The 115,343-nt window shown below is 42.8% G+C and carries 87 protein-coding genes and 1 tRNA gene (2 of these 88 running past the window's edge); 39 read left to right on the top strand and 49 right to left on the bottom strand.

The annotated features are described in order from the left end of the window. The 3 genes in view from L6421_RS09740 to L6421_RS09750 are tightly spaced (at most 49 nt apart) and all read right to left on the bottom strand, a layout consistent with a single transcriptional unit that may run on beyond the window. A protein-coding gene (locus tag L6421_RS09740; RefSeq protein ID WP_237261603.1) for a PilZ domain-containing protein crosses the window boundary here: on the bottom strand, positions 1 to 445 show its 5' portion. The gene continues 476 nt to the left of window position 1, outside the view; 445 of the gene's 921 nt are visible here — the first part of the coding sequence; its start codon is at positions 443 to 445; its stop codon lies beyond the left edge, outside the window. 49 nt (positions 446 to 494) lie between these two features. Then, positions 495 to 1,010: a pyridoxamine 5'-phosphate oxidase family protein gene (locus L6421_RS09745; RefSeq protein ID WP_237261604.1), complete on the bottom strand. Its 516-nt coding sequence runs from the start codon at positions 1,008 to 1,010 to the stop codon at positions 495 to 497. 34 nt (positions 1,011 to 1,044) lie between these two features. Further along, positions 1,045 to 1,728 (bottom strand): alpha/beta hydrolase, encoded by a 684-nt coding sequence (locus L6421_RS09750; protein ID WP_237261605.1) that lies wholly within the window; start codon positions 1,726 to 1,728, stop codon positions 1,045 to 1,047. A 240-nt stretch (positions 1,729 to 1,968) separates the two neighbouring features. Here L6421_RS09750 and lptM point away from each other — a divergent pair, with 240 nt between their 5' ends. Both lptM and lysA read left to right on the top strand, forming a co-directional pair. Further along, a complete protein-coding gene (gene lptM, locus L6421_RS09755) occupies positions 1,969 to 2,175 on the top strand; it encodes an LPS translocon maturation chaperone LptM (RefSeq protein ID WP_237261606.1) in 207 nt (68 codons plus the stop codon). Continuing rightward, positions 2,172 to 3,425 (top strand): diaminopimelate decarboxylase, encoded by a 1,254-nt coding sequence (lysA, locus tag L6421_RS09760; protein WP_237261607.1) that lies wholly within the window; start codon positions 2,172 to 2,174, stop codon positions 3,423 to 3,425. Before lptM ends, lysA begins: the two co-directional genes overlap by 4 nt. Before the next feature lie 686 nt (positions 3,426 to 4,111). On the opposite strand, the gene L6421_RS09765 is transcribed toward lysA, so the two are convergent. The 5 genes from L6421_RS09765 to L6421_RS11555 all read right to left on the bottom strand — a co-directional run bounded on the left by L6421_RS09765 (position 4,112) and on the right by L6421_RS11555 (position 10,079). Beyond that, positions 4,112 to 5,329: a hypothetical protein gene (locus tag L6421_RS09765; protein WP_237261608.1), complete on the bottom strand. Its 1,218-nt coding sequence runs from the start codon at positions 5,327 to 5,329 to the stop codon at positions 4,112 to 4,114. A 28-nt stretch (positions 5,330 to 5,357) separates the two neighbouring features. After that, entirely contained in the window at positions 5,358 to 6,551 is a 1,194-nt protein-coding gene (locus tag L6421_RS09770) for a class I SAM-dependent rRNA methyltransferase (RefSeq protein WP_237261609.1), read from the bottom strand. A 200-nt stretch (positions 6,552 to 6,751) separates the two neighbouring features. Continuing rightward, entirely contained in the window at positions 6,752 to 7,138 is a 387-nt protein-coding gene (gene gcvH, locus L6421_RS09775; protein WP_237261610.1) for a glycine cleavage system protein GcvH, read from the bottom strand. Positions 7,139 to 7,246: 108 nt separating this feature from the next. Beyond that, positions 7,247 to 9,097: a sensor domain-containing diguanylate cyclase gene (locus L6421_RS09780; protein ID WP_237261611.1), complete on the bottom strand. Its 1,851-nt coding sequence runs from the start codon at positions 9,095 to 9,097 to the stop codon at positions 7,247 to 7,249. 340 nt (positions 9,098 to 9,437) lie between these two features. Then, a complete protein-coding gene (locus tag L6421_RS11555) occupies positions 9,438 to 10,079 on the bottom strand; it encodes a LexA family protein (RefSeq protein ID WP_237261612.1) in 642 nt (213 codons plus the stop codon). A gap of 195 nt (positions 10,080 to 10,274) precedes the next feature. Here L6421_RS11555 and L6421_RS09790 point away from each other — a divergent pair, with 195 nt between their 5' ends. Beyond that, positions 10,275 to 11,627, top strand: a complete 1,353-nt coding sequence (locus L6421_RS09790) for a Y-family DNA polymerase (RefSeq protein WP_237261613.1) — start codon at positions 10,275 to 10,277, stop codon at positions 11,625 to 11,627. A gap of 114 nt (positions 11,628 to 11,741) precedes the next feature. On the opposite strand, the gene L6421_RS09795 is transcribed toward L6421_RS09790, so the two are convergent. From L6421_RS09795 to L6421_RS09820, 6 genes are all read right to left on the bottom strand, one after another. Beyond that, on the bottom strand, positions 11,742 to 12,386 hold the full coding sequence (locus L6421_RS09795) for a DUF2202 domain-containing protein (protein WP_237261614.1): 645 nt from the start codon (positions 12,384 to 12,386) through the stop codon (positions 11,742 to 11,744). A 213-nt stretch (positions 12,387 to 12,599) separates the two neighbouring features. Beyond that, positions 12,600 to 14,786 (bottom strand): choice-of-anchor O protein, encoded by a 2,187-nt coding sequence (locus L6421_RS09800; protein WP_237261615.1) that lies wholly within the window; start codon positions 14,784 to 14,786, stop codon positions 12,600 to 12,602. Between the two features lie 880 nt (positions 14,787 to 15,666). Beyond that, positions 15,667 to 16,956 (bottom strand): HlyD family type I secretion periplasmic adaptor subunit, encoded by a 1,290-nt coding sequence (locus L6421_RS09805; RefSeq protein ID WP_237261616.1) that lies wholly within the window; start codon positions 16,954 to 16,956, stop codon positions 15,667 to 15,669. After that, on the bottom strand, positions 16,956 to 18,620 hold the full coding sequence (locus tag L6421_RS09810; protein ID WP_237261617.1) for an ATP-binding cassette domain-containing protein: 1,665 nt from the start codon (positions 18,618 to 18,620) through the stop codon (positions 16,956 to 16,958). The genes L6421_RS09805 and L6421_RS09810 overlap by 1 nt, the downstream gene beginning before the upstream one ends. Positions 18,621 to 18,760: 140 nt before the next feature. Continuing rightward, on the bottom strand, positions 18,761 to 19,453 hold the full coding sequence (locus L6421_RS09815; protein ID WP_237261618.1) for a response regulator transcription factor: 693 nt from the start codon (positions 19,451 to 19,453) through the stop codon (positions 18,761 to 18,763). Continuing rightward, positions 19,435 to 21,282: a sensor histidine kinase gene (locus L6421_RS09820; protein ID WP_237261619.1), complete on the bottom strand. Its 1,848-nt coding sequence runs from the start codon at positions 21,280 to 21,282 to the stop codon at positions 19,435 to 19,437. The genes L6421_RS09815 and L6421_RS09820 overlap by 19 nt, the downstream gene beginning before the upstream one ends. Positions 21,283 to 21,938: 656 nt before the next feature. Here L6421_RS09820 and L6421_RS09825 point away from each other — a divergent pair. The 5 genes from L6421_RS09825 to hemH all read left to right on the top strand — a co-directional run bounded on the left by L6421_RS09825 (position 21,939) and on the right by hemH (position 36,382). Then, on the top strand, positions 21,939 to 23,297 hold the full coding sequence (locus L6421_RS09825) for a TolC family protein (RefSeq protein WP_237261620.1): 1,359 nt from the start codon (positions 21,939 to 21,941) through the stop codon (positions 23,295 to 23,297). Positions 23,298 to 23,318: 21 nt separating this feature from the next. Next, positions 23,319 to 31,970, top strand: a complete 8,652-nt coding sequence (locus L6421_RS09830; protein ID WP_237261621.1) for a beta strand repeat-containing protein — start codon at positions 23,319 to 23,321, stop codon at positions 31,968 to 31,970. Positions 31,971 to 32,129: 159 nt separating this feature from the next. Next, entirely contained in the window at positions 32,130 to 34,781 is a 2,652-nt protein-coding gene (locus tag L6421_RS09835; protein ID WP_237261622.1) for a tetratricopeptide repeat-containing sulfotransferase family protein, read from the top strand. A 263-nt stretch (positions 34,782 to 35,044) separates the two neighbouring features. Then, a tRNA-Arg gene (locus L6421_RS09840) sits at positions 35,045 to 35,121 on the top strand. Between the two features lie 142 nt (positions 35,122 to 35,263). Further along, positions 35,264 to 36,382 (top strand): ferrochelatase, encoded by a 1,119-nt coding sequence (gene hemH, locus L6421_RS09845; RefSeq protein WP_237261623.1) that lies wholly within the window; start codon positions 35,264 to 35,266, stop codon positions 36,380 to 36,382. A gap of 72 nt (positions 36,383 to 36,454) precedes the next feature. On the opposite strand, the gene folM is transcribed toward hemH, so the two are convergent. Continuing rightward, the gene (folM, locus tag L6421_RS09850) at positions 36,455 to 37,183 is read right to left on the bottom strand and encodes a dihydromonapterin reductase (protein WP_237261624.1); all 729 of its coding nucleotides are present in this window, start codon (positions 37,181 to 37,183) and stop codon (positions 36,455 to 36,457) included. A gap of 383 nt (positions 37,184 to 37,566) precedes the next feature. Between folM and L6421_RS09855 the strand changes: the two genes are divergently transcribed. From L6421_RS09855 to folE2, 3 genes are all read left to right on the top strand, one after another. Further along, positions 37,567 to 38,913 carry an FAD-dependent oxidoreductase gene (locus L6421_RS09855; protein WP_237261625.1) on the top strand — a complete coding sequence of 449 codons (1,347 nt, stop codon included), beginning with the start codon at positions 37,567 to 37,569 and terminating at the stop codon, positions 38,911 to 38,913. Positions 38,914 to 38,946: 33 nt separating this feature from the next. Continuing rightward, on the top strand, positions 38,947 to 40,041 hold the full coding sequence (locus L6421_RS09860) for a CobW family GTP-binding protein (protein ID WP_237261626.1): 1,095 nt from the start codon (positions 38,947 to 38,949) through the stop codon (positions 40,039 to 40,041). 177 nt (positions 40,042 to 40,218) lie between these two features. Continuing rightward, complete coding sequence (gene folE2, locus L6421_RS09865; protein ID WP_237261627.1) at positions 40,219 to 41,169, top strand: GTP cyclohydrolase FolE2; 951 nt, start codon at positions 40,219 to 40,221, stop codon at positions 41,167 to 41,169. 378 nt (positions 41,170 to 41,547) lie between these two features. Here the strand turns inward: folE2 and L6421_RS09870 are convergent, their stop codons facing one another. Continuing rightward, positions 41,548 to 42,630: an MBL fold metallo-hydrolase gene (locus tag L6421_RS09870; RefSeq protein WP_237261628.1), complete on the bottom strand. Its 1,083-nt coding sequence runs from the start codon at positions 42,628 to 42,630 to the stop codon at positions 41,548 to 41,550. A gap of 60 nt (positions 42,631 to 42,690) precedes the next feature. Continuing rightward, entirely contained in the window at positions 42,691 to 43,794 is a 1,104-nt protein-coding gene (locus L6421_RS09875) for an AI-2E family transporter (protein WP_237261629.1), read from the bottom strand. A 45-nt stretch (positions 43,795 to 43,839) separates the two neighbouring features. Between L6421_RS09875 and ppnN the strand changes: the two genes are divergently transcribed. Together ppnN and L6421_RS09885 are read left to right on the top strand one after the other, a co-directional pair. Continuing rightward, a complete protein-coding gene (ppnN, locus tag L6421_RS09880) occupies positions 43,840 to 45,210 on the top strand; it encodes a nucleotide 5'-monophosphate nucleosidase PpnN (protein WP_237261630.1) in 1,371 nt (456 codons plus the stop codon). A 79-nt stretch (positions 45,211 to 45,289) separates the two neighbouring features. Continuing rightward, entirely contained in the window at positions 45,290 to 46,522 is a 1,233-nt protein-coding gene (locus L6421_RS09885; RefSeq protein ID WP_237261631.1) for a DEAD/DEAH box helicase, read from the top strand. Between the two features lie 30 nt (positions 46,523 to 46,552). On the opposite strand, the gene L6421_RS09890 is transcribed toward L6421_RS09885, so the two are convergent. The 4 genes from L6421_RS09890 to L6421_RS09905 form a co-directional block, all read right to left on the bottom strand. Next, the gene (locus tag L6421_RS09890) at positions 46,553 to 47,320 is read right to left on the bottom strand and encodes an EI24 domain-containing protein (protein ID WP_237261632.1); all 768 of its coding nucleotides are present in this window, start codon (positions 47,318 to 47,320) and stop codon (positions 46,553 to 46,555) included. A gap of 37 nt (positions 47,321 to 47,357) precedes the next feature. Then, the gene (locus tag L6421_RS09895; RefSeq protein ID WP_237261633.1) at positions 47,358 to 48,728 is read right to left on the bottom strand and encodes an NAD-dependent succinate-semialdehyde dehydrogenase; all 1,371 of its coding nucleotides are present in this window, start codon (positions 48,726 to 48,728) and stop codon (positions 47,358 to 47,360) included. Between the two features lie 154 nt (positions 48,729 to 48,882). Next, entirely contained in the window at positions 48,883 to 50,082 is a 1,200-nt protein-coding gene (locus L6421_RS09900; RefSeq protein WP_237261634.1) for an EAL and HDOD domain-containing protein, read from the bottom strand. A 127-nt stretch (positions 50,083 to 50,209) separates the two neighbouring features. Next, on the bottom strand, positions 50,210 to 51,559 hold the full coding sequence (locus tag L6421_RS09905; protein ID WP_237261635.1) for a dihydroorotase: 1,350 nt from the start codon (positions 51,557 to 51,559) through the stop codon (positions 50,210 to 50,212). A gap of 393 nt (positions 51,560 to 51,952) precedes the next feature. Here L6421_RS09905 and L6421_RS09910 point away from each other — a divergent pair, with 393 nt between their 5' ends. The 5 genes from L6421_RS09910 to ppx all read left to right on the top strand — a co-directional run bounded on the left by L6421_RS09910 (position 51,953) and on the right by ppx (position 60,107). Further along, on the top strand, positions 51,953 to 52,987 hold the full coding sequence (locus L6421_RS09910; RefSeq protein ID WP_237261636.1) for an ABC transporter substrate-binding protein: 1,035 nt from the start codon (positions 51,953 to 51,955) through the stop codon (positions 52,985 to 52,987). Beyond that, positions 52,984 to 55,794 (top strand): putative bifunctional diguanylate cyclase/phosphodiesterase, encoded by a 2,811-nt coding sequence (locus L6421_RS09915; protein ID WP_237261637.1) that lies wholly within the window; start codon positions 52,984 to 52,986, stop codon positions 55,792 to 55,794. Before L6421_RS09910 ends, L6421_RS09915 begins: the two co-directional genes overlap by 4 nt. Continuing rightward, a complete protein-coding gene (gene yidD, locus L6421_RS09920) occupies positions 55,784 to 56,080 on the top strand; it encodes a membrane protein insertion efficiency factor YidD (RefSeq protein WP_237261638.1) in 297 nt (98 codons plus the stop codon). Before L6421_RS09915 ends, yidD begins: the two co-directional genes overlap by 11 nt. A 183-nt stretch (positions 56,081 to 56,263) precedes the next feature. Beyond that, positions 56,264 to 58,411, top strand: coding sequence for a polyphosphate kinase 1 (ppk1, locus tag L6421_RS09925; RefSeq protein ID WP_237261639.1), 2,148 nt, complete (start codon positions 56,264 to 56,266; stop codon positions 58,409 to 58,411). 160 nt (positions 58,412 to 58,571) lie between these two features. Beyond that, the gene (ppx, locus tag L6421_RS09930) at positions 58,572 to 60,107 is read left to right on the top strand and encodes an exopolyphosphatase (RefSeq protein ID WP_237261640.1); all 1,536 of its coding nucleotides are present in this window, start codon (positions 58,572 to 58,574) and stop codon (positions 60,105 to 60,107) included. A gap of 124 nt (positions 60,108 to 60,231) precedes the next feature. Here the strand turns inward: ppx and L6421_RS09935 are convergent, their stop codons facing one another. Both L6421_RS09935 and L6421_RS09940 read right to left on the bottom strand, forming a co-directional pair. After that, positions 60,232 to 61,344 carry a flavodoxin domain-containing protein gene (locus tag L6421_RS09935; RefSeq protein WP_237261641.1) on the bottom strand — a complete coding sequence of 371 codons (1,113 nt, stop codon included), beginning with the start codon at positions 61,342 to 61,344 and terminating at the stop codon, positions 60,232 to 60,234. Positions 61,345 to 61,493: 149 nt separating this feature from the next. Next, positions 61,494 to 61,991 carry a hypothetical protein gene (locus L6421_RS09940; RefSeq protein ID WP_237261642.1) on the bottom strand — a complete coding sequence of 166 codons (498 nt, stop codon included), beginning with the start codon at positions 61,989 to 61,991 and terminating at the stop codon, positions 61,494 to 61,496. 207 nt (positions 61,992 to 62,198) lie between these two features. Here L6421_RS09940 and nfo point away from each other — a divergent pair, with 207 nt between their 5' ends. The 4 genes from nfo (at position 62,199) to L6421_RS09960 (ending at position 65,327) form a co-directional block, all read left to right on the top strand. Beyond that, positions 62,199 to 63,041, top strand: coding sequence for a deoxyribonuclease IV (gene nfo / locus L6421_RS09945; RefSeq protein ID WP_237261643.1), 843 nt, complete (start codon positions 62,199 to 62,201; stop codon positions 63,039 to 63,041). Between the two features lie 120 nt (positions 63,042 to 63,161). Next, entirely contained in the window at positions 63,162 to 63,806 is a 645-nt protein-coding gene (gene pyrE / locus L6421_RS09950; RefSeq protein WP_237261644.1) for an orotate phosphoribosyltransferase, read from the top strand. 63 nt (positions 63,807 to 63,869) lie between these two features. Continuing rightward, the gene (locus L6421_RS09955; RefSeq protein WP_237261645.1) at positions 63,870 to 64,382 is read left to right on the top strand and encodes a SixA phosphatase family protein; all 513 of its coding nucleotides are present in this window, start codon (positions 63,870 to 63,872) and stop codon (positions 64,380 to 64,382) included. A 300-nt stretch (positions 64,383 to 64,682) separates the two neighbouring features. Continuing rightward, complete coding sequence (locus L6421_RS09960) at positions 64,683 to 65,327, top strand: OmpA family protein (protein ID WP_237261646.1); 645 nt, start codon at positions 64,683 to 64,685, stop codon at positions 65,325 to 65,327. A 133-nt stretch (positions 65,328 to 65,460) separates the two neighbouring features. Here L6421_RS09960 and L6421_RS09965 read toward each other — a convergent pair whose 3' ends face one another. The 4 genes from L6421_RS09965 to L6421_RS09980 all read right to left on the bottom strand — a co-directional run bounded on the left by L6421_RS09965 (position 65,461) and on the right by L6421_RS09980 (position 68,664). After that, positions 65,461 to 66,225: a sulfite exporter TauE/SafE family protein gene (locus L6421_RS09965; protein ID WP_237261647.1), complete on the bottom strand. Its 765-nt coding sequence runs from the start codon at positions 66,223 to 66,225 to the stop codon at positions 65,461 to 65,463. Positions 66,226 to 66,347: 122 nt separating this feature from the next. Further along, entirely contained in the window at positions 66,348 to 67,160 is an 813-nt protein-coding gene (locus L6421_RS09970) for a mechanosensitive ion channel family protein (protein ID WP_237261648.1), read from the bottom strand. A 37-nt stretch (positions 67,161 to 67,197) separates the two neighbouring features. Continuing rightward, a complete protein-coding gene (argB, locus tag L6421_RS09975) occupies positions 67,198 to 68,094 on the bottom strand; it encodes an acetylglutamate kinase (RefSeq protein ID WP_237261649.1) in 897 nt (298 codons plus the stop codon). Between the two features lie 84 nt (positions 68,095 to 68,178). Continuing rightward, entirely contained in the window at positions 68,179 to 68,664 is a 486-nt protein-coding gene (locus L6421_RS09980; protein ID WP_237261650.1) for a YajQ family cyclic di-GMP-binding protein, read from the bottom strand. Between the two features lie 190 nt (positions 68,665 to 68,854). Here L6421_RS09980 and L6421_RS09985 point away from each other — a divergent pair, with 190 nt between their 5' ends. After that, a complete protein-coding gene (locus L6421_RS09985) occupies positions 68,855 to 70,114 on the top strand; it encodes an aminotransferase class I/II-fold pyridoxal phosphate-dependent enzyme (RefSeq protein ID WP_237261651.1) in 1,260 nt (419 codons plus the stop codon). Here L6421_RS09985 and dut read toward each other — a convergent pair. Beyond that, positions 70,107 to 70,568 carry a dUTP diphosphatase gene (dut, locus tag L6421_RS09990; RefSeq protein ID WP_237261652.1) on the bottom strand — a complete coding sequence of 154 codons (462 nt, stop codon included), beginning with the start codon at positions 70,566 to 70,568 and terminating at the stop codon, positions 70,107 to 70,109. The genes L6421_RS09985 and dut overlap by 8 nt on opposite strands. 282 nt (positions 70,569 to 70,850) lie before the next feature. Between dut and L6421_RS09995 the strand changes: the two genes are divergently transcribed. From L6421_RS09995 to L6421_RS10010, 4 genes are all read left to right on the top strand, one after another. Further along, positions 70,851 to 72,185: an alanine/glycine:cation symporter family protein gene (locus tag L6421_RS09995; protein ID WP_237261653.1), complete on the top strand. Its 1,335-nt coding sequence runs from the start codon at positions 70,851 to 70,853 to the stop codon at positions 72,183 to 72,185. A gap of 45 nt (positions 72,186 to 72,230) precedes the next feature. Beyond that, entirely contained in the window at positions 72,231 to 73,802 is a 1,572-nt protein-coding gene (locus tag L6421_RS10000; protein ID WP_237261654.1) for a sensor domain-containing diguanylate cyclase, read from the top strand. 6 nt (positions 73,803 to 73,808) lie between these two features. Next, positions 73,809 to 75,188: an L-serine ammonia-lyase gene (locus L6421_RS10005; protein ID WP_237261655.1), complete on the top strand. Its 1,380-nt coding sequence runs from the start codon at positions 73,809 to 73,811 to the stop codon at positions 75,186 to 75,188. 133 nt (positions 75,189 to 75,321) lie between these two features. After that, positions 75,322 to 77,418, top strand: a complete 2,097-nt coding sequence (locus L6421_RS10010) for an EAL domain-containing protein (protein WP_237261656.1) — start codon at positions 75,322 to 75,324, stop codon at positions 77,416 to 77,418. 11 nt (positions 77,419 to 77,429) lie between these two features. Here L6421_RS10010 and coaBC read toward each other — a convergent pair whose 3' ends face one another. After that, complete coding sequence (gene coaBC / locus L6421_RS10015) at positions 77,430 to 78,650, bottom strand: bifunctional phosphopantothenoylcysteine decarboxylase/phosphopantothenate--cysteine ligase CoaBC (RefSeq protein ID WP_237261657.1); 1,221 nt, start codon at positions 78,648 to 78,650, stop codon at positions 77,430 to 77,432. Between the two features lie 163 nt (positions 78,651 to 78,813). Between coaBC and L6421_RS10020 the strand changes: the two genes are divergently transcribed. Next, positions 78,814 to 79,314, top strand: coding sequence for a helix-turn-helix transcriptional regulator (locus tag L6421_RS10020; RefSeq protein WP_237261658.1), 501 nt, complete (start codon positions 78,814 to 78,816; stop codon positions 79,312 to 79,314). 42 nt (positions 79,315 to 79,356) lie between these two features. Here L6421_RS10020 and L6421_RS10025 read toward each other — a convergent pair whose 3' ends face one another. The 4 genes from L6421_RS10025 to L6421_RS10040 form a co-directional block, all read right to left on the bottom strand. Next, on the bottom strand, positions 79,357 to 79,908 hold the full coding sequence (locus L6421_RS10025; protein ID WP_237261659.1) for a cytochrome b: 552 nt from the start codon (positions 79,906 to 79,908) through the stop codon (positions 79,357 to 79,359). Positions 79,909 to 80,083: 175 nt separating this feature from the next. Beyond that, positions 80,084 to 81,394: an FAD-dependent oxidoreductase gene (locus tag L6421_RS10030; RefSeq protein WP_237261660.1), complete on the bottom strand. Its 1,311-nt coding sequence runs from the start codon at positions 81,392 to 81,394 to the stop codon at positions 80,084 to 80,086. A gap of 11 nt (positions 81,395 to 81,405) precedes the next feature. Next, positions 81,406 to 82,395, bottom strand: coding sequence for a c-type cytochrome (locus L6421_RS10035; protein WP_237261661.1), 990 nt, complete (start codon positions 82,393 to 82,395; stop codon positions 81,406 to 81,408). 264 nt (positions 82,396 to 82,659) lie between these two features. Further along, positions 82,660 to 83,052: an acyl-CoA thioesterase gene (locus L6421_RS10040; protein ID WP_237261662.1), complete on the bottom strand. Its 393-nt coding sequence runs from the start codon at positions 83,050 to 83,052 to the stop codon at positions 82,660 to 82,662. Between the two features lie 126 nt (positions 83,053 to 83,178). Here L6421_RS10040 and radC point away from each other — a divergent pair, with 126 nt between their 5' ends. Continuing rightward, a complete protein-coding gene (gene radC, locus L6421_RS10045) occupies positions 83,179 to 83,859 on the top strand; it encodes a RadC family protein (RefSeq protein WP_237261663.1) in 681 nt (226 codons plus the stop codon). A gap of 66 nt (positions 83,860 to 83,925) precedes the next feature. Here radC and L6421_RS10050 read toward each other — a convergent pair whose 3' ends face one another. Continuing rightward, positions 83,926 to 85,230 carry an FAD-dependent oxidoreductase gene (locus L6421_RS10050; protein WP_237261664.1) on the bottom strand — a complete coding sequence of 435 codons (1,305 nt, stop codon included), beginning with the start codon at positions 85,228 to 85,230 and terminating at the stop codon, positions 83,926 to 83,928. Positions 85,231 to 85,232: 2 nt separating this feature from the next. Further along, entirely contained in the window at positions 85,233 to 85,667 is a 435-nt protein-coding gene (locus L6421_RS10055) for a c-type cytochrome (protein WP_237261665.1), read from the bottom strand. A 273-nt stretch (positions 85,668 to 85,940) separates the two neighbouring features. Here L6421_RS10055 and L6421_RS10060 point away from each other — a divergent pair, with 273 nt between their 5' ends. The 5 genes from L6421_RS10060 to rpmG all read left to right on the top strand — a co-directional run bounded on the left by L6421_RS10060 (position 85,941) and on the right by rpmG (position 94,026). After that, the gene (locus L6421_RS10060; RefSeq protein WP_237261666.1) at positions 85,941 to 89,372 is read left to right on the top strand and encodes a mechanosensitive ion channel domain-containing protein; all 3,432 of its coding nucleotides are present in this window, start codon (positions 85,941 to 85,943) and stop codon (positions 89,370 to 89,372) included. A 320-nt stretch (positions 89,373 to 89,692) separates the two neighbouring features. Next, a complete protein-coding gene (locus L6421_RS10065; protein ID WP_237261667.1) occupies positions 89,693 to 91,516 on the top strand; it encodes a PhoX family protein in 1,824 nt (607 codons plus the stop codon). Between the two features lie 189 nt (positions 91,517 to 91,705). Next, positions 91,706 to 93,421: an Aq_1262 family (lipo)protein gene (locus tag L6421_RS10070; protein ID WP_237261668.1), complete on the top strand. Its 1,716-nt coding sequence runs from the start codon at positions 91,706 to 91,708 to the stop codon at positions 93,419 to 93,421. A 204-nt stretch (positions 93,422 to 93,625) separates the two neighbouring features. Continuing rightward, positions 93,626 to 93,862 (top strand): 50S ribosomal protein L28, encoded by a 237-nt coding sequence (gene rpmB, locus L6421_RS10075; protein WP_237261669.1) that lies wholly within the window; start codon positions 93,626 to 93,628, stop codon positions 93,860 to 93,862. Between the two features lie 11 nt (positions 93,863 to 93,873). Then, positions 93,874 to 94,026, top strand: coding sequence for a 50S ribosomal protein L33 (rpmG, locus tag L6421_RS10080; protein WP_028485767.1), 153 nt, complete (start codon positions 93,874 to 93,876; stop codon positions 94,024 to 94,026). Positions 94,027 to 94,192: 166 nt separating this feature from the next. Here the strand turns inward: rpmG and L6421_RS10085 are convergent, their stop codons facing one another. After that, entirely contained in the window at positions 94,193 to 96,856 is a 2,664-nt protein-coding gene (locus L6421_RS10085) for a diguanylate cyclase (protein ID WP_237261670.1), read from the bottom strand. Positions 96,857 to 97,037: 181 nt separating this feature from the next. Then, positions 97,038 to 97,247: a hypothetical protein gene (locus L6421_RS10090; RefSeq protein WP_237261671.1), complete on the bottom strand. Its 210-nt coding sequence runs from the start codon at positions 97,245 to 97,247 to the stop codon at positions 97,038 to 97,040. Between the two features lie 251 nt (positions 97,248 to 97,498). On the opposite strand from L6421_RS10090, the gene mutM reads away from it, so the two are divergent. Then, positions 97,499 to 98,365, top strand: a complete 867-nt coding sequence (gene mutM, locus L6421_RS10095; protein ID WP_311195279.1) for a bifunctional DNA-formamidopyrimidine glycosylase/DNA-(apurinic or apyrimidinic site) lyase — start codon at positions 97,499 to 97,501, stop codon at positions 98,363 to 98,365. A gap of 48 nt (positions 98,366 to 98,413) precedes the next feature. Beyond that, positions 98,414 to 101,107, top strand: a complete 2,694-nt coding sequence (locus tag L6421_RS10100) for a cation-translocating P-type ATPase (RefSeq protein WP_237261672.1) — start codon at positions 98,414 to 98,416, stop codon at positions 101,105 to 101,107. A 137-nt stretch (positions 101,108 to 101,244) separates the two neighbouring features. Here the strand turns inward: L6421_RS10100 and modC are convergent, their stop codons facing one another. The 4 genes from modC to L6421_RS10120 form a co-directional block, all read right to left on the bottom strand. After that, positions 101,245 to 102,375, bottom strand: coding sequence for a molybdenum ABC transporter ATP-binding protein (modC, locus tag L6421_RS10105; protein ID WP_237261673.1), 1,131 nt, complete (start codon positions 102,373 to 102,375; stop codon positions 101,245 to 101,247). Beyond that, complete coding sequence (gene modB / locus L6421_RS10110; RefSeq protein WP_237261674.1) at positions 102,372 to 103,052, bottom strand: molybdate ABC transporter permease subunit; 681 nt, start codon at positions 103,050 to 103,052, stop codon at positions 102,372 to 102,374. The genes modC and modB overlap by 4 nt, the downstream gene beginning before the upstream one ends. Before the next feature lie 83 nt (positions 103,053 to 103,135). Further along, complete coding sequence (gene modA / locus L6421_RS10115) at positions 103,136 to 103,912, bottom strand: molybdate ABC transporter substrate-binding protein (protein ID WP_237261675.1); 777 nt, start codon at positions 103,910 to 103,912, stop codon at positions 103,136 to 103,138. 85 nt (positions 103,913 to 103,997) lie between these two features. Further along, a complete protein-coding gene (locus L6421_RS10120; protein WP_237261676.1) occupies positions 103,998 to 104,807 on the bottom strand; it encodes a TOBE domain-containing protein in 810 nt (269 codons plus the stop codon). Positions 104,808 to 105,006: 199 nt separating this feature from the next. Here L6421_RS10120 and L6421_RS10125 point away from each other — a divergent pair, with 199 nt between their 5' ends. Both L6421_RS10125 and L6421_RS10130 read left to right on the top strand, forming a co-directional pair. Then, a complete protein-coding gene (locus tag L6421_RS10125; RefSeq protein WP_237261677.1) occupies positions 105,007 to 105,975 on the top strand; it encodes an HPP family protein in 969 nt (322 codons plus the stop codon). A gap of 14 nt (positions 105,976 to 105,989) precedes the next feature. Further along, positions 105,990 to 106,448, top strand: coding sequence for a hypothetical protein (locus L6421_RS10130; protein WP_237261678.1), 459 nt, complete (start codon positions 105,990 to 105,992; stop codon positions 106,446 to 106,448). A gap of 46 nt (positions 106,449 to 106,494) precedes the next feature. Here the strand turns inward: L6421_RS10130 and coaD are convergent, their stop codons facing one another. From coaD to L6421_RS10155, 5 genes are all read right to left on the bottom strand, one after another. Further along, entirely contained in the window at positions 106,495 to 106,977 is a 483-nt protein-coding gene (gene coaD / locus L6421_RS10135; protein ID WP_237261679.1) for a pantetheine-phosphate adenylyltransferase, read from the bottom strand. A 149-nt stretch (positions 106,978 to 107,126) separates the two neighbouring features. After that, positions 107,127 to 107,882 carry a carbonic anhydrase gene (locus L6421_RS10140; RefSeq protein WP_237261680.1) on the bottom strand — a complete coding sequence of 252 codons (756 nt, stop codon included), beginning with the start codon at positions 107,880 to 107,882 and terminating at the stop codon, positions 107,127 to 107,129. A gap of 190 nt (positions 107,883 to 108,072) precedes the next feature. Then, complete coding sequence (rsmD, locus tag L6421_RS10145) at positions 108,073 to 108,708, bottom strand: 16S rRNA (guanine(966)-N(2))-methyltransferase RsmD (protein ID WP_237261681.1); 636 nt, start codon at positions 108,706 to 108,708, stop codon at positions 108,073 to 108,075. Positions 108,709 to 108,711: 3 nt separating this feature from the next. After that, a complete protein-coding gene (locus tag L6421_RS10150) occupies positions 108,712 to 111,531 on the bottom strand; it encodes a bifunctional diguanylate cyclase/phosphodiesterase (RefSeq protein WP_237261682.1) in 2,820 nt (939 codons plus the stop codon). Positions 111,532 to 111,634: 103 nt separating this feature from the next. After that, a complete protein-coding gene (locus tag L6421_RS10155) occupies positions 111,635 to 112,465 on the bottom strand; it encodes a CvfB family protein (protein ID WP_237261683.1) in 831 nt (276 codons plus the stop codon). A gap of 274 nt (positions 112,466 to 112,739) precedes the next feature. On the opposite strand from L6421_RS10155, the gene L6421_RS10160 reads away from it, so the two are divergent. After that, on the top strand, positions 112,740 to 113,303 hold the full coding sequence (locus tag L6421_RS10160) for a DUF4136 domain-containing protein (RefSeq protein ID WP_237261684.1): 564 nt from the start codon (positions 112,740 to 112,742) through the stop codon (positions 113,301 to 113,303). Between the two features lie 68 nt (positions 113,304 to 113,371). On the opposite strand, the gene L6421_RS10165 is transcribed toward L6421_RS10160, so the two are convergent. The 3 genes from L6421_RS10165 to L6421_RS10175 form a co-directional block, all read right to left on the bottom strand. Further along, the gene (locus tag L6421_RS10165; RefSeq protein WP_237261685.1) at positions 113,372 to 113,845 is read right to left on the bottom strand and encodes a LabA-like NYN domain-containing protein; all 474 of its coding nucleotides are present in this window, start codon (positions 113,843 to 113,845) and stop codon (positions 113,372 to 113,374) included. A 54-nt stretch (positions 113,846 to 113,899) separates the two neighbouring features. Beyond that, on the bottom strand, positions 113,900 to 114,577 hold the full coding sequence (locus L6421_RS10170; RefSeq protein ID WP_237261686.1) for an NAD(P)H-dependent oxidoreductase: 678 nt from the start codon (positions 114,575 to 114,577) through the stop codon (positions 113,900 to 113,902). Between the two features lie 133 nt (positions 114,578 to 114,710). Then, positions 114,711 to 115,343, bottom strand: partial view of a M16 family metallopeptidase gene (locus L6421_RS10175; RefSeq protein WP_237261687.1) — the end only. 687 nt of this gene lie beyond the right edge of the window; the window shows 633 of its 1,320 coding nt (coding positions 688-1,320); the start codon falls outside the window, past its right edge; its stop codon occupies positions 114,711 to 114,713.

Below are 115,343 nucleotides of genomic sequence, written 5' to 3' on the forward strand. Positions count from 1 at the left end.
TCTTGCCATCGACACTCTCTTTTATAACGGTTTGAAGCTCATCCACATATTCACCGATCTGTTGATATAGAGCTAGGATCAGAGGCCCGACCGAGCTAGATTTTTTACTCGAAGGAGGCGTAAACTTATTATCCTCTCGGCTTCTAAATTTGTAGTCATGCGCCAAACGTGGATCATTCGATTCCATTAAATGCTCAATCAACCACCACATGAAATTGAGACGATGATTCAATACATAAAAAACATACAAGGCATTCGAACTGGCATCAAACACCTTATCTAGCCAGCCATTTAACTGGGCATTCAGTTCTTTTAGATGTTCTTCCTCTACCAACGAGATAAGCTGCCTACGTCCTGCGCTTAAATGTTTCCCATAACGGTCAACAGGTTCAAGATGCATTGGCAAAATCACATCATAGCGAAAGTAACGGCGTGCGTTAGACATAAACAAAAATTCCCGATTGAATGCTAATGGATTGCAAATTAATTCCTAGTCAATTTCGAGTAATGGGAGTCAACCCGCTACAAGGATTGTTTTCAAAAGCAAAAGCCTGACCAAACCCTTTCACATAACCGCCATTTTGTATGGCCAACTCAATCATGTGAAAATCACTTAAACCGCTTAACAATTCCACCACTTCGCCAAATTGCTGTTGAAAAAGCTCTAATAACTCCGCATATTGCTGGCTATGTTTATCGACCTCACTCGCCAGTAATTGTAACGTCATACGCTCTCTGGCAAACAATTGTTCGGTCTGAGATTCATCGGCAAGCAACAATCCGCCTACCAGGCCCGGTAGGCGGTTATTTGTTAATGTTTGATTCTGCTCAATCAGCCACAATAGGTTTTGGGTGTGTTTAGCCAATTCACTGACAAAAATAAACACCTTTCCGTTATGGAAAACAAAAGGCGCTACGCTGGTTTCAAGCCCCCCTTTTGAATCCACTGTGCTCAGAATCAGCGTTTTACGGCTTTCAAAAAAGGCTTCACACTGCTGTTGATTGGTCATAATGCGCTCCTACCTGACATTCTGGCTTGAACTTTTACTCAAGAAGCCGAGTTTGCAACCACGCGGAAATTTGTTCAACTTCCTGCATACAAACACTATGTTCCATTGGATAACTATGCCAGTCAACCGAAAAGTCTTTTGACTCTAAAAAGGCTTTTGAATCCTCGGCAACTGATAAAGGAATGACTTGATCATAACGTCCATGAGCCATGAAAATAGGCAAAGCATGATTTCTAAGCGAACTTTCATTAAAACACGGTTCAGGGTAATAGGTTGATAAAGCCAAAATACCGGCAAGATTCTCATCACAATTCAACCCGGCATGCAAAACCACCAGCCCTCCTTGAGAAAACCCCGCTAGGACAATTTTTTGAGCTGGAATCCCTTGAGAAATCTGCTCGGCAATCAAATCATTCACCACATTGGCTGATTGCTCAACCCCGTTAATATCTACACGATCTGCAATATCCATTGATAGGATGTCATACCAAGAACGCATCATCATTCCACCGTTGACCGTGACGGGTTGTACCGGTGCATGCGGGAAAACAAAACGGATCGCATGGTCATTAGGCAAACCTAATTGCGGCAAAATGTTTTCGAAGTCGTGACCATCCGCGCCTAGTCCATGCAACCAAATCACCGCGGCATTCGCTTTAACCGCAGGTTCCACAACAATACTCGGATCTAAATCGGCCAAGTTATAATTCTTATTCATGCTGTACTCGTTGTTTATTCCAATTAAACAGATTTTACCAGGCCTGGTAAACGCGTAAATGACTTTATAAAACCTTATTAAAAAGTTATGCGGCAAATGGGTTTGGATGATGAGTTATTTAACGCGCTCTGTTAAAATAAGCCAACTAAATAAACTGACTCACTGCCCGCTTTTGATTTGCAGTGACTCTTTACCCAATTATACAGCCCCTGGTATACCCCCCAGGATAATGGATTCAGTATGCCGATTACGTCAAAATCTCTTTTTGTAACTGTCATTTGCTGTTCAATACTACTTTCGGCTTGTGGCAAAAAAGGCCCTCTATATTTACCTGAAGAGCCTAAAAGCCAAACCAGTTCGGCACTTACACAATCCAACCATATTGAATACAGTGCATTATTACGTTTACTGCCTACTGAAACCCCATCGCAACAGGAAAAATCATGACACCAGCGTTTAGCTATAAAAACGACGGGCTTTATGCCGAAAACGTCAGTATCGAATCTTTAGCAAAAGAATTTGGCACCCCACTTTACATCTATTCACGCAGTGAATTTGAAAACCGTTGGTTGGCATTCGATTCCGCTTTTGGCACTCAACCACACCTGGTTTGCTATGCGGTAAAAACCAATTCGAATATTGCGGTTTTAAATGTACTGGCCAAATTAGGCGCAGGCTTTGATATCGTCTCGTTGGGTGAACTGGAACGCGTTTTAAAAGCGGGCGGCGACCCTAAAAAGGTGGTTTTTTCGGGCGTGGCGAAACAATCTGCTGAGATTCGCCGTGCATTAGAAGTGGGCATCCGCTGCTTCAACCTGGAGTCACACGCTGAATTGGACCGTATTCAAGCGGTTGCTAAAGAGATGGATTTAATCGCCAATATCTCAATTCGTGTCAATCCAGATGTGGATGCGAAAACCCATCCGTACATTTCAACCGGGCTTAAAGACAATAAGTTTGGGGTAGACATCAATACCGCACCAGAACTGTATGCCGATGCTTGTGCCTGTTCACACGTCAACCCAATCGGGATTGACTGTCATATTGGTTCCCAACTTACCGAGATAACGCCTTTTGTAGATGCGCTTGAGCGCGTATTGGCGCTAAAAGAGACTCTTGCCGAAATGGGCATAGATATCCATCATCTCGACCTCGGAGGAGGCTTGGGAATCCAGTACACTGATGAGACCCCTCCGCCAATCAAAGACTATATTCAGGCTTTATTGGCCAAACTGAATGACCCGAGTATTGAAGTGATTATCGAACCGGGCCGTGCCATTGCCGGTAATGCGGGTGTTTTAGTCACCGAAGTGGAGTACCTAAAACCAACTGAACATAAGAATTTTGCGATTATTGACGCGGCCATGAACGATTTGATTCGCCCGGCTTTATACCAGGCCTATCAAGATATTGTGCCGGTTGTTCCTCGAACCGATGGTCAAGAAGCCCAATGGGATTTGGTTGGCCCGGTTTGCGAAACGGGAGACTTCTTAGGTAAAAACCGTACCCTTAACTTAAAAGCGGGGGATTTATTAGCGGTTAAATCCGCTGGTGCTTACGGTTTCACCATGAGTTCAAACTACAATACTCGTCCACGTGCGGCCGAAGTCATGGTCAAAGATAACCAGGCCTGGTTAATCCGTCCGCGTGAAACCTATGAAGATTTAATGGGTTCAGAACAAATCATTCAAGATTAGTTATTACCAGGCCTGGTCAGTTTATTAACCTTTAAGTCACGAAAGTTTTAAAAAGACCAGGTCTTAATAACATAAACAAAACCTAAACTTTCCAGTGCCCATAACTATTAAGTTCTTCTCCTGTCAATATCATGATTCGACTTGACCAGGTAGTATCTTATTTAATTTAAATTTTCATCAATGATTGAGAAGCCTTTTTGATATTTATAGGTCTTAGGGTTTTATCTACAGGCTTCCCGTCACTTTATTTGCTTGTCCAAATAAAGTAACCAAACAAAAGACACCCCACAGCCACAATCTATTTCACTAAGCTTGTTGGCTCAGATTTCAAAACTCGCTCCGCTCAAACAATGAAATCTTTTAACGCCCTCTACGCTAAGTGAAATCACGATTGCTTACAGAGGGGGATTTTTTCTCTACGAACTTTCAATAACCAACCTTCAATACAATCAAGAGTTGAAATTGACCTGGCCTGCTTAAATATATTGTTTTACCCTAAAGCAAAATACACACACCAAGCTTCCCCTTGTAATAAAGAGTGCCAAGGCCTTGAACGCTCTAGGTGTTCTTGAGGATATAAAAAACGCTGCTGCTAGAGCGGAGTTTATGGAGTGAGTTCAGAGTTTTCAGAGAATGAGCTTAGGGAATGCCAATGAAGTGCGTTGGAGTGCCCTTTTGTGATTTCGTTATTCTTGCCGTAACTGGCTAGCTTGCCAGAGATGTAAGGTTGAAAGCTGCTTGGCGCCTGGCAATCTATTTTCCAAGCCCCTGACTCGTAAAACCGAATGCATTTCCATCGTCTTATGAATCGCTTGCGGACTGTCGGGTAAATGCGAATAGGTTAATGCGGCCCAAACCCCCTCTTCATCTTTCCAAGCAAGCAAAACCCCTTTGTCAGCACCTTGCTCATTCACATCATATTCGGTCAACCAAATATGCTGCTGGATTTGACTTAACGCAATCCAATCATCCAAACCATGCAAAGCTTGCGGCTCAGCCGTTAAACGTTGCTGTAAGTGTTGCTGGGTGGCCGCATGTTGGGTGATTTTTTCATGGCGTGCTTGGTTAACCGCCAAATCCAACCAGGCCTGGTAGAGTTCGGAAACCTCTACCAAATAGCGGCACTGACCGATTTTATCGACAATATTTTCTTGCAGTCGTAAAAACTCCGCTGCTCTATAAGCATCTTCAAGCAAGGCGACCATGCTTTGGCATTGCATAGGTCGACACGGCAACTGCGCCAAAGCGTGATGCAATTTACTGCCAATCAACTCTGGAAAACGTGCCGCCAAAGACAACGCCATCGAATTGATTCTAGGAAGTGCTTGCAAGGCACTCAAGCGTTGCTCGTCCAACAAACAAGTCTCAATCTGTTCGGCAATCTCGTTATTGACCCAGCGCAAACGCAAATTGGTTAAGAATTTGATGGTTTCCGCCTTACCAGGCCAACCCACCGTAGCGGCGATTTGCGAACGCTTACCCGACAACAGCGCGACAATTTCTGGCTCTTCTAGACGGGAGGTAATCAATCGCCAAGCCAGCATAGGAGCATGGTCGAGCAACTCCAATACTTGGGGATACTTACCCGCATAATGTAATAAGGTCATTTGGTGAGAAGGAAACAAGGCACAACTGTCTTGCACCCATTTCGGAATCTGTTTACGCCAATCTGAGAATTGCGGCTGGTTTGGCCAGCCCATGATTTTGAAATAACTCGGATAATCGGGGATGTCCTGTGCATTGAGCATCATGTTATCCCAACCGATAATCGTGACCACCCCTTCGTTAGGGAAGAGTTTACGTGCATCGATATACAACTGTTGCTCAAACTCATCCCAATAGCAAAATTTAGCCAGTTGCTGTTGCTTACGATCGGTAACCGTCAACAATACGGGGGACTTCATCGCGCTTGCTCGCTAAATCGACAGTGAATCACCAACTCGCGGAAACTTTAAAGAACAATGTCTTGATGTATTCTGTTTCCGGAATCGCCGGATGGATAGGATGATCAGGCCCTTGGTGGCCTTGTTCAAACAGTTGTACATTACGATCGATATGACGTGAAGCCGACTGCACCGCTTGCAACAAGTTGTCACGAGTCAGATGATGTGAACACGAAGCCGAAACCAAAATACCGTCTTTTTCCAATACACGCATCGCCAATTCATTGATACGACGATACGCTTCAAAACCTTGTTTAAAGTCTTTTTTACGTTTGATGAAAGCGGGCGGATCGACAATCACCACATCAAACTTCTCGGCTTCCATTTTTAACGCATTCAATACATCAAACGCATTACCTTGAATGGTGGTCATTTTTTCAGCCACCCCGTTTAGAGCGGCATTATGGTCAACCCCATCCAAGGCGAATTCAGAAGCATCGACACAAGTCACCGCCTCGGCTCCGGCGTTAGCCGCCGCAACACCCCAGCCACCTAAGTAGCTGAACACATCTAAAACACGTTTACCTTTCACCAACTTCTGCAAGCGCTGACGTGAACAACGGTGGTCGTAAAACCAGCCGGTCTTTTGGCCGTTCTCTACCGGAATCTCAAACAAGGTATTGTTTTCAGTAATCACAATCGATTCAGGCAGTTCACCCAACACCACCTCTTCATACAAGGGCAAGCCTTCTAAAGTACGGCTAGCGGTATCGTTTTTCATCACAATCGCCTGTGGGTGATAGAGATTCTCTAACACCTGGATGATATCGTCCTTAACCACTTCCATACCGGCCGTGGTGATCTGCACCGAAAACACATCGCCAAAGCGGTCAATCACCAGGCCTGGTAAACCATCAGAATCACCGAACACCAAACGGTAAAAAGGTTGGTCAAAATGAATTTCACGTAAATCTTGTGCGGCTTGAATTCGCTTTTTCAAAAACTTGATATTAAGTTCAACCTTAGCGCTACGGCTTAAAATACGTGCGCAAATCAAGGTATTTGGGTTGACGTAACCCATACCGAGTGGCTTACCATTAGAAGCTTCAACAATCACCTGCTGACCAGGCTGAAAATCTTTTAACGGCGTTGCTTGTGTATCCACTTCATTACTGTAAACCCAGACATGGCCTTGTTTAATACGGCGTTCTTCATTCTTTTTTAATCGTAAACTGGCTAACATCTTGGGTTCTCTTTTTATGTAAAGTACTGCTATTCGGCTAATTGACATCAATCAATGCCAGGCTAAATCAAGCTAAAAATCTCGGTGGCTAAAAACCGCTAATTAAAAACATAAAGAGGTTTAACCTTAATTCAATTTACGGTTAAACCCCTTTAAAAACTATTTGATAAATCGCTATGTAATCCATACCGGTGGCCTGATTAGCCGTCGATCATCTTTTGATACTCTTCGTCGGAAAGCAAATCTTCTAACTCACTTTCATCATGTGCTGCGATTTTAAATAACCAACCACCATCATACGGCTCTTCATTAATCAATTCCGGATCATCTTCCAAAGCTTCATTGATTTCGATAATTTCACCACTTACAGGGGCAAAAATATCAGATGCCGATTTAACCGATTCTAAAGACATCGCCTCTTCTCCTGCGGCAATATCGGTTCCCAATTCAGGAAAAGTCACACTCATCAACTCACCCAAAGATTCTTGGGCAAAATCGGTTATGCCGACCGTGGCAATACCTTTTTCATCGATATAAACCCATTCGTGAGTTTCGGCATATTTTAAATGACTTGGTAAAACGCTCATGCGGTTTCCTTTTTAAATAGGTAAGGGAAAGAAAGGCTCTATTGAAATTGCCGCTATTATACTGAGTATGAATCAATAATGTTTAGATTGAACGGCGTTAATATTGAGCTAGTTTATTGGCTTGTTAAAGTTTAAATGCGCTTGATTATCTAACTCAATAGCGATTTCAACACGATTTCGACCATTTTCTTTAGCACGATAAAGCGCTTGATCCGCTCGTTTCAAAAGAGTTTTATCATTATCCCAACGAGTCATTGCGGCAACACCAAAACTCACCGTTAATTGGGTTGGCAAAGTGCTTTGCGGCAATTCCTCTATCGCCTTACGCAAACGTTCCGCCGTTTGCTCGGCATCGTGAAGATTTGTTTCAGGCATAATAATGGTAAATTCTTCTCCACCAATACGACAGAACACGTCCGTTTCACGCAATAACTTACCAACCTCTTCACTCAAGGTAATCAATACCTGATCTCCGACCTCATGCCCGTAGCTATCATTAATATTCTTAAAAAAGTCGATATCAAAAATGAGCAATGACAAATCGGAGTGGTAACGGTGCGAACGCTGAACCTCTTGTACAAGGGTTTGATTGAAGACCAGTCGATTAGAAATCCCCGTCAAGGTATCGGTTTGTGATAAAAACTCCAACTGCTTTTTATAAAGCTCTTGGCTGGTGATATCGTGCATGATGACACTGTACAAAGGGGTTTCGTACAGTTGAATCTGCGCTACTTTCACTTGAAAATAGTAGGTTTGACTATCTTTCTTAATCACGACTTTATGCAAATCATCAGGATGTTTTAAAACATACTCCAACCAAAAGACACCCTCCATTTCACGCTGCAGATAGCCCTCTTGTTTTTCAAAAGTGTCACACACACAATCGTAATATCTAAGGAACTCATCAATAGAATTGAATTTGGAATAAAACTCAAAAAACTGCTGGTTTGCTTCCAAAATACGTTCAAGATTCGAAACAAAGATAATCTCCGACGCCGAATCCAATATGGTTCGGTAATAGCTTGAACTTATATCTGAACGTTTTTTGAAAATATACAACAGCATCAACATAAGACTTAGAAGCATAATCACCAAGGCCGTGTACAAATATCGACTTTTGAGTTGTTGCATCTCGACTAAATCCAGGTTTTTCTCAGGAGCAAACAAAAACCAGTAACCCAACACCAAACCACTATCATCTTGAATAGGATGTTGCGTAATGACTTTATTGTCATCAACCCAAACCGGCTCCATCTTAGAAAACCTTTGACTTGCAACCGTTTCTAAATAGCTCATTTCACTTTTGGATGCATTGGCATTAGCCACATAGTAATCGTTTACAAACAATCCCGTATACGCCTTAGTCAGTTGTTTCCGATAACGTTTGTCGACCAAAATGACCGAATCAACACCTTGCGCCTCTTTCAAGCGCACCGTTAATGGGGCAATATGAGATACCACCTCAACAATCCCGATAAGCTGTTGATTTTCATCCAACAAGGGCACCATGGCTTTAAAGGTTAAGCTGAATTTACCGACACTCATACTTTGGGTAATTTGCGGAGTCTGCAACATCGTTTGCACATCACGCCGTGCATTCACCAATGAATCGCCCACCTTATCTGTCCAGCTACGGTAGCGGCTGATGCCTTGATGGTCTAAAATCTGAATCCAGATCCCACTATGGTGGGTATGCAATGCCAACTCATCCAAAAGAGCATCGAAATTTAAGCGCGATTGAGTTTCTGGCGTGCAGTGTTCACAGATAAAATCACGCACTTGCTTGTTTTCAGAAAGTGTTAAAGCAATCGCCATAGAAGCTTCACGGCGATTCTCTACCAAGCGATTGATATCATAATCAAGGGTTTTGTAGTGTGCGGAGAGCACGTCATTATAGAGCTGGGTTTTAGCGGTAGCATAAAGCCAATACAGTGCAGTAGCGACTAGAATTATTGTCAAAAAAGTACCAAAAATTAATGTCTTGGTTGTTTTAAAAAAAGTCATAGATTGGTTCAAAGCCTAAGTTTTGAATTCGGCAAATATTTCAAAAATACATTTTAAAAAACTTGCCTTACTGCACAGATAGAATATTTATTTAGAGTTAGATTCTGCACCTTTTTCAGTCTTGTTGCAAATCCCTTTATTTATTTAATGGATTTTTTAATCTTTTTCGTCTCCAATACCAATTTTTTTCAAAAAAACACGCTGAAAATTCCCAGCCTATCTTTAAGTATCGTAATCTGTTTAGAGCTTTTTCACCTTACTCGGCACTTAAAAAATCAGTCCCAAATCCACGCTATTAAAATTGTGAAATGGTTGCCGTCACCACACCCCAAATCAAAATATCGGATGACTCTCTCACTAAAATAGGAGGGTAGTTGTCATTTTCTGGCACCAACCAAGTACCCGTTGACTTTATCGATAGACGCTTTACCGTTAATTCGCCATCTAAAGCGGCAATCACGATTTTGCCATCTTGTGGCTGAATACTGCGATCCACCACTAAGATATCACCATCTAAAATCCCCGCATCCTTCATCGAATCGCCTTGAACCGAGAGTAAAAAAGTCGCCTCTTTATTACGGATTAACTTCTCGTTCAAATCCAAACGCGCCTCAATATAATCGTCTGCCGGGCTTGGAAAACCTGCAACAACTTTATGAGCATACAGAGGTAATTCAACCACTTCGGCTTCTTCCTCTGGCAAATACCAAGCAAAAGGCGAATCAAATCGCGATTGGTTAGAGGGGGATATCGATTTACCCGCATTAGGCTTATTCTGTAAGTTCAACCACGCCTGGATCTGCGCCACTTTCGACTGTGGTACTCGCATCACTTTGGTCGGTTCACCGAATTTACCCGTGCCCTTTTTACGTCCCGCCCCTTCGCGTACGCCCCCGTGTGAGATAGAGCCAACCGAGCTATCTGTTTTTTGTGTCATGATTTCTCTCTTTGCTTTGAGCCCGTGTTTCACGTGAATCATCTATTTGACTGAGATTAAAATTGGATTTTGTTTTTTTGTTACAATTTTCAAGATTTAAATTATATACTAATCTCACCGATAACCCATAACCAAAAATAATTGCAAACAACCTTAAGCATATCGCCCTAAACACAACCCATTGAGATGCATCCGATGCCAACCTATGCCTTAGTTGACGGTAACTCGTTTTACGCGTCCTGCCAAATCGCTTTTCAACCAGGCCTGGTAAACCGGCCGGTTGTCGTGCTTTCTAATAACGATGGCTGCATTGTGGCAGCCAACCAAATAGCGAAGAACTTAGATTTACAGCATGTCAAACCCAATAGTTTAGGTCAAGGTGGGTATTATGCGGCCACGGCCGATAGCATGATGTTTCAGCCTTTTTTCAAGGTTGCCCCAATATTAAAACGTTTCGATACGGCCGTATTTAGTTCAAACTACGAACTCTATGCAGATATGAGCCAACGCATGCATGCAATCAGCGCCCAGTTTGCGAGTCGCCAAGAAATCTACTCAATTGATGAAAGTTTTTTAGATTTTACCGGGATTGACAAACAGCGCCTCAACCAACATGCCACCCAAATGAAAGAGCGCATTTTGCAATGGATTGGAATCCCAGTGGCGGTTGGAATCGGCAGCTCGAAAACCCAAGCCAAATTGGCAAACCATCTGGCCAAAAAACTACCGGATTGTCATGGCGTATTCGATTTAAGCCAGCTTTCCGAACACACTCGTAACACACTTTATCAGACAATAAAGGTGGGGGCAGTTTGGGGGGTTGGCAAACGCCTTAATAAACAGCTTAATGCTGCAGGCATCAACACCGTTTACGACTTGGTTTGTCTAGACCAGAAAACGCTTAAAAGAAAGTTCTCCGTCAATATCGAACGTATGGTTTTAGAGTTAAACGGGCAGGCCTGCTTAAGCTTTGAAGAGATACCGGGCAATAAGCAAAACATCGTTTCATCTCGCTCTTTTAGCCGCAATGTTACAGAGTTTAACACCATGCGTGAAGCGGTCAGCAGCTATACCGCGACCGCGGCCGAAAAACTTCGTCAACAACACGGCACTTGCAAAGCCATCAGTGTGTTCATAACCACCCCGCCCTATCAAACCCAGCTACCACAATACCGGAATCAACAGACCATTCCGTTGGTTTACCCATCAGACAGCACTATTTTGCTGACCAAAGTGGCATTGCGTGCATTACAAAAAATTTGGCGCCCTGGTTATGAATACCAAAAAGCCAGCGTCATGCTGCTAAACATACAAGAGAAACAGAGCTTGCAAACCGACCTCTTCGCCCCCAACCCACAATATTCAGGCAACCCTAAATCAGACAACTTAATGAAAACGCTTGATAATATCAATCGAAAGATGGGAAAGAACACACTCAAACTTGCTAGTAGCGGTTTGCACAATCAGAGCTGGAAAATGAATCGTAATTTAATGTCGGCACGCTATACAACACGCTGGGATGAGCTGTTAACGGTAACCGCTAAGTGACAACAATAATAAAAAAGTCATAGCTCATCATTGTTTCATTCACATCAACCCTAAACCACCCATAAAAAAAGGGGCTTTATGCCCCTTTTTTATTTCAACCAATCGAATCTAAACTTATTTTAAATTGGTTGTTTCCATTGGCGAATTAATGATTGCATCAAACTCTTCTTGCGAGATATGAGTCGGAACATAAGTAAATCCGTTGCTGGTTAACACATCCCAGAAAGATCTTAGGTGATTACGTGAACCTTTCATCAATTCAGAATAGACATTCACCACATCATCATTACCGTCAACAACCGCAATGCTTTCCGCAATATCTTTAATATCCAACTCTTCAATTTCAGTACCTACTTGTAAAGCACCTTCCAAACTCTCACTGCCTTTGGCAACCAAGGCTTCAAATACTTCTACAAAATGGTAGTCAGTGAACACACCCACCGTATCATCTACAACGGGATCCGCTAATTGATATTTTTCAATCAACGCTTTAATCGTCTCGGTATGAGTCTGTTCTGACTTCGCGATATTTTTAAAAATGCTTAATCCCCAAATATCATAAAGCGTTAAATAAACATCACGCGCTAACTTCTCTTCCTCTCGCATGAATAGAATACCGTGCTCTTCTTCAACAGAGATTGAATCAAGCGATGTTGATTCTACGATAATTTCATCGGCAGAAACCGTGCTACTCACTAAAGCGTTAAAAGTTAAAGCGGTAAAAGCGATGGCAAAAAGTGTTTTGATAGTAAATTTCATAAAATCTCCTGGGTTTAAGAAAACCTGTTTTGTTCGGAAATAATATTAAATGTAAATTTATTACATGTAAATATAAATATTTCTATACCCATGCATAAGCATTTACTTATACAAATAAAAAAACCTTACATAACAAAGAATTAGATACAAAAAAAAGCACACCCTAACTTAATTAGAGCGTGCTTTTTAGTACTCAGGAGTATTTAATCTAGACTATTTTTGAATTTTGCGTAATCCAAAGAAGCCTATTAACCCCATAAACAACCCAATCAACGCAGGCATTAACATGCCGCCAAAGAGACTTGCACTTCCACCACTAGAGGCAACCGTAGTGTCCCCTGTTGTTGGTGTTGGTGGAATATAAGGAGGAATATATGGGAACTCCCCAGTCACTTCACCTGAAATCGCTTTAGCCAAAATAGCGTCTACCCCACTTACCGACTGCTCATTCCAAACCGCATACACAGTTTGACCATCAGGAGTCGGACGTAGTTGTGACTCAAAACGCGACAAGTTATTTGGATTATCAACCCTAACAACAGGCTCATAAGTAACACCTTTATCAAACGAACGGGTGTAATAGATATCCTGGTCAACAGGGTCTTCCAAGTGAGAAGCCACATTGGTCTGTGTACCCCATGCAACCACAAAGGCATCCGGATTGTAATTATCCTCTGCAACGGCTGAATAAGGTGTTTTTACAAATCTAGGCTCTCTAACCGATAATGGTTTGATTGTCACACCATCACCATTCACATCAGATGGTAGGTTTGACAGATTACGTGGAGGTGTCCAAGTATCCGTTACACCATCATAATGACGAAGCCAGAAATCATAGTTTCTCAAATTGGTGTAAGTCGCCAACGCCCAATCATTGGTATAAGAGTAACCGATATAGAGATCATCACCGACAATCGCCCCACGGTGAGCCAAAGCATTCTCAGCATTATTTGCTTCCGTGGTATCGGACAGGTTGCCGCCCGTTTCCGTGTTACTACTGATATTGATTGCCTGAGCGTTCACCAAAGTTGACGATACCGCATAATCAGAAGTCTCACAATTAGCCGCTACCGCAGGCACCATATTGGTATAAGCAACACCATTTTTCAGTAAACGAACCATAATATCCGATGGTCCACCCTGGTCATATTTACCCTCTTTCCAGAATATACCCATCTGCAAACCACTTGAACCTGGTGTAGCTTGTGGCACAAAACGTACTCTTCGAGCATTTTCTTCCGGGTTAGAAATCACACAACCAGCCTGATTGGTCACCGCTGACGGATTGGTAGAATAAGGGAAACTGTGATAACGGATATATTTACCGTACTCAATCTCTTCAGAGCCTTTAGTCTCTTCATAAGTCACCACAACCGTAGAGCCGACCAATGCGTTATTAGCTCGTGTTGCCGCCGTCTGCCCACCATCAATTTGATCTGCTGCAACTAAATTGCCAGCAATATCCTTGACTGTTCTATTGTCACCTGACAATGTAGTTGTGGCGTTATCGGTTAAACGTGCCCCCGTTGCAAAACCGGTCGGTTTACCCGCTATAGGAATCGTATGAGCCTCATCTTCCCACTTAGTTGCTTCAAAGGTTGTGGTGGTATACCAAACATCTGTACCATGCGATGCCGTTGCACCAGATGCACCATCACCAGGTCCATCAGCAGAACCAATCTGTAATCCAAGAGGGTCTTCTTGCCACGTAATAACCGATTTACCCATTGAGTTGACTTTACTCGCATCTTGCTTAGCATCACGCGACCCATCACTCAATTGCACTGGTGCGGACCATGCCAAACCACCATTACTTGAATAAGATGCGTAAGTACAACTGAATGGAATCTCACGATTATCTCGTGTTACATAAGTGACTGTTCGCTGATTACCACCGTCACAATACTTATCCACCCAGGTAAGCATTAAGTTACCACCACCATTTGCGATATTAGGCTTATCTGAATCCCCCCAGTATGGCTTGCGGGTTGTACCATCGACACTTTCACCATCCCAGTCGGTACTGATACTCGTTTGTGTTACGGTATTGGAAACATTAACAGGTGCACTCCAATTAGCCTCAGAACCACAATCAACTGTTGCACTCGCACAAGTTCTCACAAAAATGTCTCTTGCAGGGCGTTCTTCATCACTTTTAAGGTCATAAACCACCTTGCTTGCATCAACACCATCACCAAAAGCGCTAATTAACATGCCATTACCTAAACGCACCAACTTCGCTTTAAACGCCATTCCCAAATCAGGTGACTGATCATTCGATAAACTCTGTGGTGTATCGAAATGCATTTGTGTAGTCGCTTCATCAGCGGCTATGGCGTTACCACTTACCCCCATAGCGGTAGCCATGGCGATAATTAAATATCTCTTCTGTAATTTCATCTTATAAACCTCTTTACTCTGATTTTTAAATTCCAAGACTTTAACTATATTTTGAGCAAGCTAATCCAGGAACTTTCCTCATCAAATATAATAAGTCTTTCTACCCATAAATTATGTAGCCTAAACGGGTGATGCAATTCAAGAAAAGGTGGTCTTTAGAGCAAATTCAGAAACATTGAAAATATAAAAACAAAGAACAAATTAAACATAAGCAGTTGTTTTAACTGATATTTTAAACAACCACCCAACACAAAAAACGATAAAAATGACCGTTCAATTAAAACAACACCCGCTAAAAATCCTGAATAAATCGAATCAAAACTTAATTCAAATCAAAAATTCACAATGAAAATTAATAAACATCGGTGACAGGCATGAAAAGCCCGATGACAAATGAACACAACCTGCTTCGGTTACTTAGGGCGGATTGCTCGATAAGCAAAGAACGCGTTGGAGTTTTTGCTACTCATCCCCCCGATATTGTATCAATGGGCTTTGAATGATGGCCTATAACTAAGACAATGAAAAGCAAAGTCGATACAATTGTACGGTCGTTTCCGAAACTATAAATTCCGACGTTCAGAACAAAAAGAGCGCTTGATTGAAAATGTAGTGGTAGTAGCGGCAAAGTGAAATTGGTCGTCTCTTCTCTTAAGAAGCATCTCAAAAAGCAGACATAATCATCGAGACTCTTCAATATTAATAAGCAAGAAGCCATTAAGATAATTCAACGTTAATGAAAACTATCACAGAACCAAAGAAAAAAGATTAGTTACTTGGAAGTTTCTAAGAATTCTCCTCCATAGAGCTTCGTCTCAGATATAACCTAAGTTAATTATCTATACATACACTAAAAAGCTCTTAACCTACTGTAAATTGACTATTTTTCAGAAAAAATAAATGGCATACTTGCCAAAAATGGAGAGAAGATATATTCAAGGACTGTGCGTTGATTTAAAATAATTCCAACATTGACAACCATTCCAGGAAATAAATCAATTTTTTCTTGTTCATCACCAAAAGACTTTTTATCCAAAATAATTTTCACAACAAAATAGGCTTGTCCTTCTTCAGTTACTAAGCTATCTGGACTCACATGGCTAACGACTCCCATTATTTTTCCTAATCGAAAGGCATCTGGCCCCTCTAACTGAACGAATGCTCGCTGACCAACATAAACATAACCGACGTCTTGCGGCATTAACTGAGCTTCAACTACCAACTTATCTTCTCCAGGCACCAATTCCATAATGGTCACACCTGGTCTTACCACCCCACCTTCAGTAACGATGTTTACTCTTTTCACAATACCTTTAACAGGTGCACGAATAATAGTGCGCTCCAAACTATCTCGATACTTATCGGCACGCTTTATAAACTCATCAAGATTTCGCTTGGTTTCTGAAAGCTCAGCTTGAATATCTTGCTGATTTTGTAACTGAATCTGCTGCAGTTGATTTTGTGCTTTTTCAATTGCTGCATAATGGCGTTTGATTAAAATTGAATCTTCATCAATATGACTTTGCAGTGTATTAGCCTCTTTTAAACGTTCAATCTGCTCATAGCGATTACTTAAATTATTGGCCAATAATTTTTTTCCGATTTCAATTTGCTCTTTGATAAAACTAAGACGCTGTTTAGAGCTTTTTAGCCTTGTTCGCGTTTCCTCAAGCTCTTGTTTTTTTGATTCAATTTCTTGCTTCTGAGCTTCTAGGCTAGACTCCAAATTTGCCAACCTTGCGAGAAATAGTTCGTTGGCTTGTAAGACAAGCTTTGTGTGCTGTTTAGTGAATGTCTCATCAAAATCCAATTGTTCTAAGTTACTAGCTTCACTCTCTAAACGATGGATATCAGCTTTTAGTGAAGCGATCCGTAGTTCAATTTCTCCCATGTCGGACGCGTTATTAATAGATGACAAAATTAAAAGGGGTTGCCCCATTTCAACTTCATCCCCTTCATGGACTTTAATCTCCTGAATAATGCCACCTTCAAGATGTTGGATTTCCTGTACCTTAGAAGCGGGAATAATAGTACCGCGTGCTTGACTTACGATATCTAACGGACTTAGAGCAGCCCAGACAAAAATGCCAATCAGAAATATGCTCGTAACGACTGTTAAACCATGTGTTGTGTAACTCAGTTTTTCAATATCATCTGTTGGTTTTTTCATTACAGAATCCCTTTAACTGAAACGGGTGCAATTACTTTAGGCGTCGGTTTTTGGTTCAGGTCGATAGTAATCCCTTTGACTTTAATGGCATTAAAATCTCCACTCATCACAATTACGGTTTTCTCTTGCTGTAAAAACAGTTGTAGCAACTTCTCCATAGCCGTTACGCCGTCCCTATCCAATCCTTCTGTTGGTTCATCAATAATCACAATCGAACCCTCGGACACCATTGCTCGCGCTAAGGCTAAGCGTCGTTTAATCCCTAAAGGAAGGCTGCGTCCACCGTCTTTAATCATTAAATCTATGCCATCAGGGTGGCGATCCACAAAATCATTTAGCCCTATTCGTAGAATAATTTGTTTTAATTTTTCTTCTTCAATGTCAGGATTTAATGCAATGAGATTGTTTTTGAGCGAATCATTCATAAACTCTGGTTCTTGTGGCAGATAAATTAACTGTTTACGCCACCATAAGGAATTGAACTGCCTGATATCCATACCATCAACTAAAATCATACCTCGTTGCGGTTGTAGCAAACTCACCAATAAACGCGATAAGGTGGTCTTGCCCATACCATTATTTCCAATGACTTTTACAAAAGCTCCAGGCGGTATTTTGACACTCAAATTTTCAAAAACAGGGCCTGTTCCCATTTCATATGCAAATGAAACATCTTTTATTTCAATACGATGAGTAAATTGATTAGGCTTGCTACCTTTTTGTTGCTCTTGTGGAATCTCTTTCAGTGGTTCCAACATCTTTTGTAACTCTTGGGCTCTCAATAATACTGCGATTGACTGAGTTGGGCGTGTTAACAACATCATGGCTCGTGCTGCAAGAATATTCATACCAATCAACATTCCAAAATCAATATTGCCTTGAATAACTTCTCGAGCACCAAGAGAAATTACAACTACCGTCATCAACAAAACCATAGACTGATTTATAGTCTGCAGAAAGTCTTGTTCTTTACCAGAGAGGTACTTCCACCAACGAGAAGTGGTACTGTTCGCATTCCACTGAGACTTTAAATATGGTGCAACAGCCGTTGAACGCACCATTTCAAACCGATCCAAAGAGGCGTACACATCCGATTGGCTTGCTTGTGAATGCATTTGCTCTTGCGTTAAAGAACGTAACTCAAGCCCTATCCATACAGAAATGATGACGGTTACCAATAAAACGAATAAAACAGCATGACCAATAAAAGTAGAGATTAAATAAATTGCTATCAAATAAAGTAGAGCAAAAGGCACGTCAACCCATGATATAAACAAAGAGGGGTTAAGTGACTGTTGCAACTGCTCATTGCGATTAAGAAACATCTGACGGATACCAGGTTTCATGTTCATCAACGATTCAAACCTAGCATTAAGCAGCGTGTCAAAAACCGCTTCACTCTCTACCCGATCTCTCTCGGCAACCAATTTCATTCCCATACGGTATCGCAAACGTCGAAATAGTAATTCAATCACGATCACAAAGAGCATACCGCTAGCTAATGTGATTAAAGTCCCATCAATGCCATGGACCAAATAACGCCCATAAACTTGAATGACAAAAACCGCTGACGCTAACCCTAAAAAATTGATAAAAAAAGAAGATATGAGGATTTCAGAAGCAATCCAAGGAGAACGAGAAAAAAGTTTGAACATCCAGTTCATGAATGTGGCCTTATAGTGGATGGTGAATGGCAACTCATTGTAGTTTGGAAGCAATATTACTCAATGAGCCAAAGACAACCTGACCCAACCTGACCTAATCATGCAAATGTTATTATTTAATTACTGCGTTACACTCTGTGTTATTGAATACTGACAGAAATCGTCAATTTATAACCAACTCCACGAACAGCCATTATTGAAGTCGCTGGCTGATGAATTCGTATTAATTTTTGACGTAATCTTGATATACGTTTTTCCAGTGTTGATCGTAATGTTTGGCTATCAAGATCCAATGATAAACGTTCAGCGAGTTCCCAAAACTCCAGTTGCTTATTTGGCGCCAGAGACAATACTGTTAACAAACGACTATCTTCGGGAGACAGAAGAATCGTATCCATTTTCGAATTCGACAATTGATGGGTAGTGGAATTCAGTGTTATTTCTACTTGCATTAAGTGCGGCAATCTTCGGCATAGTGCTTGAATAGCTGCATGCAATTCCTCAGGAGAGACGGGCTTAGGTAAATAAAAATCCGCGCCAACTTGATACCCTTCAAGTTTATCTTTTACCTCTGTCCTTACAGTCAGCATAACCACACCTATGATTGGGTTTTTCATTCGCAGTTGCTCAGTCAAATAAAGACCATCTTCACCGGGAAGGTTTAAGTCTAATAAAGCAATAGAACAGGAGAAAACAGATTCATCTTCCAAAGCATCTTCTGCAGATTCAAACGCCAAAACGTCATAACCGAATGCAAGCAAGGATTCAGTCAAAACTTCTCTCAACGCCATATGGTCTTCGACTAAAAGAAGCTTTAACGGGTTTTGAGACATAAACACATTTCCACATAATTAAACGAAGTATCAGAGTTCTGACGCTCCTTCGGCAAATAGAAAATTTCTGCTTGCAACTGATCAACAAGACATTTAACAATGTACAGCCCCAACCCTGAACCTGTCTGTTTATGAGCCGTTTTAGCACGGTAATATTTGGTAAATAGTTGCTTTGAATCAGGCAAGCAGTCCTTGGTAGGGTTGATGACATGTAAACAAGCTTTATCAGATTGTAATTTAAGAACAATATTTACTTTTTGATCATGAGGACTGTATTTCAGGGCATTATCAATTAAATTTGACATAATTATTTGCAACAAATCTTTATCACTTTCAACAATAACCGGCCCTGAATTCGGAGACAATACAATACGTTCTGGCTCAGAACTTTGTTCTACTTGCTGCTGGACTAACGCATTGAGTTCAATCGACTCCTGTTTAACAACAATCTGGCTGTCGACCTTTTCCAATACGGTACAGCGGTCAATTACCATGTTCATATCTCTAACAGCCTGCAACAAATGCTGTCGAGATCTATCCGATAAATCAGGTTGATTTAATCCCATACGCATCACAGACAAAGGGGTTTTAAGCTCGTGCGACAGCATACTTAAAAACCGCTCTTTTTGCTCTTTATCATTCTTTTCGCGTTGAGCAACCTCTTGCATGAAGTCTTTATCCAAGAGAGCAGAAATCCTATCTTTTTCAATCTGGCGAATCCTACGACTCATAATGCTTTGAAACACTACAATGCTCCCAAGAGTTCCTGCTGTATATGAGTACATTAGAAGCTCTCCGCCAGACACGAGCCCCGCTAAAGATAACGCTGTCCCAAGAATGCCTGTAAAACCAAATGCCACGGCAAGAAAAAACCAGCCTCCTTCTTTACGTTTTTGCATAATTAATTTAAATGCAAAACCCGAAATCAATAACAAATACAAAACAGTAAGCTTCATAAACCATGGCATATATTCAATGTAAAAATCGAATAGTAGTGAAATTAATCCTAAAACCACACTCAGCAGGTAAAACCTGGAAATAATATAATAAATTGGCGTTTTTTTGCGTTCAAATTCGAACAAAGAATGATATAGCAAGTTGAGTATGAATAAATAAACTAAAGTTGAAAGTTGAGGTAAATAATTTCCCAAAATTCGCCACTTATCCGCTATAAAAAAATTTACCCATCCATGAACCGTAACAAACACTAATAATGAAGCGATAATAAACAACAGATAATAGCGAAAACTCTTATCTTTTCTCCACTGCCCATACCCTAAGTTAATAAACATTAGTGCAACTAGTAAACCGATAAATATGCCTGATAATGAATAATCAAGCAGTAATGCATTTCGATAACTAGCAGATGAATAGATATCCGCTACCAATGTATGAGTATTAATTGTGTTGAGCTTAATATAAGCAATCGTCGGCTCTTCAATAACCGGTAATTGTAGTAATAATGTTCGATCCATCTTTTGCTCGACCGGCTCAACCATATCACCAGTATGCAAAGTCTCAAACCCACCTTTTGGATTTGGCAGATAAAGAATTATTTCATCAAGATAAGGAGGGCTTATTCTAAGCAGTAAAGGTTGCAGCTCAGAAGAATTTTTTTTTGGCGGCACAATTGTAAATTTAAGCCAATGTGATGCTCGATTGTAACCCCCCACATAACCAGCAGTAGGAATTTCTTGAAATTCCGAATCAACAAGTTTAGAGATGTCATCAATCGTTAAAGTATTAGATGAATCAACATATCCTTTGAACTTAGGGATTTCATGATAGGCTGAAGAGTTTTTAACCGTATCAACTTGTGCGAAGGCCAATGAATTTAGAAGCCCAAAAAAGAAAATAAAGAGAGAAAAATTAAGTTTCAAGTACATAGCGATATTTAGCAAAATTTCATTACAGATACAACAATCATAACTTGAATTAATTGAGAACGTTCAGAATTATTTATCAACCTAGGGCGTTAAATATCTAACAACTTGCCAAGTCGACTTTCGAAGTGAATTGCCGGTTCTGGACATGGAATACTGGTTTCTTGAATACATTGGGTATGTGAGCATACAACAGTTTCAACAGATTAGTAACTTGCGTCAAGCACATATGAGCACTAGATTCTTTTGGTCAACTTCAAATGTGAGTATTAACCAGGCCTGGTATTTTTTGACTAAATTTTGGCTCAAACTAACCAGCCCTGATCTAGATAACCTTTCTTGAATAACCGTTTTGTGCAAGTTATCTTGTTCAAGATATTATTCAAATTCAACACTGAGAGCCACTTCTTTAAGTTACTTAAGCTGTAAGAACGCCATATTCTCTTGAACTGCCTTAACTGGCCAGCAACTATAGCAACTATTCAAGAGTGTTTATGAAATCGAACTTTACAATTGTCATGCGTCATTCCTTTTAATAGTAAAAAAATAAACGACACAAAGTTCTAAACACGACTAATTTAAACTGTCAGCATGCGTCAGCTTTGAAAAAAAAATATTGCTATCCTCTTCCAAAAACCCCATCTAAAACTTTAATTGTACCTAAAAACTATGGATTACCTTTCATGATGCCACGTACGCTATCTATCTCTGTTGCCCTTGCTTTATTTTCTTCGACTATTTTTGCAGATTCAAACGCAAAATACTCTGAATTGCTAGAACAACACAATCTCGTTCAATCTGCCCAAGAAAACCTAAAATCGGCGCAATCTAATGTCGATGTTGAGAAAAGTGGATGGTATCCAGAGTTTCGAGTAGGTCTTGAGGCAGGACGAGATAATTATGAACGCGATAATTCGCCAAATAGTCATTTAGACACACACCAAGTTTCTGCCAGCATCAACCAATTGTTGTGGGATTTTGGCGCAGTTAATTCGTCAATCAATCACGCAGAAAGTAAGGTCAATCGAGCAGAATCTGAGCTAGACCGCCAAAAACAATATCTTATTCTTGCTGGACTAGAAGCCGAACTTAATCTCTATAAGGCTCTTAAGATTCTCGAGTTTGCGCATAAATCTGAAGACAATATCAAACAACAAACGAAACTCGAATCAACTCGAATAGACGCTGGACAAGGTTATACCACTGACTTACTGCAAGCAAAAACACAATTAGCCGCAGCACAAGCTCGCAGAGTGTTCGCAGAGGGTGGACTGGCCCAAGCGAAAAATCGCTATGCCGCCGTTTTTGGTCACGAAACAGCTGTACAAATGGCTACCGATTCTTTACCCAAATTAAACATTACAGTACCAAATGAACTAAAAAGTGCACTTGAAAAAGCAATGGCCAACAATCCTGATATTCAAGTTAGTCAAGCAGACCTGGCCATTCTCAATGCAGAAGTCATAAAAACGAGCAAAGCTGAATGGATGCCTAAAATACAACTCAGAGCCGAACATATTAATAGCCACAATCCAGATGGAATTGAGCAAGAACGTCTCCAAAACAATATTGTAGTTCGTATGGATTGGCGTTTTAATACTGGGTTGAGAGCAAATCATGCAGAAGATTCAGTGAAAGCCAAAGCACGTGCTGCCACCCAGCAAGTAAAAAATAAAAGAATTCAAACCATTGAAGATACGCGTAACGCTTGGACACAGTTATTAACATCACAAACCCGTTTATCCTATTTAACCAATCAAGTTGAGCTTTCAGAACGTTTTCTTGAGTTGGCGCGTAAAGAACGCGAATTGGGTAAACGCTCTTTACTTGATGTATTGAATGGTGAAACTCAATTAATCAACGCTCAAAGTGATGTCGCGGCAGCGCAAACAGACCTGAAAATTTCACAACTCCAACTGATGTTGCAAATGGGTCAACTGACACTTGATGTATTCAAATAATTTTTTGAGGAAAAATCTTCCATGAAACAGAATGACATACAAATCATTATTGAGACAACAAAAGAAGCTCTTTTGAATGAAGACTCACCTCAATTCAATATTGATACAATTGAGGCTCTATTAAATGGGCAGCTAAATGATTTGGCTCTGAGTTCAGAACAGATTTCTCAAATTCAATCTCTTCTTTTTAAAGCCCTAGAGTCTTATCAACAAGGGCTTTCACAAGGGACAAGCATTGACCAACTACTACAAACCTTGCAGAGCGATTTTGAGTCCGAATTAAAGGACTTGTTCAACCCTCTTAATCAACCCAGTTCGGATAATCTAAGAGTTACCACGTCTGATATTGAAAAACCACAAAATCCTTTTACAGAAAATTCACCCGAACTCGATAAACCATTGATATTGAAACAACTTAGCTCTGCAATCCGCACAGAGTTAGTCGATCAAAGTCAAATACAAAAACCAGAATTGGTAAATCAAAGCGCTACTAAACCCGAGCTGGTAAATGTTTCGAGCCTTGACGTAGAAATAACATCAGGAATCACAAACGAAATAGAAGAAGAGGGTTATACTCCAGCAATTCCTGCGACCCCTTCCCTAAGATTCGAAGATGTAGGCGTGTCTGGTACAGATGGTCTGCTAAACAACCCAATAATTGAGGTGATTGGCATCGAACAAGGTGCAAACTGGGAGTACAGCCTTGATGCAGGACTAACATGGCAAGAAGGTACGGCAACGAGCTTCGAACTTCAACAAGACGGCATATATGAAGTTAACCAAATCCAAGTACGTCAAACCTCAGCTGAAGGCTCACTGAGTGCTATTGGTTCAAACCAACAACCTATTCACCTAGAAACCATTCCAGTCACCATCGAATCGGTCATTGTGTCAGATACGGCCTTGAAGGTCGGCGATACCGCGACTTTGACGATTACCTTCAGTGAAGCGGTCACCGACTTCGATAACACCGATATCACTTTGGCCAACGGCACCTTGACCGCAGTCGCAAGTAACGATGGCGGCATCACTTGGACGGCGACCTTCACTCCAACCGATGACATCGAAGATGCGAGCAACATCATCACCGTTGGTACAACCCTGACCGACCTGGCTGGCAATGCACCGTTGGCCTCGTTGGATTCAGCGAACTACACCATCGATACTACTGAGCCAGTAATCAATTCAGTGACTTTATCGGATACGGCCTTGAAGGTCGGCGATACCGCGACTTTGACTATTACCTTCAGTGAAGCGGTCACCGACTTCGATAACACCGATATCACTTTGGCCAACGGCACCTTGACCGCGGTCGCGAGTAACAATGGCGGCATCACTTGGACGGCGACCTTCACTCCAACCGATGACATCGAAGATGCGAGCAACATCATCACCGTTGGTACAACCCTGACCGACCTGGCTGGCAATGCACCGTTGGCCTCGTTGGATTCAGCGAACTACACCATCGATACTACTGAGCCAGTAATCAATTCAGTGACTTTATCGGATACGGCCTTGAAGGTCGGCGATACCGCGACTTTGACTATTACCTTCAGTGAAGCGGTCACCGACTTCGATAACACCGATATCACTTTGGCCAACGGCACCTTGACCGCGGTCGCGAGTAACAATGGCGGCATCACTTGGACGGCGACCTTCACTCCAACCGATGACATCGAAGATGCGAGCAACATCATCACCGTTGGTACAACCCTGACCGACCTGGCTGGCAATGCACCGTTGGCCTCGTTGGATTCAGCGAACTACACCATCGATACTACTGAGCCAGTAATCAATTCAGTGACTTTATCGGATACGGCCTTGAAGGTCGGCGATACCGCGACTTTGACGATTACCTTCAGTGAAGCGGTCACCGACTTCGATAACACCGATATCACTTTGGCCAACGGCACCTTGACCGCAGTCGCAAGTAACGATGGCGGCATCACTTGGACGGCGACCTTCACTCCAACCGATGACATCGAAGATGCGAGCAACATCATCACCGTTGGTACAACCCTGACCGACCTGGCTGGCAATGCGCCTTTGGCCTTGTTGGATTCAGCGAACTACACCATCGATACTACTGAGCCAGTAATCAATTCAGTGACTTTATCGGATACGGCCTTGAAGGTCGGCGATACCGCGACTTTGACTATTACCTTCAGTGAAGCGGTCACCGACTTCGATAACACCGATATCACTTTGGCCAACGGCACCTTGACCGCGGTCGCGAGTAACAATGGCGGCATCACTTGGACGGCGACCTTCACTCCAACCGATGACATCGAAGATGCGAGCAACATCATCACCGTTGGTACAACCCTGACGGACTTGGCTGGCAATGCGCCTTTGGCCTCGTTGGATTCAGCGAACTACACCATCGATACTACTGAGCCAGTAATCAATTCAGTGACTTTATCGGATACGGCCTTGAAGGTCGGCGATACCGCGACTTTGACTATTACCTTCAGTGAAGCGGTCACCGACTTCGATAACACCGATATCACTTTGGCCAACGGCACCTTGACCGCAGTCGCAAGTAACGATGGCGGCATCACTTGGACGGCGACCTTCACTCCAACCGATGACATCGAAGATGCGAGCAACATCATCACCGTTGGTACAACCCTGACCGACCTGGCTGGCAATGCACCGTTGGCCTCGTTGGATTCAGCGAACTACACCATCGATACTACTGAGCCAGTAATCAATTCAGTGACTTTATCGGATACGGCCTTGAAGGTCGGCGATACCGCGACTTTGACGATTACCTTCAGTGAAGCGGTCACCGACTTCGATAACACCGATATCACTTTGGCCAACGGCACCTTGACCGCAGTCGCAAGTAACGATGGCGGCATCACTTGGACGGCGACCTTCACTCCAACCGATGACATCGAAGATGCGAGCAACATCATCACCGTTGGTACAACCCTGACCGACCTGGCTGGCAATGCACCGTTGGCCTCGTTGGATTCAGCGAACTACACCATCGATACTACTGAGCCAGTAATCAATTCAGTGACTTTATCGGATACGGCCTTGAAGGTCGGCGATACCGCGACTTTGACTATTACCTTCAGTGAAGCGGTCACCGACTTCGATAACACCGATATCACTTTGGCCAACGGCACCTTGACCGCGGTCGCGAGTAACAATGGCGGCATCACTTGGACGGCGACCTTCACTCCAACCGATGACATCGAAGATGCGAGCAACATCATCACCGTTGGTACAACCCTGACCGACCTGGCTGGCAATGCACCGTTGGCCTCGTTGGATTCAGCGAACTACACCATCGATACTACTGAGCCAGTAATCAATTCAGTGACTTTATCGGATACGGCCTTGAAGGTCGGCGATACCGCGACTTTGACGATTACCTTCAGTGAAGCGGTCACCGACTTCGATAACACCGATATCACTTTGGCCAACGGCACCTTGACCGCAGTCGCAAGTAACGATGGCGGCATCACTTGGACGGCGACCTTCACTCCAACCGATGACATCGAAGATGCGAGCAACATCATCACCGTTGGTACAACCCTGACCGACCTGGCTGGCAATGCACCGTTGGCCTCGTTGGATTCAGCGAACTACACCATCGATACTACTGAGCCAGTAATCAATTCAGTGACTTTATCGGATACGGCCTTGAAGGTCGGCGATACCGCGACTTTGACTATTACCTTCAGTGAAGCGGTCACCGACTTCGATAACACCGATATCACTCTGGCCAACGGCACCTTGACCGCAGTCGCAAGTAACGATGGCGGCATCACTTGGACGGCGACCTTCACTCCAACCGATGACATCGAAGATGCGAGCAACATCATCACCGTTGGTACAACCCTGACCGACCTGGCTGGCAATGCACCGTTGGCCTCGTTGGATTCAGCGAACTACACCATCGATACTACTGAGCCAGTAATCAATTCAGTGACTTTATCGGATACGGCCTTGAAGGTCGGCGATACCGCGACTTTGACTATTACCTTCAGTGAAGCGGTCACCGACTTCGATAACACCGATATCACTCTGGCCAACGGCACCTTGACCGCGGTCGCGAGTAACGATGGCGGCATCACTTGGACGGCGACCTTCACTCCAACCGATGACATCGAAGATGCGAGCAACATCATCACCGTTGGTACAACCCTGACGGACTTGGCTGGCAATGCGCCTTTGGCCTCGTTGGATTCAGCGAACTACACCATCGATACTACTGAGCCAGTAATCAATTCAGTGATCTTATCGGATACGGCCTTGAAGGTCGGCGATACCGCGACTTTGACTATTACCTTCAGTGAAGCGGTCACCGACTTCGATAACACCGATATCACTCTGGCCAACGGCACCTTGACCGCGGTCGCAAGTAACGATGGCGGCATCACTTGGACGGCGACCTTCACTCCAACCGATGACATCGAAGATGCGAGCAACATCATCACCGTTGGTACAACCCTGACCGACTTGGCTGGCAATGCGCCTTTGGCCTCGTTGGATTCAGCGAACTACACCATCGATACTACTGAGCCAGTAATCAATTCAGTGACTTTATCGGATACGGCCTTGAAGGTCGGCGATACCGCGACTTTGACTATTACCTTCAGTGAAGCGGTCACCGACTTCGATAACACCGATATCACTTTGGCCAACGGCACCTTGACCGCAGTCGCAAGTAACGATGGCGGCATCACTTGGACGGCGACCTTCACTCCAACCGATGACATCGAAGATGCGAGCAACATCATCACCGTTGGTACAACCCTGACCGACCTGGCTGGCAATGCGCCTTTGGCCTCGTTGGATTCAGCGAACTACACCATCGATACTACTGAGCCAGTAATCAATTCAGTGACTTTATCGGATACGGCCTTGAAGGTCGGCGATACCGCGACTTTGACTATTACCTTCAGTGAAGCGGTCACCGACTTCGATAACACCGATATCACTTTGGCCAACGGCACCTTGACCGCGGTCGCGAGTAACAATGGCGGCATCACTTGGACGGCGACCTTCACTCCAACCGATGACATCGAAGATGCGAGCAACATCATCACCGTTGGTACAACCCTGACGGACTTGGCTGGCAATGCGCCTTTGGCCTCGTTGGATTCAGCGAACTACACCATCGATACTACTGAGCCAGTGATTAATTCGGTGGCATTAACTGCTCAAACTGGTGCGCAAAATAATTATTTGAATGCAGGTGATACCATCACCGCGACAGTTACTTTCAGTGAAGCAGTCATTGTAGATATAACCAATGGAATACCGACCTTAACTTTAGATATTGGTGGGACTTTGGTTCAAGCAAGCTATACCAGTGGTTCCAGTTCAACACATCTGTTATTCACCTACACAATACAGGCAAATCAAACGGATTCTAATGGGATTAGTATTCCAGAAAATGCCCTTTCACTGAATACTGGAACGATTTCAGATTTTGCGGGAAATCCAGCAAGCCTAACGCACTCGTTGGTCACAGACAACCCCATCTATATGGTCGATACCACAGGTGACGGTACAGGTTCGACATTCTCATTAAATACAGACACGGGGAGTGATAATTCAGACAGCATTACATCAAACGGTCAAATCGACGTTGTTTTTGACAGTGCTATCACTAACTGGGAATACTCTACGGATGGTGGAGTTACATGGACTGATGGGACTGGTACTGGCACCGCTGTCAACTTCACTCTAAATGAAGGAACTTATGATATTAATGATATCCAGGTTCGTGAAAAAGGGGTGACCACTGATGCGGCAGGTAATGAAGGGAAAATCAGTACTAATGACGTTCAAATTATCATTGACCAAACGCCATCAACAACAACCATCTCTAGTGTTTCTCTCAGTAACGATACTGGCTATAGTAGTACCGATGAAATTACCAATACTTCTAGCCAAACGATTAGTGCAACTTTGAGTAGTGTACTAGATACGGGGGATATTCTTTATGGTTCTGTTGATAATGGCAGTACATGGATAGATATCACCAGTAAAGTGACAGATACCACTCTTAATTGGGATGGTGCAACCTTGTCTGGAAGCAGTTCAATTGTCTTCAAAATTGAAGATTCCGCTGGTAATGAAGCAGGCAATCTAGGCTTAACACCTTATATCATTGATACAACCACACCATCAGGCACGCTTCTAAATGCATCTGAACAAATTTATCAGATGGTTAAACTAGATGTGCCTGGTACAGAATTTGGTAATATTTACAATCCACAAATCGCCACCAGTAGCTTGGATGACAGCTATGCTGTAACTTGGTATGGAAACCCTACCAGTAATGCCAACTCACAAATCTATGTACAAATATTTAATGCGGATGGCTCTATTACAGGAAATAGCATAACGACATTTGGGGACGTGGAATTCACTACTAACTACGACTCATATGTCCAGATCACATCTATTGGCACAGTAGGTGAATACGCTATTGCGTGGTACGGGCAAGACAATACTTCAAGTTATAATGATTACAGTATCTTTGTGCAACGACTCAATGCAAATGGCGAGGCTATTGGGTCAGCGGTGAAACTTGAAGCAACTAATCAAACCTTTCGTGCTGATCAATATCCACAAATCACCTCTGTTGGCACGGATGGAAGTTATGTCGTCACCTGGCAAGGTGTACGTGAATCGAGCACCTTGAATTCTATTTATGTCCAACAGTTTAATGCGGATGGCACGACTACAGGCAACATCCCTGTAGAACTTCAAGGAGATGGTAGTATTGGAAACTATCTTTTTCCACAAATCACGGCCATCGGAACGGTGGGGGAATACGCCGTTACCTGGTATGGACGTGATGCGGATGGTGACGATAGTATCTATGTACAGCAATTCAATACGGATGGTACTACAACAGGTCATACAGTGGTAAAACTTGAAGCTTCAGACAATACAGCTGGAAACGACCAAAAACCTCAAATCACGCCTGTTGGTACTGATGGAAGTTATGCGGTGACCTGGCAAGGTGCAGACGGTGATGATGGTACCTTAAGTATTTATGTACAGCAGTTCAATGCGGATGGTACTACAACAGGTAATGCCATAGTAAAACTTGAGGCTTCCGATCAGACAGCTGGAAACGATCAATTACCCCAAATCACCACCATCGGCACTAATGGGAATTATGTCGTTACATGGTTTGGTCATAATGCTGACTTTAACACTAGTATCTATATACAAAGGTTCAATCCAGACGGCACCGTTTTGGGCGATACGGTAAAACTTGATCCTTTTGATAAAAATAATGGGGCAGACTCTAATCCACAAGTTACTTCTATTGGCAGTGACGGTAGTTTCGTTGTAACTTGGTCTGGTGAAGACATTAATGGTGATAACAGCATCTATCTACAAAAATTTAGTGCTGATGGAGTTTCTACTGGTGACATGATTAAACTCGAAGCGCCTGGATATATTTCAGGAGGTGATGTTAACCCTCAAATCACTTCAGTTGGTTCTGATGGAGGTTTTATTGTCACATGGAATGGTCAAATAACCTCTGGACCTACTGGTAGCATTTATGTGCAACAGTTCTTTGCGGATGGCAGTACTGAACAGATTAACCCAGACTACACCAACAATAGTGGTAGTGTGGAGGTTCAGAGTAGCGAAACTGGCAGAGCATATCTAGTTAACAGTGTCCATAATGTGACAAGTATTGCTAGTATCGAAGCTCTCGCTGATGACCAATGGAATAGTGTGGACATCACTATAGCAGATACCAGCTCTAATCTTCCGGCAACGGGTCTAGCCGAAGGTAATTACTATCTCTATGTTGCTGATACAGCAGGAAATTTATCAAACAAGGTGGAAGGTACGGTTATTGTTGATAATACAGTTCCAACGCTTACAATCACGGACGACACAGTTGGTACTGCCACCGGCGATGTCACCTATACTTTTTCCTTTAGTGAAGCGGTGACAGGTTTTACTGTGGATGATGTCCTTGTTTCCAACGGAAGCAAAGCTACCAATTTTGCCAGCGGTAGTGATGGTGATAGCATCTATACACTGGTGGTGACTCCAGACAACAATAGTATTTCGAATATGACGGTGAATATTTCTGAGAATGTCGCAACTGATGTAGCAGGGAACTTCAATACAGCCGCAGAACCTAATGTACAGGCTGTGGACACGACTCCTGAAGACGTTGTCTTTGACCTTGTCAATGGCGTGTCGAGCTCTATTGATGGCAGTCGCAGTTTTGAAGCCAACATCTCGTATAATATTTATCTAATGGTGGATTCTAATACAGGACTTCTGGCGGACACCATTAATCAATGGAATGGTGCGAACCAACTTGGCAGTGACGATACAATCATATTGGTTGGTAGCGGCTCAGCTATTCTTGGTGATACCAGCATTGCTGTGACTCGTGGAGCTATGCATAACATTGGAACCTTTTATGAATGGGGAACAGGCTTTACATTCACAATAGGTGGCAATCTTAATACGAGCATGGTCGATGTTGCGGGTATTGTTAGACAGAATGGTCGTTTTGAGAGAGACGGTCCTGGAAATGATGATTTTATTACATGGGTGGATTACATTTCTTCGCTTTCTAATCTTAACTTTTCATTTGTGAACACTCTGCCAACGAGTGTAGCGGTGCCTACACCAGATAGCTCTAGTGCATCCTTTTAATTCTGATTTCCTATAAAACGTGCCACATGTTTGATCAAACTCAGATTTGAAACAGGTAGATGGTTTGTTACTTCACATAAATTATGTGAAGTAACAAACTGCTTATTGTCACGAACTCTGAATATCAATCGTCATCTCAAATAATATCTATGGACTTAAATGAACCTTTCCGATTTAAGACTTCTTGCCGAACAATTAGATTTTCAAGACTTCAAGAGCCAAACTCAAAGCTTGTGGATTAAATCCGAGTCTCAAAATGTACTTCCATTACTCTCGTTAAGCTATATCCATGAGGGGAAATTCGCGCTCGCACATAAATATTTCAAACAAGCATTAAATATATCCGACTCATTCGACAACTCGATAAAGTTAGATTTAGCAGGTGTTGCTTTAGCTCTTCACCAGCCTGAAGAAGCCAAAGCCTTACTGCAACCATTGTTAGCAGATGAACCAAGTAATGCGATTGCTTTGGCTCGGATGGCACAAGTAGTTCGCCTAGAAGGTGACCTAGAGTCTGCCTTGAACATGCTAATGAAATCCGTTGCACTACAACCCAATCGATTGATTAGCCGCTCTAATCTTATTGCGTTATTACTAGAACTAAAAAAACTTGAACAAGCTCAAATTGAAATTACAAAATTCACTGAAAGCTTCCATCTAAACACTGAATTATCTGATTCGGCTAAACAGCGTTTTAATAAGTTATTCCACGAGTACCAATTACGCTTGTGGGTGTTGAATGAAAACTTTTCTCAAGCCGAGCACTGGTTAGGAAATATGAAAGTCGAATTTATTCTGGAAAATAAAGAAAATAAGGAAAATCTTAATACACCTAAAGCATTAATTGATTATTTTAATATTGTAACCGTTTATGCGCGGGTACTTGCTGAATATGGTTTTTTCCCCCAAGCATCCGAGTTTTTAAAAGATACGATTCAAGATTATCAATTAATACCTGATTCTTTGGTTTTAAAACTGCTGTTTGTCGAACTGGCCGAATTACAAGGCAATCACATGCAAGCTCAGATCGTGTTGGAACAAGCAATCAAACAAAATGAAGACAATATCGATTTATGGATAAAGCTGGCTAGTATTCAGTTAGCTGAAGACAGCTCTAAGGCAATCCAAGCAACAGAGAAAGCATGGGAAATACTTGTAGCCAAACGTTCAGAAGAACAGGTTTCGGAAGATTGGATAACACTTTATGAACTCAAGATAAAAAGCACCCTTGCCAGTGCAAAACTCAAAGCCGAGGACTATGCTTCAGCTCAAGAGTTATTTGAAGAAGTCCTCGCTCAAAATCCTTATTTTGTACCTGCTATACATGCATATGCCCAGCAGAAAATGCAGACTGGACAAATTGAAGAAGCGATTGAGTTATTTGAACGGCTCAAACAATGGGATCCAGTTGCAGGGTACTCGGCACTAATTAACGCCAGAAAGTTTCCCGAAGATAAAAATACGCTTGAGAAAATAGCCCAAGCGGCTCAACGACCTTTTCTAGCTAATGATGTGAAAAGTTATCTGTTATTTCAATTAGCCCTAGCCTGGGAAAAACGTAAAGATTATGACAAAGCATTTGAATTTGTTAAACAGGCGAATGACACCAGTTTGAAGTTACTCAAATACGAACCCAAGCAACATCGCAATTACTGCGCCCGGATACGTATTGCCTTTTCCAAATCCTTGTATGAATCACGAGGACATTATGGCTCAGATTCTGAGCTGCCTGTATTTGTTGTCGGTATGCCTCGGTCTGGCACTACGTTGGTTGAACAGATTCTTGCTAGTCATAGCGAAATCTTTGGTGCTGGAGAACTAGGCGTTATCCCACAGCGCATTCATGGACTGAACAGATGGGAACGCCATGTCGGCTCTGGCCGAAGATATCCAGACATCATTGATGACCTATCAGCAGAAGTCACAACGGGGATTGCCGAAGGCATTTTGGGAGAAATGCAAGCTCATGCACCTCATGCCAAACACATTGTGGATAAATTGCCACATAACTTTGAAAATATCGGATTGATTAAGTTTCTATTTCCTAATGCTCGAATAATTTCTGTACGCCGTGACCCCCGCGATATTGCCATATCGAATTATTTTACCAACTATCAAGCTAAACACGGCGGCATGGGCTTTGCCTATGATTTAACGAATATTGGTGAACAGCTTGCAGATCATAACCTTTTGATGCATCACTGGCACAAGGTTTTTCCTGATGAAATACTAGAGGTGCAATATGAAGCGCTTGTAGAAAACCCAGAACAGGAAGCGCGTCGAATGTTGCAATATATTGGTGTTGAATGGGAAGACCAAGTATTGAATTTTAACAAACTTGATCGCCCTGTGAAAACAGCCAGTGTTTGGCAAGTTCGTCAGCCAATCTATAAAACCGCCAAAGAAAAATGGCGCCATTATGAACGCTATTTACGACCATTGATTAAAGGAACCAATGCCAAAATAGAATGGGATCCAATAGAAGACATGATTACCCTCCCTGAAGCGGGCATAATCAATAAAGCTGCTGATTTTTATGAAAACAATCAGTTGGCTGACGCGGAATATGAGTTCAAAAAGATCCTTCATCATAATCCTAGTCATGCAACGGCCAATGGTATGATTGGCGTGATTTATGCACGTGCCAATCTTATTCATGAAGCAATACCTTTTATGGAAAAGGCCTATCAACAGCAACCATGGAAAAAATACTGGAAAGAGAACCTTATTCGAGCTTATGAGAAAACAAATCAATATGATAAAGCTGATGAAATTAAGGCCTCTACGAATGAAGAATTTACCCCAAACTAATTTTTACGCAAGATATGCCGCCTAGAAACATGAAAATTCCAACTTAATTTGACGAAGCCCTTCGGAAAATGGACGGAGCGTTTGAAAATAATTCCCCGGAGCGCTACGCCAAAGACATATTCCATACCCAAAACAGGACAGCTGTCGCATTTTTTAGGATTTTTATGACTCCATAGTTGGTATGACACTGTTACCAATTTTTTAAATTTTGAAAAATCATTTTAAGAATGCCCGCAAAGCCTTATAATACGGGCTCAAAATTCGCGCTTGTAGCTCAGTTGGATAGAGCGTCCCCCTCCGGAGGGGAAGGCCGGGGGTTCGACTCCTCTCAAGCGCACCATCTCTGTTTTCACCCATCTCAAAATAAATACATCTAAAAGCTAGGCTATATTCAGTCTATTTCAATATCCGCTCCACAAGCCTTTCGCTTTATTCTAAAATAGCTTTTTATCGATTTTTAAAGTTCTAAAAAGGATTCTTTTGTGCAATATCAAGGTATTCAAAATTTCACGCATGGTGCGGACAGCGCAACAGGAGTATTACTCACAAATCTTGGTACGCCGGATGCGCCGACCAAAGAGGCTTTGAAACCTTATCTAAAAGAGTTCCTGATGGATCCAAGAGTGGTTGAACCCCCTCCGGCTCGATGGTTATGGCGTTTGATTTTGAATGGCATCATCCTCAATACCAGGCCTGCCAAATCTGCCGAAGCCTATGCCACGGTTTGGGATAGCGAGGGAGAAGGTGCGCCACTATTGAACATCGCGCAAAGACAACTGGATGCGGTGGCTGAACGAGTCCGCCCCCACTTTGCCGGTAGAGTGGAGTTTGCTTTAGGAATGCGTTATGGCAACCCCTCCATTGCCAGCGCACTTAAAGAGCTTCAGGACAAAGGATGTCAGCGTATCGTGGTATTACCGCTATATCCTCAATATGCCGCGGCAACGACCGCATCTACTTTTGATGCGGTCAGCAGTGAATTACAGACCTGGCGCTGGCTACCGGAATTACGTTTCATCAATAAATACCATCGTCACCCAGGTTACATCAAGGCGCTTGCCAATAGCATTAGAGAACACCAAGCGATTCATGGAAAACCCCAATTATTGGTCATGTCCTATCACGGAGTTCCGCAACGTTATCTAGACAACGGCGACCCCTACCACTGTGAATGCCATGTGACATCCCGCTTAGTGGCAGAAGAGCTTGGACTATCTAAAGACGAATATAAAGTCACGTTCCAGTCGCTTTTTGGTAAGGAAGAGTGGATTAAACCCTACACCGATGCCACCATGAAATCGTTACCAGGCGAAGGCATTAAAGATATTCAAGTTATTTGCCCTGGCTTTTCGGCGGACTGTTTGGAAACCATTGAAGAGATTGGTGAAGAGAACCGTGAGTATTTTGAAGAAGCCGGCGGCGAGAAGTTCAGTTACATCACCTGCTTAAACGACCGCGCCGACCATGCCGATGCCCTAGCCGATTTGGTATTGCAACATACCCAAGGTTGGTATGAACGCGATGAATTCCATGCTGAGAAAGATGAAAAAGAACGTTTAACGGTTAAGAACAACGCCAAAGCGATGGGCTGTCCTTTTTAAAGTTTATCACCATACATCTCTTGCCTGTTTCGATATCGATTGTCCGATTATCGTGCTAACAGGCAAAACCCACTACAATAAGTGCCTGCCACCGTCCAACTGCAATATAGTTCCGGTGGTATAACTGCTGTTCATCAAATACTCTACCGCCTGCCAAACCACGATTGCCCCAGGTTCGATCGGCAAAGCCGCCTGCGCTAAACGCTTCTGTTTATAGACATCGCTATCACCCTTATTAAATTGGATCAAGGCCGGGGCAATGTCATTCACCTTAATATCCGGTGCAAACTTCTTGGCAAACCCCTGGCTTAGCGTTTGCAATGCGGCCTTACTGGCAAGATAGGCGATATGAGAATCGGCAACACGGCTCACACTGTAATCGGATAACGAAATGATGTCTTTGTGTCGACTGCTGGAGGCCAACAAAAGTGGATGCAAATGTTCATTCAAATAACTTGGCACCTCAACATGCACTTTAAATAAATCAGCATATTCAGCCGATAATGCGGGAGCCTGTGCATCGCTTAACCATACAGAGGCATTATGGATTAGCGCCCGTAAACTTTTGACATGCGTTTTTACCTCTTCCACCAGGCCTGGTAAGTTTTTTGAATCGCTGAAATCGACTGGAATTGCAATCGCACCTAAAGCAATCAACTCCTCGACTTCGGAGCGCGGGGTTCGATAAGTAAACACAACCGGAAAATCAGTTTGACTTAAAAATTGGCGAACCAAATAAGCGCCGATACGCTGACCTCCACCGGTAATCAACACTGCATTTTCTAATCGCTTTGAACTCATTTATCCACCTTAAAAAAACCTATGATAATCCACCTTATGGTTATCATCACCAAATTAAATCGCCTGCCAAGACTATTGTAACGATTTTAAAGACCCATAATTGTAAGACCTATAATTGTACGACTTCAAGGCAATCAAAAAACAGCAAACCTTAAATAAAAATTTAACTACCAATAATACGTACTACAATAGAGTTTTTCACTTACTTTCAAATGAATATTAACTATTAGGACTCAAACGAGCTCTGAACAAAAAACACTTATTAAACATTATCTTATTCTTTTATATATGAATTATTTCGACCCCATATTAATATTTTTTATATAATAACGGGCTCGCAAATATTTTTTGAACTTGAACGTAAATTTAGAGATACAGAACAAATGAAAAATCGTACTTTCGATGTTGTGATTGTTGGCGGTGGAATTTCCGGAAGCGCCCTAACCTATATGCTGTCTAAGTATAGCAATGTCGGTTCTGTTGCCATGCTAGAGAAATATGGTTCCTTAGCACCATTAAACTCGCATGCGCGCTCTAATAGCCAAACGTTACACTGTGGCGACATTGAAACGAACTACACGCTAGAAAAAGCCAAACTGGTTAAACAGCAAGCCAATATGATTGTGCATTACGCTGACCAGGTAGAGAAGAACGACTTTTTGTACAAGTTTCCAAAGATGATTTTGGCCGTAGGTGAAGATGAGTGTGAAAGACTGGAAAAACGTCATCACGAATTTGCGGAAGCCTTCCCTTACATGGAACTTTGGGACGCGGAACGCATCGCTGAAGTTGAGCCCGCCGTAGCATTGATTGATGGCAAACCTCGCCCTGAAAAAATCATTGCATCTGGCTGCACCGATGAATATTCGGCGGTTAACTACGGCAACCTTTCAAAATCTTTTATCAACAGCGCACGCAATACCAGCACTGAGATTAATGTCTCTCTGAGCTGTGAAGTGGAAAAAATCGCCAAGTTTGATGACCACTACGAACTGACCACTCCGCAAGGTACTTTTTTAGCCACGTTTGTGGTGGTTTCAGCCGGAGCACATAGCTTATTGCTCGCCAATCAACTTGGTCATGGTATGGATATGTCAATCCTACCAATGGGTGGAAGTTTCTACTATGTGCCGAAGATATTGAACGGTAAAGTGTACACCATGCAAAACGATAAACTGCCGTTTGCCGCTCTGCATGGCGATCCGGATTTGATTGAACTGGATAAAACCCGACTTGGGCCAACGGCTTTAGTGCTACCTAAACTGGAGCGTTATACCGGCGGAACCTATTGGGATTTCTGGAAGAGTCTAAAGCTCGACTTTAAAGTGATTAAAGTCTTCTGGGACTTAATGAAAGACAGCACGATTCGTAACTATATCTTTAGAAATTTCATGTTTGAAGTCCCGATACTTCGTCAAAAACTGTTTGCCAAAGATGCCAGTAAAATCATCCCAAGCTTAAAGCCGGAAGGTTTAGAGTATGCCTCGGGAATTGGCGGCTTACGCCCTCAAGTCATCGATAAAACCACCATGCAACTCAAACTGGGTGAAGCGAGCATCGTGCCTGAAAATGAAAACCTCATCTTCAATATGACACCTTCTCCAGGCGCGACAACCTGTTTGGGCAACGCTTATCGTGATGCACAGATTATTGCCGAACGCCTTGGCATCGAGTTAAACAGAGAAGCGATAGTCAATGAACTGTTAGGTGGTACCGACATCCCTCGCTAAGAGGTTGAGCGGTTCACCAAGGCTCTTATACAAATGCACACGCCACTTCCCGTTCACCTTATAACAGGCCTCCTTGGAAGTGGCAAAACCACCTGTTTAAAACAGCTTATTACGCAAAAACCCGCTACTGAAAACTGGCTGGTTATTATCAATGAATTTGGCGAAGTCGATATTGATGCCAGCCATCTTTCCAGCCTAGATCATCCGCAAAACGCCCTGAATATCCAAGCCGTATCCGGGGGTTGCATCTGCTGTACCGCGCAAATCGGTTTGGTCAGCACCATCAACCAACAATTAACCCGGAGCAAAGATTCAGAGCAAGCTTTCGACCGAATCTGGATTGAACCAACCGGCCTGGGTCATCCTGCTAAAATCATTGATGCATTGCAAAACAGCCAGTTCGCACAACCGCTGGCTTTACAAAAGATAGTCTGCGTGATCACCCCACAACAGCTAACCCAAGAACGCTGGCAAAAATCGACGGTTATGCGTGATCTGGTCACACTGGCCGATACAATAATCCTAAACAAAACTGACCTAAGTGATGATGCGGCCCTAAGCCAAGCCTTGCATATCTTGCAGCAATGTTACCCGCCTAAAACCGACATCACCCAAACTCAAAACGGGGTCATCGCGCTCGATGGATTACTGCAACCACCAACCAAAAAGCCTTTTTGCATTCTAACGCACCCGCAAAAACAGCCTTGCAAACTCGCTCCAAACCATCTCAACATGGACAGTCATCAACACCAAAGCACCAACTCTCAGCTAAGTTACCCCTCAAGGATAACGGCAACCAAACACTGTTTTATCAGTGAAAACCAACAATCCAAAGGCCGCGAGTTACTCAGCATGGGCTGGATATGGAATGCTGACGTTCAATTTAACCGAGTGCTCCTTAAACGCTTTTTTGAACAGATCGCGCCGAGTTTAATCCGCGCCAAAGGCATTATAAAAACGGGCAAAGAGTGGCAATTGATCAACTGGAGTGACGGCCAGCTTAAATTTGAAGATATTGCCTGGCGACAAGATAGTCGTTTAGAGTGTCTATTTGATGAGAGTCAGAACAATAAGCTTGATGCCGAAACCGTAGAAACCTGGCTGATCGAGAGCATCCACCATTTTTAAGTCGCTCCGGTCATTCCACATTGATAATTTCAAACATTATTTTGATTAACCCAGCAATCTACTCAATTATTTGATAAAATCGCCAATCACTTTTTAATAATTTTCAGTTAGTTATACAGATAGTAACGCTAAATTCAGCTTATCTTTAAAAACTCACTCAAAGACGAAGGAAATTGCATGACAAAGCACATGCCCGATATCGCTTGCCAGCCTCATCACGGTCCACAAGGAAAACTAAACTGGGTAGGAATGAGCGGAATAGAACTGCCGATTCTGATTCAACAAGGTTTAGACAAAGATGAAATCGTTAAACTCTCATCCCAAGCACAAGCTTATGTAGATTTAAACGACCCAGAAAGTAAAGGGATTCATATGTCCCGTTTGTATCTACATTTAGATCAAATGGCCAGCAATGAGCCTCTTACTTCAAACCGTGTTAAAGCTATTTTAGAAGCCTTTATAGACTCTCACCAAGGTTTGAGTACACAGGCATTTGTTGAGTTTAAATTTGACTACTATGAACGTCGTAACTCACTGTTAAGTGACAACAGTGGCTGGAAACACTATCCAGCAACCATCCGCGGCGAAATGCGCAAAGGCCAGTTTAGTTGTGAACTCTCAATTGAAGTGCCTTACTCTTCAACTTGCCCTTGTTCTGCAGCACTTTCACGCCAGTTGATTCAAGAAGCGTTTGAAAAGCAATTTGCTAATCAAGAGATGGATTACCAAACCGTTTTAGAATGGCTTGGCACCCCAGAAGGGATTTGTGCAACACCGCATAGCCAGCGCTCTTACGCACAAGTGAAAGTGAAGGTAAGCGAGTCAAATAATTTGGCGATTTCTCGCATTATCAACCAAATCGAAAACGCGCTGCAAACGCCGGTTCAAGCGGTTGTAAAACGTGAAGATGAACAAGAATTTGCACGTTTGAATGCTTCAAACTTGATGTTCTGTGAAGACGCCAGCCGTCGTTTACAAGAAGCGTTTGATAACAATGCCGAATACCTAGACTTCTGGATTAGAGTCAATCACCTGGAAAGCCTACACCCTCACGATGCTGTGGCGATAGTGACCAAAGGTCTGGAAAATGGCTACATTGACGATCCAAACCTGATGGATCCGATGTAAACATTACACAGAGCCATTAAAAAAAGCCGATTTAAGATAGATTCTTAAATCGGCTTTTTTTGTATTTAAACAATCTCACCAGGCCTGGTATAACCTAAAGATTAACCACGAAGTCACTAAGACATGAAGTTTTTAAGAGCACCAGGATTTGGATGATTATTTGGCGGGAGTTCAAGGCAAGTTAAAGTGAGGTTTAGTAACACTGTACAAGTATGAGCCTAACAAAGAAGCCTCCAAAATAACGGCAATCAACAAAACTCAAAACCGTATCAGGATTTGGGAGATTATTTGGCGGGAGTTCAAGGCAAGTTAAAGCGAAGTTTAGTAAAACTAAACAAGCTTTAACTTAACGCAGAAATCACCCAAATAAGCCCCAAATCAGAAATAACCGTTATTGATTTCGTTATAAATCCTTCTCGCATTATTCTTCGCTGCCTGGTCGAATACCGGTCTATCCTTGTACATACTCTGGTCCACGGCTTCAGCTTGCTCTACATCGCCACCAGCTTCAATGACTTTTTTCACCTCTTTCTGCAGGTAACGGAAGTAATCGTAGGTCTGCTTTTTGATGGTGGCCATATCGGTTGGTGTACCATGTCCTGGAATCACTTTTGCGTCAACGGGAATCACTTTCATCATCTTTTCAAATGAGTTCATCCAATCAAAACTGTTGGTGTAATTAAACATCACCGGCATACGCTCGTTAAAGGCTAAATCCCCGGATAAGAACAGCTTGCGGCTAGGAATATAGACACTGGTTGAGGCGGGAGTATGTCCTGGGCCGAAATCAATAAGTTCAAAGGTTTCTCCACCACCCACATCGACGGTCATCTTGCCGTCGAAAGTGGTGAATTTATCCGTTACATTTCGACAAGGACGCGTTAACAACGGTCCTATACGTTCACCCCATTGCCTAACTTCTTTTTCAAAGGCGCGGTTGAAAATATCATTAGCCTGTGCACTGGAATAAAGGTTTTTAACACCGACATCTACCCAGTAACTCGAACCCAAATAGGCGTGGCCTTGGTTGTTTTCAACGGCCAACCATTTAACGGGTTTATCGGTAATACGTTTGATTTGTTGATGTGCACTGTAGGCAATGGCAGGGTTAGCTCCCGCATTAAAAACAAACACGCCATCTTTGAAAATAATGAAGGAGATATTATTGTTTAAACCGAAGTTTGACGGGTTATGCCAAATTTGACTACCAACGATGGTATAGACTCCATCCATCACTTTAACCGCTTTTGGTAGCGGCAACTCATCGCCGATATAACCTTGTTTTTTGATGACACTATTGGTGTCGGCAACATAGGCTTCGGTTGCATGGGTGGAGATTTCATCACCCATGGCCTTCAGTTCTTGAGCCCAAGCCTCAAAACCTTCAACATAGAGGTCTTCTTGAGCGGATGCAGTGAATGTTAAACTTGATAAAATAGCTGTTAGCAATATTTTTTTCATAATCGTCAACCTCCTAAAAGAGTCATCAATCATACCACTATCAAACCGCCAAGCTCATCACTAAGTTCTATCAAGCGTATGAGAATTTTTATGCTCGTAAACATCAAAAATAGTGATGGCCATAGCGGCAATTACAGGCCCAAAAAACAGTCCAATCACACCAAAATGAATCAGTCCTGCAAAAGTGGACAACACCGTGATAAGTGTGTGGTTTGCGACCTTGAGCCCCTCACCAGCCACACCCAAGCTATTGGTGAGTCGGTTGATCATCAAAGGTCGCATGATGTTGTCAATCACAAAACCGGTAATGACAACACCCCAAAATGCGATTATGGCTGCAGTGACATAATCGCCTTGAGCGACCGAGAAAATCACGATAGGAATCCAAACTAGAGCCGCACCCACCACCGGAATAAAAGAGGTCACGGCAATCGCCATGCCGATAAACAGGCCGGGTAACCCTAAAAACCAAGAAACCAAAGCGAATGACACACCCTGCATCACCGCAATCCCCACCACACTCAAGGTTAAAACCGTTGATAACGATGCAAACCGATTCATTATCATCAGGTCATAGTAGTTTTCCAAAGGCGACAGGATTTTTATATGATGCGCAATCGCACGCCCATCACGATAAAAGAAAAACAGAGCAAATACCGACAAACCGATAAACGTCACAAATGACGAGGTTGTTCCCAAAATGCCTTCCAATAAAAACACGGTGGCTTGTTGGACAAAGCCCAGAATCTTTTGTGAGTGCTCTTTTAGCTGCATTAAAGCACTCTGTTGGGCAGATTCACTAATCGGCAGATGGTTCAAAATGGCTTGGTTCAATTTGGTGAAACTTTCGGCATCCTGCGAATTCAACCAGGCCTGGGCACTGCCATAAAGCCCCCCTACCTGCAAACTGACCTCGACCAATAAATAGGTCACCGGCGCAATGACACCTAAAAAGACCAGCGCACTCATAATTGAAGCGGCCATGGTTTCCGAACGCTTGCAATGCGGCAATAACCGCTGATACCCCTTATAACTTGCGGTAGCTAAGATCATCGCAAAAAACAGTGCTTCCAGAAAAGGCGAGAATAACCAGACGATTCCAACTAAGGCCAGAATCAACAAAATGATTAAAAAACCTTCCTCATGAGGACGATTGTCACGCATAATAAACCCCATAATTTATGCTAAAAATAATGAGTGTACACTACCATGAATACCGATATAGCTGAAGTCATTATTCGCCCAGAAGGTTCCCTACAAATTTTATCCTACCAAGAAGCGCAACAACTTTGCGACGCCTCCGATGTAGGTTTGAATGATATCTTGATGCGCTGTGCATTGGCCGTGCTCAACACGGGATCGGAAGCCGACAATGAACTGGCACTGCTTGAAAGATATCCCAATTTTTCGATCGACGTTACGGTTAAAGGGCGTGGTGTACAACTAATCATCAAAAACGCACCCCGTCATGCCTTTGTGGACAACAGCCTCATTATCGGTTTAAAGGAGCACCTTTTCGCGGTGATTCGCGACCTGATTTATTCACGCAATGAAGTGTTATATAGTAAAAAAATCGATCTCAATACCGCTCATGGAATCACCAATGCGGTGTTTCATATTGCTCGTAATGCCCAATTGATGAAACCCAATGTGTTACCTAATATCGTGGTCTGCTGGGGCGGGCATTCGATTCCCGAGTCGGAATATAACTACAGTAAACACCTAGGTTATGAACTGGGGCTACGTAACCTGGATATTTGTACCGGTTGTGGCCCTGGGGTAATGAAAGGCCCAATGAAAGGTGCGATTTTAGGACATGGCAAACAACGCTATAAGCAAGGCCGCTACATCGGCATGACCGAACCAGGCATTATCGCGGCTGAAGCGCCCAATGCCTTTGTCAGTGAACTTTGCATTATGCCGGACATTGAAAAACGTCTCGAAGCGTTTGTGCGCATTGGTCACGGAATCATTATCTTCCCCGGTGGTCCAGGCACAATGGAAGAACTGCTGTATCTTTTGAGCATCCTGCTTCATCCCGCCAATAAAGAGTTGACCTTACCGGTGGTGTTGACGGGTAATGGCACAAGCACGGAATACTTCAACGGCATCATGCAGTTTTTAAACGCCACTTTAGGCTCAGCGGCAACCGACAAGCTCAAACTGATTATCAATCACCCTCGTGATGTCGCCAGTTATATGAAAGAACAGATGGAATTGGTTAGACAAGACCGTAAAGCGAGTAGTGATGCCTACTATTACAACTGGCGTTTAACCTTGGAATTGGAACATCAGCAGCCATTCATTCCAAATCACAAAAACATGGCCAAGCTCAGTCTACACAAAGATCAACCGGTTCATCTTTTAGCCAGTCAGCTACGTAAAGCCTTTTCAGGCATCGTGGCAGGGAATGTCAAAGCCGAAGGCATAAAAGAGATTCAGCGCCACGGACCGTTTGACTTACACGGCGATAAAGAAATCATGCAAGCGATGGATACACTGCTTGAGAGTTTTGTGGCACAAAAACGTATGAAACTAGACACCAGTGAATACCAACCTTGTTATAAAATACACAAATAATTTATTCACGCTATTAAGCAAGCCATTTTCCCTTAAGTGAAGAGGGAACGGCCATCACCTGATATTGATTGAGATTCGCATGACATTTGAAGAATTGGATTTAGACCCTGTACTGCTCTCTGCCATTGAGCAGCAAAAATACCATAAGCCAACACCTGTACAAGAAGCGGCTATTCCAATTTTGATGGAGCGCCAGGATATACTTGCAGGCGCCGCTACCGGTACAGGAAAGACCGCCGCATTTGTTCTACCAGCTCTACAATACCTTTTGGAAGAACCTCAGCGCAGCAACCAACCTCGTGTTTTGATTCTTGCGCCCACCCGTGAACTTGCCTTTCAGATTCACAAGGTAGTCAAACAGCTTGGTACCCATTGCGATTTCCCATCGGTCATCATCACCGGTGGTTTCAAAATGAGCCAGCAAATGGAGCACTTAAGACAGCCTTGCGATATCTTAGTAGCGACCCCGGGGCGTTTAGCTAAAATCATGGAAGAGGATGCGGTTGATTTATCGAACATTGAAATACTGATTATCGATGAAGCCGACCGTATGCTGGATATGGGGCAAGGCCCAACGGTTCGTGCGTTGATTGAAGCGATTCCGGGAGACTTCCAGGCGGGATTGTTCTCAGCGACCTTAAGTGGTTCAGGGATTGAAAAATTCGCCGCTGAAATCTTAGACAACCCACAAGTGGTACAAATCGACGCGCCAAACCAAAAATCGCAACAAGTCCAACAGCTCGTTTATCTGGCAAATGACAAGGCTCACAAGCAAGCTTTACTGACTAATATCCTACTGGACGCAAGCTGCCAAAGCGCCATCGTTTTCTGCAACAAAAAAGAACGTGCCATTGAAATCACCGAGTTTTTACAATCGCAAAACCTCTCCGCCCAAGTCCTACATGGCGACTTCATCCAAGCCGTACGTATGGAAAAAATGCAGAAGTTCCAAAGCGGCAAAATCAAAATCCTAGTGGCGACGGATGTAGCGGCTCGTGGACTGGATATGCTGAATATCACCCATGTCATCAACTACGACATGCCTTTCCGTGGTGATATCTACATTCACCGTATTGGCCGCACCGGGCGCGCACAACAGGTCGGGGTGGCCATCAATCTGGTAGAGCGTCATGACTTGGTGAATCTGGAACGGATTGAATACCACTTACAACAGAAGTTACCGGTAGAAAAAATTGCTGGCTTAGAGCCTAACTTCACCATGAAAGATGCGCTTAAAAAGGCGACAACTAAGAAAAAGCCGAAGAAAACGGCTAAAAAAACCACTAAGAAAGCGGTTAAAAAGAAACGCTAAAATAAACTTACCAGGCCTGGTAAAAGTTAATTAACGCTCTTCTCTAACCGGCATGGTCGATAGATAATCGAAGTAGTAATGAGATAATGCAATAACGGCCAATACTGGAATAAACAGTCCAACCAACGGTAAGGTGCTTAATAAAAACAGTGCCGCTACCGCAAGTGTTGGTGTCCAGTTAGTCATGTGTTTCACTTCATCAAACAGTTTCTCGGGCAATATCACCTGGCCAACATCCAAGACAATCGAATACCTAAAAAACATAAACCCTAATAGCCAGAACCAGATGATGTTTATCAATGGAATAAACAGCATTGGAATCGTCACCAAGAACAGCAACAACAATAAGAAGCCATAAACGGTTAACTTCCAAACCATGCCCATTATGGAACCATGTCCGGAATAATCGGTATTCGGATAATGTTTGTCATGCACCGCTTTCACCAGGCTATCGGTCATAAAACCGGTAATGATCATCGCAAAAATCAGAATCAGGTAACTTCCCAACAACACCCCTAAGACACCGGCGATCACCGCCACGACCATCCCAACAATCCAAATCAACACACCCCCAATGAAAGGGATTGCACCGATGGTTTGTTGGGCTTCATTTGTCCAAACCCCCATCTCTTGAACCATTGGGTTTTGGGTCACAAAATCACTCACCAAAAACACACCGAACAGGCCATACCCCATTAATGAGACCAAAATAATTGCCGCCACAAATGGCACAAACAAGCGCCATAGAATCGCCGGCTCTTTTAAATCCGACAGTGTTTTTAAGAGTAAATCAAACATAACGCGCCTTTAAATTTGTATGCCCTAACGACCGAGATTATTTAATCCAAATGCTTTTCACGTTGGTGAACTCACGAATACCATGCTCTGAAAGCTCACGGCCATAGCCCGAGTTTTTCACCCCGCCAAAAGGTAACCTTGGGTCGGAGAAACTGATGTTATTCACATAGGTCGCTCCAGACTCCATGCCACGAGCCATCGTTTCTGCGGTGGCTAAATCGTCAGTCCAAATGGAGCCACCCAAACCAAAATCAACACCATTGGCGATGCCTAATGCATGTGCCGGTTCAGAAGCCTTGATCACAATGGCGACCGGGCCAAAGAACTCTTCATTGAATGCTGGCATATTACTGGTAACATTGGTCAAGATAGTCGGTGCATAGTAACAACCTGGGCGATCCAGCTGATAACCTCCCGTTACAATTGTCGCACCCAGCTCGACCGATTCCATCACCTGCTCATGTAGCTCATCCAACAAGTCTTGCCGTGCCATGGGAGCCAAGGTCGTTTGCGGATCCATAGGGTCGCCAGCGACAAATTTTTCTTCTATGGCATTTTTAAAACGTTCGATGAAATCATCGGCAATGAACTGGTCAACAATGAAACGTTTGGCCGCAATACAACTTTGCCCCATATTTTGGAAACGTCCTTTGACTGCACCTTCAATCGCCTCTTTCATATTGGCACTTTCCAACACGATAAAAGCGTCTGAACCGCCTAATTCCAGAACCGTTTTCTTGAGTTCAGAACCTGCGATGCTCGCTACTTTACGTCCGGCATTTTCACTACCGGTTAAAGTCACCGCTCTTACCGCTGGGTGACGAATCGCCTGTTCAACCAAGTCAGAACCGATCATCAGATTTGAGAATATATGGTCAGGGAAACCGGCTTTACGGAAAACCTCTTCCATCGCCAAGGCGCATTGAGGAACATTCGACGCGTGTTTTAAAACCGCAATATTTCCAGCAATCAAAGCTGGAGCCGCAAAACGGAATACTTGCCAGAATGGAAAATTCCAAGGCATAACGGCAAGTACCACTCCTAATGGTAAATAAGCGACATAACTTTTAGAAGCGTCAGTTTCGACGATTTCATCCGCAAGATACTTAGGGCCATGTTCCGCATAAAAATCACAGACCCAAGCACACTTTTCAATTTCCGCCTGCGCCTCTTTATAGGTTTTACCCATCTCCAGGGTAATCAGCTCGGCAAGAGGTTCAATATCATCCCTTAACACCTCTGCAACCCGTCTTATCATCGTGCAACGGTCTTCCATTGGTGTTAACTTTGACCAATCCTCAAACATGTAACCCGCTTGCGTCAGCGCATAATCCAAGGTCTCTTCGTCCCAAGTATCAAACTCCACAAGCAACTCACCTGTAGCGGGGTTAATAGACTGCATGGTCATGGACAATTCTCCTGTAGCATTTTCTGTAATCTTTTAATGGTAGAGAGACTCCACCTAAAAAAATAAAGCCAGGTAAAGCCTGACTTTGTAGAGTAGTGGGTTAGTGCTTCGTAAAAGCATCTAACAATAAACCGGTTAAATATTGATGATCAAATCAACTACTAATCACTTGTTGTGCCCAGGCATTGGCGGCCATAAAGCTATTACCAATTTGCCCCATCCCCAAGCCATCAAAATGCAGACTTCTTAGAGTGTTATTCGCCTGCTCGATATTCATCAGAACCTTCAAGGCTTCACCTTTTACTCCGACCTTATTGACCAATGCATCGTTCAATTCATCCGCCAATGGCATCTCAGCTACGATTTCTTCGATAGGCGTTCTAAAAAACGCACCTAACGTCGAAAACAGACCTACTAAAAAGAAAGCGTCTTTATCATTATGATGACCGGAAGCGTCCGCCAAGAGTTCACAAAACTTAGCTCGCATCAAAGAAGTGGTCAACAGTTCTTGCGGCACCTCTTCCATGCTGGACAACATCAACATATTGACCCAAAACTTAAGTCGTTTTAATCCCATATATTTCAACGCATCTGCCACACTTTCCACTCTGATTGGAATCATGGCCGCGGGATTGTTAATCGCCACAAGCAACTTATGGCTTAAAGCCACGTCCTGACTGATGATGTTTGAAAGCTCTTGAAAATCGGTATTTGGATCATTCACCTTGGACAAAAGCTGCAACAATGTCAATTTATTGCCGGTTAATTTCTGTCCATTGATGACGATAGGGTTGGTAAAGAAATAACCTTGGAAATAGTCAAATCCGAGCTTTTTGAGATAGTTGAACATCTCCTCAGTTTCCACTTTTTCAGCGATGACTTTAACGCCCTTAGCATGCAGAGATTCGAGCATTTTTTTCATTTGCATTTCAGTGTGAGCTTCGGTATCGATTTTCACATAATCGCAAATCGTCGCCAATTTAATACTTGAATCATCATCAATGAAATCATGCAAGGCAACCCCCGCGCCCTCCGCTTTCAACTCTTTCAAACTGCGTAAGACTTCTACATCTTTGGTGACATTATTCGGAATTTCCAAAACCAGCTGTTTGTAGTTATCGAAGTTGGACAAATGCTCTTTACTTATCAGTTCTTTGGGTAAAGAAAGCAAGACATTGTGCTCACCGACAATCGACCGGAAGCCAATCTCTTCTTCCGTTTTTTTGATAAGTTCAATCGTTGCTTCAAGAGTCTGTTGATTAGGGTTTAAACCTTGATGAAACTGTAACTCATAAGCAAAAACATGCATATCTCTATCTAAAATAGGTTGTCTTCCAATAAATACATCTGACATTTTTTAATCCCGTCTTCCCAAATTCTTATCCGCTGGCCGCCATTTTACGCTATTTAACTTAATAAGACCAAGCCTCTCCCGGTTGCAAGCCTCTCCATGGCATGATGAGGCCATTTTGATATCGACTCTATCTGCGATTGAACAGTAAACGATGACCCGGTGTAAACTCAGCAAATTCACCTTGATAATATTTAAGTTCGCCTGAAACTATCGTACTGATCACCGATGATTTAAAGGTATGCCCCTCCCACGGAGACCACTGACACTTATATAGGTTATGCGCTTTATCGTCCGTATGGGGCTTATTCATATCGACCAATACGATATCCGCCCAATACCCTTCTCGAATATAGCCACGATCTGCAATTTGATAACGAATCGCCACATTATGCGCGGTTTTTTGCACCACGGTTTCCAAATCGAACACCCCTTCATGCACCATATCGAGGAGTGCTGATAATGACTGTTGCACCTGAGGTAAACCGGCTGGCGCCATAAAATAGCTATTTTGCTTCTCTTCATCAGTATGCGGGGCATGATCCGTGGCGATAATATCAATTCGCCCTTCTCTCACCGCCTGACGAATCGCATCGCGGTCGGACTGTTTCTTGATAGCTGGATTGCATTTAATGTAAGAACCACGGGTCGCATAATCCTCTTCGGTAAACCACAAATGATGCACACAAGCTTCTGCAGTGATTTTTTTGCCTTCAACCGGGCCTGGTTCGAACAGCGCCATCTCTTCCGCCGTGGTCAAGTGCAGCACATGCAAATCGGCGCCGGTTTCCTTGGCCAATTCAACCGCAAAAGAGGATGACTTATAACACGCTTCACGACAACGAATCTCAGGATGTGCAGACATAGGTACGTCCTCACCGTATTTTTCGCGATACTTGTCTTCCTGAGCCTTAATCATTGGGGTATCTTCACAGTGAGTGGTAATCAATGTCGGGCTATAGGTGAAAATATCCCGTAACGCCTGCTCTCTATCCACCAACATATTTCCGGTAGACGCTCCCATAAAAACCTTAACACCGCAAACGGTATTGGGATTCACCTGCTTAAGTTCTTCGATATTATCGTTGGTCGCTCCAAAGTAAAACGAATAGTTTGTCCACGCTTTCTGAGAACCTATCTGATACTTCGCTTCCAAATTCTCAATGGTCGTCGTTGTTGGCTTAACATTAGGCATATCCATAAAACTGGTGGTTCCACCCGCAACCGCCGCTTTGGATTCGGTTGCGATATCCCCTTTGGACGTCAAACCGGGATCACGGAAATGCACCTGGTCATCAATCATTCCCGGCAACAAGGTTAAGCCTGTTGCATCAATCACTTGATCGGCAGGCTCGTCAATTTTAGGCGCCACTTTTGCAATACGTCCGTCAGAGATTAGAACGTCACCCACCATCTTCGAGCCTTCGTTAACGATGGTTGCCTGTGAAATTAAGATTCGTTTTAGCTGTGGTTGCGACATAGATAAATTCCTTTAAAACCAACATTACGCGTAAGCGATTTATTGAAAAATGATAAAACATCAAGTTAATCAGTTTTGTTTATTTGCTATTCTAGCTCGAATCATTGTAATATTTTGAGATGTTTTTGATGTGAAAACAAATAAACAGCCCTTTACGGCTGGCTGTTACAAAAGTCAAAATAAGTAAATAGAACATTTAAATGACAACCGAACCAACTTACACAGAGAAGGTGTTGTAAACTGAACAAATCCGACCACAAGGTAATTTTAATGTTAACTAATCTCCAGGTTTATATATCGCTTGCTCTAGCGCGATAAAACACTGTTTTTTTAGTGGCAAGTCACCTCTAACTTGAGTCTTTGTTAAGTTTAACTTTCGATACAACTAAACCTATGCCAAATATCACGCCCCTCTTCTCAAGGCTTCACATCCCCGGTTCTATTGTCGGGTTTATTTTCTTATTACTATCCATATTCAGTGTCAGCGCTCACGCTGAACCGCCGATTGAGAAAAAGCGCCCTGTTTGTGTATATATTGCTAGCTATGCACCCGGTTATAGTTGGCAAAACGGGGTTGAAAGGGGCTTAAACCTAGCCCTTAAAGACCATTGCCACATCAAAACTTTTTTCATGAACAGTAAACGAGTTTTTGATGAGGACGATTTACAGAAAATCGGCTTACAAGCGGTGGATTTTATTGAATCCAACTCCCCGAACGTGGTCATAGTGTCTGACGACAACGCGGTGAAGCACGTACTAAAATCGCACTATAAGGATAGTCAACTTCCGTTCGTCTATTGTGGTGTCAACAATTCCGGTACACACTACGGCTTACCTTATAAAAACACCACCGGGATGATTGAAAAAAACCCAACCGAAAACCTACTTTCGCTTTTATTCAGCACTCAACCATCCAAAACCCATATCGCTTTTTTGACCACACAAGGCACTTCGGCGAATCATGACATCATTGAATTCAATAAAGTTGTCAAAAAATTCGGAATAAAGAGCACCGCTTACCAAGTGCAAACCGAAGAAGAATGGCGTAAAACCTACCAGCGACTCCAAGAAGATCCTCAAATAGATATTATTTTGTTCTCGAATCGTGCCGCACTAAAAAGCTGGAACCATGAAACCAATTTAGAGTGGATTAAAGAACACAATCATAAAATTTCCATTACAACCCAGGACTGGATGATGCCTTACGTGGCATTGGGCATGAATAAGATACCTGATGAACAAGGTCACTGGGCAGGACAAGCCGCCGTGGCGATATTGAACGGCACCCCCCCTAATCAGATTTCCGTTGTTCCTAACCAAGATTTTCAATTATGGATCAATCCAGCCATCGCTAAGCCTTTTAAAGAGCATTTGCCAGAAAACGTGTTTTCACATTCACTTATCTATGACCAGAAAGGCTCAAGATGAATTCCATTGTCAGCTCTTTATTATCCAAATTAACTAAACTGCAAATATTGGCTATTACCCTGATAGGCGTTGTGTGGCTTGCTGTAGTGGCTAGCCTTGAAATCACCAGCCAATTCAATCAGGAAAAAAACATTGTTGAACAAAAAAGCCAAGCCATTGCTCAACAGATGCAACTTGAACAAAAACGTACCGAAACACTGCTCAATGGCCTGTCTGAATTTTATACCTCTCAAACGGTTAAATCGTTACCTGCATTTAGGGAATTTGCCAAGGGGCTTTTAACAAACAACAGCCAAAACTATACCATTGGCCTAGCTGAAATCATCTCTCGCGCTCGAAAAAATGAGGTTGAAACACAGCAACGAAACATGGGATATGAGTCTTTTGAAATATCCAATTCAGAACTGTTCACCGAACAGACCGGAAACAAACTTTACGCTTTTTTAGCGATTACCTCGATTATCCCTCTCGATCCACAACGCTCAATCTATCTATCCGAAGATTTATTCAGCATTCCGCAAATGGTGACAAAATTCACCGATTCCATTGAAGACAATGAACCGCAAACCCTTCTGTTGACTGAAGTGCGGAGTAATACGCTTTATAAAATCACCTTTAAGCCGATCTATTTAAATTCGCCAAAGCTTTTGAACCATGAACAACGCCTTAAACAGACCCGAGGAATTGTGTTTATTTTGCAACCTGTTGTTAAAGGCATAGAAACGAAAATCAACCACTTCTTCTCACCTGAAAAGATGCTTATTACCTTGAATGCAACAGACCCTTCAACCAATTCAGAGGGGCCGAAAATACATATTCTGCAAGAAAGCCATCAACAAAAAACCTTTATAGACGAGTGGCTGAACACCAAAACCACCTCTAAATTCCCTATCCTTTCAAACATCCATGGGCCAACGATAGAATTTGTACGCCCATGGCTCATGAACAATATCAATTTAACGAAATTACTGCAAAGTCTCCTATTAGGCTTTATCAGCTATATTGTGTTTGCATTTACCATCCTTTGGCTGACCCGCTACACACAAAGCCTACGACAGACTCAAACCCGTTTATCCCAGCTACTATCGACCTCTCAAGATGCCGTTATCATTACCAATGACTTAGGCTATATCATCGATTGGAACCCTGAGGCCGAAAAGATTTTCGGCTACCTCAAAGAAGAAGCGATTGGACAACACTTAGTCAGCCTAATTTTTGATAAGACGTCACAACCATTGGTGATAGATGAAACCCTTTCCCAAAAAACGCTAAGCAAAATATTCAGGGATTCGCTTAAATTAAAGGCGCTTGAAGGTAAGGCAAACCGTACGGAAATCAATCTCATTGATCGTGCTCACAATCCGATTACTGCAGAGTTGACCATTTCCTTGATGAATGTAAAAAGCCGCACTGAAATCAGTTTGTTCATTAAAGACATCACTTATCAGCGCCAAACAGAAGAAGCGATTACCAAGATGGCATACTTTGATGCCTTAACCCAGTTAGAAAACCGTGTTTACTTCAAGCAATCGGTTGAAACTCGCATGAAAGAATCGCCGGATGAGACGATGGCATTACTGTTTATGGATTTAGACGGTTTCAAACAAGTCAACGACACCTTAGGGCATAGCGTGGGAGACGAACTGCTAAAAGTCGTGGGCAAACGCATTCAAAGCGCTTTGCGCAGTCATGACCAAACCAACCATATCTGCCGTTTTGGCGGAGATGAATTTGTCATCATGCTCAGTCAAATAGACGAAAACAATGCATCGCAGATATCATTACGTTTACTCAACCAGATTGAACGCACTATGAAAATCGATAATGATGAATTGCAAATATCAGCCAGTATCGGAATCGCCTTTTATCCTGAACACGGAGAAGATGTCGACACGTTACTTCGTCATGCCGATACCGCAATGTACCGCTCAAAAGAGCTCGGGAAAAACACCTATTCGATTTATCATGAATCGATGGAAGCCGACCTGGCTCAACGGATATTGATTGAAAAACATCTACGAACCGCGATTCAAAACAAGGAATTCTTTTTACTCTACCAACCACAAATCAACCTTCAAAGTGGCAAAGTAGTTGGGGTGGAAGCATTGATTCGTTGGAACAACCCTATACTGGGATTTGTGCCGCCCGACAAGTTTATCCCGATAGCCGAAGAGAGCAATTTGATTTTAAGAATCGGCGAGTGGGTCGCTCAAGAGTGCATCAAACAGCTGAGCGAATGGAAAGGCACCCGCTTCGACTCGCTACATATCGCGATGAACGTCAGCAGCGTGCAATTTGAAAACCCGCATTTTTTAAGTTTTGTAAATAAACTGATGCAAAACGCCAATGTCCATAACCATCTGTTGGAAATTGAACTCACGGAACGTACCGTCATGAATAACGTGACTGAAAACATTGCCCGCTTCAATAAAATTCGAGCCAATGGTTTTGGGTTGTCGGTTGATGATTTTGGTACCGGCTACTCTTCGTTAAGTTATTTAAAGAAATTCCCTTTGAGTGTGCTTAAAATCGATAAGAGTTTTGTGGATGGCATCCCACAAGAAGAGGAAGACATAAGTATCGCCACCGCGATATTAAACCTGGCCCACAGTTTGAAAATGCGTGTTGTCGCTGAAGGGATTGAAACCAAAGAACAGCTCGAATATCTTAAAGAGTTAAATTGTGATTTTGGCCAAGGCTACTATATAAGCCACCCTTTAGCGATTATAGAACTGGAAAGATGGTTTCATACCAATGACTGTTATTTTCATGCCTTTCCTTTAAAAGAAGAGTTACATGTTCAATAAATTCCCCAATCCATTCGCTTGGATTCTCATCATATTGGTACGCTTTTATCAATTATTTATCAGCCCTTTATTAGGACCAAGATGTCGTTTTTACCCTAGTTGCTCCAGCTACACTATCGAAGCGATTAAAACCCATGGGGTAATCTGTGGTTCTTGGCTCGCCATCAAACGCATTGGCCGTTGCCACCCTGCGAATCCTGGTGGAGTTGACCCGGTTCCTAGCTGTGGTTGCAAGAAAAACTGCACACCACCAACCGAAGACAAAACCGGCAAGGGTTCCGACTGACTGGACGACAGCAGGTTGCCAATAACACATCCCATGTTCTCAATCACGCCGCGACTTATTACACCAGGCCTGCTAGCTTTGTAAAATTGTCATAATAATTTCTTTTCAGCGCCCTGTATTCGCTCTCTAAAAAAGCTAAAATAGAGAGATTATTCGATCCGTTCAAATTTCATAGAGACCGCAATGTCAGAACTTCAAGATATTCAAACCACAGAAAACAGCACTGAAAATACTGAAGATTTTCCAAAATACATTAACCGTGAACGTAGCTTGTTGGAATTTAACCGTCGAGTATTGGCACAAGCCAACAATCCGGAAATCCCGCTACTCGAGCGGGTTAAATATCTGTGTATTTCCAGCAGCAATATGGATGAATTTTTTGAAGTGCGCCTAGCCAGTTTGATGGAGCTGGCCAAAGACCCTAACGCCCTGACCCAACCAGATGAACAACCGGCAGGAATGGTGGTTGAATGTCTATTGGAAGCCACCCATGAGATTGTTGAAGAACAATACCACACCTTAAACAACATCCTGATTCCGGCGCTTGAAAAAGAGAATATTCGTTTTGTGCGCCGCAATCATTGGACCGAGCAGAATAGAGAGTGGATCAGTAAGTTTTTCATTGAACAACTTCAACCGGTACTCAGCCCCGTAGGCTTGGACCCTTCCCATCCTTTTCCAAAAGTCCTGAACAAGACCCTAAACTTTATTGTCTCGTTGGAAGGTAAAGATGCTTTTGGGCGCTCGAATGGATTGGCGATTGTACCGGTTCCACGCTCCTTACCTCGACTGGTAAAATTGCCAACGGAAGCCACTGAAGGGGAAAATGACTTTGTGTTTCTGTCATCGATATTGCACGCCAATGTGTCACGCCTTTTCCCAGGCATGACGGTAACCGGCTGTTATCAGTTCAGGGTAACACGCAATACCAACCTGTTCATTGATGAAGAGGAAGTGGACGACCTATTAAGTGCGTTGCGAGGAGAGCTCTCTGGCCGTCAATATGGTGGTGCGATTCGTTTGGAAGTGGCGGACAATTGCCCACAACATTTGATTGATTATTTACTGGATCGCTTCAAATTACCCAAAGAATCCCTCTATAAAGTCAACGGACCGGTAAACCTGCATCGTTTAGATGCGGTGCCAGGCATGGCAAACCGTCCAGAACTGCTGTTTGCACCTTACACACAAAAGTTGTTAACCGCCAAAAAGCGCCCATCAAAAAATGCCTTTAAGATTTTCACTCGCCATAAAGAGCCTGAAAAACTGTTTGATAAAATCAAGCAGAAAGACATTTTATTACATCACCCGTATGACTCTTTTACACCGGTTATCGACTTCTTAAAAGAGGCGTCTACCGATCCGGATGTATTGGCAATTCGTATGACCCTGTATCGTACCGGCGAAAACTCTGAAATCATTAAAGCGCTGGAAAAGGCCGCGCAAAATGGTAAAGAGGTGACGGCCGTTGTAGAGCTCCGTGCACGTTTTGATGAGGATAACAATATTCTACAGGCCACCCGCCTGCAAGATGCCGGCGTACATGTGGTTTATGGCGTGGTCGGTTACAAAACCCATGCCAAGATGATCTTAGTATTACGCCGTGAAGATGACCGTATTCGTTATTACACCCATATGGGAACCGGCAACTACCACCATATCACCACCCGTTTCTACTCCGATTTTGGCTTGCTTACCGCCAATCCGATTATCGGGCGTGATGCGTCTAAGATTTTCCAGCAGCTGACCAGCTTGGGGGATACCAAAGATTTGGAAACCGTACTGCAATCCCCTTTCACCTTAAAAAGCGGCATGATTGCCAAAATAGAGCGTGAAGCGGAGAATGCCAGACAAGGCAAATCCGCCCGTATCATCGCCAAAATGAACGGTTTGGAAGAGCAAGGCATTATCGACGCTTTATACAACGCATCGCAAGCAGGCGTAAAAATCGACCTGATTGTGCGCGGAATTTGTAGCTTGCGCCCAGGTATACCCGGCCTGTCTGAAAACATCACCGTCACCTCGATTATCGGACGATTCCTGGAACACCACCGCATCTACTATTTTGAAAACAATGGCGGTAAACCCGAACTGTTTTGCTCAAGCGCCGACTGGATGAGACGCAACCTGCTGGCTCGTGTAGAAACCTGTTTTCCGATTTTAGATGATGCTTGTTTCCAACAAGTGTATACCGAAGGTTTGGCGATGTACCTACAAGACAACACGGGGGCCTGGATTTTACAAGCGGATGGCAGCTATGTAGCCAAACAACCCCATGGCGAAAAACCCTATAACGCCCAAGCCCTGTTGATTGAAAAATACAGCCGTTAATTCAATCAGTTAGAAACCTCCTCTAGCCGATTGATGCATCCCCCAAGTCCTGAGTCGATTTGACTATAAGTAAGATTGATTCGGGTTCTTAAGACAACTCGTCATAAAAACGGTAAACTAGCCGCAAATATGAACAGCAAAACAAAATACTGATAAGCCTATGACAGAACCTACCTCTTCAGCTTCTATTGAGCCAGCGATTTCCAATGCCGATTTATTTGCCGCAATTGATTTAGGCTCCAACAGCTTTCACATGATTATCGCACGTGAAACCCACGGTCAAATGCACGTTGTCGATAAACATAAAGAGATGGTTCGCTTGCGGGCGGGTTTGGATAAAAGCGGTAAACTCTCCAATAAAGCCTTTAAAGAAGGGATTGCCTGTTTAGAACGTTTTGGTCAGCTTATTAAAGACATCCCTGCGGCCAATGTGCGTGCGGTCGGCACCAATACCTTGCGTAACGCCTCCAATAGCCGTGAATTCCTTAAACAAGCTAAACTCGCTTTAGGCCACAGCATTCAAATCATTGCAGGTCAAGAAGAAGCCCGCCTGATTTATTTAGGTGTTGCGCATGGTTTGCCTTCGAGCGACGAACAACGTTTGGTCATGGACATTGGTGGTGGAAGCACCGAATACATCATCGGCCATCAGTTTGAGAACAGTCACTTGACCAGCACCGAAATGGGCTGCGTCAGCATTACCCAAAGCTATTTCCCTAAAGGCAAAATCACCCAAGAAAACTTCAATAACGCGGTATCTAAATGTCGTCAAATATTACGACCACACCGTAGCACTTTACGTAAAAAGGGGTGGGATATCGCCATCGGCGCTTCCGGCACCATCAAGTCGATTGGCGTCATTTTAGAGATAAACAGCTGGACAGAATCCGGCATTACGTTGCAGGGCATGATTGAACTGAGTAAAGAGCTCATCAAGGCGGGTTCGGCGGACAATCTGAAACTTGCGGGTCTAAAGGATGAACGTCGCCCTGTATTGGTGGGTGGTTTGGCCATCTTAATCGCCACCTTTATCGAGTTGAATATCGAACAGATGCAAGTCTCCTCCAATGCACTACGTGAAGGTTTGGTATTTGACACTCTTGGTCGTCTTAATGCCGAAGATGTGCGTGAAACCAGTGTCAACGCCATGCAACAATGGATGAAGGTAGACACCGAACAAGCCGATGCGGTCGCGAGAACCGCCAAGTCACTTTACAAACAAAGCCATAACACATGGAATCTTCACTCCGATGGTTATGACCTGAAACGGTTGTTAAAGTGGGCGTGCCGTCTACACGAAATTGGTATCTCGATCAGCTTCAAACGCTCACGACACCACAGTGCTTATCTAGTGGCTCAAGCCGATATGGCTGGTTTCAACCAACAAGAAAAGCAGATTTTGAGCTCTTTGGTTGTCAATCAACGGGGTAAATATAGCGAAGAATCTTTTGAAGAGATTGACGACAGTGTCAAACCGTTGATGCCTTATCTAACCGTATTACTCAGATTGGCGGTGCGAATTCATCGCGGTCGAGATCTAGAACAGGTCGACCCAATCTTACGTATTATCAACGACAAAGAACTGCACTTGGAATTTGATGATAAATGGCTGGATGAGCATCCGCTCACCCGTTTGGATTTGGAAACCGAAGCGAAACACTTGGATAAGTTTGGGTTCACCCTGTTTTTAGAATAAAAACCGACGGCTGAAATTAACTTTCAAGTCCTGTTTCAAAAAGCGACCAGGCCTGGTCGCTTTTTATAATCCATTCTTTTTTATAGTCTGTTCAATAGGCGCCAAAAATCCATCACGTTACCGCTTAATAGACATCCATTTGCAAACGTTTTTCCTGTTTAAGGCAACGCCAATAGTTTTGCGCTTGTTCCTCACTCATCGCGCCCTGTTGCTGAAATATCCGCATCAAAGCGTCCTTAACCGATTCTGCAAGCTTGGCTTGACTGCCGCAAATATAGAATTCAGCCTGGTTGTTGAGTAAATCCCATAATCTATCACCCTGTTCCAACAGACGATTAGAGACATACACCTTGTCAGCCTGGTCACGGGAAAAAGCATAAAAGGTCTCCACCAACCCTTGCTTTTGCCAGTTCCTGAATTCATCACAAAATAGACAGTTGGTCTGCTGATAGGTCTCGCCAAAAAACAGCAACGCCCCGCCTAAATCCTGCCCAGCGGCTTGTTGTATGGCCCTATGTTGCATAAAACCGATAAAGGGGGCTAAACCGGTTCCCGCACCGATCATGACAATCGGAGTTGACGCTTTTTCTGGAAGTTTGAAGGTTGGGTTGGGTTTCAAGCCTCCCTGCAAAATCTGTCCAGGCTGTGTGTCTTGTAAATAGTTACTTGCAACGCCAAAACGTTGACGCCCCAAATTTTGATACTTGACCGCTTTATATAAGATGGAGACTGTTTGCTGCTTATTAGAAGCCGAAGCAATAGGAGCCGAGGCAATCGAGTAATATCGGGGTGATAAAGGGGACAACCAGTTCAAGAACTCAACGCCCTGAGCTTTCAACTGAGGATAAAGCGCCAATAAATCCAGAATATCTCGACCATTGGCATAATCCATCATCGCCTGTCTATCCGCCCAATCCCCTAAACCGAGCTGTCTTTGCAGTTTGTTCAGAATGGCCGGATTAAGTTGAGTGAGTTCTAAATGATTTTCTAAGGCTTGCTGCACAGTGACCAGGCCTGATCGCCTTAATTCGATAGATTCATTGCCCGTCAAATCCAACTCGGCCAATAATGCACTCACCATTTGCGGACTATTTTGCGGCTGAATCGTCAACCAATCTCCAGGTTGGTATTCTAAAATCTCATCACTCTCTTTAGGGAGCGAAAACGTTGTATAAAAGATGGATTTATCTTTGGAATTAGGCGTAATACAGCGATTTTCTTCGACAACAAAATTCATAAAGCATGTTTCTTAATAATGGAGATTAGTAAGATTTTAACTGATTTTGAAATCGATAAGATTGAGAATCAAAATAGAGCAACCCTAAAGTAATTGGCGGACTTAGAATTACCCTATTTGTAGAATAGACAAGGAACTGGGGAATGAGTTTAACGCAGATTTTCCATCAATACCGTCAACCAGGGTGCGGTGACTAAAATAGTGACGGCCGACATTAAGCCGGCAATCAAGCCAATGCCTATTTGCGGAATCAGGTTGTTTTGTTTAAGCTCTACTTCTGCCATCTGGCGCTCTACCGAAACAAAAATATCCACTTGACGTTTCAGTAAAGAATTTAAGGTTTTAATTTGTTTAAACAGCAATTGCTGCTCTTTTTCGATAGCAAGACGTGATTTTTTGCCCTGATCATCAAGCTCACGCATCTGACCGGCTAACTGACCGATTGACGCATCCATCTGTTTGACCAAACTTTCAATCGCCGTCTTATCTTCTTTAAGCCACTCAAAATCTGGGGTAATCATATCTGACATATCCATATCTTCATAACGGTCTTGAGGTCCGTTATTGGCCCGGCTACGACGCATTGCCTGCTCTAATAAAACACTTTTTGACCCTAAAGGTTCCACCTGTCTTAAATCAATCGCCATCGTGTATTTCCTTGAATGCTTGAACTGCAATCCGTTTTATAAAAATTATTCAGCGGATTGTCATTTTCTTGTCGTTATTTTTAATATTGTTGTTTTTTAGCTAGAACATGCAGAAAACATGCCAACTCTGACTTTGCTTCTATAATTTGCTAGAATTGCAGTCTATTTTTACAAATCCAAGTCACCCAAACCCTACAGGGAATCGCTATGAAATACATTGGTGCTCATGTGTCCGCCGCAGGCGGTGTTGAAAACGCTCCGATTAGAGCGCATGAAATCGGCGCCACCGCTTTTGCATTATTCACCAAAAATCAACGCCAATGGGTTGCCAAACCGCTTACGCAAAAAAGCATCGATGAATTCAAAAGCAATTGTGAGAAATACGGCTATGGAAGCAATCAAATCCTACCGCACGACAGCTATCTGATTAATTTAGGCCACCCGGATTTGGATAAGCGCCAAAAATCTTTGGATGCCTTTATCGATGAGTTACAACGCTGCCAACAACTGGGCATCGACCGTTTGAATTTTCACCCAGGCAGTCACCTACGAGAAATTAGCGAACAGCAATGTATGGACTTGATTGCCGAATCGGTTAATTTCGCCTTAGAGCAAACCCAGGGGGTCATTGCGGTGCTGGAAAACACCGCCGGACAAGGCTCCAACCTGGGTTATCGACATGAGCAGCTCGCCTATATCATTGACAAGGTGGAAGATAAATCGCGAATTGGGGTTTGCATTGATACCTGCCATGCCTATGCCGCAGGCTACGACTTAAAAAATGATTATGAAGGGGTCATGAGTGATTTTGAAAACGTTGTTGGTTTTCAATATTTAAAAGGCATGCACCTCAATGATTCTAAAGCCAAACTTGGGCAAAAGCTCGACCGTCATCACAGTTTAGGACAAGGTGAAATCGGCTGGGATATGTTCAAACAATTGATGCAAGACCCTCGCATTGATAATATCCCGATGACGTTAGAAACCATCGACCCTTCCATTTGGGCGGATGAAATCAAACAGCTCAAATGTTGGGCGAATGCCGTTTAATGCATATTGATAAGCGCTAACCAAAGTATGACTGATTGGTTGTTAACCGAGATACTACTTGCGACATAGAAAATGAATGGAGTAAGATAATGCCCTATTCATACAAAACACATCAGCTCAATGAACAAAAACCAATTTATCGAATTCGTCATGCAAACTGGCGTTTTAAAATTAGGCGAATTTACGCTTAAATCCGGGCGCATCAGTCCATACTTCTTCAATGCAGGCCTGTTCAATACCGGTGGACAATTGGCTAAATTAGCTAAGGGTTATGCCGGCGCTATCGCAGAATCAAAATTTGATTTTGATGTGCTGTTCGGCCCAGCCTATAAAGGTATCCCTTTAGCGGCCACTACCAGCGTATCCCTCGCCACCGACTTTAATATTGACAAACCTTATGCGTTTAACCGTAAAGAAGCCAAAGACCATGGTGAAGGCGGTAATATTGTCGGCCATGCCCTAGAAGGCAATGTGCTGATAATTGATGATGTCATCACCGCTGGTACCGCCATTCGAGAAGCGATGGACATCATTACTGCCAACGGCGCTAAACCGGCTGGTGTAGTGATTGCACTTGACCGCATGGAAAAAGGCAAAGGCGAACTTTCTGCGATTCAAGAAGTCGAACAAGAGTATGGTATTCCGGTCATGAGCATTATTACGCTTAACGACATCATCAACTACCTTGCTGAATCCGATGATCCGCAGAGCCAACAATATCTGGATGCGATGAAAACTTATCGCTCAGAATATGGAATCGGTTGATGCACGCGGTGCTTAACTTGCTCTTAGGTCAATGTTTTGACCCACAACCTGCTGGGAATATTCATGGCGAGTAAACTACGCGAATTAATGTTACTTAGGCACGCCAAATCGGACTGGAAAGAGGACGGCTTGGCCGATATTGACCGCCCCTTATCAGACAAAGGTAAAAAGAACGCTGCAAAATTAGGAAAATGGCTCAATAAACATAATTTGATGCCAGACCTAATTTTGGTTTCCCCGGCCTTAAGGGCTCAACAAACCTTAAGACGTATCTGCAATGAATGCTCCGCGACCGCAATCACCGTTGAAGCACTATATTTGGCGGATGTCGCGCAACTCAAACAAGTGTTGGCAGAAGCTCCCTTTGCCGAACGCATCATGTTGATAGGTCACAATCCTGGACTGGAGTCGCTGTTTAATTTACTGGTTGCAAAACCGGACACTTCTCACGTTCAGCTTTTTCCAACTTGCGGAATGGCACATTTGATTATGCCTAGCGATTGGAAATCAATCGAACCTATGGATGGAAAATTGCAACAATTCATCACTCCCAAAGACATTAAAAACAATCCTTAACTGGATAATGATGAAAAAACGGTTTGCGCTGAAATGATTCACTCTCCTAAAGCGCTTTTACCGGCCTGATAAATCAAGCTTTTTACAATTTATTCAGTGGCTTACAAGCCACTCGATTGAGTCTTTCAAAGCATGAAAAACCGCTTTTTCAAAAGCGAAACTTGCAAGTGGAAACGGTTGAATAACAAAACACCACATTTTCTATTGTTTAAGCACATATCCCTATGCTTTAATAAATTTACATGTTATATTTTATTCGATAAAGTTTTTTTATTTATATACATATAAAAGGATACTTACATGAAAACAAAATTACTTCCTCTTGTTGCTGTTATTTCTCTGGCCGCTGCCGGTTCAGTTCAAGCTCACTCTTCAGTTGAAGCAAAAGGTGACATTATGGCAGAAGGCACTTCTGCTTATGTTGTAGATTCTTGGGGTCGTATCGTACGTGACAATGAAAACCGTTGTGTACGTTCTATCGATTGGAGCAAAGATACGGCTATTGCAAAATGTGAAGGTTGGGAAGAACCTAAGCCAGCACCAGTAGTAGCACCAGCTCCTGCGCCAGCTCCAGAACCTGAGCCAATTGTTGAGAAGCCAGCTCCAGTAGCACCACCTAAATTCATTGCTCACTTCAACTTTGACATGTTCGATATTAAAACAGCGGACATTCCTGAGCTTAATACTTTCGCTGACTACATGAATCGCGAATGTACCTGTAAAATCGCAATCACAGGTCATACTGACAGCGCTGGTTCAGAAGCCTATAACCAAAAGCTTTCTCAAGAACGTGCACAAGAAGTGGCCGGCTATCTAGCTAACCACGGTGTGGTTACCGATCGCATGATTGTTACTGGTGCAGGTGAAACCAATCCAGTTGCAGACAATTCAACTAAAGAAGGTCGTGCTTTAAACCGTCGTGTTGAAGTTGAGATTGTTAAATAAGGTTAGATCACTCTAAGCTTAATCTCAATTCAAAAATACCCGCAATAGCGGGTATTTTTTTGGCCATTAATTACCGATCAAAACACGATCGAATAATAATTAACCGTACTTGTGGCAAGTTAAAATTAAAGTTTCAAATCCAGGCTTTGGCGATTAACGAAACACCGACCAGAATCGTAATCACCTCAAAACTGCGTTTCACTAATCGATTCCCTTTAACAATGGCAAAATGCGCGCCCAAATAACCGCCAATCAACGATCCCAAAATCAGCGCAGGCAACCAATCCCACTGAATCGTACCCAAGACCCCCAAGGTAATGGCACCAGATCCATTCCAGAATATTCCGACCAGAATCAAGGTATACCCCACAGCTGTTTTATAATCTAAACCAAACCAGCACACTAACCATAAGGTAACAAATAAACCCGTTCCAGAGGTCAATGAGCCGTTTAAAGCCCCAATAAAAAACAGCATGAATCCGCCGATTACCAGGCCTGGTAAATCACGATGCTGAGATGACTCGAGTTGTCCTAGCTCAGGTTTAAACCAAGAATACAAACCTAAAGCAAGCGTCAACAAACCTAATAATCCTTGTGATATTTTGTCATCTACCTGCAGAATAATACTTGCACCAAGCACAACGCCTGGTAAACCCGTCGCCAAAATAAATGCAGAAAACTTCCAGTCAAAGCTTGATGATTTTAAGTGTCTGGCTGTAGCACCCAAACCTAAAAATACACTGGCCACCTTATGGGTAGCTAAAGCGGTTCCAAAGGGTAACCCCAAAAACAATAACGCAGGCAACTGCAGTAAACCCGCGCCCCCGCCTGCGAGAGCCGAAAAGAGGTTAGCCACCAGAGAAATAATAAATAAGATAAGCTGTTCAAATATGTCCATGCGCTTATTGTATGCGACCAGAACAATCTAGGCTGAATTTAAGACATAAAAAAACCACTACTATGAGTGGTTTTTTAACTAAAACTCTCTAAAAGAGAACGTTTTGTCACTTAACTGGAATACTAAGCTTCCGTTTTGTGAAGATGAACGTCCATTTGAGGATAAGGAATTGAAATACCTGCATCATCAAAGGCCAGTTTAACCTTTTCATTCATATCCCAAAGTACTTTCCAGTAGTCACCAGAATTCACCCAAGGACGTACCACAAAGTTCACACTGCTATCGCCTAGTTCAGATAAGGCAACAACCGGCGCTGGGTCTTTAAGGATACGCTCATCTTCAGCAACCAGCTTTTCCAGAATGGCTTTAGCTTGACGGATATCATCGTCATAACCGATACCGAACACCATATCCACACGACGAGTGTCACGCGCTGAGAAGTTGGTAATTGGTCCACCGTAGATTCCACCGTTTGGAACAATCACTTCTTTGTTGTCGCCAGTACGCATGGTTGTGCTGAAGATTTGTACGTTTTCAACCACACCAGTTACACCACCCGCTTCAATGAAGTCACCACTTTTGAATGGTTTGAAGATGATGATCATGACACCCGATGCGAAGTTCTGCATAGAACCTTGTAGAGCTAGACCTATGGCTAAACCCGCTGCCGCAATCAAGGCAACCAATGAAGAGGTATCCACACCCAGTTGATCCAGTGAGGCTATGATTACAAACAATAGTAAAACGGCATTAACAATCGAACCTAGGAAATTAACCAACATATCGTCTATTGATCCGGCACGATTAAGTAGTTTTTTAACCAGGTTTACAATGATCTTAACAACCCATCTACCAATGATGAAAATGGCAAGAGCCATCACAATCTTAATAGCCCATGGCATGGCATATTCATTTAATAAAACATCAAATTCCATCGTATCTTCCTATCTATTTTTAAATAAAATCAGACTATTACTGGGCGGTAATTAAAGTTCCAACACCTTCATCAGTAAACACCTCAAGCATTACAGCATGTTCAACGCGTCCATCAACAATATGTGCAGAGTGTACGCCGTTTTGAACGGCCTCTAGAGCACATTGAATCTTTGGCAACATACCGCCGTAAATTGTACCATCCTCTATCAGCTTATCGACACTTTCAGTGTTCAACCCTGTTAATAAGGTTCCCTCTTTATCCAAAAGACCTGGCGTATTGGTAAGCAACATCAATTTTTCAGCTTTCAATGCTTCTGCAATCTTACCGGCAACCAAATCGGCATTGATATTATAAGACTGTCCCGTCTTATCCACCCCTACTGGAGCAATGACAGGGATAAAATCATCCTGGATCAACATGTCGAGTACTTTGGTATTGATTTGCCCCACTTCACCAACATGCCCCAAATCGATAATCTCCGGTGCGTTTAATTCCGGGGCATTACGCTGCATTTTCATTTTAGTGGCGCAGATTAAATTACCGTCTTTACCGGTTAGCCCCACGGCATTCCCTCCGGCCTGATGAATCAGATTAACAATTTCTTTATTCACCAAACCGCCTAAAACCATTTCCACGATATCCATGGTTTCGGTATCGGTGACACGCATGCCTTGAATAAACTCAGACTGTTTACCGACTCTGTCCAACAAGTTGCCTATTTGAGGACCTCCACCGTGCACCACGACCGGATTCATTCCAACCAATTTCATCAACACGATATCACGCGCAAAACCTTGCTTTAACTTCTCATCGGTCATGGCATTGCCACCATATTTCACCACAATCGTTTTACCCGAAAAACGCTGGATATAAGGCAAAGCTTCTGTCAAGACCGAAGCGATATTTTGAGCTTGTTGTTTGTTTAAATTCATAGTGTTTTGTGCTCTCATGATAGCGAGTTCTCATTCAATCTAAAAAGGGCTGAGGCCCTGTTGAAATTAATCGATAAAGCCTGATTAGTCTCTAAAGTTATTGTATTGTAAAGGCAGTTCTAAATCTTCCATGCCTCTCAACAATTGCATGACCTGCTGTAAATCATCACGTTTTTTACCCGTCACACGAATACTGTCACCCTGGTTAGCCGCTTGTACTTTGATTTTAGAATCTTTAATCGCCTTAATGATTTTTTTAGCCAAAGGCGCATCCAAGCCTTCTTTCATCTCAACCACTTGTTTAGCGGTTTTTAGCTGAATATCGGCATCTTTACGCTCCATACACTTCACATCAATCCCGCGACGATTGGCTTTTTGAACCAAAATATCAAACATCTGATCCAATTGAAAATCCGATTGGGTCTTCATGGTCACCGTCGTCCCCTTCAATTCAAACTCAGAATCGGTTCCCTTGAAGTCATAACGTGTTGTGACTTCCTTGTTAGCTTGGTCTAGAGCGTTTTGTAATTCGTGTTTATCAAGTTCTGAAACAATATCAAAAGAAGGCATATTCTCTCCAAATAGATCTACCAGGCCTGGTAAGTTTTTAAAATCAAAATAATACCGACATTTTACCACTTGAATGCCAATCAAGAAACGCCCAGTAAGCGCTTTACACGAAATGCTTATAAATCTAGAGCCACTACGCTTTATAATTCTCTCAATTAAACTCGAAATACCGATATAAAGACTTTATACCATGTCGAACAAAACACCTTTCAGCCCGAATATTTCCACCATAGCCTCGGCCATACAGCCTTTTCATGTGATGAAAATTTTAGCCGAAGCCAAAATATTGGAGGCCAGCGGCAAAGAGGTGATTCACATGGAAATTGGAGAACCGGATTTTGCATCGCTACCTTGTGTACACCAAGCCGCCAATGAAGCCGCAGAACAGGGATTGACCCACTACACGCCGACCATGGGCTTGCCGGCTCTACGAGAAAAACTCGCCGATTTTTATGGCGATTTTTACCAGGCAAACGTTAGCCAAAACAACATTATGATCACCCCTGGCTCATCCACCGCCTTGCAACTGGTTTTAACCGCGTTATTAAACCCCGGCGACAAAGTCATGCTGGCAGACCCGGCTTACCCTTGTAACCGCCAATTTGTGAACCTGTTGCATGGCGAACTGCTCGCCATTCCGGTTTCTCATGAAACACAGTACCAGCTTAACCTTGATTTGCTCAAAGCCAATTGGCAAGCGGGCATTAAAGTGGTGATGGTCGCCTCCCCGGCCAACCCGACCGGCACAATCATCGAGCAAAACGAGTTGCTGGCGATGGCTGAGTTTTTGGCGGAACAAAACGCCTATTTCATTGTCGATGAAATCTATCAAGGGCTAGTTTATGAAAGACCCGCCGAAAGCATTTTAGGAAACGTGAATCTACCTGAAAACGTCATTGTGATTAACTCCTTCTCAAAGTTCTTCGGCATGACGGGCTGGCGTTTGGGTTGGTGTGTTTTACCTGAGCATTTAATCAGTGTAATGGATAGACTGGGGCAAAACCTGTTTCTAGCCGCTCCCACACCATCACAATATGGCGCTTTACGGGTATTGGAGCAAGATGCCTTGCAAGCTTTAGAAGCACGACGAGCCATCTTTGAACAACGCCGCAACGCACTCATCAACGCGATGCAACAAGCCAGCTTCACCCCCAAACTCATTCCGCAAGGAGCATTCTACCTATATTGGGATGTATCCGAATATACCGATAACAGCGAACAATTTTGTGCTGACCTGTTACAACAGACGGGAGTGGCCATCACCCCAGGCAGGGATTTTGGCGATTATCAAGCCAAGCAGCATGTGCGCCTGGCTTATACCACCGATATAGAGAAATTAACCTTGGCCGTACAGAAAATCAGCGGTTTCATCCACCAAAACGCTGATTTTGAAACGGTTAAATCAAACCTACCAGGCCTGGTAGGTTTTGATATACAAGGTATTATTTAGTTCCGGTTGAACCAAAACCACCTTGACCACGTTCGGTGGCATCACCAAACTCTTGCACTTCGGTAAATACCGGTTGCAATACCGGCACAATCACCATCTGAGCAATACGTTCTCCGACCTCGACGGTATAGGCGGTATCACCACGATTCCAAACAGACACCATTAACGGCCCTTGGTAATCAGAATCGATCAATCCCACCAGATTCCCCAACACGATTCCGTGTTTATGCCCCAAACCCGAACGTGGTAATAACATGGCGGCTAACCCAGCATCATCCAAATGAATTGCCATTCCTGTAGGGATTAAAACCGTTTGTCCAGGTTCGATGGTCATATCCTCATCAATACAGGCACGTAAATCCAACCCCGCAGAACCTTTGGTACCGTAATGCGGCATCTCGATACTTTTACCTAAACGTTCATCCAGAATTTTGTATTCCACTTGAATAGTCATCTATTACCCTTTTATTTCCGTCTTAAAATTTTAGTTATTCTACAGAAGAGCTCGGCTTTAGTCAGCTTTCAAAACACTTGGGAAGCGCATTAAAACGCTACATCCGACCAGGCCAGCTGGATTTTGCAAATCGTTTTTTAGTCAATCATTTACCGCGATAATGATTGTTATAACGCTAATTTAAGCATTCTTCTCGACATTTAAGGCGTTTATATGTAATTTACAGAGAATAGAGTATTTGCCACTAAAAAAACAAATGTAAAAACACAAAAAAGGTTATCTATGGAATCGTTAAATGACATCCTCTCCACCGCAAGTAGCTGGGCTTGGGGACCCGCCATGTTGGTATTGTTATTGGGAACAGGGATTTACCTAACGATTCGTTTACGTTTTTTACCTTTACGCAACCTATTCTACGCCTTCTCACTTTTATGGAAAGGCCGAACCTCTAAAGAGGAAGGTGACATCACACCTTTTGGCGCCTTGATGACCGCCATGTCGGCTACGGTAGGAACGGGAAATATCGCTGGCGTTGCCGCCGCCCTCTTCATTGGTGGGCCTGGCGCCATTTTCTGGATGTGGATGACTGCGTTAGTGGGCATGGCCACCAAATACAGCGAAGCGGTCTTAGCGGTCAAATATCGTGAAGTCGATGATCAAGGTTGCCATGTGGGTGGCCCAATGTATTACATTAAAAACGGCATGGGCGAAAAGTGGAAACCACTGGCCTTTGCCTTTGCTTTATTTGGCACCATCGCCGCATTCGGTATCGGCAATATGGTGCAAGCGAATGCGGTCGCAGGTGCGATGCAAAGTGCTTTTGCAGTCAATAACCAGTTAACAGGCCTGGTGCTTATGGTTTTAGTGGGGTTGGTCCTATTTGGAGGCATTCAACGAATTGCCCATACCGCCACCGCCTTAGTACCGATTATGGCGGTGTTATACATTGCGGTTTCTCTCTATATCTTAATTGTTCATGCCGATGCGTTACCTGGGGCGTTCAGCACCATTATCGAAAGCGCCTTTACCGGCAGTGCCGCCGCAGGTGGTTTTGCCGGAGCCAGTATCATCTTGGCGATCCAGTTCGGCGTGGCTCGAGGCGTATTCTCCAATGAAGCCGGCTTGGGAACCGCCCCGATTGCGCACGCCGCAGCCAAAACCAACAACCCGGTCGAGCAAGGTCATATCGCCATGCTCGGCACCTTTATCGATACCATCATTCTGTGCACCATGACTGCTTTAGTGATTATGGTGACCGGTGTCTGGCAAAGCGGCGAAACCGGATCACCATTGACGGCTTTGGCGTTTAACACGGGTTTAAATTCTGAATTCGGTTCGATTGTGGTGGCGATTGGCTTGGCGGTGTTTGCTTTTACCACTTTAGTGGGCTGGAGTTATTATGGTGAAAAATGCGCCGAATACATTGCTGGCACCAAAGTCATCACCGGTTATAGGATTCTTTGGGTCATCGCGGTTTTTGCAGGTGCGGCTTTGTCCGATTACTTCAATACCATATTGATTTTGGCCGATGTACTCAATGCGTTAATGGCCATTCCCAACTTAATCGCCTTATTGGTGCTTTCGCCCATCATCATTAAACTAAGCCAATCAAAGTGAATAAGCTTTCATTATAGCCAATAGGCATTTCAAGGAACTTCGTTAATGTATAAACAGATAGATTGCTACCCCTCAAACAAACTATTCATACTTTCAAGCGTATTGTTTATTGCATTAATGATTGGCGGGTTTACTTACATTAAAGAAATTAATGAAATTAAATCCCATACCAAGTCCAGCATTGAAAACCGTGCCAAACAACTGCAAAGCCACATTGGCTTGCTCTTGGCCAACTCCATGGCGCTCAAAAAGGTCTATGAAAATGAATACAAACATTTCTTAGCACACCATTCTGATGCTCTTTTTGAAGACAAGGACTTTCAGTATTTACCGCAATACAACCTCACCATCTTTACACCCAAAAACACAGAAAGTAGTCATGGTACAGCGCAAATACTCGGTCCGAAAGCGACCAGCAACATCCAATTACAGGTGGAGCTTAAAACGGCTGAGGCCTTAACTTCGGTTATTGAAGTCATCCTGAATGAAATACAATCTACTGTCGCGATTTATTACACCTCTAAACAAGGCTTTTCATACCGAGCACCGCAACATCCTATCGACCAATTTCGATTTAACGCTGACCAATATAACAAACCGTTCTGGCGCCAATCGATTCCTGAGAATAATCCGTTAAACAAGCCTGTTTTTTCATTAATAGGCGACAATCATGAACATCACAGAAGATTTGGGCTTTCAAATCCAATTATCGTCAACGGTCAATTCCTTGGTGTCATCTCAATCGAGATGACCACCAATGAAATCGATAATTTATTGTCTATCAACCAAGATTTCGCTGACTCCGTCCTATTAGATAACCACAATAAAATCAGCTATTCGCAGGATTATGAGGCCATTGGAAAAACCCTTGAACCAACCAATGGAGGCTCGCTTTCGACATGGCAGAGAACGGACAACGGTTGGCTATATAAAGCGCCAATCATTCCTGGTGAACTCTATATAGCCCATCAATTAACCGATGAAAGCATTATGCAAGAGGCAAAAGCAAACTCCCTGCTTTTATGGAGCCTACTTATGCTTGGGGTGATTCTAAGCTTGCTCGTCATGCAACTTTTCTGTACAGCCAAAAAAAATCGCAATCTAATGCTTGTCGACCCACTGACCTCGCTGTACAACCGCAGAGGATTCCAAATCATCTCCACACCGATTTTCGCCCATTTAAAAAGACATCAATCACCATGGGCGTTACTTCTTATTGATATAGATTTTTTTAAAAAGGTCAATGACACCCATGGACACATCATCGGAGATGAAGTGCTCGTCAAGGTAGCCGATTTCATCCATCAATCCAACCGCGGAGAGTCCATTGTCGGACGCTGGGGTGGTGAAGAGTTTTTGGTACTGCTTCCTGGCACTCCCCCTCAAGAAGCGATGGAAGCGGCAGAACGCATTCGTAAAAACATTGCCGAGAACTTGCTGATTTCTAATCAAGAACATGTCACCGTTAGCATTGGAATCGCCCCTGCAATGGCTGACGATAACTTTGAAAAGACGGTGCATAATGCCGATTTAGCGCTTTATCAGGCTAAACACCAAGGCAGAAACATTTCCATTTTATATAACCCAACAGATGCAAAAGCCATTAACCAAGAGTAATTACCTATGTTTATCAGTGTGTTAGATATTTTTAAAATCGGCATAGGCCCATCCAGTTCACATACCATGGGACCGATGGTGGCGGCTAAAGATTTCGTCAATAAACTGCAAAAAAATCGACTCGACTCCCAAAATGGCGTTGCTTTACAAGTACGTTGCACCCTTAAGGGTTCGCTCGCTTTTACCGGACATGGTCATGCTACCGATCGTGCGGTTGCTTTAGGCATGCACGGCTATCTGCCCGAGGACTTAGCCAATACTAACGTACAAAACCTGATATCCGAATTATGGGAAAGTCGGCATGTCGTTTTAGACAGCCAACAAAAAATCAGCTTCTATCCTCCAGAAGATATTATCTTTGACTATAAAGACCCACTTCCACAACACCCCAACGGGATGATATTTGAGTGCTTCGATAGCCAGGACAACTTGCTTTTAACCGAAACTTACTTCTCCATTGGTGGTGGATTTATCTCGACTTTGGCTGAAATTGATCAGGTTGAAGCTCCCATTAAAGGCCAGCCTGCCAGCGAGTTCAAGTATCCTTTCAACTCAGCCGCCTCAATGTTAGAGATGGCTAAACAACACAACTTAAGCATTGCCCAGATGAAACAAGCCAATGAACTTTGTGAAACCACCCTAGAAGAACTGGACACTAAGTTACACACCCTTTGGCAAGCGATGCACAACTGCGTTGAAAACGGTTTACAAACCGAAGGTATTCTACCTGGCGGCCTTAAGGTTAAACGCCGCGCCAAAAACTTGTATCAACACCTGTTGAATGACGATAACCCGGTGAATGCCAATGACTGGTTATGCGCTTACGCGATGGCGGTAAACGAAGAAAACGCCGCTGGTCACATGGTGGTTACCGCACCAACCAATGGTGCTGCAGGGGTGATTCCCGCAGTTCTATACTATTTTGTTAAGCATGAAAACGGCACCTTAGAAGACATAAAAACCTTTTTACTCACCGCCGCCGCCATTGGCGGATTAATAAAACATAAAAGTTCGATCTCGGGTGCCGAGGTCGGGTGCCAAGGAGAGGTCGGTTCGGCGTCGGCGATGGCGGCCGCCGGATTATGTGCGGTACGCGGTGGTACGGTTATGCAAATTGAACAGGCGGCAGAGATGGCTTTAGAACACCATTTGGGCATGACCTGTGACCCGGTTAAAGGTTTGGTGCAAGTCCCCTGCATCGAACGTAACGGTTTTGGCGCGATTAAGGCATTCACCGCAGCAAGTATCGCGTTGAGGGAGAGCGGTGAACATATAATGCCATTGGACAGCTGTATCGCCGCTATGAAAAAAACCGGTGATGAGATGTCGCATAAATACAAGGAAACCTCTTTGGGAGGCCTGGCGGTGACCTGGGTTGAGTGTTAAAAGCTAGATAGCTTGTGGAAGCCTGTATTTGACCGAATCACCCGATTTGTTTCAATATTCCGAGGAGATACGTTAAGATGATGATAGTTTCTTCTTCAACGCTTTAAGTACTGATTAACAGAGCCATTCTGCAATGAAAACCAATCCAACTTCAGAAAAAGCGTTTTTCAAACTGCAGTTAACCTCATCACTGGGCTTTACACTTTTACTTAGTGTTGTCTTAACCCTCTACTTTCTAATCTCCCAATGGCACTCTTACCAATCACGTATTGAAACCTACAAACAAAATTACATTGCCAGTCAAGAAGAGCTACTTTATGACGTTCTCGAACAAGAATATCAATACATCACCACTCTTATCAAAACCGAGAAATTTGACACTTTACAACAATCACTGGTTTTGAAACGACTAAACAAAGCCCGACTTGGCCCCAAAAAAACAGGTTACTTTTTTGTTCTTAAACTCAATAACATTAATGGTGGAGCAGATTTCGCCAGGCATTTACTACTTCCATTAGACCCAAGCCAAATAGACCAACCGATGGATTCTCTTGTAAGGGATGAAATGGGCAATCCATACCGCCAAGACTACCTGGCGCAACTCAAAAAAAGTGGAATCGCTAAGGTTCATTACTGGTATCAAAAACCAAATGAACTAAAAAGCTACCCCAAAGTGAGCATGCTTCGCTGGATTAAACCTGTGGACTGGATTATTGGAGCTGGCATCTACAGCGATGAACTTGAGGAAGCCATTCAAAAAGAAGAGCAAAAACTCAAATCCGAATTTATCGTGCATAGCGTTGTATCTATCGTCATTACCGCTCTGATTTTATTCATTGCCACCGGGGTCACTTTCCTTCTTCAATCCAGGCTTAAAAAAGGCTTCAAGGATTTAAAGTCCGAATTATGCGCCGCTGAAATACAACTTAAAGAGCTAAATGATAACTTGGCGGTTCAGGTAAACAGGAAAACCCTGGAACTGCAAAACCTCTACCAAAAAGATGCCGCTACCCAATTGTTTAACCGCAGTAAATTGCTTGCCGATATAGAAGATTACACAACCCGAGACAATCAGCAAGCAACCTCATTTGTGTTACTTAACATAGATAGCTTTAGAGAGATGAATGAGTTGTTTGGTAATCCAACCGGTGATTTACTACTCAAGGCGCTTAGCCTGAAGCTCAAGAGTCTATTTGATGATGGTGACAAAATTTATCGGGTTAGTGGTGACGAGTTTTTAGTTTGGCTTAATCAGCCTATCGATGATTTAACCCATCAACTACCACAACTGCATCATCAGCTGACCGAACAAATTGAAATCGCTGAACTGGAAAATATCTATTTCAATTTAACCATCGTCGCCGTTTACAAAGCAAAATCACCGCTCAGCGAACTTGAAATGACCATGCGTTGGGCAAAACAAAAAGGGTTGAATTGGCTGGTTTATGACTCCAAATATAATCAACGTCAAAACTACCTCAAAAACCTCAACACGACCGAGCTAATCAAACAAGCCATTATCCATGACAAGGTAATCCCTGTTTTTCAACCTATCTACAATATCAGAACGGGAAAAATCGAAAAATATGAATGCTTGATTCGTATTCAGGAAAACAACCAGCTTTTATCACCAAGCGAATTTTTAAGCATTGCTCAAAAATCTAAACTTTATCCGGATCTGATGCAACGAATGCTAGAAAAAAGCTTCGCCAAATTTGAACATCTGCCCTACGAGTTTTCCATTAATCTCTCTTATCAAGACATTGAAGGCACACAAATACCAAAAACGATTGAGCGCCTGTTAACCCCAGAAATAGCGCCCCGAGTGATTTTTGAAATACTCGAAACCGAGGGCATTGAAAACTACGCCATAGTCTCTGAATTTATTGGCAAAATGAAGGCTCTAGGTTGTCGTATTGCCATTGATGATTATGGTTCTGGCTACTCAAACTTAGAATATCTGTTAAAACTGCAAATTGATTTTTTGAAAATTGATGGTACGCTCATTGAAAACCTACCGAATGAACACTCTTTAGCGATTATAAAAAGCATTGTGTTCTTTGCCCAACAACTCAATATATCAACGATTGCGGAATTTGTAAGCGACCACACCCTGTTTGATATAGTCAGTGAATTGGGAGTAGATTTCGCACAAGGCTACTATATCGGTCAACCAGCGCCTGAACTCAATGAGAACATCTTCCCTAAGCTGTCTGAAAACCAAGTTTAATCAAGAGGTTGCTAGCGAATAGCCTCATTTTTAGCAATAAAACTTAATAAATCTAGAGCTTGCTGAGATTTTGAGGATAACGGATTGGTTTGTTGATGTTGTGCGGTTATCAATACCAATTCGTTTTCATTAGACTCAAACCCCAAATTATCCCCCACCTGATTGGCACAAATCATATCCAGATTTTTACGCACCAGCTTGTCTTTGGCATATTCGATGACATTTTGGGTTTCGGCGGCAAACCCGACCACGAAGGGTTTATCAACCTGCTGTGCTACCCATGCGACAATATCGGGGTTCTTAATCAGTTTTAATGTCATTTCATCGCTATCAGACTGTTTTTTGATTTTTTGCTGAGCCATATCCGCCACTCTAAAATCGGCTACCGCGGCGGCACTAATAAAGACGTCTACAGAGGCGTAATGTTGTTGCACCGCATCAAACATCTGCTCAGCAGAACGGACATCAATACGCTTAACATTCTGTGGAGTGGCTAAGTTTACCGGCCCGGCGATTAAAGTAACCTTAGCCCCCGCCTTAGCGGCAGTTTCGGCAATGGCAAAGCCCATTTTTCCCGAACTTCTATTGCCAATAAAACGCACCGGGTCGATGTTCTCGTAAGTCGGCCCTGCGGTGATTAATAAAGATTTACCCTGCCAAAAGGTTTTTAAACCTAACCAGGCCTGGTTGTTTGTTTGTTGCTGTTTTTCGGACTCAACCACAGCATCAAAAATCTGTTGTGGTTCAGGCATTCTCCCTTCACCGACTTCTCCACAAGCTTGTTCCCCTGAAGCCGGTTGCAATAGCGTCCAACCACGTTGCTTTAAAACCGCTACATTCTCTTGGGTAGCCGAATTGCTCCACATCAAGCGGTTCATGGCTGGAGCGACAACAATCGGTTTATCGGTTGCCAGAATAATGGTGGTCAACAAGTCATCCGCCCGCCCCATTCTAAACTTGGCCAAGGTTTCAGCCGATGCCGGAGCGACAATAATCACATCCGCCCAACGAGCCAGTTCAATATGCCCCATACCAGCTTCTTGATTAGCATCAAATAAGCTGTCACGAACAGGTTTTCCCGACAAAGCTTGAAAAGACAGCGGTTGAATAAACTCTTTGGCGCCAGAGGTCATGACCACCTGCACCTCATGCCCTGCTTTAATAAAAAGACGAGTGAGCTCTAAAGATTTATAGGCGGCAATACCGCCTGTGACACCAAGTAATACTTTCATTTCAATGTAAACTTCAATAAAACCGTAATAATTAAAACAGATTATACGTTATAAAATAACGACTTTCTCTTTGTCAAAACAATCCTGTAAACTTAGTTGATGAAAGCGACGGTTTTTATGAAAAATTGGCAATCACTTCACTTAGATATAAAGGTGAAAAACAATGAACACAATACGATTCAGCCTTGGCGTTTTTATTCTCCTATTTCTGGTTTCTTCCGTAGACATTCTTTTCGACTGGTCGGGGATGGGAGGCTTGAACGCTCACATTTTAGTTGAAATGTTTATGGGTGTTATAAGTCTTGTAGCATTTGCCGTTCTGCTTTATACCTCTTTAAAACAAAAGCAAAGCATAGAAACCATACACGATGATTTATCACAAACCCAGCAAGCTTTAGATAGTGCAGAATTAAAGACTCAAAAACTTATGGGAGAGTTTTCAAAAATCATTCAAGCACAATTTCAGGAGTGGCAATTGACCCAGAGTGAAAAAGAGGTGGCATTATTGCTGTTGAAAGGGTTGTCTTTGGATGAAATCGCAACGGTACGTGAAACCAAAGAAAAAACCGTTCGCCAGCAAGCTTCTAACCTATACAAAAAAGCTGGAATTTCCGGGCGACATGAACTGGTTGCTTTCTTTTTTGAAGACCTACTGATTGAATAACCCCCGCTTCATATTTGAAGCCTGCAGCCTTGCAAAGGTGGTTCAATCTTTTTTAAAAGGCAGCATTCTAACTAGGGTATTGTCTCGTAACAAATAGTGGTGAAATAAAGCGGCAAACGCATGTAAGCCGATTAACCAATAGCCCATCACTCCAATGAACTCATGCATCTCTTCAAAAATATCCGCCCAAAATTCACTTTCCGAGATAAGTGCAGGAAGTTCCCAACCGTAAAAAGGGATTGTCTTCCCCTCCCCACTTAAAATCAACCATCCCAAAACTGGCATGATTATCATAAAAGCATATAACAATCGGTGAGCCAACTTAGCTAAACGCTGCTGTAATGCACTCGGCGCGGGAGAGATGGAAGGTGTCTTTTGTAGCACCACTAAACTCAATCGTAAAGCAAGCAAAACCAAAACTGAAAGACCCAAAGTAAAATGCCATATTTTAAAGTCATTCCGAATTTCAGACCCTTTATCAAAAAGTTCACGCAACTCGATACTGGCGTAGGTCGCAACAATCAATATGAACATCAACCAGTGCATGCCAATTGAGAGAGCACCATAGGTTTGTGGCGTGTTTTTCAAATTCATAGTCTACTCCCATAAAAAAACGCCTCTTATAACAAGAAGCGTCTTCAAAGAATACTGAATCTCATTATTAAAAACAATTTAGACCTATCTTTTCAATTCTGATGCTTTAGGTCGCTATCTGATTGAATAGATGATTGCTTCGAATAACTTCCGTCCAGCCACTACTTCTCTAAAATCATGCAAATGTATCTTGAAATAAATTGCCTGCCCAATTAAACATGGAACGATAATTTTCTGCACTAGGAGCTCCTGATGCATATTTATCTACGACACTATTCGGAACGATATCAATAGGTTGCATTTGTCCTGTTGAAGCATTAAATTCATATACCGCAGTTAACCATGACGCCGTACTAGATGAAACGGGGCTATAACAGGCTGAATTGGTTTTTGGAGCAGGATCTGGTTCCAAACCTTTTAATGAGCGAAGCACAGCATCAGCACAAATCTTGGCTTCTGAATTTCCAATATGACCTGCTTTTGGCAAACCTGTGCCTTGTGAATCACCAATAATATGAATATCTAGACCAAGAGGTACATTAGCACTATTCAACTTTGTAGATTCATAAGTCAATGGATTAACGGGTGCCCAATTGTTTTCGTTCAATCCGGCAGTAAAGACAATGGAACCTGCTTTTTGATTAGGAATAACATTTAATGTTGTTGCTAAAAGGGTTTCACTGGATGCCCCGCTCACACTATAAGTCACACTCTTTGCATCTGAATCAACGCTAACCACTGCCGCACTATGAACATACTCAACGCCATAAATTGCAAACATCGCACCAAAGGTATCTGCTTCAACGGTAATCGCTGGATTAGCGTCCAGCACCTTCACAGTACACCCTGTATAACCTTTAGTGTTTTTCAGGTAATCCGCCACAACACAGGCACGCTCATAAGGCCCTGGAGGACAACGATATGGTGCTTTTGGAACGGTCATAACAAAGCTATCACCATCTTGCATGGCGTCAATTTGTGCTTTTAATAAATTGGTTTGCTCACCCGCTTTCCAAGCATGAGGTACTTTTGTAAAGTCATGACCTGGCATGGCATCAAAATCAATACCAGGTGCCAAAATCAACTTGTCATAAGAAAGCTCGCTTCCTCCACCTAATTTAATTGTTTTAGCCGTGTTATCTACCGCCACAACGGTGTCATGCAGCATATTAACGCCATATTTTTGACTATGATTAATATAATTAAAACTTAAATCATCGGTCGTTTTTTGGCCATTTAAAACCAAGTTACTTAGAATCGGTGAAATGTAAGTTGCGTTAGGTTCAACAACCGTTACTTGAACACTTAAACCACCCCACATTTTCAAATATTTAGCCACCGTGGCTCCTGCAAAACCTCCACCAACAACAATAATTTGCGGTATGGTTGTAGTGTCAATCGCTCTTACCAGGCCTGGTAAAGCTGTTGCAGTTAACCCAAGGCCAAGCGCTTTCAATAAATTTCTGCGTGATAATTGATTACTCATTCTCACTCTCCTTAATCATCGTTATCTGAGCTGGGTTGAGTCGCTAGCCATGAGGCTAAAGCTTGGATTTCTGAATCTGTGTAACCATGAGCTTGAGCTTGCATAATTAAATCTTCTTCACCAGCTTTAATTTCGAGCATTTCACTGACTAATTCCGCAGCACTTTCGCCTGCAATACTGTCCCAACTATTCGTTGAACTGCCATTGGTTCCATGACATTGTGCGCATTGTGAGGCTAATAATCTTCCCGATGTAACCGTATATTCCGCAACCGGTGTATAAACGGTTGTTGTACCTGACTCATAACTATCATCATGATCTGGGTCTTCACTGTCAGGTATACCATCACCATCATCATCAGAATCTACATCATCGTTTGAACCATCATTATCATCATCACGATCGTAGATATCATCAATTCCATCTCCATCACTATCTTCGGTAGAGGAGTAATCAGAATCGTAGGCATCTGGAATATCATCGCCATCATCATCTAAAGAATCTGAAGAAACATCCCTTAGCACGACACCATCTGGCAAGGTTAAAGGAACTTCTAATGGTGTATCTTTTATCCCGTCATTATTAGCATCATCAATATCAGCACGATTTAATGCCAAATCGATATAGCCAAGATCAAAATCTTCTGACATATTGATCAACCCACTCACTACCGAACCGGAGTTAATTTGTATAGAAGTGATTACTCGATTGGCTATATCGTCTTCATTGGTTGTCATAACCAATCTACAATCGACATTACTAGGTATTGAAAGTGTGAATGGGTGTTTAGTGGTACCGTTATCTGTTGAATTCACATGATAATAAGTACCATCAGCACAAAAGGCTTCAATCAATGTGCCGGGAACCGTACCACTCACCACACTTGTAGTGGTCGATGTTGCTGCGGTGGTTGTTGAATCGCTACCACCTCCACCACATGAAGCTAATAGAACAGCCATCGTTAGGCTGGATAAAATAAATGGGGCTTTATAAAGTTTCATAGCCGTTCCTTATTGGTTAAGGTAATCGTTATAACTTTTTAAGAAGTTTCCCAAATATTAAAATGTTAAAACCTTACAGAAAAGTGGGCATATGTCTTATTGGACACATGTCCTATAAAGAAAATGGCTAAAAACAAGGGGGAAAGAGGATTAAATGGCCACTTACAACATATTTGCCACCATTTACGATTTGCAAAGAAATTTTAGATTAAGACCGAAAGGCATGTCTTGTTTATGAGTTCATGGCACTCTACGACTAAAGATTTAGTCTTTTGAGATGATATTGTCTAACGACTCAAATGCCGTAGGACGTCCTTTCTCGTTTAACGCCACCCCCAAAGTTCTAGCGGCCAGCATTAATTGGCCATCAACCGTGCGGTAGATTTTTTGCACAAAAGCAAATTTCACACGCGACTCTTTTTCCAGCTCAACGGTGATATAGAAATCATCACCCGGCTTTAATGATTGTTTGTAATCCAGCTCCGCTCTCACCACCACCAGATGAATACCTTGATTGGCCAAAGCGACAAAATCGATTTCATTTTCAAGCAAAAAGTCATGACGGCTGTGCTCTAAATAATTCTGATATACCGCATTATTGACCACACCTTGAATATCACACTCATAATCACGCACTTTCATATTGATTTTAAACATTGCTTTACTACGACCTTTTACTTAATATAAAACTGATTTTGAACAACACTTTACTATCATACAAACCGTTTTTAAAGCATGTTAGATTTATTTATCTTCATGACTTCAACTTGAGTGTATACAAAAATGTCTATATCCGACTGGCATGAAAACGACCGACCTCGTGAAAAACTCTTGAAGTTTGGCGAGCAACACCTTGCCGATGCAGAATTATTGGCGATATTCCTAAGGGTGGGAGTGAAAGGTAAAAGTGCGGTGGATTTAGCTCAAGACTTATTGGATGAATTTGGCAGTTTGCATAACCTCCTCAATGCGACTCAAGAGGAGTTCTGTACCGCCAAAGGTTTAGGCCCGGCAAAATATGTTCAGCTAAGAGCCGTGTTGGAAATGTCTCGTCGCCATTTTGAATCTGGATTGCAAAAAACCGATGCGTTTACCAGTCCGGAGCTGGTGGCGCAGTTTCTCTCTCATGAACTTGCACACCAATCTCGTGAACGTTTCGGAATTTTACTGCTAGACCAACAACACCAATTGATTCGATTACAGATCCTATTTGAAGGCACCCTAAACCAAGCTGAAGTACATGCCAGAGAAGTGGTGAAAAGTGCATTGGAACATAATGCGGCGGCCGTGATTCTAACCCACAACCACCCTTCGGGCGATCCATCCCCCAGCCAGGCGGATATCCAACTTACAAAATCATTAAGCCAAGCTTTAAAACTGATTGAAGTGCGCACTCTTGACCATATCATTATCGGTGATAAAGGACGCTGGCACTCTCTTGCACAACACAATCAAATGCCTTAACAAATAGACATACCTTCGCAAACTGATCAAACAATTTAAGTTACCAGGCATGATAAGCTTTAGAGCCTAACCAAAGGTATCTGCAAATAAATTATTTGCCCATTTTAACATCGGTTGCAAATACACCTCACTAGGTTCTGGTGCAGCATTACCAGCACTAACTTCCATCAAACCCGTACCCGAATTAAAACGCCAAGCTTTCCCTGCCCAATTAATTTTGCTTTGGGTGACTGGCGCCGAACAACCAACAGTTGTTATAGGTGTAGCATAAGGTAAATCTCCCGCCATGGTTCTTAAGATAGCATCTACGCAAATTTTGGCTTGAGCATTGGCTGCTTGACCACCTTTAACTTGGGTAGTAGCTTGAGAATCCCCTAAAATATAGATATTTTCTTTACCTGCAACGGTTGATTCATAAGTTAATGGGTTAATCGGTGCCCAATTATCAACATTCAACCCTGCATCAAAAATAATGGAACCTGCTTTATGATCTGCAATTAAGTTAATCACATCCGCTTCAATAATCTCAAAAGGGCCTCCCGACTGGCTAAAAGTAACAGATCGACCATTACCTTCTGCATCACCAGAATTGACACTAATCACCTCTATATTTGGACGGTACTCCACTCCAAATTCGGTATAAAGTGCATGAAACATGTCCGCTTCGATTGAAATTTCCGGCTGAGCATCTAACACAATAACATTAGCTTTTTTATTATTAACGCGTAAATAATCGGCTACGGTACTCGCTCGTTCATAAGGCCCTGGAGGACAACGATAAGGAAGTTTTGGTACTTTAATTACCAAAGTTCCACCCACCGGAAAATCTGCCAACTGCTGTTGTAAAGTAACCAGTTGCTCTCTTCCACTCCAAGCGTGAGGTAATTTAGTTTTATCCCAACCCGGAACATCAATAAAATCAATTCCAGGCGCAAGAATCAAACGATCATAACTGATGGTACTCACACCATCCGATAACGTTACGGTTTTTCCAGCTGAATCAACCGCTGTTACACGATCTTTAACAAGATTTACACCATGAATACCTGTTAAACGACTGTAACCAAAATCTAATTTCTCAACCTCTAATTGACTAGTCACCACCATGCCGCTCAGTATGGGCGAACTAAACTTATCATTAGGTTCAATCAAAGTCACATTTACCGTGTCTTTACCCCAAATTTTTAAATATTTAGCCGCAGTAGCACCGCCAAAACCACCACCAACCACAACAATGTGCGGTACATCAGCAAAAGCCCTTAAGCTTGTTAGTCCTGATAACCCTGCTAACAATCCAACGCCCGATTTGAGTAATTGACGACGTGACCAAATAGCTTGACTAATTTCTAATTGAACCGTTGATTTACTCATGATCACTGCCCTCCTGCTGGTGTGTAATTGACTTTAGAATAGTAGCTTTTTAACAGGTCTACCTCAGCTTCGGTATATGCAAGCGCATGAAGATGCATCATATTGTCTACATATGAAAGGTCTTGGTAATCGGTCATTGCTGTACCCACTGCACCAGAACCATATAAATCAGGCCAATTTGCCACAGCCACACCATAAGTACCATGGCACTGTGCACATTGCGATGCCAATAAACGAGCTCCAGCAGGTAAGTTTGTAGCTGCAGGATCTAAAGTCACTGCACTATAATCCACACTATCAATCGGAAAATAGATACCACTATCAGAAATCTGTTCAGAGGACGAAGATTCAAAACATCCCACTAAAAATATTGGTAACAGTACCACCCCCCAAATACCTAGATGTCGTTTTATTTTGAGTGTTTTTAGCCTATTCATCTTTCAACCCCTTATAACTAGTAATTTCACTTAAACAATACAACTTTATACAAGGAGAATACAACACTCAATATAGTAGAGTTTTATAAAACTTTTGTATGCAGTAAAAGCTCTTCACCCGAAAGGATTATTTAAATAGAAAAACGATAAATAGATGACCTAAATCAAGATAGTAGAAAAATAGCAAAACGAATAAAGAGCAATTACTGGTAAGATGGACGGGCTATTCGTTTTAAGAAAATGTCTACTAAGTATCTATAAAAGGTTAACTGTATGCGGCCAACAAACATGGGTATGTTAAAAAAAATAATCGTTGCATTACTTTTCACCCTTTTTCAACTAACCAGTGCGATTGCAGCAAAATCAGAGCAAACTAAAGAATTAAGCACACAACAGGTGTCAATCGACGACCTACAATCACTTAGTCAAGCAATCAGCCAATCCGAGAATTTAACCGATAGTGAAAAAAACACCCTAGGCTTACAGGTCAATCAAATACAAAGCTGGATCAACTCTACAACCCAATCTAAACAGGAGTTGCAACAACATCAGCAAGAGATCTCCAATATTGATAAACGTACTATTGAAATCAAAGCCTCTCTTAAAAAACTCGAAGAGCAAGTCAAAACCAGCCAAACATTAACCCAAACCGGTAACTCAATAGAAAACCTATCTAGCATTCTCAATACCGCCGAGAATGCTTTGGATGAAGCCAATCAAACCTATTTAAAGTGGGATTCAGCCCTGAATAACCTGCAACTACTCGCAGCGGATGGCGCCAAACAAAGAAGCGCCATTGAAGAGGCTTTAAACAAACTTTCAAAAACCAATCAACCTCTTTCTCCAACCGGTAATCAGCAAGACTTAAAACAGCAAGTTGAACATATGGTGGTCAACTCAAGGTTGATGCTGCTCCATAGCAAACGCGATTTACTTCAATTCCAGTTGGACAACATGGAAGCCTTGACCAAAAACGCCCAGGCGGAACGTGATTACTGGCAGGCCAACAAGACCTTGCAACTGCAAGTCGTTAACCATCTGCAAGCGATTGTGCAGGGACAAAAAACCGCCCTGGCGGAAAGTGAACTGGAGCAAACCGTTAAAACCTTGGTTGACACCAACAGCCCTTTGTACGCCATTCAGGCCAAATTGATTGAGGTGCAGAAAAATAAGACGGCTTTGACACGCCAAGAAAATCAGGTGCAGCAACAGATAAATTCCATTATCGATACCAATAACTCCTTGCAAGCCGATTTTACTAGAGATAAACAAATTGTCGAATTGAAAGGCTCTCGCGACATTGTCGCTCAAGTGCTGCATAAACGTGTGGATACACTCTCCAGCATTCATATCCAAAAGTCTAAAGCCTTAAAGATTAATGACCAGCTTAACCAAGCGGTTTTAGCACAAATCCTCCTCAGTGAAAAATTGCGAGAAGCCACTCAGCAATCACCAGAACTCTTGTTGGCATCGCTATTGCCAAGAAATACCCAATTCACCGAACAAGAAACCGCCGACCTTGAAGAAAAAGCACTACAACTTCAACAAAAATACATTGATGCCGCCAAAGAGCTACAAAGCCTATACCCTGGATTCATCAGCAAGCTGTCTGAATTGAACTCCGTGTATTTAAAACAGCAACAACAGGTTCAAGAATACACCCAGTTTTTAAACAATCATCTGTTATGGCTACCTAATGTAGAGGTGGAATCCCTGTTCTCTCCTAGCGCTTTAAAGGCGAGTTTGCAGTGGTTTTTTGCCCCTGAAAATTACAATGGTTTATTTACCGATATTAATGATGTGATTAGCAACCAAAAAACGAATATTGTGATTTGGTTAATATTAATCATGGCCTTAACCGCGATGCGTAAGCGCATTAAAGAGGAGCTTGAACAGAGCGCCATTAAAATCATCTCGATTCGCACCGACTCTTTAATCTATACCTTAAAGGCGGCTTTTTTCACCTTTACCCTAATCATATTGCTACCACTGGTTTTAGTGGGTGCGGCGACACTATTCAATGATTTAAACACCCCCTCAGAATACACCCAGCGTTTAACCAATAGCCTGATGAATGCCGGTGTATTAATCTTCGTTTTAGGCGGGTTACAGCAAGTATGCAGGCCTGGTGGGTTAGCCGAAAAGCATTTTCACTGGAGCATCAGCAGTGTTAAGTCTATCTATCGCGAACTGAAATGGGCTATTCCCATAGGGGTCATCTTAATTATCATCATTGGTTTGAACACCGATTCGGTCGGCCCATCCAATCGACAATTAATTGGACGTCTCGGTTTTATTGCCTTGATGGCGGGACTGTTCATTCTGTTTTATCGTTTATGGTCACCAAACAGTGACATTATGCGCATGGCGAATAATCAAGCTCAGAGACATAGCTGGGTACAACTGCATTTCATCTGGTTCCCGCTGCTATTAGTGATTCCAATACTTTTGACGTGGAGCACCCTTTCTGGCTACTACTACTCGTCACTGGTATTGGCGGAGCGCATGAACTGGACAGCGGGATTGATATTAATCATCTACATGTTGAGAGAACTGTTGCTCAGAGGTATTTATTTATCCGAACGCAAAGCCCATTTTGAAGAACGCATCAAACAACAAGAGGCTTTAATCGCCGCACAACAAGAGAATGAAACTTCGCCTAAAGCCAGTAGCGAACTGCCCAACATTGAAGAGCCTGAACTCAATTACGACAAACTCAACAACCAGGTCAAACAAACGGTTAACCTAGGTTATTTTTTAGCCTTGGCGGTCGGTTTATGGCTGCTGTGGAGCGATATCTTCCTGGCGCTAAACTTGATCAACGACAGCACCTTGCCTCTTTTGAAGTCACAAATGGTGGATGGTGTCATCCAACAGGTTCCATTGACCTTGGCTGACTTGATTCAAGGCCTGGTTTTAGGCGCGGTCACTCTATTATTGGCTAAAAACCTACCTGGTATTTTAGAGTTTACCCTACTCAAATACCTGCCGATCAGTAATGCCGCCCGTTATGCGATTAGCTCGTTAACTCAATACATTATCGCCATCATCGGTTTTATCCTGATTTTTAGAGCCTTGGGAATTGAGTGGTCAAACATTCAGTGGTTGGTTGCAGCCCTTTCAGTCGGTTTGGGTTTTGGTCTGCAAGAAATTGTGGCCAACTTCGTGAGCGGGATTATCTTGTTGTTTGAACAACCTATCCGAGTTGGTGACATCGTCACGGTGGATGGCGTGACAGGTAAAGTCTCAAAAATCCGCATTCGTGCCACGACCATTGTCAACTGGGATCGACAAGAACTCATCATCCCCAACAAACAGATCATTACCGGACAACTAATCAACTGGTCACTGTCTGACCCGATAAACCGAGTGACAATCAATGTAGGCATTGCCTATGGTAGCGATGTTAAACAAGCGATGGCGCTGATTTTACAAGCCGCCCAAGAAAACCCAGAAGTCTTAAAAGACCCCGAACCTTCGGTTATTTTTACAAATTTTGGCGACAATTCATTAGAACTCACCCTTAGAGCATTCAGTAATGATATAGAAAATTTAATTGGCATTAAGTCTGAGTTACGCAATGCCATTAACGACAAATTGAACCAAGCCGAGATTGTGGTTTCATTCCCACAAAGAGATGTTCACCTGGATACTTCGGAGCCTCTAGAGATTCATTTAACACGCAGCGAAAAACCAACAAAATAATTCCTACCAGGCCTGGTGTTTTTTTAAACCCTTTTAAAATAATGCTAGTAACCTGGAACGACAAAAACATGTAATCAAATTTTAATATTAATCTCACTCAAACCAAGTTTTTCAGCAACCCATAAAAACATAAGTGATTACTTATACCTTATAAAATAACGAAAAGTAATAAATCCATACCTCCTATTGCTCAGTTTCCTTATTTTCATGTCATTTTTATTTAAATAAATTTCTATCTTCAGTTAATAACGCTGTAACAACTCCTCCTTAGAATTTCGTCTCGAAAATAACACTTATTCGAAACTACTTAGGAATATTAAATGAAACTTAAAACTTTAAATGTCGCTATTGCTACAGCGCTTTCAGTATCTGCATTAACGCTTATGGGCTGCACACCTGAAGATGGCGTGAATGGAATCGATGGTTCAACTTATTCAACAGACTTATCTTTTACTGCGATAGCTCCTGCAATTACTGATGAAGAAAAGAACAGTATTCGTGCCACAGAAGAAGTCACCATTGCAGGTGAGTCACAAACTATCGGCTACCACACTCTTATCAAGACTGGTGACACCAACAATGGTGAAACATTTGGGGTTGTAAAAGACTATACCGATACGGTTATTACCGAATTAGACGGTTCTCCAGTTCTATGTAATGGTACCGATACCGGAACAGGATCTGGCCTTGATCATTTTTCATTCTTACAGAAAAATGGAAAAATCTACTCAGTCGCTCAGTTCGAGTGTGCTCCTGGTGCGATGTATATGAGTGAATTAGAGCAAAATGCAGAAGGTCAGTTAAGCGTTAAAGCAAACACATTGCAATTTGTTAGCCAAAAAGAAGAGTTTGGTGGCTGGGTTCACTGTGCAGGTATGACAACACCGTGGAACTCACATTTAGGTTCCGAAGAATATGAACCAAACGCTGCTGCACCTGGCGGTACTTACTATAATGAAGTCAGTAACAAATACTGGGGAAATGCCGCTTTAAACAACCCTTATTATTATGGTTGGACACCAGAAGTTAAAGTCAACGTAGATGGAACCCCTGACTATGCTAAACATTATGCAATGGGGCGTTTCGCTCATGAATTAGCTTATGTCATGCCTGACAACAAAACGGTTTATCTTTCTGACGATGGTACTGACGTTGGCTTATTCATGTTTGTAGCAGACACAGCAGAAGATTTAAGCTCTGGTCAACTCTATGCAGCTAAGTGGAACCAAACCTCTAACAGCGGTTTAGGTGAAGCGGTTATCACGTGGATTGATTTAGGTCATTCTGATAACGCGACAATCAAAAACCTATTAGATCCAGATAGCGACTATACAACCAATGACGGTATTACCTTTGCTGACGTTTTCGCAACCGAACCACCCACTGGAACGACTTGTCCAACAGTAGGTTTTACTTATACGGATACAGCGAATGGTGCTGAGTGTTTACAACTTAAAGATATCAACGGCGATACCCTTGTTGATGCCGCTGATGAAGCTTTGGCAGCTCGCTTGGAAACCCGTCGTATGGCCGCTTATAAGGGCGCAACAACTGAGTTCAAAAAAGAAGAAGGTATCACATTCAATGAACGTGACAACAAGCTTTATATCGCCATGTCGAATGTAGGTAGCTCTATGACGGATGGTGCCGGAGATATTGATGTTGCTTCTAACGGTTGTGGTGGTGTTTATGCATTAGATGTGGCTACCAACCAAATGATTGGAACAAACTATGCGGCATACAGCATGAAAGGGTTAATTGCAGGAAAACCAACTGATTACACAGGTACACCTCTAGAGGGAAATACTTGTGATGTAGATGGTATCGCTAGCCCTGATAACGTAACGTTCCTTAAAGACAGTGACATCCTTGTTATTGGTGAAGACACGAGTGCTCACCCAAATGATATGGCTTGGGCTTATAACATCAAAAATGGCACTATGGAAAGAATCTTTACTGGACCACATGGTTCAGAAACGACTTCTCCATTCTGGCATAAAGATATCAATGGTACAGGCTACCTAACGATGACGGTTCAGCATCCTTTCGGTGAAGTAAGTGGTAGTTACGTTCGCCCTGCTGGTGTGGAAACCAAATCTGAAGCGGGTTATATCGGACCTTTTGATTTCTCTAAACTGAAGTAAATCAAGAACACAAGAGACTCGGCTCTCTTTATCACTCAAAGCCTCTTTCTTTTTGAAAGAGGCTTTTTACATTTATTCATAGTGCTTAAATGACTAAACCCAAAAAGGTCATTTAACAAAATTACATGCCTTTTTAAAAAGGCATGTAATTTTGTTAAATCACTTTTGATTCATTAAGGATTGACTTGCATGTTGCATCGCACCTCAACAATTAACCGTTCTCTTTTAAAATCTGTAATTGTCGCCGTAGGCATAACCATCTTATCTAGCTGTTCCGACCCTCAAACCCCATCTGACAATGAACAAATCACCGAAATTGAATTGTTAAACAACCGAATTATCAATACCGCTTCCGCCTATATTCCTGCGCAATGCTACACCAAGACAAAATCAGAACTAGGCAAGGTTCATAACCCCTGTTTCAGTTGTCACACTACACCGCAAAAACCCAACTTTATTAACGATGTTGATTTACAGCTAGAGTATAGCTTTAGGGAAACGACCCGCAAAAATCCTTGGCAAAATATATTTAAAGATAGAAGCCAGCAAGTTTCACAAATCAGCAACCAATCCATCTTAAAGTATGTGCGTGAGTCAAACTATTTTAATGACAGCAATCAAGTAATTTTGGCTAAAAAAATGGCTAAGGTGCCAAAAATTTGGGATGTTAATGGCGATAACAAATGGAACGGTTATACGCCTGATTGTTACTACAATTTCGACAATCAAGGCTTCGACCGAAAACCTAATGGAGAACTCACAGGTTGGCGAGCTTTCATCTACACTCCATTTTATGGCACCTTTTGGCCGACAAACGGAAGTACAAACGATGTTCTTATTCGTTTATCAGCCCCCTTTCGTCAGGATGAAAACGGCCATTTCAACCTAGAAGTGTACAAGATAAATTTAGCGATTCTCGAATCTATCATTCAACGTAAAGATGTGGCTATCCCGCCCACTGATGAAAGCCAGTACAACGTAGATTTAAACCGTAATGGCATAATCGATATCAGTAATCAGATTGTTTATCGATGGGCTCCTAAAGAAGGGAAGTTCATGTCTTATGTCGGTCAAGCCAAAACGCACCAAGAACAACAAAAAATTCATCTTGCGGCCGGGCTATACCCCGTTGGGACTGAGTTTTTACACTCAGTTCGTTATATCGATATCGATCAACAAGGTAATCCTAAAATCGCTAACCGTTTTAAAGAACTTCGTTACGGAATAAAAACGAACTGGAATACCTACAGCCAGTTAAATAATGCGGCCGTTTCAGAAGTCAAAGAACTTAGAGACTTTCCTGAACGTTTACGCCGCATTCAAGGTAACCCAGAAGCAGGCATGCTAAATGGCTTAGGCTGGGCTTACCAAGGATTTATTGAAGATAAAAAGGGAGAGCTTCGCCCGCAAAGTTATGAAGAGACGTTATATTGCATTGGATGTCACTCAGGAATTGGAGCGACCACCGATAGCAGTTTTTCCTTTGCTAGAAAAATTAGCGGTACGGATAACTCATTCGGATGGAATCACTGGACACAAAAAAGTTTACACGGAATACCCGAACCTCAATATAAAAACGGCACCTGGCAATATACCGAATATTTATTACAAAATCATTCCGCTAATGAATTTAGAAATAATGAAGAAGTGATTGTTAAGTTTTTTGATGAACACGGAAAGCTTAAACAATCGCAAATCGAAATACTACATAAGGATATCAGTCATCTATTATTACCATCAGCGAAACGCGCATTAGAGCTTAATAAGGCCTATAAGGTCATTGTCGATGAACAGAGTTACGTTTACGGAAGAGACCCTCACATAAAACCCATAACATCTAGCTGGGATATTGTGCCAATTAATGAAAAAACCGGGATTGAATCGCCAATCACACACAACGAGTAAATTTAACCGTTAAGAAACAAGCCGTTTTGAACTTTTCATAAAATAAAGTCAGTAATAACTTGCAATTAGCTTGGCTTTTGTGGATAATTCCGCTTCTTATTTTTAACGTTACCCACATAACGTTTTGAAATATAGAAATATTCGAATATTTTTATTTATTTGAAATCTACTTAGGTTTCAAACTGTTTTTAGAAGGATTGTGAAATGTCTAAAGTATGCCAAGTTACAGGGAAACGCCCTGTCGTAGGTAACAATGTTTCTCACTCTCACCGTAAAACTCGTCGTCGTTTCTTACCAAACTTGCACACGCATCGTTTTTGGTCTGAAGCTGAAAGTCGTTTTGTTAAATTACGCGTTACTGCAGCTGGTATGCGTATCATCGACAAAAACGGAATTGACGCTGTGATCGCAGAGATGCGTTCACGTGGTGAGAAGGTCTAAGGAGACTAACCATGCGCGATAAAATTAAATTACAGTCTACAGAGTCTGCTTATTTTTATACTACGGATAAGAATAAAAAGAACATGGCTGGAAAATTCGAGATCAAGAAATACGATCCAGTAGTTCGTAAACACGTCTTGTTCAAAGAAGCAAAAATCAAATAAGTCTTACCCAGATAGATTTGAAGCCAACCCGGTTCAAAAGACCGGGTTTTTTTATGCCTAAAATTCACTCGAACAATACAAGACCGACCTTCACCAACGTATAAACATACTGGTAACCCCACCAGTGCATAAGCATAAACCTTAGCGGTTATATGCTAACCAAGCGTTAGGACACCTCGGCAAAGGTAAACATCTCTATCCTGTTGCGTCCCTGCTGTTTAGCGGCATACAACATTCTATCCACCGACTTGAAGATTTCCTCCGAATTCATCTCTTGGTCTGCCGCAAGGTAGAGTCCACCAATTGAAATGGTAACCACCTTTAACGGTGCATGCTTGTTCTCAATATTAAGCTGTTCAATCTGCTGGCGCAGTAGCTCTAGATGCTCAATGAACTTAGCCTCGCTTTCAAATGAACTGATAGCTAAAAACTCCTCACCCCCTACTCTAAACACAAAGTCACTGGCTCGATGAAAACTTAACGTTAGCTGTTTGGCTACATCCTTCAATACTTTGTCGCCATGAGGGTGCCCATAGGAGTCATTTACCAATTTAAAATAGTCGATATCCAACATCGCGACACATAATGAACGTTGCTCACGTTTTGCACGACGAATTTCGAACTCAATCACTTCATTGTAATGACGGCGATTGAATAGGCCAGTTAACTCGTCCGTTACGGAAAGTTGTTCCACACGTTTTTTGTCGGTAATGTTCACCCTTGTCGCCAATACAGTCGTGACGTGGCCAAATAGATTTTTGTTGGGTGTTAAGGTTAATTCAATCCAATAGGAACCACCATTTTTGGTTTTGGCGCGCATCTCACCACTCCATGAGTAGCCTTGCAATAACCTTTTATAAATCGTTTGAACCTCCTCATCATCCAAACCTTTCCAGGATAGATTGAGATAAGGCATACCCACCAATTCATCTTGTGAGTAACCTGAAAGACGGGCAAAGGACTTGCTACTCCAAATGACTTTTTTGGTTTTTAAATCAATCTCAGTCGCATAGGAAAGTTCATGGATTTGAGTAATATAAGATTTTTGTTGGCGTTTTTGATAGGCATAAACAAACACTAAGGAAAGTAAACCGAACACAATCAGAAAAACAGGAATAAAAATTTGTAGCAACTGTTTATTATTCAATTCTGTAACCAATTCCAAACGTACCCAACGGTTAAAAATGGCGTCACGTTGTTCCTGGGTGACCGAATCGAGTGTTTTTTGAATGATACTAAGTAAAACCGGGTTACTCTTTTGCACACCGATGGCAAGCTCGAAACGCTCGGCAAACTGCCCGACAATACGTAAGCCTTCTAAGCCATATTTGTGCTGAGTATAGTTAATGACCGCCAAATTGCCTAAATAGCCGTCCGCCCGACCATCAACCACGGCATTTAAACCTTCAACCACATTAGTCACTTCTAAAAGTTTGACCTCTGGATACTGTGTTTTAAGCAACTCATGTGACCAATACCCCTTAACAACGGCGATTGTAAAGCCAGCCAGTTGTTTATATTCATTAGCGAATTTGATTGTGTCGCCACTTGCCAAAGCCATAGGAAAAGACAAATAGGGTTTGGTGAAATTCATATACTCTTTACGCTCTGGTGTAGCCACCGCGCACGAATAAATATCCAATTCACCATTTTTGGTCATCTCAGCAACTTTATCCCAAGAGTCTGAAAAAACCGCTTGGAAACGAACCCCGAGCTTTCTTTCAAACAGCTTAAAATAATCGGCGGATATTCCGCTATAACCTTTCTCTGAATCATTGAACTCAAATGGAGCCCAATCACTATCACTCGCTAATGTAATGACCGGGTGGCTTTTTAAATAAGCCAACTCTTCTTCAGTGAAAAAGCTTTTACTGTCATCAAAGATAAAATCTTGAGTGTTTAATGCCTCAAATTCGGCCGGAGTGATCATCCCCAACTCTTTTGCGGTGGCAGCACTCGCTAACAGTTTAAGCGGGTCTATATTACCAATAGGCACATTTCCCGTTTGCACATATTGGCTGGTCACCTTGGCTTCCGCCAACAAGGCATCCCGAGATTTGACAACCGGGTAGTTTTCTAAAATAAAGTCAACCGTTTCTTGTTGATGGATTATCGCATACTGCCAACCTTTTATGCTCGCCTCTTTAAAAGCTTTAACCAGGCCTGGTTGTAAACTGGCTATTTTTTTTGAGGTAACCACAAAATCCCCATAACTCTGAACGCCATAAGACTTGGGGTCCAAGATATAAAACGGTACCCCCATTTGTTTTAATCTATAGGGTTCATTGGTTGCATAAGCCGCATAATAATCAACTTTACCATCAATAAAATCCTGCAGGTTGCCTGAAGAGGTGACCGTATGAATCAACTTCTTGACTTCGGGACTGGCTTTGTTCAGCAAGCTTTCCACTTGAAAGCCGCCATCATGCATAACCGTTTTTTCGGAAAGCTGGGCTAAATCGGTTACAGTTTCATGGGCCAATAACACCAAAGGGGAAAACTGAAAAGAGGCCATGATTAAAGAGAGCGGCTTGCCTTTGGCATAGTCGACAATCATAGTGCCCTTACCTACCCCAAAATCGGCACGTCCGGAAACCACTTCATCGGCAACATTTACACCTGGCTTCCAGCTGACCATGTTCACATCCAAACCCGCTTGCTGATAATACCCTTGCTTAATTGCCGCGTAAAAGCCGGCGAATTGGAATTGATGATTCCAGTTAATTTGCACCTTTACATGGGTTAACGATTGAGTTGATTTTGAAGAGGATGAAACGGTAGAAACGCTTGTAGATTGAGATTCACTAGCATGTACCGAACTAGCAAACACTAACCACCCTATGAATAAAATTATTGATAATTTCATCGAAAACAAATAGGAAGGTTTCATTCACAAGACTCATAAAAGAAATAATTGATTCAGTATAGAAAAGTTTAGCTGGAATTCATAGCTGAACAGCATAAAAAATACTTGTCTGTAAACAAGTTAAATCACGATTTTGTATATTGATTTATAAAACGCGTTCACCATGATATAAAGCTTTTGCCAAACGCATAGCAGGTGGAGTCTTATCAAAATCTTGTAGAGCAGGCCTATCTTCGAAACTGCGTTTAGCATCATAAGCCGCTTCAGAGTTTGCAAAAGCGGCAATCACCCTGCCGCCAAAAAGCACGATGTAATCGTAGCCATTGAACTCTACGATGTAATTAGAGGTATTCATTCTATTCTCCCAAATGTTTTTCAATATTCACCACAACTTTCTGACGTGGTTGACTTACCGTGTAATGTTAACTTCTATATCGGCCAAATCTAACTGAAATTAAGTTTTCAGACCGCTAAGCGATTGTTTTATATAAATACGAAACAAATTCTATGCCGAATGCATTCAATCATTTTTGACAGATTTCTGACGTTTTTAATGCCATATTTATTTACAATGACACTTTTCATGGCAAACCGAACTACAATGGTTTGGCAAGCCCTTTTAAAACCCGTAACGACAGAACCGATATGCCTGAATTACCCGAAGTGGAAACCACCCGAAAAGGGATTACCCCAAAAGCCAACCAGCAAGTCATAAAAGCGTTTATTGTACGTAACGCGAGTTTACGTTGGCCGATCGATTTAACCCTCAAACAAAAACTGCCAGGCCTGGTCATTCAGTCTATAAATAGAAGAGGCAAGTATTTATTACTCAAAACCGAACTGGGCACCCTACTTATTCATTTGGGCATGTCTGGCAACCTTAGAGTTTTGCCGGAAAATACGCCCGCTCTCAAACATGACCATGTGGACATCGTGTTAGAAAACGGTTATTTGGTTCGATTAAACGACCCACGTCGTTTCGGTTCAGTATTATGGCATTCTGCAAATGAAGGCTCTGTCGAACAACACAAACTGCTCGCCAAACTCGCGCCAGAACCTTTATCGGACGAGTTCAACGGTCAATACTTCTATGAGAAAACCCGTAATCGTAAAGTAGCGATAAAAAGCTTGGTAATGAACAGTGCGGTCGCGGTAGGAGCGGGAAACATCTACGCCAATGAATCGTTGTTCATGAGCAAAATCCACCCCCAAACCATGGCCAGTAAACTCACTGAAAAACAGTGTGAATTATTAGTTAACAACATTAAAAAAGTCCTAGAAGCCGCCATTGAACAAGGCGGAACCACTCTTAAGGATTTTATGTCGCCCGATGGCAAGCCAGGGTATTTTGTGCAAAAACTCAATGTCTATGACCAGGCAGGCAAACCCTGCCCAGTTTGCGGCACACCGATTGAGCGCATAATCCTTAATCAACGCGCCAGTTACTTTTGCCCTAAGTGTCAAAAAACTTGAACCATGTTATTCTAAACTTCATGTAGCTTGCAAACCTTAGGATTCAGCATGGATTGGTTTAAAGAAGAGTCACAACACGTTATCGACTCACTGGGGAGTAACGCCCAAAACGGCTTAGACGATGAACAAATCATCAAAGTTAGAAATCAGTTTGGGCTAAACCAAATCATTGCTCAGAAGTCTATTCCTCCTCTGTGGAGGTTTATTCTGCAATTTAAAAACCCACTACTCATCATTCTGATGTTTGGTGCGTTTTTATCTTTTATTACCTCACACTATATCGATACGATTGCCATAACCATTATCATTTTACTGAACGCCATCATCAGCTTTGTTCAAGAATATAGAGCACAAAAATCCATTGATGCACTCAGACAAATGGCCGCACCTAAAACCATTGCTTTACGTAACAAACAGTGGCAGACCATAGCCGCTAGCGAATTGGTACCGGGGGATATCGTACGCTTGGATGCCGGTAGCATTGTACCAGCCGATCTCAGACTCATTGAAACCCAACAACTTAAAATTGATGAATCCGCTTTAACCGGCGAATCTGAACCTGTTGGTAAACACACATTAGCCATTCTACAAGACAACTTACCGATAACAGACCAACTCAATATGGCGTTTATGAGTACCGCAGTTACCGAGGGTCAAGGTTTTGGTATTGTGGTTGGCACAGGGATGCAAACCGAAGTTGGTAAAATCGCTCATTTAATGCAGATTGCCAGTACCAATCTAACCCCTCTACAGCAACGCGTTCATCGCCTATCTAAAGTATTAATTCTAGCCGCATTAATCGTGGTAATGATTGTGGTTAGCATCGGTCTAATGCATGGTATGAGCTGGTCGGTATTGATGACGACAGGAATCTCTTTAGCCGTTGCCGCCACACCTGAAGGTTTAATGACCATATTAACCATTGTTTTAACCCTAGGGGCAACACGGATGATGCAAAATAAGGGCTTGGTTCGCCATCTAGCCTCCGTGGAAACCTTGGGCTCTACCTCTATTATCTGTACAGATAAAACCGGTACGCTCACACAAAATAAAATGCAAGTCACACAACTATGGACCGGCGGACTCTACTTTCACCTTGAAGGTCAAGGCTATGAACCTATTGGACAGTTCTTAGACCATAACCTCTCCCCTATTTCACATAAAGACATTCGCCACCTCGAACATATGGTGACTTTATCCGTATTGTGTAATGAAGCTGAACATATTAAAAAAGATGGTAGCCACTCCATTATTGGCTCTCCTACAGAAGGTGCTATATTGGTGGCCGCCGCAAAAACGGGCATGACAAAAGAAGCCGCTTTAGAGCAGTACACTGAAGTAGTCAATTTTCCATTTGATTCAAAACGAAAAATGATGAGTGTTATCGTTGAAGATAAACAAAATCAATACTGGTTGATTGTGAAAGGCGCTCCAGATGTAATGATTGAAAATAGTGAAGCGGTGCAGTTACATGATAGCTTAGGGGATATGTTGACTGATAAACCAAAAGTTGAAGCCGTAGTTGAAAATTTTGCCAACCAAGCTTTAAGAACTTTAGCAATCGGTTATCGAAAACTCCAACCAAGCGATTTACAACAATCCCATGAAGAACTGGAAACCAATCTGACGTTAGCAGGTATATATGGCATTATTGACCCACCACGTTCAGAAGCCATTAAAGCGATAGACGCATGCCACTCTGCAGGCATTAAAGTCGCAATGATTACCGGTGATCATGCCATTACCGCCAAAGCTATTGCGTTAAAAATGGGTATTATCACAGATGAAAATGCACGGGTACTAGAAGGAAAAACACTAAATCAAATGTCGGATGAAGCACTGTTTGAAGAGGTCGAAAACATCTCCGTGTTTGCTCGTGTCACACCTGAGCATAAATTGCGCATTGTGCAAGCACTACAAAAACACAATCATGTAGTGGCAATGACGGGTGATGGAGTTAACGATGCGCCGGCATTACGTACGGCGGACATGGGGGTTGCCATGGGGATTACCGGCACAGGGGTCTCTAAAGAGTCAGCCGACTTAATTTTATTGGACGACAACTTCACCACTATTGTTGAGGCGGTTAAAGAAGGCCGACGAATCTATGACAATATCCGTAAATTCATTCGCCAAGACTTAACCACCAATGTTGGTGAAGTATCTGCACTATTATTTGCCTTTATTTTAATTAGTGATGAACCCTTATTGACTCTTGCCCCCCTCATGATTCTATGGATTAACCTTATTAGTGATGGACTACCATCACTGGCTTTAGGTGTAGACGGAGCTGAAGACAATGTGATGAAACGTCTGCCACGCGATAAAAACGAGAGTTTCTTTGCGGGACAATTAGGTCAAACAATTTTAATTCGTGGCTTGATTATGGGAGGCGTTACCTATGGAATGTTTCTCTATGCCATTAACCTTGGGCTTGAACAACCCTACGCTCAAACTCTGGCTTTTATGACGCTGATTTTCGGGCAACTCGTTCAGGTGTTTGACAGCCGAACCATCACCAATATCTATCATCGTAATCCATTCAGTAATCGTCACCTCTTAATCGCGGTAGCCGTTTCAGGACTATTATCCATCATGATGGTTTATACACCATTTGGAAACTTACTATTAGGTACCATGCCATTAAGAGCAGAGCATTTAGGCCTGGCCTTTTTGGTGGGGGCTTTACCGGTTTTGATACTTTCGGCAATCAATGAGACTTTCAATATCAAATGGCTGTAAAAAACCTTTTAATTAAGCAAAAAAACTCAACTTACCAGGCCTGGGAGTTTTTTAAAAATTAGCATAAACAATCGGCATAATCGAAAAAATTATAGCAAGCCCTTTGGCCTAATTAAGTTGAGGGAGATCTTGTTTATCTAATTCAGAATAGAAACCGATTTAATCGCCGCCACCCAGGCCTGGTTGACTTGTAGATCCAACGTTTTCAACGAACGTTTGGTAATTTGTGCAATCAACGGCCAAGGCTCGCTTTTCACTCTTAAACGAATTAAATAGCTGTAATCGTTATGCTCCTCAATCGCCTCGATGGTCACCGGCAAGTGGTTCAACATCGAGGTTTGCTGGGGTTTTTCAGCCATTAAACTGACCTGTTTGGCAGAGATGACCACCCGCACGTTGGAACCCAACTCATTCAAACCAGAGTCGGCCAAAGCGTCACTGGCTGGTACATACAACTCTGCCTCACCCACTTTCAAACGTGCCAAACCCTCCTCTTCAAAAAGTTCCACCACTTCTGCGGATAACACCGAGCGCGGTTCCGAGCCTTGATAGAGCGGTGTATCTTCACGATTTAAAGCCTGTTCAATCGGTTCAATCGAGGCGATTTTACCGTTGTGCATAAAGATGACCGTATCGGCCAAACGTTCAACCTCTTCCGGAGAATGCGAAATATACAAAATAGGAATATCCAATTCATCACGCAATCGCTCCAAATACGGCATAATCGCACGTTTGGCAAACAGATCCAAAGCGGCCATCGGCTCATCCAACATCAATATTTTAGGTTGTGATAATAAGGTACGGCCAATCGCGACACGTTGGCGTTCACCGCCAGACAAGGTGGTCACGTTACGGCCTAAAAGATGACTTAATCCCAGCCACTCAACCACTTGGGTAAATTCAATAAATCGCGGGTTTTTAGCACGTTTTAAACCGTAACGTAAGTTATCTTCAACATTCAAGTGGGCAAATAGGCTCGCCTCTTGAAACACATAACCCAAACCACGCTTGTGAATGGCCAATGATTTTCCGTTATGTAACCAGGCCTGGTCAGAAAAAATCACCTGGCCTGTTGCCTGGCTTTCAAAGCCGGCTAAACAACGTAAGAAAGTGGTTTTACCACTTCCCGAGTGACCAAAAATCGCAGTCACGCCGCTGGCAGGAATTTCAAAACTTCCGGTATCGAGGGTAAAATCACCGCGTTTTAGCTGGAGCTGTCCATGCAATAAAGAAGTTTGTAATAGAGGTTTTTTCATTACCTTACTCATCCGATTTTCACCTCCATACGACGGTTCACCCCATAAACAATGGTCAACACCACTAAACTCATCACCAACATGATAGCCGACAGCACATGCGCTTGAGTGTATTCCAGCGCATCAACGTGGTCGTAAATCGCAATGGAAGCCACTTGTGTCACGCCAGGAATATTACCGCCAATCATCAATATCACCCCAAACTCACCAACGGTATGGGCAAACGCCAAGGTAGCTGCCACTAAATAATGACGACGTGTTAAAGGTAACATCACGCTAAAAAAACGATCGATCGGTCCTGCGCCTAAAGTAGCCGCGACCTCATTCGGGCGTGAGCCAAGCTGTTCAAAACCATGCATGAGCGGCTGGATGGCAAATGGCAAAGAGTATAGGAACGAACCGATGACCAAACCCGCCATCGAGAAGGTCAAAGGCGCAAACCCGAATGAGGCCCACAACTCACCAATCGGCCCGCCTGGGCCAATGGTCACCAATAGATAAAAACCTAATACGGTGGGTGGTAAGACCAATGGCAAAGCCACCATCGCTTCAAATACCGCTTTTTTCATGCCTTGCACTCTTGCCAGCCACAAAGCTAACGGTGTGCCCAGCACAATCAATAACACCGTGGTATAAAACGCCACCTGCAAGGTAATCCATAGGGGTTGTAAATCGATACCTTCTAACATCTTTTTCCTAATTTGAGCTGTGAACGCTATGACGTTCAATGTGTTTTTTGAAAATAAAGCCTGTTAAATAGCTCTAATCCTAGCTAATCGCCTAATCCATAACCGTAAGCTTCAATGCGTTTACGCGCTTTTTCTGACTTGAAGAACTTCAAAAACGCTTGGGTTGCCGGCGTTTTCTTGCCTTTGATCACCACCGCTTGTTGAACCAACTTAGGATACAAGTTGCTTGGAATCTCAAAATATTCACCACCAACCGGCTTTTCTGGGTTAGAAACATAGGATTTTGCCACCAGACCAAGTTGGGCATTGTGGCTCACTACATAGTGATAGGTTTTGCCGATATTTTCACCTAACGCGATTTTGTTTTGCGATTTTAACGCATCGTAAACCCCGTAGTGTTTTAAAGTAGCCACTGCCGCTTCTCCATAAGGAGCGGTTTTTGGATTGGCTATCGCCACAAAATGTAAACGCGGGTTATTCGGATTGAATTTGGTTAAATCGGGCGAGACTTTTTGCGCATCAGGCGACCAAACAACCAACTTGCCGGTGACATAGGTAAAACGGCTGCCCGGTTCAGTCAAGCCCTCCTCTTCCAACATTTGCGGGCGCTTCGCATCCGCCGCAAAAAACAGGTCATAAGGCGCGCCTTTTTGAATTTGCGCGTACAACATGCCGGTGGCGCCATTGGAGATATCCACCCTGATACCGGTTTCTTCAGTAAAGTCTTTGGATAACGCCTTTAAAGTGGCTAAAAAATTGGAAGCCACCGCAATACGTACCGTCTCTTGAGCCGAAGCAATCGAGCTGCTGAACAAGGTTGTTATCAATACCATACCTAAGCTGATTTTCTTTACTAACATGATTTTTCCTATATAAAGTTAACTACATATCGTAGCGTAAAAATATAGGCACTCAAGTGCCCGTTCATTGATTCTATTGATTTATTCAGTCGGCAATGGCCAATAAAACATGGCTGGCCTTGATTAAGGCGCAACAACGCTCCCCCACAGCCAATTGCAAACTCTGCACACTTTGATTGGTGACCACCGCAGACATCTTTTGCCCTCCGCCAATTTCGAAAGTGACATCGCTATTTACCGCCCCCTCTTCAATGGCAAGAATTTCTCCACAAAAAACATTACGTGCGCTGGTTTTGAATTTACCCTGAATGTCTTCACTTAAGATTACCCAACTGGCCTTGATCAAAGCGTAAGCGTCAGAGCCTATTTCTAGCCCTAAACGCTCCAAACTATCTGGTGTAATCTGCGCCACAACTTCCCTATCATCGCCTATGGCCAAGATTACCTCACAGTTTACCGGACCGGTTTTAATGGCGGTTACCGAACCATGAAACAGGTTTCTTGCACTGGTTTTCATCGACACCTTTCTCATGATTTCCAGCTGACTTAACACGCCTGGTGAGATATCTTCAAGTTCTCGCATCCAGTGTTGCATCTGCTCGTTAAATAATTGGTAAGCGGCCAATAACGCATGACCAGCGGGCGTCAACGCCATACCGCCGCCGCCAGAACCGCCTTTTTGAGCCACCACCAAATTCTCTTGCGCCGCCAAGTTCATCGCTTCGATGGCTTGCCATGCGCCTTTATAACTCATGCCACACGCTTTAGCGGCCGCCGACAACGAACCTAAAGCGGCAATCTTATTCAGCAGCTCTAAACGACGCTGCCCAGAACGCGATTGCTTAGACCCCATCAAAAAAGACTGCACAAGTTGCTCTGGATGTGAATCGCTCAAATCGCTACTTCCCTACTACCGTTATTACCTTACCTACATATTGCACGAATTATAACGGCAGTCGCCTCCATGTCAATCCATTAAAGCCTCTAAAATACATTTTAGAATATTGAGTATTTCTGACTTTACCAGGCCTGGTATTTACAACCCATTGAATAGATGTAAATATAGCCTAACTATTTCAATGTTCTGTAAACCCATGAAAACACGCTTGCCATCCATCAAAACGTTTCTGGCTCAATTCACCTTACCCGTGAGTCACAGTGAAAAAATCATCTCCGCGCTTGGAGGGTTTCTTGCTATTTTTACGGTGATGCTGATAAGCGAGCACTTTTTGGGTTTGCAGGCTGGCTGGGGAATTATCGCCTCGATGGGTGCTTCTGCGGTATTGCTGTTTGCCGTGCCGAACGGCCCTCTTTCACAACCTTGGCCGGTGTTTGGCGGCCATCTATTTGCCGCGTTCATCGGTGTGAGCTGTGCGCTGTTGATTCAAGACCCTTTGCTTGCAGCAAGCAGTGCCGTAGGCTTAACCATTGGTGTGATGTACTATTTGAACTGCATTCACCCGCCAGGCGGTGCCACCGCATTAACCGCCGTGGTAGGCGGCGAAACGATTCACCAAATGGGTTACCAGTTTCTACTCACCCCGGTGCTGCTTAATATCATCAGCATATTGATGATTGCCGTCCTGTTCAATGCGTTGTTTCACTGGCGACGTTACCCGCAATCATTGCAGAAGCAAAGCCAATCAACCTCAAAAATACCCGATCAAGAGTCAATCTCGCACGAAGATTTTTTAGCGGCGTTAAAACAGATCGACAGTTTTGTGGATATCAATGAGAACGAATTACGACGTATTTTCGAACTGATTCAGCAAAATGCCGGCAAAAACGAGCTTAAGGGCTATGACATTGAGCTAGGTAAGGTTTATAGTAATGGACAAATCGGCAAAGATTGGAGCATGCGTCAGATTATTGATGAATCCGCCGACAACAACCCAAACAACGACTTTGTGATTTTTAGACAAATTGCCGGTCAAGAAAAGAAACGTAGCGACTGTGTTACCCGAAATGAATTTGCTCAATGGGCAAAATATGAAATGATTCAGCAAGAGGGTAAATGGATTCGTAAAAACAAAACAGTAGATAATCCCCTTTCAGCAAAATAACAAAGATAAAGATAATGAAAACTCAAACACTCACCTTATTATTTTCTCTTTTAGTTACCGGGCTTTTATTGCAAGGTTGTTCGCAATCCGAACAAAGCTCTGTCAACCAATGGCCAACCCCCAAAACCTGTGATTTACATACTGAAAGCTGTACCGCCAAAATGGGTGACTCGACGATTACCTTAAAAATCAGCCCGCACCCTATCCCTATCGCCCGACCTCTTGGGATTGAGGTGGATGTTACAAATCTAGACGTACAGAAAATTGAACTCGATATCTCAGGAATCAATATGTATATGGGTTACAACCGTGTCACCCTGACTCAAGCCAGCGCCGATCGTTATATCGGCACCTCGATGCTCGCCTTCTGCACGAATCAGAAAATGCTGTGGCAAGTCACCTTGATGATTCACCAAAAAGACGGCACACAGATTCAAATCCCCTATACCTTGGAAACCATTAACCGCCGTTAACGCCTGTTAAAGCCTATTGACGCTAATGGAGAGATTTATTGAACGCTTAGAGGCCTTGTTTCTGTTTCAAGGCTTCACCCACTACAGGGTGGACAAACTCTGAAACATCGCCACCTAACGCCGAGATTTCACGTACCAGACTGGAAGAGATGAATGCATATTGCTCCGCCGGTGTCATGAACATGGTTTCGACTTCTGGAGCCAATTTTCGATTCATCGAAGCGAGCTGAAACTCATACTCGAAATCCGATACCGCACGTAAACCTCGCAACAGGACATGTCCGTTAATCTCTTTTACAAAATCAACCAACAACCCGCTGAACCCGATGATTTCCACATTCGGCAAATCGGCGGTAACCGCTTTGGCCAACGCCACTCTTTCTTCTAAGGTGAACAGTGAGTTTTTATTACGGTTATCCGCTACGGCAATCACTAAACGGTCATAAAACCGCGCAGCACGTTCGATTAAATCATAGTGTCCACTGGTGATGGGGTCGAAAGTCCCTGGATAAACCGCAGTAATAGACATAAGTTTCCTTTTGCATCGCTTATCAACTCATCGGCGAATCTAGCAATGGTTATTTAATTTAAGTATGTGCGCCATTCTACGTTAAGAACAAACATAAAAAAACCAGCACATAGGCTGGTTTTCCATTCAAGTCTTATTTCTACTAGAAATTATTCGACGATTTCACGACCGTTTGTCGCTTGAATTGGACGGTTGTTGGTATGCATGACTTCATGCAAAGCCGCGATTTGCGCTTTTGAAGCTTCCGCTTGTGACTTCATCATTAACCACTGTACACCTTCCGAACATGGTGGAGTTGTTAAAGACCCCATAAAAGCGTAGTAACCATTTTCAGCAGGAACAAAATCGGCGCCATTCATCTCGACACCCGCTACATCTTTAGCCGCGGCTTCATGGTGAGGCATGTTATCCACAATCTTCTGTAAGAAAGCATTGTTTGCGCCTTCTTTAATCAACACCGCCACAACAGCCAACTTGCCGTCGTCACTCTTATGCACAAAGTGAGCTTCCATTGGATAAGACTGGCCTTCTAAGTGGTTTTCTGAAGGCGTGTGGAAGTGTACTTGCAGCAAGTTGAACGTTTTACCATCTAAGGTGATTGAACTGCCTTTTGCAAAGTTGTTCTGTACCGTATGACCATTATTCACGATGTTCATAGTAGAGGTGTGATAATCAAATTTGATGGCATGTTGCTCAATGTCTTTTGCTGCCGTGATGTTGATAGGCGACTGTTGCTGACCTGTTTTACAGGTGCCATATTCCTTCTTCAAATCACCCCAATGAGAAGGCCCGGCTTCACCCGTATAACCCCAATGGACAACGTGCTCATGTCCTTCATGAGAGTCTGCAAAAACATTACCTACCAATGCCAAAGAAAGAGCCGAAACTAACGCAATACGCTTCATAAATATCCTATTTGTTTAAAATTAAAAACGGCTATTCTAAGAGCCACCAAAAAATATACAAATCAATAATACTTATAAAAGGGTTATGTCTACTTATTTTGAAAACAAACTGAAATTGAATGTAACTGAACGACCATGGACAATTGATTCGTCAATAACCCATGATGTATTGTGCTCGATGAACCAATGGCTATTCTTTATATTTAAATAGACCGAATCGAACTTGCGAGGTGCTTTTCTCTCGATGGCACTCCCAGCCATCTGGCAAAACCGGCCAATCAAGCTGTTTTTCTTGCTCTAAATATAACCAGGCCTGGTTATTTACATAGCCGTTTTTGAACAACAGATCGACTGAATTCTGCATAAAGTTTTTATGAAATGGCGGGTCTAGAAACACCACATCGTAATGGCTGTTCGCCGGTTGCGCCAGCCACTGCAGACTATCGACCTGTTCAACTTGGGCATTGTCTAATTTAAGCTGTTGCAGATTCTGCTTAAGTTGCTTGGCATTGGCTGAATCCAACTCAAGTAAAGTCGCATGTTTGGCACCACGCGACAACGCCTCGAAAGATAAGGCGCCCGAACCGGAAAACACATCCAAACAATTGGCTCCTGGTATCTCGAACTGTAACCAATTAAACAGCGTTTCCCGTACTCTGTCAGAGGTTGGACGAAGCCCTTCGGCGTTTAAAACCGGTAATTTACGCCCGCGTAAATCGCCGCCTATAATCCTGACTTCGCCCAACGGGTTACCCTTGACGTTAGCGGACTTACTGGAATGATTCGACGACTTGGATGGATATTTTCTAGATCTTTTTTGTGACATGGTTTATGACTTTTGTGGCCAGTGTTGTATACGTTTTCTTGCCTCCAAACGTTGCATCAACTCGGCTTGGTTCAGGGGCTTATCAAAATAATAACCTTGTATAATCAAGTTGGAATACTCGGCCAGTTTTTCCAATTGCACTTGCGTTTCAATCCCTTCGATTACCACATGTAATCCTAAAGATTGCGCCATTTGGATAGTGTGGTGAACGATTAATCGATCCGATTCGTTTACATCAATATTCAAGATGAATTGCCTATCGATTTTGAGCTCACTCAAATTTAACCTATCAAGATAATATAGGTTTGAATAACCGGTACCATAATCGTCTAGAGATAGGCGGCATCCCATATTCTGGATGGATTCAAACACTTTATTATTTCTGAAATTATCTTCAACCATCATGGATTCGGTTACTTCAAAGACGATGCTTTGACTATCCACCTGGGAAGATTGGATAATAGCCTCTATATCTTCGATGAATTTAGGGCTTCTAAGCTGTATCGCGGATAAGTTGATGGAAATCGAAACCCCCTCAAGTTGATAGGCCGCAGACCAAGTTGTAAACTGGTTCAAAGCCTCTCTAACCACCCATAAACCAACTTCCTCGATCAGCCCCATTTTTTCAAGAACAGGTACAAATTCAGAGGGCGAAACCACACCTCTTTGCGGATGTGTCCAGCGCAACAAGGTTTCAAACCCGACTAAGTTCTGGGTTTTAAGGTCTATCTGTGGCTGGTAAACCAAAAACAACTCTTGATTGATCAATGCATTTTTTAAATCGTTCTCGAAGTACAGTTTTTTGATTGCCGCTTGACGCATTGAATCGTTATAGAACTGGTAACTGTTCAAATGATTCTTTTTGACATCATACATCGCGGTATCAGCGGCTTGGATCAAGCTTTGAGCATCACTTCCATCGACGGGGTAAACACTCACCCCCATTGTCGCACCGATCTGTAAGGTATAATCGCCCACCAGATAAGGGGCCTGAAAGAGTTCGGCGACTTGTTGCACAGCACTTTCCAGTTCGTTTTTTGTTTGAACTTGTGGCATAAAAATAACAAACTCATCGCCACCAAAACGAGCGACAAGGTTGGGCGACTTGAATTGATTGTTCAACGCTTCGGCGACTTGTCTAAGCAATTCGTCGCCGACTATGTGGCCGAGCGAATCGTTAATCGCTTTGAAAAAGTCCAAATCTAGAAAAATCAAACCTGCTTGAGTCTCATTGGAATCAAGAGCTTGATTGATATAATCTTGTAGTAAACGTCTATTCGGCAACTGCGTCAATACATCATGATTTGCCAAAAACTCTAACTGCTTTTCGTTTTCGATTTTCTCACTGATATCTGAGAATATTCCGATATAGTGGGTAACTTCATTCTGTTTGTTCTTTAAGGTACTGACCACCAGCCATTCCGGATAGACCTCCCCGGACTTATTTCGGTTCCAAATCTCACCTTGCCAGCGACCCTCATTGAGAATACAGCTCCACATTCCCCGATAAAACTCCGAGGAGTGCCGATTGGAATTCAATAGCGACGGGCTCTTACCTAAGACATCCTCTCGCTCATATCCGGTGACCGTTGTAAACGCGTCGTTGACACTCAAAATGTTTTTTTGGCTATCGGTGATCATGACCCCTTGCGGGCTTTCTTCATAAATTCGAGCCATCAACTGCAATTCATTAGCCAACTCGGTTTTTGCCCGAACCTCTTGTTGCAAACTATCGACCAACTGACCAATTGAACTTGATAACATGCCAACTTCACTATCATTAGTGGCATAAGGTGAAATATCGGCTTTTTCATCGCCGTGACGAATCCTATCAGCGACTTTTGTTAAATCCTCTAAGGCGCGTGTCGAGCGAGAAACGATCTTCCATACCAAGAGCCATAAGAGCAACATCATCAACACCAAAATAACAATGGAATTGACCAGAATGCTATAGGCGGGAGTGATGACACTTCGAACACTTTCACGAGCCACCACCCCCCATTGCAGCATCTCATTTTCAGGTGTGGTCAGGTAACGTGCGGCACTCAAATACTCAACACCGTTTGCCCATCTTTCCTCTGCAAGTCCTTGTTGCCGCTGCAACGCATTTTGAAATGAATTTAAGGAGGATAAATTGATAGATGCCGAGGGCAACTCCGCCGTTCCCATCAATAATGAACCATCGCTTTTAGTCACCAATATGTCTACATTTTTTAAGGTATCCGAGCGTAATAATTCTTCACGCATCTCAAACGCCCAGTCCCATCCTAGATGACCACAAATAACACCAAGCAATTGGCCGTTTTCATCCAGTATGGGTGCCGAAACATCCACTAATCTCAAGGGGAGGTCATCCCACTTTGGTTTAGGCATGATATTGGCCAGCAAGAATGCATCATGAACACTACCCATATGCAAACCTTTGCTTCCATGAATGAACCAGCTTCGTTTAGAGACATTTTTACCAACCAACAAACCATCGGTACCCACCAAAATATTTCCTGAAGCATCGGTCATACCTATCCAAGCATAATAAGGATATGACTTCCTCAACTGCTCAAAAATAGCGAGTTTTTCTTGATTGGTAGTAAATGGAGACTTTATATCCGATAGCTGTGTCAACATTTGCACTTCATTACCACGGCTCTGCATATCTTTATTGAGCTGGTTTGCCATATGATTGGCTAGCTCACCCAGCATGACTCCGCGGTTTTCTGTAACCATATGGGAAATGCGCATGGAAGAGATGCCAGCAATCACAGTCGTTACGAATAAAACTGAAAGCATGAGATAAATTGTCAATTTACCTCGCATGGTATGCATTAGGCCGCTTAATTTCAGTTTATACATTTTGTATTTGACTCGATTGATTCATTGAATATGTTTGTACTTAAACTTGATTGTAAAAGCACATTATTTATTTTGATTATTTCGCCAGACGGATATCGTCGGGGTTAATTAGGATTTTTTTCGCTTTATAAAGTCGCCCAAGTGCTTTTTTATAACTTGCTTTACTCACTCTATAACGCTTGAAGATTTCCTCGGGCGAGCTTTTATCGGTAAGCTCTGACACCCCGTTATTGGCCTCCAACACAGCTAAAATCATCTGTCCCAATTCGTCTTGTGCCTCTTGGCCGCGTTTTTGCAAGGTCAGATTAATCTTGTGGTCTGGCCTAATCCCTTTGATATAACCTTGCATTTTCTGCCCCATTCTCAATGGCTGCAAAATATCGCTATTATGAATCAAACCTAGATGGGTGCCGTTAATTAGAGCGGTATATCCCATTTTACTGCGACTGACCACCATCAACTTCACGGGCTGGCCACTTTTGAAAGTGTCGTTGGTCTCTTTGAGATGCAGGCTCAATTTACTGGATGCGGCAATGCGGCCACTTTTATCGATATACAGATAAACGCAATAAGATTTACCTTTTTCCATTGGCACCCGTTGCTCGGCATAGGGAACCAATAAATCCTTTGGCATTCCCCAATCCATAAAAGCTCCGGTTCGATTGACATCCGTTACCGTCAAGTACGCCACTTCACCGATCTCGGCAAGTGGTCGATCGGTTGTCGCCACTAAACGGTCTTGCGAATCGAGATGAATGAACACCTCTAAATTTTGCCCGACTTTGGCATTGGCAGGCACATAACGTTTAGGCAAAAGAATCTCGCCGAGCTCTCCGCCATCTAAATACAGCCCGAACTCGACCTCTTTAACAACCTTTAATTGATTCATTTGTCCGACTTGAGCCATTTTTACAACCTTATAAACGAAATAACCGCACTTTAACTAGTGCCAAATAATAATGTTAGCAATTATAACCAGGCCTGGTGATTTACTGTAGATAAATCCTCTATTTCCGAATTAAGTAAACTCCAAACCAGGCCTGGTGAGATTAGGATGAAACCATTGGATGAATGATTTAAAGCAGAAAAGTAATTTTCTCTTAAGCTTTGTTGATTTACCTTAGCCGCAAAAACACCTAAAATGGAAAGATGTTACTTATCTTAACAAGGAAATAAATATCATGAAAACATTTATGCAAATCGCTTTATGGACGGGGTTATCACTCGGCTTACTTGGTTGTTCAGGTGTTCCGGTGAACCAGGATTATGATACAAGTTATGACTTTAGCAAGATTCGTTCGGTAGAGTGGTTGTCTGCCGCACAACAGACCGAACCCAAAGCCTCTACTTTTGCGCAACAAAACCCTCTCATAGCCAAACGCATTGAAAACGCGATTACCCAACAATTACAACTTAAAGGCATCACTCTTCGACAAACAGGTCTTGCTGATGCCTTTATTACCTATCACTACTCAACCAAACGTATTTTGCAAGCCGACCCGGTTTCAACCTCATTTGGTTTTGGCATGTTCAGTCGTCATAGTGGTGTGATGTTTCGTACCAGTCCGGACATTTATGAATATGAAGAGGGACGCCTAGTAATTGATATCATTGGACGCAACAATCAACTGTTATGGAGAGGAATCAGCCCATCTCGTTTAGTAGAACAGGCGACTCCGGCAGAAACAACCGCCAGAGTGGATGAAGTGGTTGCCTCGATATTGGCGCAATACCCTCCTAAATAATGGATAAGGACATTAGTCGTTATCCAAACTTTCAACAAGATAGGCCTTTAAAAAGGCCTATTGCAATATTAAATAAGTAGGTTGGACTCTATCTGATGATAGACCTTTGCCGCTTGTATTAACGATTTAGCCGTGAGCTGTGGTACCCCATACACTTCGGTGATGAGGTTGTTGTTCTGATGAACCCTATCTAACAACAAATCAAAATCACCATCACCCGAAAGCAAGACCACCTTGTCGACATCGGGAGCAATATCGATGACATCGATAGTGATTCCTACATCCCAATCCCCTTTTGCCGAGCCATCTTTACGCTGAATATAAGGTTTTAACTTAACCACAAATCCCATTTTCCTTAACGCATTCTGAAACTTACGTTGGCCTTCGTTATCGCTCTCGATCGCATAGGCAATCGCCGACACAATTTCACCCTGCAAGGATAGTTGCCGCCAAAGCTTCTTATAATCAAATTGACGTCCATAAGCCTCACGTGTGGTGTAGTAAATGTTTTGCACATCAACAAACAGGGCTATTTTAGTCATGGAAATCTTTGGCAATTTTGGCTTGGCAAGAGACGATTGAAGAATCCGCTATAATCAGAACCACTCGATGATCTCTGCCGCCGATTGACGCGTTTTCGGTTTTTGAGGATTGACTCGATAACCGAATGCCAACATATAGGCGACTTGGAACTCGGAAGTATCCACACCCAATTCATCGCCTAAGAGTTCATTAACCTCTTTCTCTTTGAACCCTTCTATTGGGCAGGTATCGATTTCCATCAATGCCGCAGAGGTCATCATATTGGCTAACGCAATATAGGTCTGTTTTGTCGCCCAATCGAACATCGCTCTATCTGACGAGAGTAAGTCAAAATCCGACTCTTGGAAGGTCTTGTAAAAACCACCTCGCATTTCAATCACATCATCTGGCAGACCATGTACGTCTTTCATCATGTGATGAATATAATCACTGTCATAGCGCATGGATTTAGCCGTTCGCGCCAAAGCGATTACAAAATGACTGGCGGTTGGCAAGGTGTTTTGAGCACCCCAGACAATCGGTTTAAACTTTGCGCGTAGCTCAGGGTTTTGCACCACTAGAAACTTCCAAGGCTCAAAACCAAAAGAACTCGGACTTAAACGTGCGCTTTCCAACAGCGTTTGAAATACATCATCGGGAATTTTACGCTCTGCATCCATCACCTTACAGGCGTGACGGAATTGAAAAGCATTTAGGAGCTGTGTTTGAACATCAGAAATTGGAAGAGACATAATTAAATAACACTTTTTAGTAATAAAAAACCGATTCTAAAATAATAGACCGGATGTTTCACGTGAAATCAGTGACATCTAGCTGAACAGCAAACCTACTCTTGGCTTGCTGTTTGCGATTGGAATCACCTGATTATTGAGGTTTACCCACCATGATTGTGAGCATTTTTCCGGGCTTGATCAGCTTATCCCAAACGTTTAGCACATCTTGCTTGCTAACCTTTTCAATCTGTTTTGGAAACCACTCTAAATAATCAAGAGGTAAACCATAAAAACCAATCATGGAAATGTAGCCTAGGATTTTACCGTTATTATCCATCCGTAATGGAAACCCGCCAATTAAGTTGTCTTTAATGGCTTGCAGTTTTTCATTACTAAAATCCTTTAAAAAGGCATTTAATGTATCTTTAACCACCTTATCGGCTTGTGAGGCCGAAGCGTTTTTAGTCGACAAACCGATTAAAAACGGCCCATTCACTTTTTGAGGTGCGAAGTAGCTATACACGCTGTAAACCAAGCCGCGTTTTTCACGCACCTCTTCCACCAATAATGAACCGAATCCGCTGCCACCCAAAATATGATTACCCACAAACAGCGCCGCATAATCGGGATTACCTCGTTCAATCCCTAATTGGGCAAGCGAATAATAGGTCTGTGTCGAGTCAAACTCAATCTTGATGGATTGCGCTTGAGTCAAAGGTTTAGGGGTGACCAGGCCTGGTAAAATCTGGCCTTTCGGTAAATTTTTGGTTAATTGTTCGGCAAT

It is taken from the genome of Thiomicrorhabdus immobilis (genome assembly GCF_021654855.1).
Lineage (GTDB): Bacteria > Pseudomonadota > Gammaproteobacteria > Thiomicrospirales > Thiomicrospiraceae > Thiomicrorhabdus > Thiomicrorhabdus immobilis.

Excerpts from the sequence above, each read along its gene's own strand:
- L6421_RS09745 (WP_237261604.1), bottom strand. The coding sequence starts at position 1,010 with ATGACCAATCAACAGCAGTGTGAAGCCTTTTTTGAAAGCCGTAAAACG.
- L6421_RS09750 (WP_237261605.1), bottom strand. The coding sequence starts at position 1,728 with ATGAATAAGAATTATAACTTGGCCGATTTAGATCCGAGTATTGTTGTG.
- lptM (WP_237261606.1), top strand. The coding sequence starts at position 1,969 with ATGCCGATTACGTCAAAATCTCTTTTTGTAACTGTCATTTGCTGTTCA.
- lysA (WP_237261607.1), top strand. The coding sequence starts at position 2,172 with ATGACACCAGCGTTTAGCTATAAAAACGACGGGCTTTATGCCGAAAAC.
- L6421_RS09765 (WP_237261608.1), bottom strand. The coding sequence starts at position 5,329 with ATGAAGTCCCCCGTATTGTTGACGGTTACCGATCGTAAGCAACAGCAA.
- L6421_RS09770 (WP_237261609.1), bottom strand. The coding sequence starts at position 6,551 with ATGTTAGCCAGTTTACGATTAAAAAAGAATGAAGAACGCCGTATTAAA.
- gcvH (WP_237261610.1), bottom strand. The coding sequence starts at position 7,138 with ATGAGCGTTTTACCAAGTCATTTAAAATATGCCGAAACTCACGAATGG.
- L6421_RS11555 (WP_237261612.1), bottom strand. The coding sequence starts at position 10,079 with ATGACACAAAAAACAGATAGCTCGGTTGGCTCTATCTCACACGGGGGC.
- L6421_RS09790 (WP_237261613.1), top strand. The coding sequence starts at position 10,275 with ATGCCAACCTATGCCTTAGTTGACGGTAACTCGTTTTACGCGTCCTGC.
- L6421_RS09795 (WP_237261614.1), bottom strand. The coding sequence starts at position 12,386 with ATGAAATTTACTATCAAAACACTTTTTGCCATCGCTTTTACCGCTTTA.
- L6421_RS09800 (WP_237261615.1), bottom strand. The coding sequence starts at position 14,786 with ATGAAATTACAGAAGAGATATTTAATTATCGCCATGGCTACCGCTATG.
- L6421_RS09805 (WP_237261616.1), bottom strand. The coding sequence starts at position 16,956 with ATGAAAAAACCAACAGATGATATTGAAAAACTGAGTTACACAACACAT.
- L6421_RS09810 (WP_237261617.1), bottom strand. The coding sequence starts at position 18,620 with ATGAACTGGATGTTCAAACTTTTTTCTCGTTCTCCTTGGATTGCTTCT.
- L6421_RS09815 (WP_237261618.1), bottom strand. The coding sequence starts at position 19,453 with ATGTCTCAAAACCCGTTAAAGCTTCTTTTAGTCGAAGACCATATGGCG.
- L6421_RS09830 (WP_237261621.1), top strand. The coding sequence starts at position 23,319 with ATGAAACAGAATGACATACAAATCATTATTGAGACAACAAAAGAAGCT.
- L6421_RS09835 (WP_237261622.1), top strand. The coding sequence starts at position 32,130 with ATGAACCTTTCCGATTTAAGACTTCTTGCCGAACAATTAGATTTTCAA.
- folM (WP_237261624.1), bottom strand. The coding sequence starts at position 37,183 with ATGAGTTCAAAGCGATTAGAAAATGCAGTGTTGATTACCGGTGGAGGT.
- L6421_RS09855 (WP_237261625.1), top strand. The coding sequence starts at position 37,567 with ATGAAAAATCGTACTTTCGATGTTGTGATTGTTGGCGGTGGAATTTCC.
- L6421_RS09860 (WP_237261626.1), top strand. The coding sequence starts at position 38,947 with ATGCACACGCCACTTCCCGTTCACCTTATAACAGGCCTCCTTGGAAGT.
- folE2 (WP_237261627.1), top strand. The coding sequence starts at position 40,219 with ATGACAAAGCACATGCCCGATATCGCTTGCCAGCCTCATCACGGTCCA.
- L6421_RS09870 (WP_237261628.1), bottom strand. The coding sequence starts at position 42,630 with ATGAAAAAAATATTGCTAACAGCTATTTTATCAAGTTTAACATTCACT.
- L6421_RS09875 (WP_237261629.1), bottom strand. The coding sequence starts at position 43,794 with ATGCGTGACAATCGTCCTCATGAGGAAGGTTTTTTAATCATTTTGTTG.
- ppnN (WP_237261630.1), top strand. The coding sequence starts at position 43,840 with ATGAATACCGATATAGCTGAAGTCATTATTCGCCCAGAAGGTTCCCTA.
- L6421_RS09885 (WP_237261631.1), top strand. The coding sequence starts at position 45,290 with ATGACATTTGAAGAATTGGATTTAGACCCTGTACTGCTCTCTGCCATT.
- L6421_RS09890 (WP_237261632.1), bottom strand. The coding sequence starts at position 47,320 with ATGTTTGATTTACTCTTAAAAACACTGTCGGATTTAAAAGAGCCGGCG.
- L6421_RS09895 (WP_237261633.1), bottom strand. The coding sequence starts at position 48,728 with ATGACCATGCAGTCTATTAACCCCGCTACAGGTGAGTTGCTTGTGGAG.
- L6421_RS09900 (WP_237261634.1), bottom strand. The coding sequence starts at position 50,082 with ATGTCAGATGTATTTATTGGAAGACAACCTATTTTAGATAGAGATATG.
- L6421_RS09905 (WP_237261635.1), bottom strand. The coding sequence starts at position 51,559 with ATGTCGCAACCACAGCTAAAACGAATCTTAATTTCACAGGCAACCATC.
- L6421_RS09910 (WP_237261636.1), top strand. The coding sequence starts at position 51,953 with ATGCCAAATATCACGCCCCTCTTCTCAAGGCTTCACATCCCCGGTTCT.
- L6421_RS09915 (WP_237261637.1), top strand. The coding sequence starts at position 52,984 with ATGAATTCCATTGTCAGCTCTTTATTATCCAAATTAACTAAACTGCAA.
- yidD (WP_237261638.1), top strand. The coding sequence starts at position 55,784 with ATGTTCAATAAATTCCCCAATCCATTCGCTTGGATTCTCATCATATTG.
- ppk1 (WP_237261639.1), top strand. The coding sequence starts at position 56,264 with ATGTCAGAACTTCAAGATATTCAAACCACAGAAAACAGCACTGAAAAT.
- ppx (WP_237261640.1), top strand. The coding sequence starts at position 58,572 with ATGACAGAACCTACCTCTTCAGCTTCTATTGAGCCAGCGATTTCCAAT.
- L6421_RS09935 (WP_237261641.1), bottom strand. The coding sequence starts at position 61,344 with ATGAATTTTGTTGTCGAAGAAAATCGCTGTATTACGCCTAATTCCAAA.
- L6421_RS09940 (WP_237261642.1), bottom strand. The coding sequence starts at position 61,991 with ATGGCGATTGATTTAAGACAGGTGGAACCTTTAGGGTCAAAAAGTGTT.
- nfo (WP_237261643.1), top strand. The coding sequence starts at position 62,199 with ATGAAATACATTGGTGCTCATGTGTCCGCCGCAGGCGGTGTTGAAAAC.
- pyrE (WP_237261644.1), top strand. The coding sequence starts at position 63,162 with ATGAACAAAAACCAATTTATCGAATTCGTCATGCAAACTGGCGTTTTA.
- L6421_RS09955 (WP_237261645.1), top strand. The coding sequence starts at position 63,870 with ATGGCGAGTAAACTACGCGAATTAATGTTACTTAGGCACGCCAAATCG.
- L6421_RS09960 (WP_237261646.1), top strand. The coding sequence starts at position 64,683 with ATGAAAACAAAATTACTTCCTCTTGTTGCTGTTATTTCTCTGGCCGCT.
- L6421_RS09965 (WP_237261647.1), bottom strand. The coding sequence starts at position 66,225 with ATGGACATATTTGAACAGCTTATCTTATTTATTATTTCTCTGGTGGCT.
- L6421_RS09970 (WP_237261648.1), bottom strand. The coding sequence starts at position 67,160 with ATGGAATTTGATGTTTTATTAAATGAATATGCCATGCCATGGGCTATT.
- argB (WP_237261649.1), bottom strand. The coding sequence starts at position 68,094 with ATGAATTTAAACAAACAACAAGCTCAAAATATCGCTTCGGTCTTGACA.
- L6421_RS09980 (WP_237261650.1), bottom strand. The coding sequence starts at position 68,664 with ATGCCTTCTTTTGATATTGTTTCAGAACTTGATAAACACGAATTACAA.
- L6421_RS09985 (WP_237261651.1), top strand. The coding sequence starts at position 68,855 with ATGTCGAACAAAACACCTTTCAGCCCGAATATTTCCACCATAGCCTCG.
- dut (WP_237261652.1), bottom strand. The coding sequence starts at position 70,568 with ATGACTATTCAAGTGGAATACAAAATTCTGGATGAACGTTTAGGTAAA.
- L6421_RS09995 (WP_237261653.1), top strand. The coding sequence starts at position 70,851 with ATGGAATCGTTAAATGACATCCTCTCCACCGCAAGTAGCTGGGCTTGG.
- L6421_RS10000 (WP_237261654.1), top strand. The coding sequence starts at position 72,231 with ATGTATAAACAGATAGATTGCTACCCCTCAAACAAACTATTCATACTT.
- L6421_RS10005 (WP_237261655.1), top strand. The coding sequence starts at position 73,809 with ATGTTTATCAGTGTGTTAGATATTTTTAAAATCGGCATAGGCCCATCC.
- L6421_RS10010 (WP_237261656.1), top strand. The coding sequence starts at position 75,322 with ATGAAAACCAATCCAACTTCAGAAAAAGCGTTTTTCAAACTGCAGTTA.
- coaBC (WP_237261657.1), bottom strand. The coding sequence starts at position 78,650 with ATGAAAGTATTACTTGGTGTCACAGGCGGTATTGCCGCCTATAAATCT.
- L6421_RS10020 (WP_237261658.1), top strand. The coding sequence starts at position 78,814 with ATGAACACAATACGATTCAGCCTTGGCGTTTTTATTCTCCTATTTCTG.
- L6421_RS10025 (WP_237261659.1), bottom strand. The coding sequence starts at position 79,908 with ATGAATTTGAAAAACACGCCACAAACCTATGGTGCTCTCTCAATTGGC.
- L6421_RS10030 (WP_237261660.1), bottom strand. The coding sequence starts at position 81,394 with ATGAGTAATCAATTATCACGCAGAAATTTATTGAAAGCGCTTGGCCTT.
- L6421_RS10035 (WP_237261661.1), bottom strand. The coding sequence starts at position 82,395 with ATGAAACTTTATAAAGCCCCATTTATTTTATCCAGCCTAACGATGGCT.
- L6421_RS10040 (WP_237261662.1), bottom strand. The coding sequence starts at position 83,052 with ATGTTTAAAATCAATATGAAAGTGCGTGATTATGAGTGTGATATTCAA.
- radC (WP_237261663.1), top strand. The coding sequence starts at position 83,179 with ATGTCTATATCCGACTGGCATGAAAACGACCGACCTCGTGAAAAACTC.
- L6421_RS10050 (WP_237261664.1), bottom strand. The coding sequence starts at position 85,230 with ATGAGTAAATCAACGGTTCAATTAGAAATTAGTCAAGCTATTTGGTCA.
- L6421_RS10055 (WP_237261665.1), bottom strand. The coding sequence starts at position 85,667 with ATGAATAGGCTAAAAACACTCAAAATAAAACGACATCTAGGTATTTGG.
- L6421_RS10060 (WP_237261666.1), top strand. The coding sequence starts at position 85,941 with ATGCGGCCAACAAACATGGGTATGTTAAAAAAAATAATCGTTGCATTA.
- L6421_RS10065 (WP_237261667.1), top strand. The coding sequence starts at position 89,693 with ATGAAACTTAAAACTTTAAATGTCGCTATTGCTACAGCGCTTTCAGTA.
- L6421_RS10070 (WP_237261668.1), top strand. The coding sequence starts at position 91,706 with ATGTTGCATCGCACCTCAACAATTAACCGTTCTCTTTTAAAATCTGTA.
- rpmB (WP_237261669.1), top strand. The coding sequence starts at position 93,626 with ATGTCTAAAGTATGCCAAGTTACAGGGAAACGCCCTGTCGTAGGTAAC.
- rpmG (WP_028485767.1), top strand. The coding sequence starts at position 93,874 with ATGCGCGATAAAATTAAATTACAGTCTACAGAGTCTGCTTATTTTTAT.
- L6421_RS10090 (WP_237261671.1), bottom strand. The coding sequence starts at position 97,247 with ATGAATACCTCTAATTACATCGTAGAGTTCAATGGCTACGATTACATC.
- L6421_RS10100 (WP_237261672.1), top strand. The coding sequence starts at position 98,414 with ATGGATTGGTTTAAAGAAGAGTCACAACACGTTATCGACTCACTGGGG.
- modC (WP_237261673.1), bottom strand. The coding sequence starts at position 102,375 with ATGAGTAAGGTAATGAAAAAACCTCTATTACAAACTTCTTTATTGCAT.
- modB (WP_237261674.1), bottom strand. The coding sequence starts at position 103,052 with ATGTTAGAAGGTATCGATTTACAACCCCTATGGATTACCTTGCAGGTG.
- modA (WP_237261675.1), bottom strand. The coding sequence starts at position 103,912 with ATGTTAGTAAAGAAAATCAGCTTAGGTATGGTATTGATAACAACCTTG.
- L6421_RS10125 (WP_237261677.1), top strand. The coding sequence starts at position 105,007 with ATGAAAACACGCTTGCCATCCATCAAAACGTTTCTGGCTCAATTCACC.
- L6421_RS10130 (WP_237261678.1), top strand. The coding sequence starts at position 105,990 with ATGAAAACTCAAACACTCACCTTATTATTTTCTCTTTTAGTTACCGGG.
- coaD (WP_237261679.1), bottom strand. The coding sequence starts at position 106,977 with ATGTCTATTACTGCGGTTTATCCAGGGACTTTCGACCCCATCACCAGT.
- L6421_RS10140 (WP_237261680.1), bottom strand. The coding sequence starts at position 107,882 with ATGAAGCGTATTGCGTTAGTTTCGGCTCTTTCTTTGGCATTGGTAGGT.
- rsmD (WP_237261681.1), bottom strand. The coding sequence starts at position 108,708 with ATGTCACAAAAAAGATCTAGAAAATATCCATCCAAGTCGTCGAATCAT.
- L6421_RS10150 (WP_237261682.1), bottom strand. The coding sequence starts at position 111,531 with ATGCATACCATGCGAGGTAAATTGACAATTTATCTCATGCTTTCAGTT.
- L6421_RS10155 (WP_237261683.1), bottom strand. The coding sequence starts at position 112,465 with ATGGCTCAAGTCGGACAAATGAATCAATTAAAGGTTGTTAAAGAGGTC.
- L6421_RS10160 (WP_237261684.1), top strand. The coding sequence starts at position 112,740 with ATGAAAACATTTATGCAAATCGCTTTATGGACGGGGTTATCACTCGGC.
- L6421_RS10165 (WP_237261685.1), bottom strand. The coding sequence starts at position 113,845 with ATGACTAAAATAGCCCTGTTTGTTGATGTGCAAAACATTTACTACACC.
- L6421_RS10170 (WP_237261686.1), bottom strand. The coding sequence starts at position 114,577 with ATGTCTCTTCCAATTTCTGATGTTCAAACACAGCTCCTAAATGCTTTT.